The organism is Sphingobacterium chungjuense (assembly GCF_011316935.1).
Classification (GTDB): Bacteria; Bacteroidota; Bacteroidia; order Sphingobacteriales; family Sphingobacteriaceae; genus Sphingobacterium; species Sphingobacterium chungjuense.
The window spans coordinates 403,701-519,043 of sequence record NZ_WLYS01000002.1; the positions used below are offsets into that span (position 1 = coordinate 403,701).

General features: G+C 42.2%; 99 protein-coding genes and 1 tRNA gene (2 of these 100 cut by a window edge). 37 read left to right on the top strand and 63 right to left on the bottom strand.

What is annotated here, in order from left to right; genetic code table 11:
- The 6 genes from GKO22_RS06530 to GKO22_RS06555 all read right to left on the bottom strand — a co-directional run.
- On the bottom strand, positions 1–303 hold the 5' portion of the coding sequence (locus GKO22_RS06530) for a DUF4249 domain-containing protein (protein WP_166333401.1). The gene continues 519 nt to the left of window position 1, outside the view; the window shows 303 of its 822 coding nt (coding positions 1–303); the start codon lies at positions 301–303; its stop codon lies off the left edge, out of view.
- Positions 304–307: 4 nt separating this feature from the next.
- A complete protein-coding gene (locus tag GKO22_RS06535) occupies positions 308–2,632 on the bottom strand; it encodes a TonB-dependent receptor (RefSeq protein ID WP_317165704.1) in 2,325 nt (774 codons plus the stop codon).
- A 21-nt stretch (positions 2,633–2,653) separates the two neighbouring features.
- The gene (locus tag GKO22_RS06540; protein ID WP_166333403.1) at positions 2,654–3,469 is read right to left on the bottom strand and encodes an alpha/beta hydrolase; all 816 of its coding nucleotides are present in this window, start codon (positions 3,467–3,469) and stop codon (positions 2,654–2,656) included.
- Positions 3,469–4,368 (bottom strand): hypothetical protein, encoded by a 900-nt coding sequence (locus tag GKO22_RS06545; protein ID WP_166333405.1) that lies wholly within the window; start codon positions 4,366–4,368, stop codon positions 3,469–3,471. The genes GKO22_RS06540 and GKO22_RS06545 overlap by 1 nt, the downstream gene beginning before the upstream one ends.
- Positions 4,369–4,399: 31 nt before the next feature.
- The gene (locus GKO22_RS06550; protein WP_166333407.1) at positions 4,400–5,050 is read right to left on the bottom strand and encodes a hypothetical protein; all 651 of its coding nucleotides are present in this window, start codon (positions 5,048–5,050) and stop codon (positions 4,400–4,402) included.
- An 87-nt stretch (positions 5,051–5,137) separates the two neighbouring features.
- Positions 5,138–8,053 (bottom strand): FAD-binding and (Fe-S)-binding domain-containing protein, encoded by a 2,916-nt coding sequence (locus tag GKO22_RS06555; protein WP_166333409.1) that lies wholly within the window; start codon positions 8,051–8,053, stop codon positions 5,138–5,140.
- Between the two features lie 240 nt (positions 8,054–8,293).
- Here GKO22_RS06555 and GKO22_RS06560 point away from each other — a divergent pair, with 240 nt between their 5' ends.
- From GKO22_RS06560 to GKO22_RS06585, 6 genes are all read left to right on the top strand, one after another.
- Positions 8,294–8,770: an Lrp/AsnC family transcriptional regulator gene (locus GKO22_RS06560; RefSeq protein WP_166333411.1), complete on the top strand. Its 477-nt coding sequence runs from the start codon at positions 8,294–8,296 to the stop codon at positions 8,768–8,770.
- 19 nt (positions 8,771–8,789) lie between these two features.
- The gene (locus GKO22_RS06565; protein ID WP_166333413.1) at positions 8,790–9,893 is read left to right on the top strand and encodes an EamA family transporter; all 1,104 of its coding nucleotides are present in this window, start codon (positions 8,790–8,792) and stop codon (positions 9,891–9,893) included.
- A gap of 226 nt (positions 9,894–10,119) precedes the next feature.
- On the top strand, positions 10,120–10,545 hold the full coding sequence (locus tag GKO22_RS06570; RefSeq protein WP_166333415.1) for a nuclear transport factor 2 family protein: 426 nt from the start codon (positions 10,120–10,122) through the stop codon (positions 10,543–10,545).
- Positions 10,546–10,667: 122 nt separating this feature from the next.
- Positions 10,668–11,231: a DUF4230 domain-containing protein gene (locus GKO22_RS06575; protein ID WP_166333417.1), complete on the top strand. Its 564-nt coding sequence runs from the start codon at positions 10,668–10,670 to the stop codon at positions 11,229–11,231.
- Positions 11,232–11,650: 419 nt separating this feature from the next.
- On the top strand, positions 11,651–12,229 hold the full coding sequence (locus GKO22_RS06580) for a Crp/Fnr family transcriptional regulator (RefSeq protein ID WP_166333419.1): 579 nt from the start codon (positions 11,651–11,653) through the stop codon (positions 12,227–12,229).
- Positions 12,230–12,288: 59 nt separating this feature from the next.
- Positions 12,289–12,636: a DUF4260 domain-containing protein gene (locus GKO22_RS06585; RefSeq protein ID WP_166333421.1), complete on the top strand. Its 348-nt coding sequence runs from the start codon at positions 12,289–12,291 to the stop codon at positions 12,634–12,636.
- A gap of 62 nt (positions 12,637–12,698) precedes the next feature.
- Here the strand turns inward: GKO22_RS06585 and cmk are convergent, their stop codons facing one another.
- The 3 genes from cmk to topA are packed head-to-tail and all read right to left on the bottom strand — an operon-like array spanning position 12,699 to position 16,209.
- On the bottom strand, positions 12,699–13,388 hold the full coding sequence (cmk, locus tag GKO22_RS06590; protein ID WP_166333423.1) for a (d)CMP kinase: 690 nt from the start codon (positions 13,386–13,388) through the stop codon (positions 12,699–12,701).
- Positions 13,388–13,801 (bottom strand): hypothetical protein, encoded by a 414-nt coding sequence (locus tag GKO22_RS06595; RefSeq protein WP_166333425.1) that lies wholly within the window; start codon positions 13,799–13,801, stop codon positions 13,388–13,390. The genes cmk and GKO22_RS06595 overlap by 1 nt, the downstream gene beginning before the upstream one ends.
- A gap of 2 nt (positions 13,802–13,803) precedes the next feature.
- A complete protein-coding gene (gene topA, locus GKO22_RS06600) occupies positions 13,804–16,209 on the bottom strand; it encodes a type I DNA topoisomerase (protein WP_166333858.1) in 2,406 nt (801 codons plus the stop codon).
- Between the two features lie 295 nt (positions 16,210–16,504).
- Between topA and GKO22_RS06605 the strand changes: the two genes are divergently transcribed.
- From GKO22_RS06605 to GKO22_RS06620, 4 genes are all read left to right on the top strand, one after another.
- The gene (locus GKO22_RS06605) at positions 16,505–16,936 is read left to right on the top strand and encodes a hypothetical protein (protein ID WP_166333427.1); all 432 of its coding nucleotides are present in this window, start codon (positions 16,505–16,507) and stop codon (positions 16,934–16,936) included.
- A 170-nt stretch (positions 16,937–17,106) separates the two neighbouring features.
- Positions 17,107–18,189, top strand: a complete 1,083-nt coding sequence (locus GKO22_RS06610) for an efflux RND transporter periplasmic adaptor subunit (RefSeq protein ID WP_166333429.1) — start codon at positions 17,107–17,109, stop codon at positions 18,187–18,189.
- Between the two features lie 31 nt (positions 18,190–18,220).
- Positions 18,221–21,382 carry an efflux RND transporter permease subunit gene (locus tag GKO22_RS06615; RefSeq protein WP_166333431.1) on the top strand — a complete coding sequence of 1,054 codons (3,162 nt, stop codon included), beginning with the start codon at positions 18,221–18,223 and terminating at the stop codon, positions 21,380–21,382.
- Positions 21,382–22,815, top strand: coding sequence for a TolC family protein (locus GKO22_RS06620; protein ID WP_166333432.1), 1,434 nt, complete (start codon positions 21,382–21,384; stop codon positions 22,813–22,815). The genes GKO22_RS06615 and GKO22_RS06620 overlap by 1 nt, the downstream gene beginning before the upstream one ends.
- Before the next feature lie 60 nt (positions 22,816–22,875).
- On the opposite strand, the gene GKO22_RS06625 is transcribed toward GKO22_RS06620, so the two are convergent.
- On the bottom strand, positions 22,876–23,730 hold the full coding sequence (locus tag GKO22_RS06625; RefSeq protein WP_166333434.1) for a 4-hydroxybenzoate octaprenyltransferase: 855 nt from the start codon (positions 23,728–23,730) through the stop codon (positions 22,876–22,878).
- Positions 23,727–24,341 carry a ribosome biogenesis GTP-binding protein YihA/YsxC gene (gene yihA, locus GKO22_RS06630; RefSeq protein ID WP_166333436.1) on the bottom strand — a complete coding sequence of 205 codons (615 nt, stop codon included), beginning with the start codon at positions 24,339–24,341 and terminating at the stop codon, positions 23,727–23,729. Before yihA ends, GKO22_RS06625 begins: the two co-directional genes overlap by 4 nt.
- 125 nt (positions 24,342–24,466) lie before the next feature.
- Here yihA and GKO22_RS06635 point away from each other — a divergent pair, with 125 nt between their 5' ends.
- Together GKO22_RS06635 and GKO22_RS06640 are read left to right on the top strand one after the other, a co-directional pair.
- Entirely contained in the window at positions 24,467–25,387 is a 921-nt protein-coding gene (locus GKO22_RS06635) for an ABC transporter ATP-binding protein (RefSeq protein ID WP_166333438.1), read from the top strand.
- A gap of 9 nt (positions 25,388–25,396) precedes the next feature.
- Entirely contained in the window at positions 25,397–26,710 is a 1,314-nt protein-coding gene (locus GKO22_RS06640) for an ABC transporter permease (RefSeq protein ID WP_166333440.1), read from the top strand.
- Positions 26,711–26,793: 83 nt separating this feature from the next.
- Here the strand turns inward: GKO22_RS06640 and GKO22_RS06645 are convergent, their stop codons facing one another.
- Together GKO22_RS06645 and fbaA are read right to left on the bottom strand one after the other, a co-directional pair.
- On the bottom strand, positions 26,794–27,111 hold the full coding sequence (locus GKO22_RS06645; protein WP_166333442.1) for a hypothetical protein: 318 nt from the start codon (positions 27,109–27,111) through the stop codon (positions 26,794–26,796).
- A 173-nt stretch (positions 27,112–27,284) separates the two neighbouring features.
- Complete coding sequence (gene fbaA, locus GKO22_RS06650; protein WP_166333443.1) at positions 27,285–28,364, bottom strand: class II fructose-bisphosphate aldolase; 1,080 nt, start codon at positions 28,362–28,364, stop codon at positions 27,285–27,287.
- A 207-nt stretch (positions 28,365–28,571) separates the two neighbouring features.
- Between fbaA and GKO22_RS06655 the strand changes: the two genes are divergently transcribed.
- Positions 28,572–29,696, top strand: coding sequence for a CofH family radical SAM protein (locus GKO22_RS06655; RefSeq protein WP_166333445.1), 1,125 nt, complete (start codon positions 28,572–28,574; stop codon positions 29,694–29,696).
- Positions 29,697–29,921: 225 nt separating this feature from the next.
- Entirely contained in the window at positions 29,922–30,083 is a 162-nt protein-coding gene (locus GKO22_RS06660) for a hypothetical protein (protein WP_166332963.1), read from the top strand.
- Positions 30,084–30,186: 103 nt separating this feature from the next.
- Here GKO22_RS06660 and GKO22_RS06665 read toward each other — a convergent pair whose 3' ends face one another.
- From GKO22_RS06665 to GKO22_RS06690, 6 genes are all read right to left on the bottom strand, one after another.
- The gene (locus tag GKO22_RS06665) at positions 30,187–30,516 is read right to left on the bottom strand and encodes a helix-turn-helix domain-containing protein (protein WP_166333447.1); all 330 of its coding nucleotides are present in this window, start codon (positions 30,514–30,516) and stop codon (positions 30,187–30,189) included.
- A gap of 85 nt (positions 30,517–30,601) precedes the next feature.
- Positions 30,602–31,972, bottom strand: coding sequence for a Mur ligase family protein (locus tag GKO22_RS06670; RefSeq protein ID WP_166333449.1), 1,371 nt, complete (start codon positions 31,970–31,972; stop codon positions 30,602–30,604).
- Between the two features lie 20 nt (positions 31,973–31,992).
- Positions 31,993–32,832 carry a 50S ribosomal protein L11 methyltransferase gene (prmA, locus tag GKO22_RS06675; protein WP_166333451.1) on the bottom strand — a complete coding sequence of 280 codons (840 nt, stop codon included), beginning with the start codon at positions 32,830–32,832 and terminating at the stop codon, positions 31,993–31,995.
- 3 nt (positions 32,833–32,835) lie between these two features.
- Positions 32,836–33,606: a triose-phosphate isomerase gene (tpiA, locus tag GKO22_RS06680; protein WP_166333453.1), complete on the bottom strand. Its 771-nt coding sequence runs from the start codon at positions 33,604–33,606 to the stop codon at positions 32,836–32,838.
- A gap of 5 nt (positions 33,607–33,611) precedes the next feature.
- Complete coding sequence (locus GKO22_RS06685; protein WP_166333455.1) at positions 33,612–34,829, bottom strand: putative sugar nucleotidyl transferase; 1,218 nt, start codon at positions 34,827–34,829, stop codon at positions 33,612–33,614.
- A gap of 141 nt (positions 34,830–34,970) precedes the next feature.
- Positions 34,971–35,219 (bottom strand): type B 50S ribosomal protein L31, encoded by a 249-nt coding sequence (locus GKO22_RS06690; protein WP_116774508.1) that lies wholly within the window; start codon positions 35,217–35,219, stop codon positions 34,971–34,973.
- A 199-nt stretch (positions 35,220–35,418) separates the two neighbouring features.
- Between GKO22_RS06690 and lysS the strand changes: the two genes are divergently transcribed.
- A complete protein-coding gene (gene lysS, locus GKO22_RS06695; RefSeq protein WP_166333457.1) occupies positions 35,419–37,140 on the top strand; it encodes a lysine--tRNA ligase in 1,722 nt (573 codons plus the stop codon).
- Between the two features lie 56 nt (positions 37,141–37,196).
- Here lysS and GKO22_RS06700 read toward each other — a convergent pair whose 3' ends face one another.
- Both GKO22_RS06700 and guaB read right to left on the bottom strand, forming a co-directional pair.
- Positions 37,197–37,328, bottom strand: a complete 132-nt coding sequence (locus GKO22_RS06700) for a 30S ribosomal protein THX (protein WP_166333459.1) — start codon at positions 37,326–37,328, stop codon at positions 37,197–37,199.
- Positions 37,329–37,509: 181 nt separating this feature from the next.
- Entirely contained in the window at positions 37,510–38,985 is a 1,476-nt protein-coding gene (gene guaB / locus GKO22_RS06705) for an IMP dehydrogenase (RefSeq protein ID WP_166333461.1), read from the bottom strand.
- Between the two features lie 191 nt (positions 38,986–39,176).
- Between guaB and GKO22_RS06710 the strand changes: the two genes are divergently transcribed.
- From GKO22_RS06710 to gap, 4 genes are all read left to right on the top strand, one after another.
- A complete protein-coding gene (locus tag GKO22_RS06710; protein ID WP_166333463.1) occupies positions 39,177–39,644 on the top strand; it encodes a hypothetical protein in 468 nt (155 codons plus the stop codon).
- A gap of 216 nt (positions 39,645–39,860) precedes the next feature.
- On the top strand, positions 39,861–42,872 hold the full coding sequence (gene secDF / locus GKO22_RS06715; RefSeq protein WP_166333465.1) for a protein translocase subunit SecDF: 3,012 nt from the start codon (positions 39,861–39,863) through the stop codon (positions 42,870–42,872).
- Between the two features lie 326 nt (positions 42,873–43,198).
- A complete protein-coding gene (locus GKO22_RS06720; protein WP_166333467.1) occupies positions 43,199–43,807 on the top strand; it encodes a peroxiredoxin family protein in 609 nt (202 codons plus the stop codon).
- 8 nt (positions 43,808–43,815) lie between these two features.
- Positions 43,816–44,832: a type I glyceraldehyde-3-phosphate dehydrogenase gene (gene gap, locus GKO22_RS06725; protein WP_166333469.1), complete on the top strand. Its 1,017-nt coding sequence runs from the start codon at positions 43,816–43,818 to the stop codon at positions 44,830–44,832.
- Here gap and GKO22_RS06730 read toward each other — a convergent pair.
- The 6 genes from GKO22_RS06730 to GKO22_RS06755 all read right to left on the bottom strand — a co-directional run bounded on the left by GKO22_RS06730 (position 44,809) and on the right by GKO22_RS06755 (position 48,896).
- The gene (locus GKO22_RS06730; protein ID WP_166333471.1) at positions 44,809–45,585 is read right to left on the bottom strand and encodes a TIGR02757 family protein; all 777 of its coding nucleotides are present in this window, start codon (positions 45,583–45,585) and stop codon (positions 44,809–44,811) included. The genes gap and GKO22_RS06730 overlap by 24 nt on opposite strands.
- 6 nt (positions 45,586–45,591) lie before the next feature.
- Positions 45,592–46,590 carry a GTPase ObgE gene (gene obgE, locus GKO22_RS06735; RefSeq protein WP_116774499.1) on the bottom strand — a complete coding sequence of 333 codons (999 nt, stop codon included), beginning with the start codon at positions 46,588–46,590 and terminating at the stop codon, positions 45,592–45,594.
- Positions 46,591–46,613: 23 nt separating this feature from the next.
- Complete coding sequence (locus GKO22_RS06740) at positions 46,614–47,192, bottom strand: adenylate kinase (protein WP_116774498.1); 579 nt, start codon at positions 47,190–47,192, stop codon at positions 46,614–46,616.
- A 75-nt stretch (positions 47,193–47,267) separates the two neighbouring features.
- Positions 47,268–47,341 (bottom strand) — tRNA-Arg (locus GKO22_RS06745).
- A gap of 153 nt (positions 47,342–47,494) precedes the next feature.
- A complete protein-coding gene (bshB1, locus tag GKO22_RS06750) occupies positions 47,495–48,214 on the bottom strand; it encodes a bacillithiol biosynthesis deacetylase BshB1 (RefSeq protein WP_166333473.1) in 720 nt (239 codons plus the stop codon).
- A 121-nt stretch (positions 48,215–48,335) separates the two neighbouring features.
- Positions 48,336–48,896 carry a DUF4294 domain-containing protein gene (locus GKO22_RS06755; protein WP_240920172.1) on the bottom strand — a complete coding sequence of 187 codons (561 nt, stop codon included), beginning with the start codon at positions 48,894–48,896 and terminating at the stop codon, positions 48,336–48,338.
- Positions 48,897–49,113: 217 nt separating this feature from the next.
- Here GKO22_RS06755 and GKO22_RS06760 point away from each other — a divergent pair, with 217 nt between their 5' ends.
- The 5 genes from GKO22_RS06760 to GKO22_RS06780 all read left to right on the top strand — a co-directional run bounded on the left by GKO22_RS06760 (position 49,114) and on the right by GKO22_RS06780 (position 56,014).
- Complete coding sequence (locus GKO22_RS06760; protein ID WP_166333860.1) at positions 49,114–51,327, top strand: RelA/SpoT family protein; 2,214 nt, start codon at positions 49,114–49,116, stop codon at positions 51,325–51,327.
- A gap of 97 nt (positions 51,328–51,424) precedes the next feature.
- Positions 51,425–51,916: a Fur family transcriptional regulator gene (locus GKO22_RS06765; RefSeq protein WP_116774494.1), complete on the top strand. Its 492-nt coding sequence runs from the start codon at positions 51,425–51,427 to the stop codon at positions 51,914–51,916.
- A 153-nt stretch (positions 51,917–52,069) separates the two neighbouring features.
- Positions 52,070–53,341 carry an adenylosuccinate synthase gene (locus GKO22_RS06770; RefSeq protein ID WP_166333477.1) on the top strand — a complete coding sequence of 424 codons (1,272 nt, stop codon included), beginning with the start codon at positions 52,070–52,072 and terminating at the stop codon, positions 53,339–53,341.
- Positions 53,342–53,352: 11 nt separating this feature from the next.
- The gene (locus GKO22_RS06775) at positions 53,353–54,645 is read left to right on the top strand and encodes an anthranilate synthase component I family protein (RefSeq protein ID WP_166333479.1); all 1,293 of its coding nucleotides are present in this window, start codon (positions 53,353–53,355) and stop codon (positions 54,643–54,645) included.
- 307 nt (positions 54,646–54,952) lie between these two features.
- Entirely contained in the window at positions 54,953–56,014 is a 1,062-nt protein-coding gene (locus tag GKO22_RS06780; RefSeq protein ID WP_166333481.1) for a fatty acid desaturase family protein, read from the top strand.
- 218 nt (positions 56,015–56,232) lie between these two features.
- Here the strand turns inward: GKO22_RS06780 and GKO22_RS06785 are convergent, their stop codons facing one another.
- Positions 56,233–56,424 carry a cold-shock protein gene (locus tag GKO22_RS06785; RefSeq protein WP_066754255.1) on the bottom strand — a complete coding sequence of 64 codons (192 nt, stop codon included), beginning with the start codon at positions 56,422–56,424 and terminating at the stop codon, positions 56,233–56,235.
- A 426-nt stretch (positions 56,425–56,850) separates the two neighbouring features.
- On the opposite strand from GKO22_RS06785, the gene GKO22_RS06790 reads away from it, so the two are divergent.
- Positions 56,851–57,054 (top strand): hypothetical protein, encoded by a 204-nt coding sequence (locus GKO22_RS06790; RefSeq protein WP_166333483.1) that lies wholly within the window; start codon positions 56,851–56,853, stop codon positions 57,052–57,054.
- A gap of 10 nt (positions 57,055–57,064) precedes the next feature.
- Here GKO22_RS06790 and GKO22_RS06795 read toward each other — a convergent pair whose 3' ends face one another.
- Positions 57,065–57,433 (bottom strand): response regulator, encoded by a 369-nt coding sequence (locus GKO22_RS06795; RefSeq protein ID WP_166333485.1) that lies wholly within the window; start codon positions 57,431–57,433, stop codon positions 57,065–57,067.
- 1 nt (position 57,434) lies between these two features.
- On the bottom strand, positions 57,435–60,716 hold the full coding sequence (locus GKO22_RS06800; protein ID WP_166333487.1) for a CheR family methyltransferase: 3,282 nt from the start codon (positions 60,714–60,716) through the stop codon (positions 57,435–57,437).
- Positions 60,717–61,998: 1,282 nt separating this feature from the next.
- Between GKO22_RS06800 and GKO22_RS06805 the strand changes: the two genes are divergently transcribed.
- Positions 61,999–62,535, top strand: coding sequence for a DUF6141 family protein (locus GKO22_RS06805; protein WP_166333489.1), 537 nt, complete (start codon positions 61,999–62,001; stop codon positions 62,533–62,535).
- 172 nt (positions 62,536–62,707) lie between these two features.
- Positions 62,708–63,832, top strand: a complete 1,125-nt coding sequence (locus GKO22_RS06810; protein WP_166333491.1) for an acyltransferase family protein — start codon at positions 62,708–62,710, stop codon at positions 63,830–63,832.
- Positions 63,833–63,837: 5 nt separating this feature from the next.
- Here GKO22_RS06810 and GKO22_RS06815 read toward each other — a convergent pair whose 3' ends face one another.
- The gene (locus GKO22_RS06815; protein ID WP_166333493.1) at positions 63,838–64,956 is read right to left on the bottom strand and encodes an acyltransferase family protein; all 1,119 of its coding nucleotides are present in this window, start codon (positions 64,954–64,956) and stop codon (positions 63,838–63,840) included.
- A gap of 108 nt (positions 64,957–65,064) precedes the next feature.
- On the opposite strand from GKO22_RS06815, the gene GKO22_RS06820 reads away from it, so the two are divergent.
- Entirely contained in the window at positions 65,065–65,397 is a 333-nt protein-coding gene (locus GKO22_RS06820) for a PadR family transcriptional regulator (RefSeq protein WP_166333495.1), read from the top strand.
- A 6-nt stretch (positions 65,398–65,403) separates the two neighbouring features.
- Entirely contained in the window at positions 65,404–66,009 is a 606-nt protein-coding gene (locus GKO22_RS06825; RefSeq protein WP_166333497.1) for a DUF1700 domain-containing protein, read from the top strand.
- 22 nt (positions 66,010–66,031) lie between these two features.
- Here GKO22_RS06825 and GKO22_RS06830 read toward each other — a convergent pair whose 3' ends face one another.
- The 4 genes from GKO22_RS06830 to GKO22_RS06845 all read right to left on the bottom strand — a co-directional run bounded on the left by GKO22_RS06830 (position 66,032) and on the right by GKO22_RS06845 (position 71,971).
- On the bottom strand, positions 66,032–67,195 hold the full coding sequence (locus GKO22_RS06830) for a PepSY-associated TM helix domain-containing protein (protein WP_166333499.1): 1,164 nt from the start codon (positions 67,193–67,195) through the stop codon (positions 66,032–66,034).
- 66 nt (positions 67,196–67,261) lie between these two features.
- Positions 67,262–68,500, bottom strand: coding sequence for a DUF4374 domain-containing protein (locus GKO22_RS06835; protein ID WP_166333501.1), 1,239 nt, complete (start codon positions 68,498–68,500; stop codon positions 67,262–67,264).
- 27 nt (positions 68,501–68,527) lie between these two features.
- On the bottom strand, positions 68,528–70,693 hold the full coding sequence (locus GKO22_RS06840; RefSeq protein ID WP_166333503.1) for a TonB-dependent receptor plug domain-containing protein: 2,166 nt from the start codon (positions 70,691–70,693) through the stop codon (positions 68,528–68,530).
- 213 nt (positions 70,694–70,906) lie between these two features.
- Positions 70,907–71,971, bottom strand: coding sequence for a sialidase family protein (locus tag GKO22_RS06845; protein ID WP_166333505.1), 1,065 nt, complete (start codon positions 71,969–71,971; stop codon positions 70,907–70,909).
- A gap of 434 nt (positions 71,972–72,405) precedes the next feature.
- On the opposite strand from GKO22_RS06845, the gene GKO22_RS06850 reads away from it, so the two are divergent.
- The 5 genes from GKO22_RS06850 to GKO22_RS06870 all read left to right on the top strand — a co-directional run bounded on the left by GKO22_RS06850 (position 72,406) and on the right by GKO22_RS06870 (position 82,440).
- A complete protein-coding gene (locus GKO22_RS06850; RefSeq protein WP_166333507.1) occupies positions 72,406–75,654 on the top strand; it encodes a SusC/RagA family TonB-linked outer membrane protein in 3,249 nt (1,082 codons plus the stop codon).
- Positions 75,655–75,680: 26 nt separating this feature from the next.
- On the top strand, positions 75,681–77,201 hold the full coding sequence (locus tag GKO22_RS06855) for a RagB/SusD family nutrient uptake outer membrane protein (protein ID WP_166333509.1): 1,521 nt from the start codon (positions 75,681–75,683) through the stop codon (positions 77,199–77,201).
- Between the two features lie 253 nt (positions 77,202–77,454).
- Positions 77,455–79,089: a fibrobacter succinogenes major paralogous domain-containing protein gene (locus GKO22_RS06860; protein ID WP_166333511.1), complete on the top strand. Its 1,635-nt coding sequence runs from the start codon at positions 77,455–77,457 to the stop codon at positions 79,087–79,089.
- A 412-nt stretch (positions 79,090–79,501) separates the two neighbouring features.
- The gene (locus GKO22_RS06865) at positions 79,502–81,154 is read left to right on the top strand and encodes a hypothetical protein (protein ID WP_166333513.1); all 1,653 of its coding nucleotides are present in this window, start codon (positions 79,502–79,504) and stop codon (positions 81,152–81,154) included.
- Between the two features lie 224 nt (positions 81,155–81,378).
- Entirely contained in the window at positions 81,379–82,440 is a 1,062-nt protein-coding gene (locus GKO22_RS06870) for a calcium:proton antiporter (RefSeq protein WP_206367835.1), read from the top strand.
- Between the two features lie 31 nt (positions 82,441–82,471).
- Here the strand turns inward: GKO22_RS06870 and GKO22_RS06875 are convergent, their stop codons facing one another.
- The 27 genes from GKO22_RS06875 to GKO22_RS07005 form a co-directional block, all read right to left on the bottom strand.
- Positions 82,472–84,481: a BCCT family transporter gene (locus tag GKO22_RS06875; RefSeq protein ID WP_166333516.1), complete on the bottom strand. Its 2,010-nt coding sequence runs from the start codon at positions 84,479–84,481 to the stop codon at positions 82,472–82,474.
- A gap of 185 nt (positions 84,482–84,666) precedes the next feature.
- Complete coding sequence (locus GKO22_RS06880) at positions 84,667–85,821, bottom strand: PepSY-associated TM helix domain-containing protein (protein WP_240920174.1); 1,155 nt, start codon at positions 85,819–85,821, stop codon at positions 84,667–84,669.
- Between the two features lie 18 nt (positions 85,822–85,839).
- Positions 85,840–88,128: a TonB-dependent receptor gene (locus GKO22_RS16640; RefSeq protein ID WP_166333520.1), complete on the bottom strand. Its 2,289-nt coding sequence runs from the start codon at positions 88,126–88,128 to the stop codon at positions 85,840–85,842.
- Positions 88,129–88,330: 202 nt separating this feature from the next.
- Complete coding sequence (locus tag GKO22_RS06890; RefSeq protein ID WP_240920175.1) at positions 88,331–90,739, bottom strand: TonB-dependent receptor; 2,409 nt, start codon at positions 90,737–90,739, stop codon at positions 88,331–88,333.
- A 97-nt stretch (positions 90,740–90,836) separates the two neighbouring features.
- Positions 90,837–91,352, bottom strand: a complete 516-nt coding sequence (locus GKO22_RS06895; protein WP_166333524.1) for a GNAT family N-acetyltransferase — start codon at positions 91,350–91,352, stop codon at positions 90,837–90,839.
- The gene (locus GKO22_RS06900; protein ID WP_166333526.1) at positions 91,349–92,125 is read right to left on the bottom strand and encodes an ABC transporter ATP-binding protein; all 777 of its coding nucleotides are present in this window, start codon (positions 92,123–92,125) and stop codon (positions 91,349–91,351) included. The genes GKO22_RS06895 and GKO22_RS06900 overlap by 4 nt, the downstream gene beginning before the upstream one ends.
- Positions 92,125–93,135: a FecCD family ABC transporter permease gene (locus GKO22_RS06905; RefSeq protein WP_166333528.1), complete on the bottom strand. Its 1,011-nt coding sequence runs from the start codon at positions 93,133–93,135 to the stop codon at positions 92,125–92,127. The genes GKO22_RS06900 and GKO22_RS06905 overlap by 1 nt, the downstream gene beginning before the upstream one ends.
- Complete coding sequence (locus tag GKO22_RS06910; protein WP_206367836.1) at positions 93,136–94,149, bottom strand: ABC transporter substrate-binding protein; 1,014 nt, start codon at positions 94,147–94,149, stop codon at positions 93,136–93,138.
- Between the two features lie 35 nt (positions 94,150–94,184).
- A complete protein-coding gene (locus tag GKO22_RS06915) occupies positions 94,185–94,622 on the bottom strand; it encodes an urease accessory protein UreE (RefSeq protein ID WP_166333530.1) in 438 nt (145 codons plus the stop codon).
- A gap of 7 nt (positions 94,623–94,629) precedes the next feature.
- Entirely contained in the window at positions 94,630–95,349 is a 720-nt protein-coding gene (gene hypB, locus GKO22_RS06920; RefSeq protein WP_166333532.1) for a hydrogenase nickel incorporation protein HypB, read from the bottom strand.
- Entirely contained in the window at positions 95,346–95,696 is a 351-nt protein-coding gene (locus tag GKO22_RS06925; RefSeq protein ID WP_166333534.1) for a hydrogenase maturation nickel metallochaperone HypA/HybF, read from the bottom strand. The genes hypB and GKO22_RS06925 overlap by 4 nt, the downstream gene beginning before the upstream one ends.
- 19 nt (positions 95,697–95,715) lie before the next feature.
- On the bottom strand, positions 95,716–96,636 hold the full coding sequence (locus GKO22_RS06930; RefSeq protein WP_166333536.1) for an urease accessory protein UreD: 921 nt from the start codon (positions 96,634–96,636) through the stop codon (positions 95,716–95,718).
- Positions 96,637–96,646: 10 nt separating this feature from the next.
- Entirely contained in the window at positions 96,647–97,258 is a 612-nt protein-coding gene (gene ureG, locus GKO22_RS06935) for an urease accessory protein UreG (protein WP_166333538.1), read from the bottom strand.
- 5 nt (positions 97,259–97,263) lie between these two features.
- The gene (locus GKO22_RS06940) at positions 97,264–97,950 is read right to left on the bottom strand and encodes an urease accessory protein UreF (protein WP_166333540.1); all 687 of its coding nucleotides are present in this window, start codon (positions 97,948–97,950) and stop codon (positions 97,264–97,266) included.
- On the bottom strand, positions 97,916–98,446 hold the full coding sequence (locus GKO22_RS06945) for an urease accessory protein UreE (RefSeq protein WP_166333542.1): 531 nt from the start codon (positions 98,444–98,446) through the stop codon (positions 97,916–97,918). Before GKO22_RS06945 ends, GKO22_RS06940 begins: the two co-directional genes overlap by 35 nt.
- Entirely contained in the window at positions 98,446–100,299 is a 1,854-nt protein-coding gene (gene ureC / locus GKO22_RS06950) for an urease subunit alpha (protein ID WP_240920176.1), read from the bottom strand. Before ureC ends, GKO22_RS06945 begins: the two co-directional genes overlap by 1 nt.
- Positions 100,300–100,316: 17 nt before the next feature.
- Positions 100,317–100,688, bottom strand: coding sequence for an urease subunit beta (locus GKO22_RS16655; protein ID WP_166333544.1), 372 nt, complete (start codon positions 100,686–100,688; stop codon positions 100,317–100,319).
- Positions 100,689–100,706: 18 nt separating this feature from the next.
- Positions 100,707–101,009, bottom strand: coding sequence for an urease subunit gamma (gene ureA / locus GKO22_RS16660; RefSeq protein WP_116774459.1), 303 nt, complete (start codon positions 101,007–101,009; stop codon positions 100,707–100,709).
- Positions 101,010–101,049: 40 nt separating this feature from the next.
- Positions 101,050–102,249, bottom strand: coding sequence for a porin (locus GKO22_RS06965; protein WP_166333546.1), 1,200 nt, complete (start codon positions 102,247–102,249; stop codon positions 101,050–101,052).
- 78 nt (positions 102,250–102,327) lie between these two features.
- The gene (locus GKO22_RS06970) at positions 102,328–103,710 is read right to left on the bottom strand and encodes a HAMP domain-containing sensor histidine kinase (protein WP_166333548.1); all 1,383 of its coding nucleotides are present in this window, start codon (positions 103,708–103,710) and stop codon (positions 102,328–102,330) included.
- Entirely contained in the window at positions 103,694–104,395 is a 702-nt protein-coding gene (locus GKO22_RS06975) for a response regulator transcription factor (RefSeq protein WP_317165705.1), read from the bottom strand. Before GKO22_RS06975 ends, GKO22_RS06970 begins: the two co-directional genes overlap by 17 nt.
- 73 nt (positions 104,396–104,468) lie before the next feature.
- On the bottom strand, positions 104,469–106,214 hold the full coding sequence (locus tag GKO22_RS06980) for a tetratricopeptide repeat protein (protein ID WP_166333550.1): 1,746 nt from the start codon (positions 106,212–106,214) through the stop codon (positions 104,469–104,471).
- A gap of 87 nt (positions 106,215–106,301) precedes the next feature.
- Positions 106,302–107,321 carry a hypothetical protein gene (locus GKO22_RS06985; protein ID WP_166333551.1) on the bottom strand — a complete coding sequence of 340 codons (1,020 nt, stop codon included), beginning with the start codon at positions 107,319–107,321 and terminating at the stop codon, positions 106,302–106,304.
- A gap of 22 nt (positions 107,322–107,343) precedes the next feature.
- Entirely contained in the window at positions 107,344–109,350 is a 2,007-nt protein-coding gene (locus GKO22_RS06990) for a phospholipase D-like domain-containing protein (protein WP_166333553.1), read from the bottom strand.
- Positions 109,351–109,568: 218 nt separating this feature from the next.
- Positions 109,569–110,234 carry a response regulator gene (locus GKO22_RS06995; protein WP_166333555.1) on the bottom strand — a complete coding sequence of 222 codons (666 nt, stop codon included), beginning with the start codon at positions 110,232–110,234 and terminating at the stop codon, positions 109,569–109,571.
- A 12-nt stretch (positions 110,235–110,246) separates the two neighbouring features.
- Entirely contained in the window at positions 110,247–111,932 is a 1,686-nt protein-coding gene (locus GKO22_RS07000; protein ID WP_166333556.1) for an ATP-binding protein, read from the bottom strand.
- A 112-nt stretch (positions 111,933–112,044) separates the two neighbouring features.
- The gene (locus GKO22_RS07005) at positions 112,045–112,203 is read right to left on the bottom strand and encodes a hypothetical protein (protein WP_166333558.1); all 159 of its coding nucleotides are present in this window, start codon (positions 112,201–112,203) and stop codon (positions 112,045–112,047) included.
- Positions 112,204–112,619: 416 nt separating this feature from the next.
- On the opposite strand from GKO22_RS07005, the gene GKO22_RS07010 reads away from it, so the two are divergent.
- Entirely contained in the window at positions 112,620–113,537 is a 918-nt protein-coding gene (locus GKO22_RS07010) for a hypothetical protein (protein WP_166333560.1), read from the top strand.
- An 18-nt stretch (positions 113,538–113,555) separates the two neighbouring features.
- Here the strand turns inward: GKO22_RS07010 and GKO22_RS07015 are convergent, their stop codons facing one another.
- On the bottom strand, positions 113,556–114,605 hold the full coding sequence (locus GKO22_RS07015; protein WP_166333562.1) for a type I restriction endonuclease: 1,050 nt from the start codon (positions 114,603–114,605) through the stop codon (positions 113,556–113,558).
- 153 nt (positions 114,606–114,758) lie between these two features.
- Between GKO22_RS07015 and GKO22_RS07020 the strand changes: the two genes are divergently transcribed.
- Both GKO22_RS07020 and GKO22_RS07025 read left to right on the top strand, forming a co-directional pair.
- Complete coding sequence (locus tag GKO22_RS07020) at positions 114,759–115,088, top strand: hypothetical protein (protein ID WP_166333564.1); 330 nt, start codon at positions 114,759–114,761, stop codon at positions 115,086–115,088.
- A gap of 170 nt (positions 115,089–115,258) precedes the next feature.
- Positions 115,259–115,343 carry the beginning of a C40 family peptidase gene (locus tag GKO22_RS07025; protein WP_166333566.1) on the top strand. The gene runs 326 nt beyond the window's last position, so 85 of the gene's 411 nt are visible here — the first part of the coding sequence; the start codon lies at positions 115,259–115,261; its stop codon lies off the right edge, out of view.

Sequence of the window (115,343 nt, forward strand, 5' to 3'; positions counted from 1 at the left end):
ACGTACATTGAAAGAACGATTGATATAACCTTGATGTTCTTCCGAATACACGAATGGAAATACATTATTACGTGGACCCACAATCATTACTACCGCATCGGCAACTATTTCGCGTGGTCTGGCATCGTTGAAAGGCACCGTCCGCGAAACGTAGATCACCTGGGTATTGGGCAAATTATTTAGATCTGCTTCGATTACCACCCGTTGGTCGGCATCATTTAAATTAATATCTATGATCTCTTCACAAGATGACAGCAATTGACACAGCAGAAGAAAAATCGCAGGGATAAAAAATCTTTTCATGACACTAAAACTTAAAATTCCAAGTTACTGAAGGAATGGCTCCGAATAAGGCTATTTTGTAGGCCTCCGTGATATTGGGATTTACCTCATTCTCGCGGAAGTCGATGATGTACGCATTGCGTCGGTTGTAAGCATTGTATACGCCGAATGCCCAACTAGAACTAAAGCGTTTTTTTTCTGGCGTAGGTTCGTAAACCACCGAAAGATCCAAACGATGATAATCAGGCATGCGATAACCGTTGCGCTCGGTATAATAAAACCGAGTGCTGCCATCCAATTGGTATTTCCCGGATGGAAATGTAATCGCATTACCCGTATTGTACACGAATGTTGCGCCGGCAGTCCAACGTTTCGACAATTCGTACATCGCCACAACGGAGATATCGTGCGTACGATCTTGTCGCGCATTGAACCATTCGCCACCATTGATCTGGTCAAATTGACGCTCACTTTTTGCTAAAGTGTAGCTCACCCAACCATTTAATCTACCGCGATTTTTTCGTAAAAGCCATTCAATACCATAAGATCTTCCCTTACCAAATAGCAATTCGCCTTCCAACTGATTATTAGCTTGCAAGTCGGCACCATTTCGGAAATCGATCTGATTCCGCATATCCTTGTAGTAGATCTCGGTAGAGAATTCGTATCCATTATTAGCAAAGTTCTGGAAATAACCCAATGAAACCTGATCCGCAATTTGCGGTTTGATATTTACACTGCTTATGACATACTGATCCGTTGGCAAACTCGAAGTCGTGTTGGTGAGCTGATGTAGATGTTGTACAATCCGGTTATAGCTCGCCTTAATACTATTATTACCGTTCAACAGATAGCTCATCGAAAGTCGTGGCTCGAGGTTGAGGTAATTCTTGACCACCTCGCGCCCGTATTGCTGTTCAGCAATAGCTTCCCCATCATCATCAAAATCATAAAATGTGCCTGGCCCCATCACCATAAAATTGGTGAGGCGCAAACCATAAATCATCGAGAAACGATCTGATACCTTCCATTCGTCTGAAGCGTAAATTGCAGACTCTATTCCTTGTCTCGTATCGACCGCGATGGAATTGACCGAACTATTTTGTGCCGCACTCAGACTGGCTGGACGAATGGTTTGACTCAAGGCATTCAATCCGAAGCGGATGGAATGATTGTTGAAGCCATAATAGGTAAAATCTTGTTTCAAATTCCAATTTTGGATCTGTGAGGCGATGCCAAAATCGTTATCATTGCTATTCACGCGCACATTATACGTGAAATCACTATAGATCAAGGATGTATTGCTAAACAGTTTTTCATTTAGGATACTGTTCCAGCGCAACGTAGCAGTGGCATTGCCCCAATCAAAACTAAACTGATCGGAATACCCTAAATCATCCTTACCGAAGTAGCCCGAGAGATAAATCGTGTTGCGATCATTGATCTTATAATTCATCTTCGCATTCAGGTCGTAGAAATACAACTTACTTTGGTTAACATTTTCATCATTCGACAGCTTTAAAAAGAGATCGGCATACGTACGACGGCCGCTAACCATGAAGGAGCTCTTATCCTTTACAATCGGGCCATCGATTTTCACGCGCGAAGCGATTAGTCCTACGCCACCTTCTACGCCAAATTCTTTTTGGTTGCCATCTAGCATATTGATATCGAGCACCGACGAGATACGACCACCATACTGCGCTGGAATACCACCTTTAAATAAATTGACGTCTTTAATCGCGTCCGAATTGAAAGTCGAGAAAAAGCCTAGTAAATGCGACGCATTGTATACGATGGCTTCGTCTAGCAAGATCAAGTTCTGATCGCCGCCACCACCACGTACAAAGAAGTTGGATGAGCCTTCATTGCCTGTAGCTACTCCCGGCAATAGTTGAATGGTTTTGAGAATGTCTGGCTCTCCAAAGATGACCGGAACTTTCTTAATTTCTTCTGCTGTAATTTTAAGCGCGCCCATTTGCGGACTTTTCACTTGGTTAGGGCGTGAAGAGGCAGAAATTACGATTTCTTCAATCTCCTTGCTTTCGTTGGAAATTTCAAAGCTGCGCTGCACATTTTGCTTCAATTCGATCGTATTAGCGATCGTATTGTAGCCGATGTAGGAAACTTCCACTTGGTACGTACCTGCCGGAACTTGTACCGAAAAGAAACCATAACTATTGGTGCTGGCCGAAATATCTAAATCGGGAAATCGAACCATCGCTCCAATCATCGTTTCACCAGATTGTGCATTTTTTACAAAGCCACTTAACGTGACCCGATTTTGTGCATGAGCAACGGTAGTAAATAGCAATAAGGAACAGAGCGCGAAGAATATCCTAAGCATCATGAATAATTAGTAGTGAGAATTCTATCTTTCCGAGTCAACGAAAAACTGATGAAAAAAGGCAAATTGAAAGTCAAGCGATTTGCTTACATATGCCCAGTCATGCTTGCCTGGCATACTTTGATAATGGTGCGGTATGTTGAGATAAGTCATGCGCTCGTGCAAACGCAAGTTGACCTCGTAAAAGAAATCATCGCGCCCACAATCAATGTAAATTGGTAACGGCTGGCCACCTGCCAAATGAAGCATTTCCATCACCGTATGCGACTGCCAAGATGCGGAGTTTTCTGCGTAGCTTCCTAGTCGCTTTTCCATATCCCAGTTATTGGGAAAAGGACGAATATCCACACCACCGGCAATACTTCCTACTGCGCCATATACATCCTGATGTCGCAATGCAAGATATAAAGCGCCATGCCCACCCATACTAAAACCGGTAATTGCGCGATAGCGCGATTCTTCGTTTGCGGGATAATTAGCAGAAATATAGTTTACCAATTCGTTGGACACGAAAGTTTCGTACTGAAAGTCCTTGTCGCCATCGATGTCCCAATACCACGAGCTGTGGCCACCATCTGGACAAACCACTAAGATTTGATAGCGATCTACCAACTCCTGTAATTGGGCGACACGCTGAATATAATCATTGTATTTACCGCTGAAGCCATGTAGTAAATAGAGCGTGGGCAGTTTGGAGTTGAGGTTGCTAGCAGGCTGCACAACGACTGCTTTTATATTTTTCTGCATGCTATTGCTATACACCTCAACGGTATCGACTTGTGCGCCAATCAGCTGCTGACACAGCAGCAGGAAAGACAGCAACATAAAAGGTAGCTTCATTATTTGACTAATTGATACCTATAAAGGTACGATTCCAATCCTAATGGTCGCTCACTAATCGTATAAAATCTTCGGCCATCACGGTCAAAAGCAATTCCTTCACCTTGCGGCTCGGGTGCATAAGGCACTTCCTCGTATGGTTTACGCAATGCGGAAACAACGGACTCTGAAGGATTACGTTTCCAATGATAGATACTGGTCAAATTTTTTACTAAAATATCTTGTCCGTTGGCCGATATATCAGCAGCCGTCACAAAAAATAAGGGTAATTCCGCTTCTCTTTTTAAGACGTATGGTTTGCTCGATTGCCCTACAGATGATGTATGTTCTTGCAAGAAGTCAGCACTATACACGTGGACATGGAAGTCACGCTTGGTAATTAAGATGAGTTGATTGGTCAATGGGTCTACAAAAAATGCTTCCGCATCTCTCGGTCCATCTGGATACACTACTTCAAAGCTGTTGATGTGAGCAATTACAGCCTTACGCACTCCTTTTTCCCAAACGGGCTCTGCGAATTCATGAAAAGTGATATGCTTTCTTTTAGCACGATTATCGCCAATATCACCGACTACCAAATGATATTTTCCATCGCGCATCATCCAAGCAATCTCTTCAAAATCGCGTGCTATCACACCTTCTAGCGTATAAGTGCACAATAGATTTGCGGCAGAATCGATTAAATAGATATGCGCATCGTCACCACTATCATTGTGTACCCAGAAGCAATTTGGATTGACCAGAGAAGGCACAATACCTGACAATTCTTGCAACGCCGGATGTTTCACCTTGCCTAAGGCTTGGCGGTCAACTGCCGGATGCACCTGCGCATTTATAAGGCTGGATGATAGTGCAACCAAACTTAAAATCAGGCACAACCTAACGTAAGTCAATTTCATATTTTTCGTCTCTTCCTAAACAGGAATTTTCTTAGTTTGCAGCAAATGCAGCGATGATCTGAGCGCGGAAAGAGTTATCTTTTTCTGAGATTTCAAACGACTTACGATACGTATCCAGTACTGCAAATACTTCAGCCTCGGCACCCATATCATTCTCCAGGAAAAGCTTAAAGCTGTAGGTCGCTTGTTTATTTTTGCTCAAATCAATGGCTTCATTATTGGAAGAAAACACCAATGGCGCAACGGTATTCATCGTCATCTTTCCGGTATCTTTCAAGCCAAACAATTCTTGTAAAGCCTGCACAAAGTGATCTGAATCTGCTCCTAGCGATGAAAAACGAATCGCTCCCGGTACGAATCCATTTTCTTGATCTGGCTCACCCGTCGCGGTAACACCTGCCGCAATCTCTTTCAAGATTTCGATCTTCAGTCCAACGGTATCTTCTCTAAATAGCGATTTCGCGGTATAGATGACCGTCGAATCAGTCTCCTCTTCACCAACAATATTTAGAAAAAACTTATACTTAGCCGCCTTTTCGTCATTGACAAATGGACGGCTCTCTAGTATTTGCTGATCATTACTCGAGTTAGTAGTTCCATTATCTTGTTTCTGTGGCGATTGACAGCCTATCATTGCCCCAAGCAATGTCACCATTCCTATAATAGCATATTTCATATTCATAGCCTTTCGTTTTGATCGTTTAACAAATCTGCAAAAAATTAGTTTGAGTCGGAAATGTGTAATGATGATATTTTCAACCCATTTTCTTTAGACCAATGCATCATACAACACCTCCACCGGATGGTAAGCCCGTCGATCGCTACCATCAGCAATCTGATGCCGACACGATGTACCTGCCGCCACAATGATATCTTCTGTCGCTGCCAAACGCACCGCAGGCAATAATACCAACTCGGCAATGTTCATCGAAACCTCGTAATGTTCTTTCTCATAACCAAATGAACCAGCCATACCGCAGCAACCAGAGGGAATAAGCTCCACGGTGTAATTAGCAGGAAAGGAAAGTACATTCTTCGTGTGCTGCATCAGTTGAAAAGCTTTCTGATAACAGTGGCCGTGAATTTTTATTTTTATTGCATTGCTGCTGAAAGCCGTTTGAGCAATATTTCCTCGAAGCATTTCTTGATCCAAGAATTCCTCCATAGTCAGCGCATAGCGAGCCAAATGCTGCGCCTCTGATTTCCAATCGGCATCGGCCAAGTCCAAATACTCATCACGAAAAGTCAAAATAGCCGAAGGCTCTACGCCTATAATTGGTGTTGCATCATTCACCAATGGTGAAAGCTTCTGCACATTATACCGCGCCAGCGCCTTTGCTTCCTTGACAAAGCCCTTGGAGAGATAGGTGCGTCCACTCTCTTTGTGCTCAGGAATGATAACTTCATAACCTAAGCGTTCGAGTAGCAGAATCGCTTTTTTACCAATTTCCGCGTCGTTGTAATTGGTGAACTCATCACAAAACAGATAAACCTTTCGCACTGCTGATGGCGACTCCCTATCCCGCGAACTCCAACGCTTCAAAGTCGTGTTGGCCACAGCTGGCAAGGAGCGTTTTTGGGCGAAGCCCAACAGATGCTTTACTGCAGACGATACCATTGGAGAACGGACAAGTGCATTGTATATCGGAGCAACCAAAGAAGCCAACTGTTGTGACTTCGTAAAGTTAGCAATCACGCGCGAACGAAATGATGGACCAAATTGATCGTAATACTGCTGTAGAAACTCAGCTTTCATCTTGGCCATATCCACTTGGGATGGGCATTCGGTCTTACACGCTTTGCAACTCAGGCAGAGGTCCATCACCTCTTTGATCTCTTCGTGTGCAAAGCGATTTTTTTGCGTAGAAGAAGTCAAAAATTGCCGTAATACATTGGCTCGTGCTCGTGTAGTATCTTTTTCATCACGCGTGGCCATAAAAGAAGGACACATCGTACCTCCGCTAATTTGCGTTTTTCGGCAATCGCCCGAGCCTGAGCATTTCTCCGCAAGCCGAAGAATGCCTTCTTGTTTGGTGAAATCGAAGTACGTGTTTACCAATTCTTGCTTATTTCCCACCTCATAGCGAAGCGACGTATCCATCGGTGGCGTATCGACAATCTTTTGCCGGTTGAAAATACCTACTGGATCAAAAATTTGTTTTACTTGTTGTAGTAAAGCATACACTTCTTGGCCAAGCACTTTGCCGATGAATTCTCCGCGCAATCGTCCATCCCCATGTTCTCCGCTCAGAGAACCATTGTATTTTAAGACCAAATCAGTCGTCTTTTCCAAAATCCTTCGAAACTGCTTGACGCCTTGCGGAGATTTGAGATTCAAGAACGGCTCAATATGCAATTCGCCGGCACCAGCATGCGCATAATACGATGCGAGCACATCTTCTTCGGCCAACAATGCTTGCACATCGGCAACATAAGCTGGCAAATCTTCGGGTGCGACAGCACAATCTTCAATCAAATTGACAGGCTGCGAATCGCCTGGCAAATTGCGAATCAAACCTAACCCTGCTTTACGCACATCCCACACCAAATTAGATTGATCTCCTAAAACCAGCGGATAGGCGTAGCCTAAATTTTGGGCTTGCAAATCAGCTTTCAACGCCTCGGCTTGCGCTACCACTTGTTCTACCGTATCGGCACGAAACTCAACAATGAGTAGCGCCGCAGGATCACCAGATATAAAAAATCGATTGTGCTGATAAGTCGGATGCCCTACCGTATAATCTAAAATATATTTATCAATCAATTCGGAGGCCTGCGGTTGATGTTGCAACGCTACCATATTGCCCTGCATGCAGGAGATCATATCAGTAAAATGAATACACAACACGCCAACTTCCTTTGCGGGCAGCGGCATCAGCTTCAATTTTGCTTCGAGCATTATCCCAAGCGTACCTTCGGAACCCGCCAGCAATTGACAAAGATTAAATGGACGATCCTCGTCTGCCAATAAATCCAAGGCATAACCTGTATTTCTTCTGGTCAACGTTTTTTTGGGATAGCCATTGGCTATGGCCGATCGATTGGCTTTGTCTGTTAGCAAATCATTCAACTTTCGATAGATTTCACCTTCACGCGTTTGCAGATGAAACTTTTGCAGCAATTGCGTAGGCGTCAGAGCTTTCACCTTTATGCGTGAACCATCGTCCAATAATAATATCGCCGACAACAATTTTTGCCGTGTATCTCCCCAGACAATAGAATGCAAACCAGAAGAATTATTGCCTACCATTCCGCCGATCATCGCGCGACTTGCCGTAGAGGTTTCCGGACCAAACATCAAACCAAAAGGTTTTAAGAATGCATTCAGATCATCGCGTATCACACCTGGTTGTACACGCACCCAACTTTCTTCTTGATTCACTTCAATAATAGCATTGAAACAGCGCGACATATCAAGCACAATTCCATTTCCAACCACTTGGCCGGCCAAGGACGTCCCAGCGGTACGCGGAATCAGCGTCGTCTGGTTTGTTCGAGCAAACTCAATCAATCGCTGCACGTCGACATCATCTTTCGGAATAGCTACTGCTAAGGGCAATTCTTGGTAGATCGAAGCATCTGTGGCATAGGCCAAGCGCATCGTATGATGGGCAGGAATGTCATTATCGTAATAAAGTTCTCCGCGCAAAATATGGGAAAGCGATTTCAATACTTCCTTATTCATAAATCTCTCTACAATAGCATGTGGGTGAATGGTCTAGCAAACATAATTAAAACCATTTTCATTCTACGTATATCCTATTATGATAGGCTTGTATACGACTGCTTAAAATGAGAACATAATTCTCCAATAAACAGCCAAAACTGGTTTATATTCTAATTTACACATACCAAATGAATATAATTCAGAATTTACAATTAAATAACGAACAATATTCATTTTAATGATTACTTTTGCGCCACAATGGAGAAAGTGGAATATAATTTAGATCAAGTCGACCTGCAAATCCTTCGGATCATGCAGCAAAATGCCCGAACAAACAATGCGGATATCGCACGTGAATTGGGCATGGCACCATCGGCTATTCTGGAGCGCGTGAAGAAACTAGAGCATAAAAGTGTTATTCTAGATTATCACACACAGATCAACCCAGATGCTTTAGATCAAAAAATGCTGTCGTTCATTTTCATCAAATCACACGACAACATTGGCGATCAGCGCGTCGGTCTTTTATTGGCCAAGATTCCAGAAGTATTGGAAGTACACGATATTGCCGGTGATGATGGCTACTTGATCAAAGTGCGTACCAGCGATTCAGGCGGTTTGGTAGATCTTATGCGAAATACACTGAGTCAGATTGATGGTATTATATCGACGCGCACCACCATTGTACTGGAAACGGTAAAGGAAAGCCATAAATTGGTTATTCCTAATTCTTAACATTTTAGATTTTTTTGTGATGGTAAAACAACTACAATCGCCAATTGGGCTTGTCATCTTCGCTTATCTGGTCGTATATATTGTCTGGGGATCTACCTTTTTCTTCATCGAAAAGGCATTGCATGCCTTTCCTCCTTTTGTGATTGGCTCTATTCGTTTCTTGACGGCAGGAGCACTACTCATGGGATACTGTAAGATAAAAGGTTACCGGCTTTTTGAACGTACTGCCGTAAAACAAGCTGTATTTGTGGGTTTCTTATTGCTATTCTTAGATATGGCTGCCGTGATCTGGTCAGAGCAATTCATCTCAAGCGGTATTGTATCTATCATATCTGCTGCTACCGTCATCTGGTTTGTCGTATTGGACAAACCGCGCTGGAAGGAGAATTTCACTAGCCCGACAACGGTAATTGGTTTGGTGATGGGATTCATTGGTGTATTGATGCTGTTTGCCGAGCAAATATTTAACAGTAATGGTGATGAACACGATCAATCAATGGTGCTTATCGCGATGATTGTCATGACCATGGGTACCATCGCATGGACAATCGGATCACTCTATAGTAAATACAGTAGAAAACCAACTGACGATAGCGATAACGCTGAAGACAGCAAATCGGAAAAAACAAAAGATTTGCACGTAAGCGTAAAAACTGCTTGGCAAATGTTAACCGCTGGTGTGGTATTTACTATTGTCGGTTCTACGAATGGTGATTACGCAAAGTTCGACGCAGCCAGCGTACCAATTGAATATTGGGGAGCGATTGTTTACCTTATTATCATGGGATCCATCTTAGCGTTCAGCTCTTACATTTGGCTATTGCAAGTGCGGCCTGCCACAGAGGTAAGCACCCACGCTTACGTAAATCCCATCGTTGCGCTCTTGTTAGCCCATTTTTTTACAGATCACGTCGTTACGGGATTGCAGATTCTTGGTCTATGTGTCGTCCTGAGCAGCGTTCTCTTAATGAACTGGAAAATGTACTCGGATAGTAAATTGATTCACAATTTTAAAAGAAAACGTCGGATCAAAAAACTACGCCACATGGCACCAAAATCCAGCATTCCACGCATTGTGGAAATTGCTGAATTCGCGGAAACAACAAGAAAAGAAAAAAGTTAAAAATATTTAACATATAACCCTGCAACATTCCCTTCTTTCATCGCGTCTTGAAGATATGAAAGTAAGCGTATAGATCGGCTAAGTGCTATCGAAACAGTAGGTGAAATTTTTACCGGTAAATCTCCCCAACTGACCGAATATAGCACGACGCTAGTCGAATTACCATTCTGCTGAGGCCGTTTGTACGCTACTTTTGAAGAAACAACAAAACATAACTTCAAACAATATGAAAAAGATATTCATCACCCTCATCGCAGCAATCTTGGTTAGTCTAAGTATGAACTCCTTTGCTGCCCCACTGGTAAATCCTTTAAAGAATTACAATTCTAACCGTATCGTCGCTACATATGTAGAGATGATCTCATCTGGCAATTACGAATGGAGCGAGCACTTGCTTGCGAAAGACTTCGAATATGTCAACGATGTAAACCGCACAAAAAACACCCGCTCTGAATATTTGAGCTTCTTGAAAAAGAATAAAGGTTTGAAATACGATTGCACCAGCAAATTTGAAATTTTGGATGAAGTAGGCAATACCAGCATTGCAAAAGCAACCATGGACTTCGGTCACTTCACCCGTGTAGACTATATCACATTAAGCCGCGTAGATAACGGATGGCAAGTGAGTAAAGTCGTGACCACTTACCCTTAGAAACTGGGTATTTTGTTTCAGTGTGTGTAAAGCCTACATTAGATGTAGGCTTTTTTGTGTTATAAGCAACCTATTAAACCTTTTAGTGGGATGTTGGTCTGTTATTTGAGTATTTATTTATTATGAGAAAGATCTTAATTACACTGCTTATTCTCGTCCTTGTAGGCTTCGCCGGATGGATGATCTGGAAAAGATTCAGTCCCGTAGACAACGTAGAATCCAGACATCAAATATTAGTAGAACGTATTGAAGCTATGGGCAAACTGGAGTTGGTAAAATACCGACTAAGCGATGTAGTAGAACATAAAAATATTAGCACGTACTTACCAGATGCGTCCGTATTATTGATTGTGAAGGCGGATGCTGTGGGTTGTGTTGATTTATCTCGGATCACACCGAATGATATTGAAGTTATTGGCGACTCGGTTACGATACAGTTGCCGCGTCCAGAGATTTGTTATGTGCGCATTGATCACGATAATTCCCGTGTGTACGATACGAAGATGGCTTTCTTCCGTGAAGCGCAATTGGTAGATGCCGCTTATAAGGCAGCCGAAACGCAAATCATGAAGGAAGTACGTCAATCGGATATCCTAGAACAGACGAAATCAAATGCATTACATGTATTTCGCCCGCTGTTAGAGGGATTGGGATATGCGAAAGTGAATCTATCATTCGCGCCGTAGGCGCTTGGATGATCGCCAGACAGATGCACTTTGTTAAAGAAATGTTAATATCCAATATTTACACAACAAGCGAGACAGTCCGGCGTTTTAGTAGTATAATTTCATAATTTAGGTTAATAATTGGTTTGGTAAACTCCTGAAACTCCCCGTTTCAGGAGTTTTTTTATGTATTCGATTTTAGGATTTTGTTAACGTGAATGGAATAGGTGATCAGTTTTTTGTAAGTTGATGGTGTTGTATAGAGTTGATGATAAGATTGCCTGAGCTTCGCAAAGATGACAAGTTCATTAGTAGAAGTGAAATAATAAATCTCGTCATCGCGGAAGCATGACGAAGCGATTTCTTACGAAAATGATCACAGACAAGACCTCCCCATTCTGTATCTTTGACAAAGACAAACCCTAACTTCATATCCTAGCGTGCAAGACTTTGATAAATTAATACAAGAACATTTTGGACGACTCACAAGCGAAGAGTTGAACCTAATTCGCTCGTATTTCCGCGAAGAAAAGCTGAGCAAAAATGATTTCTTTACGAAGGCCGACAAAGTTTGCGACAAGCTAAGCATCGTTAAGTCTGGAATATTAAGGGTTTATGCGTTATCAGACGGAAAAGAAATTACGCAATGGATATCTACCGAAAACTTCTTAATTACGGAAGTCTTGGGTTTCTTTTTTGATCAGCCCAATCGCTGGAATATACAAGCTTTTACAGATACCGCGCTTTTGACCATCAGCAAGGCAAACTATTTAAAGCTTTGTCAAGAATTTCCAAAATGGAATGAGATTGAAAAACGGTTTATTGTCAAATGCTTTGCCATGATCGAAGACAGAGTTTTCTCTCATTTATCCATGACGGCAGAAGAACGATATGACCTGTATTTTCAACAAAACAAAAACTTGTTTAATCAAATCCCATTGCAATACATCGCTTCTGTCCTCGGGATGACACCTGAAACATTTAGCAGAATAAGAAAACGGCGAACGGAAAATCCTTGATTTAAATCAAGAGCCTTTGAGCGATAGTTTCGGATCTTTGTAGTATCATAAAAACAGCTATGAAGAACCTTTTGAAACTCGAAGAATTGGCACAGCTAATCCTTGCTATTATTTTATTCAACCAGTTAGACTACGCGTGGTGGATTTTCATCGCTTGTATCCTATTGCCAGATGTATCGATGATTGGCTATATGTTCAACACTAAGATAGGCGCTTTTCTCTACAATTTATTTCATCATAAATTGCTAGCAATTGCTGTTCTAGCTGTAGGATTGTGGCTTCACCATTCACCCCTTACTTTAGCAGGTATCATTCTGTTGGCCCATTCGGCTATGGACAGAATATTCGGCTACGGACTAAAATTCGATGATAGTTTTAAAAATACGCACCTAGGTAAGATTGGATAATTGATTTTTGGTTGATAACCAAAAATTCAAAACCTAATCACCAAGAAACGAAGCGATTAACCTTACTTCACAGAAGCCTTTTTCGCCTGCTGATACAGGTCTAATACAAAATCCAACTGCTGCTCTTGCGTTAATTGAGAATTATCCAATACAACTGCATCTTCGGCTTGGCGCAGCGGACTTTCTTCGCGAGTACTATCAATATGATCACGATGCGCTAGGTTTTCTTTGACCTCTTCCATCGTGAGCTGCTCGCCTTTGGCTGCCAATTCAGCAAAACGACGTTCTGCACGGATATAAGGATCAGCGGTCATAAAGATTTTTAGATCCGCTTGCGGAAATACCGTCGTGCCAATATCACGGCCATCCATTACAATATTGCGCTTGGCACCTAACTTTTGCTGCTGTGCGACCATCGCTGTGCGCACTTGTTTCAGTGCACTTACCTCACTTACCAACGACGATACTTCCATCGTACGAATCGCATCGGAGATGTCTTCGCCATTCAACAAAATTTGGGTTTGTTGGCTATTAGGAATAAAATCAATATGTATATCCGAAATGGCTGCCGCGACTTGCGCTTCGTCGTGCATATCCACGTTATTCTGTATAAAATACAGTGTAACGGCACGATACATCGCACCACTATCTACAAATACGAAGTTTAATTTCTTAGCCAAAGCTTTGGCAACCGTGCTTTTCCCGCAGGAAGAAAAGCCATCAATAGCAATTACAAAGTTATGCTTCGCCATTAGTTCTGGCCTCCTATCATGACGCCTGGTTTTCCCACAAAAGGGGTTTTAATAAGATTTTCGTCCACAATGCTTTCTGGCAGGAAGATGTATTTCTTATCATACATCACATTATCCACGTAATAACTGACCCAATATTCATTCGTCAGGCCAAATACTTCGGTATCGATTGCCTCAATCTTGATGGCTGACTGAGCAAGCACATCTCCCAAGAAATGTCGTAAGGTGGTGGTTTTTACCTCTCGACTATCTTTAACGCCATATCCTTTGGAAGATACCAAGACATTTTGCAGTTTGGCCTTTTGCTCATTGATCAGATAGACATTCCACACCTTACCTTGTGGCGAATCGCTCTCTAAAACGACCGCTACATCTACTCCCGACACCTTATTTTCCGGCAGATCCTTCTTCATGATTAGGATTTCTTTTTTGTAGTTGTCTTTTTAGCCGTCGTCGCCTTTTTCTTAGGTGCTTTCGTTGCTGTTTTAGCAGCAGCCTTGGTGGCTACAGCACCTTTTTTAGGTTTCGGCGCTGTTTCAGCCCATTTGAGCACATCCTCGTAGGTAATTTTTTCGACCTCGGTGCCTTTAGGGATTTTGATATTTTGCTTACCTAATCGGATAAATGGACCCCAACGCCCATTTTCGATCTGCGCATCTGGATTCTCGTCGAATACACGAATTACTTTATCCCGATCTTTCTGACGTTTCTCCTCGATGATCGTGACCGCCTCTTGCTCCGTAACATCCAAGGGATCTACTCCTTTTGGTAGCGAATAAAAAGAACTGTCGTGGCGAATATAAGGGCCAAAACGACCAATCGCAACCGACATATCCTTATCTTCATAAACGCCTACTTTCTTCGGCAATTTGAAGAGTTCTAATGCGTCTTCGAGCGTGATCGTTTCGATCATCTGCCCTTTACGTAAGGAAGCAAAGCGTGGTTTCTCCTCGTCGTCTGGAGATCCAATCTGTACGAGTGGTCCAAATTTTCCAACACGCACACTGATCGGCTTGCCCGAAACTGGATCTACACCGAGCTCGCGTTCACTATTTGCACGATCAGCATTCTCCATGGTATCCTGCACTTCGCTGTGGAAAGGACCGTAGAAATCCTCCAACATATCCGTCCATTGCTTCGCACCATGTGCAATCTCATCGAACTCTTTCTCCACTTTGGCGGTGAAATGATAATCTACAATGCCTTTGAAATGCTGAATCAGAAAGTCATTCACCAACATACCGATATCGGTCGGAAACATTTTATTGCGCTCCGCGCCCGTGATCTCTGTTTTTGTCTCCTGAATGACTTCTTTATTTTTAACGGTCAATACATCAAACTCACGTTCGCGACCTTCTCGTTCTTCTTTGACCACATAACCCCGATTCTGAATAGTCGAAATCGTTGGCGCATAGGTAGATGGTCTACCAATACCGAGTTCCTCCAATTTCTTTACTAAAGACGCCTCTGTAAAACGCGCTGGCGGTCTTGAAAAGCGTTCTGTAGCCGACAAATCGTTCAATTGCAGGACCTGTCCTTTTGCTAAAGGCGGCAATAAGGCATTATCACCATCATTATCCAATCCGCCTTCTTGATCCTCATCCATCGATTCCATGTATACTTTGAGGAATCCGTCAAATTTCATGATCTCGCCGTTTGCCACAAACTCTTCTGCCCGGGTCGATATATGAATCTTCGCCACCGTTTTTTCGAACTCGGCTTCGCTCATCTGAGAAGCGATGGCACGTTTCCAAATCAACTCATAAAGACGTTTTTCTGACGCGTCTACCTCTACGGTGTGATTAGCGAAATAAGTTGGACGAATCGCCTCGTGCGCCTCTTGTGCTCCGGCCGATTTGGTTCTGTATTGGCGTTGTTTATGGTACTTGTCACCGTATGCATTCACAATCTCTGCGCGAGCGCTTTCAATTGCGGTATCCGACAAGTTTACCGAATCGGTACGCATATAAGTGATATGTCCAGCTTCGTACAATCGTTGTGCGACTTGCATCGTACGTGCCACCGAAAAACCTAATTTTCTACTCGCTTCTTGTTGCAAAGTCGAGGTGGTAAACGGAGCAGATGGACTGCGTTTCGCAGGTTTCTTTTCGAGTGAACTGATCTCAAAGGCAGCGGCAATACAATCTTTTAAGAAATCATGTGCTTCTTCCTTTTTATCAAAGCGTTGCGGCAACTCAGCCTTAAATAATTCGCGCGCATTGCCAGTAGAAAATATCGCAGTTACTTTAAAGGCAGCGGTCGCTTCGAACTTATTGATCTCACGTTCGCGATCTACAATCAGACGTACCGCTACAGATTGTACACGGCCAGCCGATAAAGAAGGTTTCACCTTGCGCCATAAAACAGGCGACAATTCAAATCCCACTAGACGATCTAGCACGCGACGTGCCTGTTGCGCATATACTAGATTGTAATCAATCTTACGCGGTGATTCTATTGCTTTTAAGATGGCGGGCTTGGTAATCTCGTGAAATACGATTCGCTTAGTACTATCGTCCTTGAGACCTAAAGTCTCAAAAAGATGCCAAGAAATAGCTTCTCCCTCGCGGTCCTCATCGGACGCTAACCATACCGTTTCCGCTTGCTTAGCGAGTTTCTTTAATTCGCTGACCACCGCTTTTTTGTCGGATGGAACTTCGTAACGCTGTTCGAACTTATTGGCGGTATCAATAGCATCGTCGGTTTTTACCAGATCCCGGATGTGTCCGTAGCTAGATTTTACTAGGAAATCTTTACCTAAATAACCTTCAATCGTCTTAGCCTTTGCAGGGGACTCTACTATCAATAAATTCTTCGCCATTAATGCCTCTTTAGATTCTTGCAAAGAAAACGTTTTTAGAACGCATTGCCAATATTATTAGCCTAATTTTGTCGGAAAAGTTAATAATAGGATCAAAAGTTGACAACAAATCAGCAATTAATAGATGTTGTCTGATGTCAACATATGCTCTCTCTTTCTTATCTATAGTAGTATTCGACTAACTTTCATCGAAAGCTATCACGAAAAAGCAATCCCAACTAAATAATATCTTAAAAATGTATATTAATAAAAATTTAACATCGCGTATTCCGACTTTTTTATACATTTGCAGCGCATGGAAACGCGCATGAATCGGTTGTTGACCTTGTTTGGGTTTTGGATGTTTACCATCTATATGGTATCAGGCCAAACTATGCCGGACAAACTACGCACTGTTCCGCCCCTTGCTGCACGATGCGAATTAATCACCGCATCTACGACCCACACCACCACCCCACCTACTCTACAGCATCATCAATATTCCACGCACGCTTCTTCTCATCACGCTACCGATCAAGCGATTGAACAAGTAGAAGAAATATCGGTGAAAAAAGAGGACGCCGCACCGCAAGCAGATCGTTTTGCGCAACAAGGCTTCCATCCTAGATGGTGCTACGATGAGCTAGCTCAATCCATAACTTGCTTACCAAGTTATACTAGACATATTGCCAACCAACTGGCAATCCGTACCGAACGGTACATCCTTTTCCAAGATTTTCGCATTTAGCCTTCATTACTTCTCCTATCTGGAGCTTTGCTAAGCTGCACTAATTATTGCAGTTAGCGTTCATATGGTGTACCATAGCCTATACAGCCGTGATTTGCATGTGCGCTCACTACACCATCTCCCAAAACGTATTTATTAAATCAATTTCTGATAATAACATCATATCTCGTATGAAATTCAACACCATTTTGTATAGCTTGATATCGCTATGCATAGCTACATCTTGCCAACAAAAACACACGCATACAGAAGAAGAAGGTCACTACACGGCCACCTCGCCTTTAGTACAAGACACCACGATTACCAAACAATACGTCAGCCAGATCCGTTCGATCCGACATATTGAGATCCGCTCACAAGAGCGCGGTTATCTAGAAAAGGTATTTGTTGATGAAGGGCAGTACGTGCACAAAGGACAGCTCCTGTTCCAAATCATGCCCAATGTCTATAACGCAGAGTTTCATAAAACAGAAGCCGAACTAGAAACAAACCGCATAGAAGTGCTCAATGCGCAAACCCTATTTGATAAAAATGTGGTCTCTGCCAATGAACTGGCATTGGCCAAAGCCAAATACAAACGCGCTGAAGCCGAAATGGAGCTCGCTAAAACGCATCTTCAATTTACACGCATCACCGCGCCTTATGATGGTTATGTAGATCATTTGAATCTTCGTCTAGGAAGTTTGGTCGATGAAGGGGATCTATTGACTAGCCTTTCAGACAATAGCCAAATGTGGGTGTATTTCAATGTACCAGAGGCCGAGTACCTCAATTATAAAAATAACGCCAGCGAGCATAACCTCGATCAGGTACAGCTCTTTTTGGCTAACCAACAAGTGTTTGAAAACTCCGGTAAAGTCGAAACCATCGAAGCAGACTTCAATAACGAAACGGGTAACATTGCTTTCCGAGCGACCTTTCCTAACCCTAAAAACATCTTAAGAAATGGACAAACCGGTACAATACTTATGGCCGTACCGATGCCACATGCCGTAATCATTCCGCAAAAAGCCAGCTTTGAAATCATGGACAAAAGGTATGTGTATGTCATCAATGCCGACAATCAAGTGAAATTGACTCCAATCCAAGTGAAAGCGGAAATGCCTGACCTGTTTATTGTAGGATCTGGATTAACTGGAAAAGAAAAAATCCTGCTCGAAGGCATTCGTAAAGTACAAGATGGTGATAAAGTGGTAGTCGACTACGAATCACCGCGCGAAGCGATGAGCAAGCTCACCTTGGCCAGCGAATAAGTTACACGTCCACCTTAAAGTATTAACAAACATGTTTGAAAAATTCATAAAACGGCCGGTGCTTGCCATCGTCCTCTCTATCGTGGTCGTGTTCCTCGGCTTATTGGCCATCGGTACACTTCCTATTTCGCAATTTCCAGACATCGCCCCTCCTGTGGTTGTCGTGAATATTGCTTATCCTGGCGCCAGCGCCAATGTACTGACTGAATCCGTGCTTATTCCGATGGAAAAATCCATCAATGGTGCGCCGGGAATGAAATACATGACTTCTGACGCCACCAGTGCGGGGGAAGCTACGATCATGGTGTATTTTGATTTGGGAACAGATCCCAGCCAAGCGATGGTCAATGTAAAAACGCGGATTGAGCAAGTCACCAACCGACTTCCAGAACTCGTACAACGTGAAGGTTTGGTAGTGAGTTATACCTCGCCCAATATGTTGATGTACGTCAACGTGTACAGCAAGGATCCCAATGCAGATCAGAAATTCTTGTACAATTTTGCCAACGTCAATGTCATCCCAGAAATTTCCCGACTAAACGGTGTAGGTAGTGCCAAAATCTTGGGAAGCCGGATTTACGCGATGCGCATTTGGCTGAATCCTGATCGCATGCGTGCGTATAATATCTCTACCGATGAAGTGATGGAAGCCATGAGCCAGCAAAGCATCATCGGAACACCGGGTCGTCTCGGCCAAAGTACGGGCAAGCGCTCTCAATCGCTAGAATATGTGCTTACCTACAAAGGCCGATACAATAAAACTGATCAATACGAAAACATCATTATCCGCTCCAATCCCGAAGGCGAAAGCTTGAAATTGAAAGATATCGGAACGGTGGAGTTAGGTAGTGAATTCTATGATATTTATTCTAATCTTGACGGTTTGCCTTCTGCCTCCATTACCTTGAAACAAAACTATGGTAGTAATGCCAATGAGGTGATCAAAGAGGTAAAGGATAAGCTCGAAGAAATTAAAGCTTCTTCCTTCCCTCCCGGAATGGATTATAAAATCACTTATGATGTATCCAACTTCTTAAACGCTTCTATTGATAAAGTGGTGCATACCTTGGGTGAAGCGTTCATCTTAGTAGCGCTTGTAGTTTACCTGTTTTTGGGCGATTGGCGTTCTACGTTAATCCCAATTATTGCCGTTCCCGTTTCGCTCATTGGTGCATTTATGTTTATGCAGGCATTTGGACTTACCATCAACCTCATCACACTCTTTGCCTTGGTGCTGGCGATCGGTGTGGTGGTGGATGATGCCATTGTGGTTGTAGAAGCCGTGCATGCCAAGATGCATGAGAAGCATCTGCGACCTTATGCTGCCGTGGTGGAAGTCATCAAAGAGATTAGCGGCGCGGTAATCGCCATCACCTTATTAATGACGGCGGTATTTGTTCCAGTCGCATTTATGACTGGACCAGTCGGTGTCTTCTTCCGGCAATTTGCCATCACGATGGCTTGTTCTATTGTCATTTCGGGTTTCGTAGCCTTAACGCTCACGCCGGTACTTTGTGCGATGTTACTCAAACCGCATAAAGGCAAGAAAGCCAAACTCAATCCGATCGAGAAATTCTTGGCCGTATTCAACAAAAAATTCGACCGTTTGAATGTGCGTTATGCCTTGTTCTTGAAGCGCATCGTCAACCGTCGCATGGTGACCTTTACATTATTGGCTGCATTTGCAGTCGGTATTTTTGGTATTTCGAGAACGCTTCCGTCAGGTTTTATACCTAATGAGGATCAAGGAATGATTTACGCCATCGTACAAACGCCGCCAGGATCTACTTTGGAACGCACCAATGACCTGGCGCGTCAACTGCAAAAAGCGGCGGAGCATGTGGATGGCGTGGCTTCGGTAACGGCTTTGGCAGGTTACGAGATCTTGACCGAAGGTCGCGGATCCAATGCCGGAACCTGTCTGATCGAGCTGAAAGATTGGTCGGAGCGCACGCACAGCGTACCGGAGATTATCGAACAGCTCGAAGAGCACACCAAAAATATTGCTGGCGCTACGATTGAGTTCTTTGGCCCACCAGCCGTGCCGGGATATGGTGCAGCAGGCGGTTTTTCTCTGCGTTTGCTAGATAAAACCAATACCGACGATTATAAAGCATTGGAGCAAGTGAATGATGAATTTATGGCTGCTTTGCGCAAGCGCAAAGAATTGACCGGTATGTTTACGTTCTTTTCGGCCAACTATCCGCAATTCGAACTAGAAATTGATAACGAAGCCGCCATGCAAAAAGGCGTCAACATTGAAAATGCGATGAACAACCTCTCTATCTTGATTGGTAGTACATACGAGCAAGGTTTTATCCGCTTCGGTACATTTTATAAAGTGTATGTGCAAGCATCTCCAGAATACCGCGCTTTGCCAGACGATATTATGAAATTATACGTGAAGAATGATCGGGACGAAATGGTACCGTACTCCGCTTTCATGACCATGCACAAAACGCAGGGATTGAACGAGATTACGCGTTATAATATGTATCCATCTTCGGCTATTAAAGGCGAACCGGCCAATGGTTATAGTACAGGAGAAGCCATTCAGGCGATCCAAGAAGTAGCCGCGCAAACCTTGCCACGAGGATATGACATAGGCTGGGAAGGATTAACAAAAGACGAAGCCGCTCGTGGTAATGAAGCCATTTACATTTTCTTAGTCGTACTCGGATTTGTGTATCTGGTATTAGCAGCACAATATGAAAGCTTCATCATTCCGCTATCGGTTATCTTTTCGCTACCTGCCGGAATCTTCGGCACCTTTTTATTACTCAAGATCATGGGTTTAGCCAATGATGTGTACGCGCAGGTGGGACTAGTCATGCTGGTCGGTTTGCTCGGTAAGAATGCGGTGTTGATTGTGGAGTTTGCGATGCAAAAACATGCGGAAGGTCTTTCGATCTATCGTGCTGCCGTAATGGGCGCACGCGTACGTTTTCGCCCGATCTTGATGACTTCTTTTGCCTTTATTGCGGGTATGATTCCGATGGTGATGGCACACGGACCAGGCGCTATTGGAAACCGTACAATCGGCGCAGCAGCAGCCGGTGGTATGTTGCTCGGTACGATCTTCGGCGTCATCGTCGTGCCTGGATTGTATTTCATCTTCGGAACGATCGCCAATAAACGGAAACTCATCAAAGACGAGGAAGAAATGCCTTTGCTCGAAAAAATTGAAAACTAATGAAAAGAACAACTTTATTATATAGTACCCTGCTCGTAGCATCCGCTTTAGCAAGCAGCTGCGGCACGCCAAAGATCATCGAAAAACAAGCGTCTACTGTGGCCTTGCCAGAAGCCTACGCCAATGCAGATTCTACCCGGAACATAGCCGATTTGCATTGGAACAAATACTTTAACGATCCACATTTGGTACAACTGATCGATACGGCTTTGTTGCATAATCAGGAATTGAATGTGATGCTGCAAGAGATTGCCATCTCGAGCAATGAGGTGTTGGCACGCAAAGGGGAATACTTACCATTCGTAGGTGTGCGCGGTGGCGCTGGTGTCGAAAAACGCAGTGAAAATACGCCATTAGGTGCGCTGGAAAGAGAAGTGGAGATTCGCCACGGAAAAGAAAATCCAGAACCGATGCCTGACTTCGGTGCCGCATTATTTGCCAATTGGGAAATCGACATATGGCATAAGTTGCACAATGCTACGAAGGCAGCACAATTGCGATTCTTATCTTCTGTAGAAGGTAAGAATTTTATGGTGACTAATCTGGTCGCGGAGATTGCCAACAGCTATTATGAGTTATTGGCGCTCGATCAGCAACGCATTATCTTGCAACAGAATATCGCCTTGCAGGAGAATGCCTTGACGACTGCCAAAGTGCAAAAACTGGCGACTCGCGTCACAGAATTGGCGGTCAAAAAGTTTGAGGCAGAATTGCTCAAAACGCAAAGTTTGCAATTTGAAATAGATCAGCACATCGTAGAGACTGAAAACAGACTGAACTATTTGGCAGGGCGTTTTCCGCAGCACATTGAGCGCACAACTGCCGAGTTTGATGAAAACACTTTAGCCGCTTTGGATGCTGGCTTGCCAGCACAATTATTAGAAAACCGCCCCGATGTGCGGCAAGCAGAACTCAGCATGGCAGCAGCAGATCTGGACGTTAAGGTGGCCAAAGCACGTTTTTATCCTTCTTTGGGCATTTCTGCCTCGATCGGATATCAGGCGTTTAACCCTGCTTATCTGTTGAAAACACCACAATCATTGGTGTATTCATTGGCTGGAGATTTGATGGCACCGTTGGTGAATAAAAAAGCCATTCAAGCCGATTATCTGACGGCCAATTCGAAGCAAATCCAGTCGGTATTTGAGTACGAACAGACGGTATTAAATGCTTACGTGGAAGTCGCGAATCAGCTTTCGAAATACCACAATGCGGTAGAAGCCACGCGCTACAAAAACCGGCAGGTAAATGTACTCAATGAGTCTATACAGATTGCCAATGATCTGTTTAGCGCGGCACATGCCGATTATATGGAAGTGCTGACCACACAACGTGATGTGCTCGAATCGAAATTTGAACTAATCGAATCGCAGAAATCACAGTACAACGCCTTGGTGGATCTCTACCGATCCCTTGGTGGCGGTTGGCAATAAAAGAGACAGGGCAATCCTAAATGGATTGCCCTGTCTCTTTTTTATATAGCTAGGAAATATTTATCCCAATACCCACAAATTCAATAGAAAACAAAACATAAATACCACAGAGGCAATACCATTCGTGGTCATAAAAGCGCGATCCACTTTACTTAAATCGGTCGGGCTCACAATACGGTGCTGATAGATCAGCAGTCCGCCGTAGCAAAGCAAGCCTACATAATAGGGCCAGCTAACTGGTATATAGAACAAAGGCAACAATACAAACACAAAAGACAATACGTGTAGCAAAGTCGAAATCTGTAAGGCTTTGGCTGCGCCAAAACGCGCGGGAATAGAATGCAATCCATGCTCCCGATCAAAGGATTCGTCTTGCAATGCATAAATAATATCGAACCCACTCACCCACGTTAAGACCGAAAGACCGAAAAAAATTGGAACGATATGAAACTGTCCAGCTACCGCTAAATAGGCGCCAACAGGAGCTAATCCCAAACCTAAACCGAGTACCAAATGGCACAACGGCGATATACGTTTCATGTAGGAATAAAACAACACCACGAATAAGGCAATCGGCGCTAAAAATAAACACAGCGGATTGATAAAATAGGTAGCGACAATGAATATCACACAGTTGACTATGGTAAAAATAAGCGCTTCGTGCGGAGCCACTCGCCCTGCGGGAATGTCACGTACCGCGGTACGCGCGTTCAAAGCGTCGATATCACGATCTAAATAGCGGTTGAATGCCATGGCCGAGTTGCGAGCAGTTACCATGCAGACCAACATGAGCACAAATAAGAGCCAATCAAAGTGAAACAAGCCCATCGAAACCGCTAAGAAAAAACCAATAATCGCAAAGGGTAGTGCAAAAATACTATGTGCAAAAAGCACTAAAGACAGGTACTTCTTCATACTTTTGGAGGCAATACGAAGTTTTCATTAATATCACCAATGGTATTCAACAACTCATCACAACCGATTTTCGTTTCCGAAGACGTTAGGAAGTGAGGTGGGATCTCTTCAAACCATTGTTTTAGAGCACGGCGAAATTTGGCGATGTTTTGGTCGGATTTTACGCCAGAATGTTTATCGGCTTTGGTGAAAACCAACATAAAAGGCAATCCTTTTTCTCCCAACCAATACACAAAATCCAGATCTATTTTCTGAGGCTCATGCCGGCTATCGATCAATACAAAAACACATTGCAACGTTTCACGACGAGTCAGATAAGCACGAATGAATTTCTCCCAATCTGCACGATTCTTTTTCGAAGTTTGTGCAAATCCATACCCCGGAAGATCGACCAAGTACCAATTATCATTAATCAAAAAATGATTAATCAACTGTGTTTTTCCTGGTTTTTGAGACGTTTTGGCCAAATATTTTCGCCCCGTAATCGCATTAATGAGCGAGGATTTACCCACATTGGATCGACCAATGAAAGCATACTCTGGCTTATCAGGCTCGGGTAATTTATCGATTTGTGTATTGCTGCAGATGAACTCTGCCGTTTTGATCAACATATGCAAAGGTAGCATTTCTCGCCGAAAACGGTAGACAACCACTCGAAACGGCTTGTATAAACAAAAATATCGCGTAGGTCGAGATATTTTCAGTAATTTAAGCCTCGAAAAAACCAATCTTATCCATGTTAGACATTCGCAACATTGTGAAACAATACGCCAACCACCGCGCGTTGGACGATGTTTCTCTTTTCGTGCCCGAAGGGCAAATATTCGGCCTATTAGGACCCAACGGTGCCGGAAAAACTTCGCTTATTCGTATCATTAATCAAATTACAGCGCCAGATGCTGGTGAGATTTTCTTTCAGGGAGAGCCATTACAACCCAAGCACATCAGCCGCATTGGGTACCTCCCTGAAGAACGCGGATTGTACAAGAAGATGGAAATCGGCGAACAGATGATCTATCTGGCGCAGCTCAAAGGTTTGCCCAAAGAAGAAGCGAAGAAGAAAATAAAATATTGGTTCGAAAAGCTACAAATCGAAAGCTGGTGGAAAAAGAAAGTCGAAGACCTGAGTAAAGGTATGCAGCAAAAAGTGCAGTTTGTCGCGACGGTATTGCACGAGCCAGAATTGATTATCTTGGATGAACCTTTTTCGGGATTCGACCCGGTCAATGCACAAATTATACAAGAAGAAATACTGGAGCTGAATAAAAAAGGTGCGACCATCATCTACTCTACCCACCGCATGGAATCGGTAGAAGAATTATGTGATCAAATTGCATTGATTAATAAATCGAAAAAGATATTGGATGGCGCGGTCAAAGAAATAAAAGCCAGCCACAAAAACCAAACCTACAAGCTTAGTTATACGGCCAAAGATTCGGCGGAACTACTACAAAGCAATAACGAACTGTACAATATACTGGATCAGACGGAAGACGATGGCGAACATACGGCCAAAATACAGATCTCCTCTTCTTATAATCTTAATGATGTATTGTCATTTCTGATTCCACAAATCAACATCAACCAAATTTTGGAAATAGTACCTTCTATGAACGATATCTTTATCGAGCAGGTCACTAACATTAAAAAGTTTTAAGCATCCGCCATGAACAAAATATCTCTCATCATACAGCGCGAATACCTATCTCGGGTGCGCAAAAAATCATTCTTGTTGGTTACCTTTTTGGTACCGGTATTCTTCATCGCACTTTATGCGGGGATCTTTTATCTCACCAAGAAAAGCTTTGAAGATACTCATGCTACCGTCTTTGTACTGGATCAACAAGGCGGCATCGGCGAGCAGCTCGAAAATAATCGCAACATTACGTATAGCAAATCTAACGTTGAATTGCAGGAGCAGATCTCCGAGATCAAGGGCAAGAAAGACAATATCAATATATTGATCATTCCCGCGGATTTCTACAACAGCAAGCGTATTGAGCTACTATCTTCGGGCAAGCCAAATATATCCACGCAAAATGAGGTAAAAAGTAACTTAACGAGTATTTTGCAAGCGCATCAATATTCGGAATTAGGTGTAGATCCTTCGATCATTCGCGATTTGGATTCCAACATTCGCATTACATCAAAAGAATTGACAGAAACGGGAGATACCAAAGATAGCGACACGCGTGTGGCGATGGGAATATCTATTGCATTAGCATTTTTGGTATATCTTTCCCTGTTTTTATATGGTACGCAGGTTATGCGCGGCATTATCGAAGAAAAGTCAAGCAGAATTGTCGAAGTCATCATTTCCTCAGTCAAACCTTTTCAACTCATGATGGGTAAGATTGTCGGAATTGGATTGGTGGGTTTGACGCAATTTCTATTGTGGGTAATCTTAAGTGCAGGTCTACTCTCTGCGGCCTCTCTATTTATGGATAATTCGAAGGAAATGACGGCATCAGTACAATCGGCTCCGGGTATGCCACAGGCAGATATGGCGGAAACTGCAGGCGGTTTTGATCTAGACGTCGCTTTGGGATCCATTGACTTTCCCGAACTATTGATCTGTTTCTTTCTGTTTTTCTTGGCCGGTTATTTATTGTACAGTGCGCTATTTGCTGCTGTTGGATCTGCGGTGGACAATGAAACGGAAACGAATCAATTTATGATGCCGATTACCATGCCCTTGCTATTAGCATATGCCTTATCGTTTGGTGTGATTGTCAATGATCCGCATGGTTCGATTGCAACTTGGCTCAGCTTTATCCCGCTCACGTCTCCTATCGCGATGCTCGTACGTATACCATTTGATGTTCCACTTTGGCAGATCGTAACTTCCTTCGCACTGTTAGTGTTAGGATTTATATTCACCACTTGGGTGGCAGCACGTATCTATCGCGTGGGAATCTTGATGTACGGTAAGAAAGTCACTTTTAAAGAATTAATCAAGTGGTTCAATTATAAGCGCTAATCGAAGATACCAAATACGAGAAACGGCCTAATCATGTTGAAATGATTAGGCCGTTTTCTTACTTGAAAGTAAAGAATCGTTGATTATAAAATCAAAATCAACAACAAGATAATGATGATAATAGCACCTACTGATAAGTAAACACCACCACCTAATGCTTTTGATTCTTTTTTCAATTCTTTCAATTCTTTTTTCATGGCCTTGCGCTCTGCTTTGGTCATATTACTGCGATCCATCGCTTTGATCTCGTTTACGCGAGCTTCAATCTCAGAAATACGAGCTTCTGTAGCAGGATCTGCCGTTACTTCTTTAGCAGCAGGCACATCGTTTGCCAATACAGGTTGTACAAAAGTGATCGCGCAAAAGATGGCAATCATCGAAAAATAAAATTTTGATCTCATAAGGTCTTATTTTTTTGATCTAATTATGTTGTCTTGTAGGTGTAAACAACAATTCGTCCAAAATTGTTTATGAACAGCTTAAAATTTTAAAAAATTTCATAAAAAGAAAAAGGGAGGCTCTCCGGGCCTCCCTTTTGTGCGCTATCAAAAACAGAGCGCAAATATTATCTTAACTACAATTTGTCGTTAGAGTTAACAGCGTTCAATTCCTCAAACGCTTGCTTCAAACGAGCCACAAATGCTTCTTCGCCTTTGCGCAACCACACCCGTGGATCGTAGTATTTCTTGTTTGGCGAATCAGCTCCTTCTGGGTTACCAATTTGCGCTTGCAAATAATCATGGTTCTTCGCATCGTACTGGCGAACGCCATCCCAGAATGCCCACTGCATATCTGTATCGATATTCATCTTGATCGCTCCGTAAGAAAGTGCTTCGGTGATCTCCTCTGGAGAAGATCCTGAACCACCATGAAATACGAAGTTCACTGGTTTTTGCGCATCCAATTTAAACTTCTCACGGATATATTCTTGAGAGTTGTTCAAAATAACTGGTTGCAATTTTACATTACCCGGTTTGTATACACCATGTACGTTACCAAAAGCAGCGGCTACCGTGAATTTATCTGAAACTTTAGATAACTCTTCGTATGCATAAGCTACCTCTTCTGGTTGCGTATACAATTTAGAGCTGTCTACGTCTGTATTATCTACACCGTCTTCTTCACCACCTGTTACACCAAGTTCGATTTCGATCGTCATACCCAGTGGTTTCATGCGCGCTAAGTACTTCGCAGAGATTTCAATGTTTTCTTCTAATGGCTCTTCAGAAAGATCCAACATATGAGATGAAAATAAAGGTTTGCCGTGTTGTGCATGGAATTTTTCACCCGCATCTAACAACCCGTCGATCCAAGGCAATAACTTTTTTGCTGCGTGATCGGTGTGCAAGATTACCGCTACGCCATAATGCTCAGCTAGTAAGTGCACATGTTGTGCTGCGGATACAGCGCCTAAAACGCATGCTTTAAGATTATCGTTGTTAGCAGTTTTACCAGCATAGAACTGTGCACCACCGTTAGACAATTGAATAATAACTGGTGAATTAACCGCTTTTGCTGTTTCCATCACCGCATTCAATGAATTTGTACCAATAATATTAACGGCAGGCAATGCAAATTTATGTTCTTTAGCTTTCTCGAACAGTTCTTGTACCTGATCTCCTGTCAATACACCTTTAAAATCTTTTAGGCTCATATGTGTTTTGAGATAAATAATTAAAAATACTTTTGTCTTTAAAGATACGGAAAAATACATCATATAAAAATCATAGTGTAAAATATACACTATTAAATAAGCGATTTTATTAGCGTTATTTATGGCTTGTCAGCACGAACTCATAATTCATATTGTATCGCCAACCACCCTTTACTTATGGTCAAAATCCTGTATCTTTGTCCTTAGATGAAAGTGAATAATTTATTAGAGCGTGCTTTACAATTCGACTTCCTGACGCAAGAGGAAGGAGTTTTTCTGTATCATCATGCGGCGACAGCCGACCTAGCTTATGTGGCCAATGAATTGAGAAAAATTCAAGTACCACATGGCAAAGTCACCTGGCAAATCGACCGTAATGTGAACACCACCAATGTGTGTATCGCCAACTGTAAGTTTTGTAACTTTTTCCGTCGCCCAGGCCACGAAGACAGCTATATCACCGACATCGAAACTTACAAACAGAAGATTGAAGAAACGTTCAAGTTTGGTGGCGACCAATTGCTATTGCAAGGTGGTCATCACCCAGATCTAGGATTATCATTTTACAACAACATCTTCAAGGAGCTCAAATCACTATATCCAAATCTAAGATTACATTCTTTAGGCCCACCCGAGATTGCACATATTTCTAAATTAGAAAACATGTCGCATATCGATGTCCTCCGCTCATTAAAAGAATCTGGCCTAGATTCCTTACCAGGCGCTGGAGCCGAGATACTAAATGATCGTGTTCGTAGATTGATTTCCAAAGGAAAATGTGGTGGACAAGAGTGGTTGGATGTGATGCGTGCTGCACACAAAATTAATCTGCCGACCTCCGCAACTATGATGTTTGGCCATATTGAAACGATTGAAGAACGCTTCGAACACCTCGTTTGGGTGCGCGAAGTACAACAGGAGAAACCAGAAGGTAATTATGGTTTTGTTGCATTTATTCCTTGGCCATTCCAAGATGATGGCACTTTATTAAAGCGTCTTCGTGGCATCACCAATAATGTGACTGGTGATGAATATATTCGTATGATTGCGCTCAGCCGTATCATGCTGCCCAATATCAAAAACATCCAAGCTTCTTGGCTTACCGTCGGTAAGCGTACCGCACAGTTATGTTTACACGCTGGTGCGAATGATTTTGGATCGATTATGATTGAGGAAAATGTAGTATCTGCTGCTGGAGCACCGCACCGCTTTACTTCTACTTCGATCCAAGAATCGATCAAAGAGGCAGGCTTCGAACCACAGCTACGTAACCAAGTATACGATTTCCGTGCTATACCAGAGCACATGGAAGTACAGGTGATCGATTATTAGGTAAAAAAATATTTCTAATAAACTTTAAAAGGGCTTGTAAATAGAATACAAGCCCTTCTTTTATCTCCGCCAATCTCACTACCCTATTGCTACGAGCACCATCCACAAAGAGAACATCGCAAACAAGTCTATAACTACTTGACTAACAGACTATAATTTTTCAAAAAAAAGTCGCTAAATTTATTTTTCTTCTATATTTTTACAAAAAAAAGAGAGAGCTAATCAATGGAAAACGTGATGGAAACGATGGAAAAAAGTTTACTAGAAGACGAGAAATTACTCAGCTTTGATGGACCTGAAGACGACGATAGTGACTTCGATGATGACTTGGATCTCGAGGGATTGGACCTGGGTGGCGACGACGATTTCGACGACGACGACTTTTAAACAGTGGTTACAAGTACTAATCTAGTACCAGCTATTTAGTAGCTAGCATCTTGTACAAAACAAAAAGACAGACGCTGTGGTCTGTCTTTTTGTTTTAGAGATATTATCTTTTATGTAATTGCTCGTAAAGATCAATTACTTTCTTTTGCAAATCGATCACCTCAAGTTCACGCGTTTGCAATCTTTTGCCTAACTCTTTCATCTCTTCTTGTACGCCTTTACTTTCTTCAGAATCCGCATCAGATAGCAACAACACTAAGCTAAGCTCAAAAAGGTTGGCAATTTGATTTAAACGAGAAAGATTAACGTCAGTAATACCTGTTTCGATTTTTGAAAAAGCCGGAATAGAGATATCTAATCTCTTGGCTACATCTTCTTGACTCCAGCCTCGCTGATGTCTTAAAAGTCTAATTTTTTTTCCTAATGTGTTCATAGATAAATTTTGTACTCTTTTGTTTATAGCAGATAGAGCAAATTTAACTAAAAAATATAAAACACAGAAATAAAATAAGAAAATTCTACGCCTCTTTCAAAAATTTATCGGCAAGACTAGCCATATTCACGCCATTATGAGTGTTTGAACTCATAAAGAGCAAGTTATACCCATTTGAACGAAAAGATTCCAAAAACGTTTCTAACTCCTCTATATCGCTGATAATGTGGAATGAAGGGTGGTCAAACGCTTTAGCAAGATGATCCTCCAGAACGCCCTTCGTAATGTTTTTTTCTTTGTATGAATTTATATTAACGAATGCTACCGCATGATCTGACTCTTGCATACTGTGCTGGTACTGCTTCATCAGGTCTTCTTCTATCGCATCATAAGGATTTAGTTCGATAAAAGTAACCAACGCTTTGGCCGGAAACTGCTCTTTAATAGCATGTATACTCGACTTTATTTTGGCTGGGCTATGGGCGAAATCTTGATAAACCACACTACCATTGCCGCTGGCCACAAATTCTAAATAACGAATCGAGCTTTTAAAATCTTGAATCGCATGATAGAATTCATTTCTTTTCACGCCTAGCCATTCGCATACCGTATATGCTCCGACGATATTCGAAAGATTGTGTTTCCCAAAAACTTTTAAGGAATAATCATGACCACAAACCGACACAGACGTCACCCCTTTGTTAATCGTGTACTCTGGCATTTTATAGCCATGTCGATTTATCTTGAGATCCTTGGTCTCTTCTAGAATCTGGTGCAGGCTCACATTGTCTTTATTGTAAATCAATGTGCCCTTCGGCGTAATACTTTCGATAAATTTTCGAAATTGCTCAAAGTAATCCTCACTAGATATTACCGTCCGAAAGCTGTCCCATTCTATACCAGTTATCAGCGCGATATTGGGGCGATATAGATGGAATTTAGAGCGATTATCCAACGTAGAAGCGTAATATTCATCCCCTTCGATGATAATAAGCGGACTGGAATTAGTGAGCTTCACCAAAGAATCAAACCCTTCTAACTGCGCACCCACTAAATAATCGAACTCTACCTGCATCTTCTTCAACACATGCATAATCATGCTAGTCACCGTCGTTTTACCGTACGTCCCTGCAATCACCACGCGTGTCTTGTTGATACTTTGTTCGTACACAAATTCAGGATATGAATAGATCTTCACTCCGATTTCACGCGCTTTTTTTAACTCCGTATTATCATCTAAGGCATGTTTGCCTAAAATGATCGCATCCAGCTCCTCGGTAATCTGATCTGGAAACCATCCTAACTCCGCCGGAAAAAGATGGGCTTTTTCCAGACGTGACTTCGACGGCTCTACAATCTGATCGTCCGATCCGGTGATCTGATGACCTTGCTCAGCCAAATTAATGGCCAAATTATGCATGATACTACCACCTATCGCTATAAAATGTATGCGCATATCCTTCCTATCCTATCTAGCTAATTTTTCACAAACATCGCCGAACACCAACGATCTACGACGTGGTGATTGTTGCAGATCAAACCAAAAGATTGTGCCTTTTGTTTTAATAGCTCCAAATCCTCGCCCTCATAAAAGCCTGACACATAAAGTTTGCCACCGGCAATTAAGCTTTGGCTATAGCTCTCCATTTGATCCAATAAAATATTGCGATTGATATTGGCCAATATCACATCAAATGAACGGCCATCAATCTGCTCTTGTGAACCTAACGCCGTCTCTATATTCATGACGTTATTCAACGCACTATTCTCGATCACACTTTGTACACAGATCTCATCATAGTCGACCGCGAAAATAGATTGAGCTCCGCGTTTTGCTGCCGCAATAGCCAGAATGCCCGTACCACAACCCATATCCAGGACCGATTTGCTTTCCAGATCAGCATTTAGCACGTAAGAAAGCATCATCGCCGTTGTTTGATGATGTCCAGTACCGAAAGACATCTTCGGGTCGATCACAATCTCATACTCGTAATCAGGTTGTGGATTATGAAAAGTAGCACGAACGTACAGACGTTCGTCGACCGTGATGGGCTGAAAGTTACTCTCCCACAGCTTATTCCAATTTTGATCTTCTATCTCCTGCACTTCATAATCTACCTGATATGCTGTTGCTTCGCGAACCAATAAGCTCTCTAACGCTGGGATATCTAGATTAGCTGCCGGAATATAAGCTACGAATCCGCTCGTAGAATCTTCGAACGTATCGTAGCCTATATCGCCTAATTCAGCAATCAGCAGATCTTTTTGCCAAGCCTCCATATCGGAGGATGAAAAAGTAACTGACGTATATTTCATATATTATTTCGCGTTGAATACCTTCACGATATCCAAAAAGTCACGTGATTTTAACGACGCACCACCAATTAGGCCACCATCGATATCTTTTTGCGAGAATAAGCTTTCTGCATTAGATGGGTTACAGCTTCCGCCGTACAAGATCGATGTATCATCGGCAACTGCTTCGCCATACTTTTCTGCTACTGTAGCACGGATAAAAGCATGCACTTCTTGCGCTTGCTCTGGAGAAGCAGTCAATCCTGTACCAATTGCCCAAACTGGCTCGTAAGCCAAAACAACTTGTGCAAATTCTGTCGCTGAAAGATGGAATAATCCTGCTTCCAATTGCGTCTTGATCACATCAAAGAAACTTCCAGACTCGCGTTCTTCTTTGGTTTCGCCGATACAGAAGATAGGTTTCAACTGATGCTTCAAAGCAGCATTTGTTTTGTCTGCCAATAAAGCATCCGTTTCCTTAAAAAACGCACGACGCTCTGAATGACCTAATATAACGTACTCTGCACCAACAGATTTCACCTGTAAAGCAGCAATCTCGCCTGTGTATGCACCAGATTCTGCTTGATGGATGTTTTGCGCACCAAAGTGTACATTACCTACCCCTGAAGAAAGTTTTGCAATACTAGACAAATGAATGGCTGGACTGCAGACCACTACTTCTTGAGCACCGATCACTTCGTCTTTTGCCATGTTGACAATTTCGGAGAACAAGCTTACACCTTGCTCATAGTCTAAATTCATTTTCCAGTTTCCTGCAACGATATTCTTACGCATAATTTTTATTTTGATAATTTGTATAAATACTCTTTTCTTACATTTTCTGTATCAGCATGCTGATACTCAAAGATACGGGAATCCACAGGATTCATCGTATTAATTTTTTTCGCATCCCGCCGTTGCATCATCGCCAGAAACTTATCCAAATGATACGCTTCGGACCGATCGTCGGTAAGCCAAGCAAAATCTGGCACAAATTTAGGCACAAATTTAGATATAGCTATTTGCGCGCCTACACCAATCACCGTGCCCGTCGTAAAGCGCGTATGAATAGCTACCATCGTAAAATCGCCCATGATCAGACCACATTTTTGCAAACCTGTATTGCGATAATCTTTTTCAGCATAATCGTACAATGATACATTCTTCCAATCATTTCTCAGATTGGAATTGGACGTACCAGCCCCCAGATTACAACCTTCGCCGATAACAGCGCAGCCTAGATAACCTTCATGGCCTTTTGCTGAGTTACCCCAAATCACCGTATTATTAATCTCACCACAAACCGTAGATCCAGGCCCGATCGTCACATTAGGATAGATACGAGCTCCCGTTTTTACGCGAGCACCCGCGCAAATCGCAGCCGGACCTTTGATGTATACTCCATCTTCTATTATTGCGCCAGCACCAATATAGATCGCCCCATCTTCGCTATGCAAGGTCACACTACAAAAGGTATGTGCTCCTTCCATCAGGATCTTATCGCCATGATAGGTATTTCCTTGTGGCAAAGTCTCAACTGAAGAATAATGATCGATATGCCGCAAATCTGCGCTAATCTCGGCCGCATTGGCCATAAAAATATCTTCCGGATAGTGAATGAATTGTACAAATTCGCGGAATGCCACCGCTTGCAGAGTAGAAATATCTGATTCTGAGAAAATGCCTGTAGTATGGATATGGCAGGCTATCCATTGCTCTTCTTGCATCAATACAGAGCCGATTGGCAAAGCAGCTATTGCTTTGAATAAGGCATCGGTGGGCAACACATTACCTTTAATGATCACGGCTGATTTGGCTTCGGGTAGCTGCTTACCGTATTTCTCCATCAAATAATCAGCTGTGAGGTAGTATATTGACCTATCGCCAGCAAATGATCTCCATTTTTGGGCAATCGTAAAAATACCGACTCGAAGATCTGACACTGGCCTTGTGGCAACCAAAGGTAACAATTGCTCACGCCAAGATGCATCATCAAACAGAAAGATCGTCTCAATCATAGGCTAAAGATACAAAACTAAAATGCAGGTATCACATTTATGGAATGGATACAGCAAATATGCCATTGACAATTCACAAAAAAAGTCTCGACCAATATACGATCGAGACTTTTGTATGTAGACATCTGTTTTACCAGAAAATTACTTCTTGTTGTAACGGCTACGGAATTTATCAATACGACCAGCCGTATCAACCAATTTCATTTTACCTGTATAAAATGGGTGTGAAGTATGTGAAATCTCCAATTTGACCAATGGATACTCGTTACCATCTTCCCAAGTGGTCGTTTCTTTAGTATCTACACATGATTTTGTCAAGAAAGAATATTCGTTAGACATATCTTTGAAGACAACTAATCTGTAGTTTGATGGATGCAAATCTTTTTTCATTTTATGTTATGATTACTTGTATACTCAATAATTGAGGTGCAAAGTTAACGTATTCCACAAACATAATCAAACATTTTGAACAAATATTATCCTACAAAATTTTGATTGTAGCTTCTAAAGCGTGCTACGCATTTTTAAACCAATTTACCCCTTAAATTTCCTAAGTTTGCAGTTGATAAAAATAAGAAAAGAAAATTATATGGCACTTTCCGCACAGGAACAGCAACGCAGGCAAAACCTTCAGGGCATTATTGATCTAGGGATCAATCCCTACCCTGCTGAGGAGTTTGAGGTCAATGTAACCGCAGCCGATATCACGGAGAACTACGAAAAAGATAAGTTAAACTATAAGAATATCAGTTTTGCAGGACGCATCATGAGCCGCCGAATCATGGGCAGCGCGTCTTTCGTAGAACTACAAGATTCTACCGGACGCATTCAAGCTTACGTAAAGCGTGATGATATCTGCGCCGGAGAGGATAAGGCATTATATAATACCGTTTTCAAAAAACTATTGGACATCGGTGATATTATCGGCATACAAGGACATGTATTCACCACGCAAACTGGTGAAATCAGCATTCACGTACAGGAACTAAAAGTGCTTACCAAAGCATTGCGCCCATTGCCAATCGTAAAAGAGGCGGATGGTAAGGTATATGATGCTTTTACCGATCCAGAGCAACGCTACCGTATGCGTTACGTGGATCTAATTGTGAATGCGCAAAACAAAGAAATCTTTGTAAAACGTACGAAGCTATACAGCGCGATGCGTCGCTTTTTTGATGACGCCGGTTATATGGAGGTAGAAACTCCGGTATTGCAATCTATACCAGGTGGTGCAGCCGCTCGTCCGTTTGTAACACATCACAATGCCTTGGATATTCCACTTTATTTGCGCATCGCGAATGAATTATACCTAAAACGCCTGATCGTCGGCGGATTTGATGGCGTATACGAGTTTTCGAAAAACTTCCGCAACGAAGGAATGGATCGCACGCACAATCCAGAATTCACCGCGATGGAAATCTACGTAGCATACAAGGATTACAACTGGATGATGGACTTCACCGAGAAACTATTGGAGCATTGCGCGATAGCGGTGAATGGCACAACGGAAGCTACCTTTGGCGAACACAAAGTCGACTTTAAAGCGCCTTATGCTCGCGTTACGATGACCGATGCTATTAAGAATTTTACAGGCTTTGATATCTCTGGCAAATCAGAACAGGAGCTTCGCGAAGCAGCGTTGGGAATGGGCATCGCTGTGAACGAAACGATGGGCAAAGGAAAGTTGATCGATGAGATCTTTGGTGAGAAATGTGAAGGTAACTTCATTCAACCAACCTTCATCACGGACTATCCTATTGAAATGTCGCCACTGACGAAAAAGCACCGTAATAATCCAGAGCTAACAGAACGCTTCGAATTAATGGTCTGTGGTAAAGAAATTGCCAACGCGTATTCGGAGTTAAATGACCCAATCGATCAGCGGGCTCGTTTCGAAGATCAAATGTCGCTCTCTGAAAAAGGCGATGATGAGGCGATGTTTATTGACCAAGATTTCTTACGGGCATTGGAATATGGTATGCCACCTACTTCAGGCTTAGGTATCGGCATGGATCGCTTGATTATGTTCTTGACCAATAATCCTTCCATTCAAGAAGTATTATTCTTCCCACAAATGCGTCCAGAGAAAGTAAGCAAGGTATCCACCGAAGAGGAGTTTGCGGCGTTAGGCATCCCAGCTGGTTGGGTTCCGGTTTTGCAAAAGATGGGTTTTGAAACAATCGAATCATTGAAAGAAGCCAATCCTAATAAAGTATTTAATGACTTGGGCGGGATGCGCAAGAAATTAAAACTAGATCTGTCCATGCCTTCTAAAGAGGAAGTAACCGCTTGGTTTGCGGCAGCGCAGTAAACCACCAGCGCAACCAGCATAAAGAAGGGGCGAACATCTTGATGTTCGCCCCTTCTTTATGCTTCTACTTTCTTACTGGCTGTAGTATCTGAAGCCTTACGGCCTTCTGTTCTTTTTCCCGGCCTACTTGTTCCGTAAGACCCTGTAATGATTTTTCCTCTTTTCGTTTTCTTATCACCTTTACCCATAGTTTTTAGTTTTAATGAACATTAAGATTTAAACTCTATATCAGCAATGTATTAATTTATGATGAAAGATGCAAATGAGCACCCTAGATGAAAGCCCTCATATACGAAAGATATTTACGATGTATCAAAAAAAATCCCGCTTCCTTTCGGAGCGGGATTACATATTCTTTCAACAAAAACCTTAGCCGCGACTATTGTAGTTTGGCGCTTCTTTGGTAATTTGAATATTGTGTGGATGCGATTCACGTAAACCGGCACCCGTGATTTTCACAAATTGTGCTTCTTGCAAGCGTTCAATACTTGCTGCGCCGCAATAACCCATCGAAGCACGCAATCCGCCGATGTATTGGTAGACAACCTCCGCTAATGTACCTTTGAATGGTACGCGACCAACAATACCTTCCGGCACGAGTTTCTTGATATCCTCTTCCACATCTTGGAAGTAACGATCTTTAGAACCTTTTTCCATCGCTTCTACCGAACCCATTCCACGGTATGATTTGAACTTACGCCCTTCATAGATAATCGTTTCGCCAGGCGCTTCTTCCACACCGGCAAAAAGAGAACCCGCCATAATTGTATTTGCACCAGCTGCAATTGCTTTAGCAATATCACCCGTTTGTTTGATACCACCATCTGCAATCAATGGTACACCCGTTCCTTTCAATGCTTTTGCCACTTCATATACGGCGTATAATTGAGGAACACCAACGCCCGCAATAATACGTGTCGTACAAATAGAACCCGGACCAATTCCCACCTTTACTGCGTCCGCACCAGCATCAGCCAAATCTTTTGCTGCTTGACCTGTCGCTATATTACCGACGATCACTTGCAAACCTGGATAAGCTGCTTTTACTTCTTTTAATTTATTGATCACACCCAACGAATGACCATGTGCAGTATCGATTGTTACTACATCCACGCCAGCTTTCACCAAAGCGTCTACGCGTTCTATCGTATCATGCGTTACGCCAACGGCTGCTCCGACTAGCAAACGCCCGTGCTCATCTTTCGCCGCATTGGGGTAATGTCTGTATTTTTGAATATCTTTAAAGGTAATTAAGCCTTTCAACACACCGTTGCTATCAACAACAGGAAGCTTCTCGATCTTATAATCGTGCAGGATTTCTTCAGCACGGATCAAATCAGTTCCTTCTGGAGCAGTCACCAAATTAGCTTTGGTCATCAACTCGGCGATTGGGCGCTTCATATCTTTCTGAAAACGTAGATCCCGATTCGTTACGATACCTTGCAATTTCCCTTCCGTATCAATCACAGGAATACCACCAATTTTGTGGTCACGCATAATCTGGAAGGCATCACCAACGGTAGCATCCGTCGTTAATGTCACTGGATCTTGAATCATGCCACTCTCCGAACGCTTCACCTTGCGTACTTCGGCAGCTTGCTCTTCGATCGTCATATTCTTATGCAACATGCCAATACCGCCCGCTTGCGCAATAGCGATAGCTAGATCGGCACCCGTGACGGTATCCATCGCGGCAGATACTAAAGGAATATTAATTTTGATTTTACGCGTCAGATAGGTACTCGTATCAACATCGCGAGGTAGAATTTCCGAATAAGCTGGAATTAATAATACGTCGTCGTAAGTAAGTCCTTCTGCTACAAATTTGTGTGGGTCTAGTTGCATGGGCAAATATCTAATGGGATTTCTATTTGCCAGACAAAAGTACTGAATAAATATGATTAAATCAAGAAAGCATAAATTTTATTATATAGGAAATCGTGAAACACATGCAAAAAACCATTTCTGGCAAGATAATTGATCAATGGTCGCCAATATCTATCACAATTTTATTACGTTATCAAATTACATTAACTATGAAAAAGGTACTACTATCATTAGGCGCTGCAATCGCAATGGCATTTGGGGTGCAAGAGGCTAAAGCGCAAACTCCTTACGGAACAGCTCTTGGTCTAGGAATTGACTTAGGCGACGGAACTACGTTTGTAGGGCCACAAATCAAGCACAATTTTGGTGGATTTAATGCTGGTAACGCTCAAGTATTGTTTGGCGGCGGTGCTACGGTATTAGGTGTAGATTACTCGTACAACAAAGCAATCCCTGGTGCGAGCGGATTGAACTGGTACTTAGGTGTTGGTCCTCAAGTAATGTTTGCTAACGAAAGATCATATTTTGCCATTCGCCCAGCAGCAGGTCTAGAATTCAAAGTGCCACAAGCTCCTTTAGCCATGCACTTTGACTGGAAGCCTTGGTGGAATCTAACGACAAGATCAAACTTCGAGCCTGCTCGTTTCAGCATCGGTTTGAAATTCACATTGAACTAGTATACAACTTTAAAAGCTTTAAAACGCTCCTTTTGCCAAGCAAAAGGAGCGTTTTGTTTTGGCGTCAGCCTGTAATTATGGGCAACACAAACTTAACCGTCAATTGTTTGTGATAATACTCTTGTTTTTTCCTTTTTTTTATACCTTTGCAAATCTTGAATATTTTTATTATTAAACTGAAAATACAACAAATCTTAATTATAACGACTGATAGAAATGCAGAGTAAAGGGCTGATTAAATTTTTGGTAGTAGTGGTTTCGTTAGCATGCCTCTACTCCCTATCATTCACTTTTGTAACCAGGAAAGTGGAAAGTGATGCCGCAGAATACGCGCAGGGCGATATGCTCAAAGAAAAAGCGTATTTGGATTCGGTTGCTGGGCAGGTGGTATATAACCTTGGCGTAGCGAAGTATACCTATCGCGAAGCGAAAGCGCGTGAGATCGCTTTAGGATTGGATCTTAAAGGTGGTATGAACGTAACGATGGAGATCTCTTTAGATGAGTTGATCCGTAACCTAGCTAACAATCCAAAAGATCAAGCTTTCAACAAATCGTTGGAAAGCGCTTTAGCTAAAAGTAAATCGACCAACACTTCGTTGATTGATTTATTTGTGGATGAGTACAAAGCATCTGGTTCAGGCACACCAATCGCATCCTTCTTTGCTACAAAAGATAATGCAGCTTCTGTAAACGCAAACAGTTCAGAAGGTCAGGTTCGCACGTGGTTAAAGCGCGAAGCAGACAATGCGATCGAGAACTCCTACAAAGTATTGCGTACGCGTATCGACAAGTTCGGTGTTGCTTCTCCAAACATCCAGATTCAGCAAGGTACTAACCGTATCTTGGTCGAATTGCCAGGTATCAAAGATGAAGACCGTGTTCGTAAATTGTTACAAGGATCCGCTAAACTGGAGTTTTTCGAAACACATAGCAATCCCGATGTATATCCCTTGTTGGAAAACATCGATAAAACAGTAGCAGCCGCTTTACGTAGTGAGAAATCAACTACAGCAACCGCAGCTACAACTAGTAAAGACAGTACGGCAACAGATAGCACCGCTTCTGACGCCAACTTATTGGCTAATCTAGGCGCTAAAAATGCGGATAGCGATACTTCTTCTGCTGTGCAAGCACAGTTAGCACAACAAAACCCGTTGTTCGCAGTTCTTAATCCTTCGGTTTACTCCGCACAAAACGGACAACCTCAGTTGACGCCTGGCGCAACAGTTGGTTATGCTCATTTGAAAGACACAGCACGTGTAAATCAATATTTAAATCGCCCAGAAGTACGTTCGATGATTCCTTCGAACTTGAAGTTCATGTGGTCTGTAAAACCAGAGCACAACTCACCAGATTTCTTGTCGTTGTTTGCCATTAAAACAAGCAATACGGAAAGTGGCGCTATCCTTACAGGTGATGTAATTACCGAAGCACGTGATGATTTCGATCAGAGCAACAGACCTGTTGTATCTATGGGAATGAATGCAGAAGGCGCTCGCCAATGGAGACGTATTACTGCGCAAGCTGCTCAAAGCAATGCATCCATCGCAATTATCTTAGACGGTGTGGTTTACTCTGCACCTACAGTGAATGAAGAAATCCCTGGTGGTAACTCTTCTATCTCGGGAAACTTTACGATCGAGGATACGAAAGATTTGGCCAACGTCTTGAAAGCGGGTCGCCTTCCAACTACGGCAAAAATCGTAGAAGAAGCCATTGTCGGTCCTTCTCTTGGTCAGGCAGCGATTGATGCTGGTGTAAACTCGGCGGTTATTGGTTTTGCTGTCGTGATGATCTTCATGGTCGCTTACTATAACCGTGCTGGTATTGCTGCTAACATTGCGGTAGTATTCAACGTATTTTTCTTGTTAGGAATTCTAGCTTCGCTAAATGCGGTATTAACGCTACCAGGTATTGCCGGTATCGTATTGACGATGGGTACTGCAGTAGATGCCAACGTACTGATTTACGAACGTATTCGTGAAGAATTAGGTTTAGGTAAATCGATGCGTCAAGCGATTGCTGATGGTTACAAGCATGCGATGCCTTCGATTCTCGATTCACAAATCACGACGTTACTGGTAGGTGTGATCTTGTTCTTTACTGGATCTGGACCTATTCAAGGTTTCGCCACCACGTTGATGATCGGTATCGTTACATCGTTATTCACAGCGATTTTCATCTCTCGTTTGATTTTCGAATACTTATTAGATAAGAACAAAAAGATCTCTGTTTCTTTCCCTTGGTCTGCTAACACGTTGAAAAATGCCAACTTCCATTTCGTAGGAAAGCGTAAAGTTTACTATGCAATCTCTGTCATTGTCTCGATTCTATGTATCATCTCGATCTTCACCAAAGGATTCTCCCTTGGGGTAGATTTCCAAGGTGGTCGTACGTATACGGTTCGTTATGACAATAATGTTAACCTAGAAGATGTACGTAGCAACTTAGATGCTGTGTTTGGATTGACTACAGAGGTAAAAACCTTTGGTAGCGAAAACCAAATTAAAGTAACGACTACCTACCATATCGAAGAAACTAGTGATGAGGCCGACGGCGAAGTATTGGCTAAATTGAATGAAGGTTTGTCCAAAGTTGGTGGCAACAAATACGAGATCCTTTCGCAACAAAAAGTAGGTCCTTCCATTGCGAGCGACATTCGCGATCGGGCGATCTATGCGGCTATCTTTTCGATCTTAATCATCGCTGCTTACATCTTGCTTCGTTTCCGCAGATGGCAGTATTCTGTATCGGCAGCGATCTCTACCACACACGATGGTATTGTATTGTTAGGTATCTTCTCTGCATTAGATGGATTGGTACCATTCTCCTTAGATATTGATCAGCACTTTGTTGCGGCATTATTAACGGTATTAGCATACTCAGTGAACGATACCGTGGTTGTATTTGACCGTCTTCGTGAATACTTATCAAAACCTTTCGGTAAAAACGAAAACTTGGGAAGCACGATTAACAAAGCGATCAACTCCACATTGAGCCGTACGATCATCACGTCATTGACCTTGATCTTCGTGTTAGCAGTATTATTTATCTTCGGTGGTGAGGTGATTAGAGGTTTCTCTTTCGCGATCTTGATCGGTATCATTGTAGCAACCTACTCTTCGATCTTCATCGCTGCTCCTACGATGTACGACTTGACACCAGACGATAGCGCGGTGCAAGAAATTACACCGAAAGCGAAAGAAGCAAAAACAGTAACTAGCTAATCGCAAACGACAGTTTTGAATACGTATAGAGCTGGCTTTCTGTTAACAGAAAGCCAGCTCTTTTTCATAGCTATGCGAAGCAAGGGTTAACAAAAGTTAAACAACTTGCGAGCCGCTCAACCTTGGCGTATATTTGACTATTCATAATTTTAGGTTAATAATTGGTTAGTTTAGCATTGCCACTCTCCACGAGTGGCAATGCTTTTTTTATATGTGACGACACGATCTACTGAACCATCTTTATAGCAAGGATATGACACTTTTGATTCTTCGCCCAATAAGATATTCCTCATTTTTATTTAGCTTTGACCAACAATTAGAAGACAATGATGAAAGGTAAATTCTCCATATTAAGTCTGGCCATCGCGCTTAGCGTAGCAGCCTGTAATAACACGGAATCCAACAAAAATCAAGCGGCGGATCCTCATGCAGGCCACGATCATAGCACACATGAAGAAGCGGCTACATCTCACGCTCAGACCCCACCGCCTGCTCAGCCCGAAGAGCAAGATCCAACAGCGAGTATACCAGAGTTTAAGTTCTACAAAGTGAAGTCTGGCTTTGGCTACGAGAAGAAAGATATACCTAGCGGCAAAAACACCGTATTCATCTTGTTTGATCCATCGTGTGGGCATTGTCAACAAGAAACACAAGCACTCGCTAAAAACTACGATAAGATTAAAGACATCAACATCCTATATATCTCGATGAATGACCCAGGTTTGATGGTCAATTTCTTACCGTCTTTTGGTAAAGAACTCGATGGCAAACCGAATGTAGAAGTGCTATATGACAGAAATCAGGAGTTCATCCGCAAATTCCATATACCAAGCATGTTCCCTGCGAACTATGTATACGGAGCAGATGGCAACTTGAAAAATCATTGGGTGGGTGAAAAAGGTATTGATGAAATTTTAACCGCATTTGTACAGTAATAGATTAGATGAGGATTGCAATTAATGGGTTTGGGAGAATAGGGCGAAATACGCTACGGCATCTGTTGCAGCGCGAATTGGATGGCGTTACGGTGGTTGCGATCAATGATTTGGCAGATGCTTCAACATTGGCTCATCTTTTTAAGTACGATTCGGTACACGGTCCTGCACCCATGCCTGTCGCCCACCGCGATGGTTATTTAGAACTGGGAGATCATGCTATACAAATCTTTAATGAGAAAGATCCTGAGCGCTTGCCTTGGTCTGTCTTGGGTATAGATCTAGTGATCGAATCTACGGGTCATTTTACCACCGCTGCTTCTGCATCGAAACACCTTACGGCAGGTGCGCGTCAAGTTGTGATTTCTGCACCTTCACCAGACAAAGAGATTCCAACGGTCGTATTGGGCATCAACGATGATACTTTCGATTGGAATGCTCCTATATTTTCCAATGCCTCATGTACCACAAATAATGTAGCGCCACTCGTCAAGATTTTAGACGACAATTGGTCGATCCAAGATGGCTACATCACCACCGTACATTCCATGACGGGAGATCAGAATTTACACGATGCGCCACACCGAGATTTGAGGCGTGCCCGTGCAGCCTCCTCTTCTATTATCCCAACATCAACTGGTGCAGCAAAAGCCATTACCAATGTGTTTACACATTTGGAAGGCAAGTTAGGCGGTGCCGGTATTCGTGTTCCGGTATTAAATGGTTCTTTAACAGATTTTACCTGCACGTTAGCAAAGCCAACTTCTGTGGAAGAAATCAATGCAACCTTTAAAGCTGCCGCCGAAGGTGATCTGAAAAATGTATTGTATTATACCGAAGATCCCATTGTCTCGGTCGACATCATTAATAATCCGTACTCCTGTGTGTTTGATGCACAACTGACCTCTATCGTGGGCGGATTAGTAAAAGTAGTGGGTTGGTATGATAACGAATACGGCTATTCGAGTCGCATGGTGGATATTGTACACATCCTAAGTCGCTTAGAGGCGACCCTCGACGCCTAATCCAAAAAGCGCAAAATCATATTTCACGGGATCGGAAGGATCTAGCAAGCGTAACTGAGTGGTTAGCTCCATCGCCATATTCCAATTGACTGTGGGCGTAGTAATCATGCCCAGCTTCCGCCCTACGCGCTCTACATGTACATCACACGGACAAATCAAATCGGCGGGACGAATCTTCGACCAAATTCCAAAATCCACTCCTTGTGCATCGCGACGTACCATCCAGCGCAGAAACATATTCAAACGCTTGCAGCTCGATTTCTGCATGGGCGAACTGATGTGCTTACGTGTGCGTTCTGGGTAATCCAGCAGAGAAAAAAAATAGGATTTGAAGTAATTGAGCGCTTGCTCCACTGATACGTGTTCACGATCTTCCTGCCCCCATACAAAGGCCATTTCCAACGAGTCGTGCTGTGCATAATGATAGCGCAAGAAAGCGATGAAATAGAGTAAATCCGTATCGTTGAACGTACGATGCTTGAACCCCAGCAGACGGGCAAGATCTTGATCAGAATGGTTAAGGACAAAGGCATATGGTTCGCCCTGCATCCGTTCTATCAGCTCGGTACATTTATTGATAATCGTCTTGCGCTGTCCCCAAGCCAAAATGCTGGCAAATAGTCCCATAATCTCCACATCCTGCTTCAGAGTAAAGCGATGCGGAATGACGATTGGGTCGGATTCAATAAAACCCGGACGATTGTACTCAGCCACTTTTTGATCCAAAAATTCTTTTAAATCAAAATGAGCCATATCTTATTAACCTACGATCTGTTTGTAAATAGCGTCTTTGAGCTGCTGGATATTTTTACCGGAAACGGATGAAATAAACAAATATGGAATATCTTGCGGTACTTGCGCTTTCATCTGTTCTTCTAATTCATCATCCAACATATCCGATTTGGTGATCGCCAGCATACGTGGTTTGTCGACTAACTCCGGGTTGTATGCGGTAAGCTCCCGCAATAGGATATCGTACTCTTCAGCGATGGTGCGATCGGTATCTGCAGGCACCATAAATAGCAAAACAGAGTTTCGCTCGATATGTCGCAAGAAACGATAACCTAAACCCTTACCTTCTGATGCGCCTTCAATAATACCTGGAATATCCGCCATCACAAAAGATTTGCTGTCGCGATACGACACAATACCCAAGTTAGGCACAATAGTCGTGAATGGATAATCAGCAATCTCAGGTTTAGCCGCTGAAACAACCGACAATAAAGTCGATTTTCCAGCATTTGGAAATCCCACTAAACCGACATCTGCTAATACTTTCAGCTCCAAGATCATCCATTCCTCTTTACCGGGAATACCGGGTTGCGAGTACCGCGGAGTTTGTTGGGTCGGTGTCTTGAAATGCCAGTTGCCCAAGCCTCCTTTACCGCCTTCGGTCAAGATTTTAGTTTCGCCTTCTTCCGTGATTTCAAACAAGACTTCACCAGTTTCCGCATTTTTAGCGATCGTACCTAGCGGTACTTCCAATATTTCATCTTTACCCGTAGCACCGGAGCGCAAAGCACTGCCACCGCGCTCTCCATCGGCAGCAATTATATGTTTACGGTATTTCAAATGCAGCAAGGTCCAGTGATTGGTAGAACCTTTGAGAATGATATGGCCACCGCGACCGCCGTCGCCGCCATCAGGACCACCTTTGGCAGTAAACTTGTCTCTATGCAGATGCGCCGAGCCTGCACCTCCGTGGCCAGAACGACAACATACTTTTACATAATCAACAAAATTAGAACCCTGTGCCATATCAATATTATAATTACCGTAGATTAACCTACTAGATGTTTGTCAATAACGTTAGATAGATTGCCGAATATCTCGTCGATCTCTCCAATGCCATCAATCTTATTCAATTTACCCTGTTTTTCGTAGTATGGCAACACGTGTATCGTCTTGCTAAAATACTCTTCAATACGTTTTTTCAATTTATCTGCCGCATCATCTGCACGACCAGATATTTCTTGCCTTTTGGCAATGCGCGTAGTCAACTCTTCTTCACTTACGTCAAGCGCTAGCACCGTGCTAATCGGCTGTCCGTTGGACTCCAAAAATTGATCCAGCGCTTCTGCTTGGGCTACCGTACGAGGAAAACCATCGAAGATAAAACCCTTCGCATTTTGATGCTCATTGATCTCCTGCTCTAGCATAGAGATAGTAATTGAATCCGGCACCAAATTACCATCAGCGATAATTTGATTTACCTTCTTGCCCAGTTCAGTTTCGTTCTTGATATGAGCGCGAAACATATCTCCGGTCGAGATATGATGCAATCCATATTGAGCGATTAGTTTTTCCGACTGTGTCCCCTTACCTGCACCAGGAGGGCCAAAAATTACAAGGTTTAACATAACTTTCTGTTATTTTGTTTATTGCAAAATAAAAGCCTAATCCGTGGATCGAATTAGGCTTTGATGTTAATAACGTGCGCTCAAAGGGAGTCGAACCCCTAACCTCCTGATCCGTAGTCAGGTGCTCTATCCAATTAAGCTATGAGCGCCGCTTCCAAAAGCATATCGAGTCTGGCCCGTTTTGTTTTGGTGTTGCAAATATAGTAAAATGCTTTATCCTAACAAATATTTTTTCATCAAATGCTACCTCGATATGGCACAATTAGCGTACAAAAAGAGGCAAAACACTTCATAATGAATAACTAACGTAAAGAGAACAAATCGTCTACGCCTAGCAATTTTCTACTTGTAAATCCTTCCCCATACCTTGCCTGAATGCTACGACCAAACTCTCGAGCCCTGCCTTCTGTATATAGAATAAAATCTGGTGTAGATATATAGGTCTGTGGCTCATTACTATCTGCTGGCGCATTGAACTGCGTGGTGTAGGCCAATATCGATTGCTTTTTGATCTCCCAATACGGTGTAATATCCAATATAATATCCGGCTGTATGTATTTATCTTGAATCAACTGTAATTGCAAACGCGGTCGAAAACTTTCTTGAATACCATCCTCATTGTGCGTTTCGATCCTTCTTAAGCCAGCCAAAAAAAGTGCATCATTCACGAGCTTACTTGCCCTGCCATGATCTGGATGACGATCATCTACTGCATTCGTAATAACCACTTCTGGACGATATTGGCGAATGCACTGAATGATGGCCAACTGATTTGCTTCATTATTCTCAAAAAAACCATCTCTTAACCCCAAGTTTACGCGAATAGCAACCCCCAAGATATCGGCAGCAGCCTGTGCTTCTGCCGCACGTGTTTCTGCTGTGCCCCGTGTCCCTAACTCACCGCGAGTAAGATCCACAATTCCGACTTTTTTGCCTTCGGCTACATAGCGTGCAATTGTACCACCTGCTCCCAATTCAGCATCGTCAGGATGCACTGTTATCACCATCAAATCCAATTCCATACCGGTAGATTATTGTTTAAAAATGTAGACAAAGATAGTGTTTAAACGCGTAAATTAAGAGAATGTTCGAAATATGACGCTAATCGCAGAAAACGAATACTCTATACTAAAAGGTTATCTACTAGCGGTTAATAGACATCGGTCGAGCCTGTTCGTACTCACGAATAATGGATTCTATCACAAAGTCTTCCTGAGGATCGTACGTACTTTTCAGATTATGACCCACCACGCGAGCCACACCCTGATAGACAAATGCCGTGACGCCGCCCTTCATTTCTTTGACTAATTCATAACTGGTATTGCCCGTCTGCCTTTCGATCAATTTGATTAAGATCTTACCTTGGCTGATCGAAAGATTTTTGACTTCCGAATTGATTTTGTGTTTGATCTCGTGCTCGCACTCTTTAACTAGTCTTTTATGCTCTTTTTTGCTTTGAGCTAACGCGAGATCGCGATCTAATTGCGCATAGCGCTTTTGCGCGTAAATAGCATAGGGAAGTACACGCAAGACATTTCGTTTGAGACGCAAGTATTGCATGCGCTCTTCTTCATTTTTCCATGGCCTAAAGCCAAAGACCGCTACTTCCGGAATCAAAAAAGATGGTACGACTTCACCACTTTCCAAGCGCGCGGTCTGATAGCTCTCGACAACTTGTGGCTGGCCGGCGCCATAATGAGGCATGATCAATTGTTGAGCATACCCTATTACAGGACACAAAAAGAACACTACAACCGCACAAATCAAGACTCTCATACACGAATTAAATCGCAATTTCATTTTACAAACACACGAATTTTCCTTAAATTTATGTTTAACAAAAATCATGCTACTTTACCATACCGCTTGAATACGTAAAGATAAAGTAAATTGAAAGAACTCACAACCTTTGGGATACGATATGGAAGAATATGTGATTGATATTGAGGCGGAAAACAAGGAGATAAGGAAACGATATCGAGCACTGTTGCGAGCATGTAAACCTACTTTGCAGCGTGGGGACAAGCAAGAAATCCGGCGAGCCTTTGACTTGTCGTTAGAGAGCCACAAAGATATGCGCCGAAAAAGCGGCGAACCTTATATATACCATCCGATTGCGGTAGCACAAATCGCGGCAGAAGAAATTGGATTGGGCACGACTTCTATCGTGTGTGCGCTATTGCATGATGTGGTAGAAGACACCAGCATGACCGTTGAAGAGATCGAGCAACAATTCGGAAAGAAGGTAGCCCGCATTATTGATGGGCTGACCAAAATTTCCGGCATTTTCGACACCAACAGCTCCATCCAAGCCGAGAACTTTCGGAAGATGTTGCTTACGCTTGCAGACGATGTGCGCGTCATCTTGATCAAACTTGCCGACCGATTGCACAATATGCGTACGATGGAGTTTATGGCACGCCACAAGCAGCTTAAAATTGCCTCAGAAACCAGCTATTTATACGCACCGCTTGCGCATCGTCTGGGTCTGTACGCTATCAAATCGGAGTTAGAAGATCTGTCTATGAAATACACAGATCCCGATACCTATAAATTTATTGCCAGAAAGCTGAATGAGAAAAAGGCTGAACGCGAAAAATTTATTGGCAGCTTCGTAGCGCCAATCAAAGAGATCTTGGCAGGAGAAGGTATCAAAGCAGATGTTTTCGGTCGGCCGAAATCCATCCATTCCATCTGGAACAAAATGCGCAAAAAATCCATTCCTTTCGAAGAGGTATACGACCTTTTTGCCATTCGGGTAATCATTGATACGGTTGATGAAAAGGAAAAGACAGAGTGTTGGAAAGTGTACTCGATTGTAACAGATCTGTATCGCCCAAATCCTGATCGCCTGCGCGACTGGATTTCTTCTCCTAAAGGAAATGGTTACGAATCCTTGCACACTACCTTGATGGGCCCGCGCGGACAATGGGTGGAGGTGCAAATCCGTACCAAACGCATGAATGAGATTGCCGAAAAAGGTTTCGCTGCACATTGGAAGTATAAAGAATCTAACTCAGACAGTGGTTTGGATCAATGGATCCAAAAAGTACGCGATGTACTTAGTACGGCAGAGCCAGATGCGATCGATTTCGTGGATGATTTTAAGATGAATCTCTTCTCGGACGAGATCTTCATCTTCACGCCCAAGGGTACATTGGTACAATTACCACATAATGCTACGGCATTGGATTTTGCTTTCGAGATTCATTCCGACATTGGCGCGACCTGTATCGGAGCAAAGGTAAACCACAAATTGGTTCCCCTATCTCATCCGCTACACAATGGCGATCAGGTAGAAATCATTACTTCGGCCAAACAAAGTCCGAAGGAAGATTGGCTCAACTTTGTGGTTACGGCTAAAGCGCGTTCGAAAATCAAATCTTCGCTAAAAGAAGAGAAGAGACGCGTAGCAGAAGATGGCAAGGAAATTCTGGAAAGAAAACTCAAGTCTTTAAAAATCACGTACAACACAGACAATATCAATAAGATTGCCAATCACTTTAAGTTTGCCAGTTCGCAGGATTTGTTTTTTCAGGTTGCTAAAGGTGCGATCGACATCAAAAACTTAAGAGAATACGCGGCCTCCGAAAAATCGGAAGATGCTAATAACAACCAATTTCAATCACATGTCACGGGTTTGGTCGATAAGATCAACAAAAAGGACATGGACACGATCTTGATTGGAGACGATTTGCAGAAGATCGATTATACCCTTGCACCGTGTTGCAATCCTATTCCAGGCGACGATATTTTCGGATTCTTGACCGTGAATGACGGCATCAAAATCCACCGTACGAGCTGCCCCAATGCCTCTCGCCTGATGGCAAACTATGGGTATCGTATTTTGAAGGCGCAGTGGTCATCGTCGCAAGGCAATACCTCTTTCTTGACTGGCCTTCGTATCGTCGGAATTGATGACGTCGGACTCGTGAACAAAATTACGACGGTAATTTCCAGAAATTTCAATGTGAACATACGATCACTGTCTATATCCAGTAACGAAGGTATTTTTGAGGGCAACATCATGGTATTCGTGAATGATATCGAGCAGCTAGACAATCTGATTAGCAATGTGCTACGCATACCAGGCATCACAAGTGTATCTCGCTACGAATCCGAAAACAGGAGTTAAAAAAATCCATCTTATATACTGATTTTAATAGGACATTAAGTTGATATGATATTCCAGCAAAATTTGGTAAATTTGTACAGAAGAATACAAGGAATGTATGAAGCAAGGTGAAAGTTACGAAACAGTAAAAAAGATATTTGAAGCATATCTGGAAAACAAGAATCTGAGAAAGACTCCAGAAAGGTATGCTATCTTGGAAGAGATCTATTCACGGACAGATCACTTCGATGTGGAATCATTGTATATCCACATGAAAAACAAGAAATATCGCGTAAGTAGAGCAACAGTGTACAATACATTGGAGCTGTTGGTATCGTGTGATTTGGTGACCAAGCATCAGTTTGGCCGCAATATGGCACAGTTCGAGAAATCGTATGGCTATAAGCAACATGATCATGTGATTTGTATTGAATGCAATAAGGTAGTGGAGTTTTGCGACCCACGTATTCATCAAATTCAAAGCATGATGGGCGAACTATTGAAATTCGAAATCAAACATCACTCCTTAAATTTGTATGGAGTCTGTGAGGAATGTAGAGAGAAAGAAGCTGCCAAGACTCCAACGGAGACAGTAGCATCCGAAGTTTAGTGATATGTCTGCTTTTTTGACATAAGTTTCACTTTTCTAGATAACAATAGTACTTTTGTTCGGGATAATTGAACACTTCATTTATCCCGAACTTTTTTATGTAGTACGCATTGCAAAGTATACAATTTATTTAATCATATATCTCAATTCAATATGCAAGTTGATGTCCTTTTGGGCTTACAATGGGGAGACGAAGGTAAAGGAAAAATCGTCGATGTTTTTTGCCCAAAATACGATCTGATTGCCCGTTTTCAGGGCGGACCGAATGCTGGCCATACGCTAGAGTTTGATAACAAAAAATTTGTTCTAAACACCATTCCTTCCGGAATCTTTAACGAAGACACCTTGAACCTAATTGGTAACGGTGTGGTTATCGATCCGATCATCCTAAAAAGAGAACTAGATAACTTGAAGCAAGCGGGATTTGATCCAGTTGCCAAAGGGAAATTGGTGATTGCACGCAAAGCACACTTGATCTTACCTACCCATCAACTATTGGATGCAGCGTCTGAAAGTAATATGGGTACGAGTAAAATTGGCTCTACCTTGAAAGGTATCGGGCCCACTTACATGGACAAAACTGGTCGTAATGGTCTACGTGTAGGGGATACAACCTTGCCAGACTTCTTGGATCGCTATGAGAAATTGAAACAAAAACACCTTTCTATCTTAGCGCATTATGGCGATTTACCTGATTTTGCAGATCGTGAAAAAGCTTTCTTAGAAGCGGTAGAGTTCTTGAAAAGCATTCCACATGTTGATTCCGAGCATTTGGTGAATCAATACTTGAAAGACGGCAAACGTGTATTGGCCGAAGGTGCTCAAGGAACATTATTGGATGTTGATTTTGGATCATATCCATTTGTGACTTCTTCTAACACAACTACAGCTGGCGCTTGTACTGGTTTGGGTATTGCTCCAAATCGTATCGGCCAAGTATATGGTATCTTCAAAGCGTACGCAACACGTGTAGGTGGCGGACCATTCCCAACAGAATTGCACGACGAAACTGGTGAAGAGTTGCGCAAACTAGGCCATGAATTTGGTGCAACTACTGGGCGTGCGAGACGCACAGGGTGGATTGATATTCCAGCTCTAAAATATGCCATCATGATCAATGGTGTGACTGAATTAATCATGATGAAGGCAGATGTATTGGATACGTTTGATAAGATTTATGCTTGTACGCACTATAAACATAATGGTGAGGTGATCGACTATATGCCGTATGAGATCATCACGAACGAAGCAGAACCTATATACGAAGAGATCCAAGGTTGGAATCAGGATTTAACTGGTATTCGTAAACCAGAAGATATCCCTGCAGCGCTTAATAATTACATTGCTTATTTAGAGAAAGCGTTGGAAGTGCCGATCAAATACCTTTCGGTAGGTCCAGATCGTGTACAAACTATCGTACTTTAAGCTATTAGGTAATGCCTACGGCAACGTTTTCGATAGAAGATGTAGATTTTCTGGCTAAAGCATTGCTTTGGGCAGATTCTTTTGACAGCGCTTGTCTGCTGCACTCCAATGAGTTTGCCGATCCTTACGCCAATGTACAAAGTATCTTGGCGGTAGGTGTCAAGCAAGAAATTGTTGCCGACGGCACGAATACATTTGAAAAAATAGAAGCTTTTAAAGCCAAACATCGCGACGAGTGGATGTTTGGCTTTTTTGGTTACGACCTCAAAAACGAGCTCGAAGATCTCCATACTACCATGCCAGATGAATTGGCATTTCCAGACGCGTACTTTTTTACTCCTAAAATACTACTCCATTTTCAGGACGGAAAAGTAACGATCGATGCGCCTGTGGCGATGGAAGCGCAATCTATCTATGAATCTATTTGCGGCACTGTCCTTTCGTTCGACGGATCTACACTGAGTCGCTCTTTCCAAAAGCGGATGAGCAAAACAGCCTATATGGAATCATTTCAGCAACTAAAACAGCACATCCAACGCGGTGATATTTACGAAGTAAATCTTTGTCAGGAGTTTTATCAGAAAAATTGTCTCATTCATCCACCTAGTGCTTATTGGAAGCTCAACAATACATCTCCTACCCCTTTTTCCACATTTTTTAAGTATCAGGATCACTATATCTTATCTGCATCACCGGAGCGCTTTATCGCAAAGAGAGGTACGACACTGCTATCTCAGCCTATCAAAGGCACAGCAAAGCGTGGCAACACGGAGCAGGAAGATCTGGAAATCAGTCAAAGATTACAATCTGACCCGAAGGAGATCGCCGAAAATGTGATGATTGTGGATCTCGTGCGTAACGACTTAACTCGGAGTGCAAAAGCAGGAAGTGTGGCAGCCGAACGCCAGCCGCAAGTACATACTTTTCGCCAAGTACATCAATTAGTATCTACCATTACCTGTGAAATCGATCCCAATGTAACAGATTTAGAAGCTATTAAGCGCGTTTTCCCAGCAGGATCCATGACGGGCGCACCCAAAGTCAGCGCCATGGCCTTATGTGATCGTTACGAAAAGTCCAGCCGTGGTGTCTATGCTGGCGCAGTTGGTTACTTCGCGCCCGATGGCAACTTTGACTTCAATGTCGTTATCCGAACATTGCTATACAATCGCACCAAGCAATACTTATCTTTTCATACTGGCGGCGCAATTACCATCGATGCCGAGGCCGAAAAAGAGTATGCAGAATGCTTACTAAAAGCAAATGGCATCTTAATAGCGCTAGATACCCAACTAGAAGACTAAACCATACATCCACTAACTATCACCTATAATCGTTCAGTTTAAAGCATTCGAAACAGCGCTATCTTTCGATGAGTCAAGCATCTGGAGAATGTTAAGAATACGTTATTTATTCGGAATGATGCTACTACTGCTAATTAATGTCAGAATAAAGAGCTACATTTACGATATAAAAAATGTGTGCATCGCCTAATTTATGGCCGTGCTAATAAATACTGTCTATCACTTCGTAGCTTATTCAAATATCCTCCTACCAGACTCTCGATCATGCATGGTCATAATCATTGCCGCGAAATTTGTAAAATATCACATGAAAAAATCAACAAAATTTAACAATAAAAACACCTCGTTCTCGAAGATCTTAAAAAGTAGAGTTAACGAATATTTTAACGATTCTGCTAAAAGAACAACGGGCGGCTCTAAAATGTACCAAAAAACTATTGTACTTATCGGTTCGGCCGTGATTTTGTACAGTGTATTGGTCTTTGCAACGCCTTTTTGGCTGATATCTATTCTTTTGTGTATTTTATTGGGGATCAATTTTGCAGCCATCGGATTCAATATCATGCATGATGCAGGGCACAATAGTTTATCTAGTAATAAAAATGTAAATACATTGCTTTCTTATTCCTTGAATGCATTAGGTGGAAATATTTACCTGTGGAAGCTAAAGCACAATATAGCACATCATACCTATACTAATATCGAAGGGGAAGATCACGACATTGAGATCAAGTTCTTACGTATTCACGATTCTCAAGAGCCTAAAAGTCATCACCGGTATCAGCACTTCTACTTTCCGGTACTGTATGCTGTATCGTATTTAGCGTGGATCTTTTTTCAGGATTACGAAAAATACTTTAGACGTCGATTAGGCAAGCATTCGGCCTTGTTTAATATGCCGAATAGAGAAAAATGGATTTTTTGGATTAGTAAAGTATTGCACTTTCAACTATTCATCACCATTCCGTTCTTGGTGGTGGGCTGGTTGCCGGCTTTAATAGGACTTCTGGTAGCTGGATTTGCTTGTGGTATTTGTCTAGCGACTGTTTTTCAATTGGCTCATGTCGTTTCAGAAACTGAATTTACAGCGAGTGAACCTGGTCTAGTGGAGGACGAATGGACAGTCCATCAATTAAGTACTACAGCGAACTTTGCTACGCACAATAAGGTCTTAACTTGGTTGCTTGGCGGTCTAAACTTTCAGGTAGAACATCATTTGTTCCCCAAAATAAGTCATATCCATTACCCAGAAATCAACAAGATTGTGAAGAATGTCTGCGAAGAATTTCGGGTGAACTATATCGAATTTGCTTCTTTTGGACAGGCGTGGAAGTCACACACGAGTGTAATTAAAAGTATGTCTAGATAAATCGTTGCCTAAGCCACTTTGATTCTTGCCACTTAGCCAAGGAGATCAAAGATAGATAAGTAACATTTCATGAAAACATAAAGGTGCAGCGATATAAAACATCGTTGCGCCATTTTTTATCCTAATTTCTTTTGCAACCGCTGGGTTAGAAATTATCAGGTACAAAAAAAACCGCCTTGCATAGCAAGGCGGTTTCTACAATATATGCAAAAATTAACTTATATCAACTTAACATTTACTGCGTTTGGTCCTTTACGACCTTGTTCAACTTCAAAAGACACGTGATCGTGCTCACGGATATCTTGAGTCAATCCTGAAACATGAACGAAAACTTCTTGACCACCGTCATTTGGAGTTATAAATCCGAAACCCTTGGTCTCGTTGAAAAATTTTACTATGCCTTCTTGCATTGCTTTTTTGGTATAAAATATTATTAATGTTGTAAATGTACACAAAATTTATTGGGTATAGGTATAAAACATCCAAGCAATTATCAGGAAAATAAAACACGTGAACAGGATGTTATGTTAATATCTTGCTGAAACTTGTTTATTCCGTCATATACATCGTAATTCACCTAAAATAGTAATATGCCCATGGATTACTTTTTTGCAATATAAATGCTACAAATTATTGTCTTTGCCGATTTTACACGAATACTTGACTTCATTAGCAACACATTTTTACATAGTTATCTTATTACGCAACCGCTGCATTTTTAATACAACGACTTCGGAATAAGTACGTGGTTTGGGCTATTTCAAAAACAATCTTATAATTTATAAGCTTATAAAGTGAGCAATCAATATTGCAATGAACAAAAACAGGCAACAATTATGGCAACGAAAGTAGAAACAAAAAATACCGGCTTGAAAAAGGAAAAGAAGGATGAGACCTATCAAGAATTAACCTCTGTCGTGAAGAAGAACAGAGAAAACAAGCAAGGCAAGGATGCAGAAGCTGGAGTAGATGCTAATGAAGAGCAAATTAATGATATGCCTAATGATCCAGAAGCTCGAATTCCTCAAAAGAAAGAGTAGTTTGTACGACTTACATCACTTGTTTATCACTATATCTTTTCACAATCTCAATGAGATCTTGCATTTCAAATGGTTTGGCGAGGTAGCCGTCCGCACCCGCATTATCGGCGATTTCTGCAATATCTTTATTCGCAGACATTAATATAATAGGTACATGTCGGGTATGAGGTCGATCCTTCAATGCTTTACAAATTACACGACCATCTGCTCCAGACATCCAAATATCTAACAAGATCAGATCTGGCAAATCGTCCGAAGTCAAACTCAAAACCTGATCAGGCTCAATTAATTTCTGCACATCATACCCCTCTGCTTCTAGTATGATGCCGACTACATCTAGAATTCCCTCATTATCATCAACAACTAGTATTCTTTTCATACTATTTTTTAAGAGGTAGTGTAATAGTGAATGTTGAACCTTTACCTTCTGTACTATTTACGGCTAGATCGCCATGGTGTCTTTTCATGATTTTAGATGAGATAAATAATCCTAGACCTAATCCAGCAAAGGTATTTTGCAAGAAGCCATCAGCACGAAAGAATTGATCGAAAATATTTTCTTGGTTTTTACTGGAAATACCAATTCCAAAATCACGAACTAAAAGTTTGATCTGGTTTTTCTCTAAAATAGTTTCTACCAACACCTCATCCGAACTAGGAGAATACTTTATGGCATTCGACAAAAGATTGGTAATCACCTGCCCTATTCGATTGCGATCGCCTAAAATATCTACCGAGTCATCCAAAGCAACTTTGATCTGGTGTTTTCGGGAGGTCTGTTGCATTTCCTCCGTCACTTCGGAAACCAAACTATTAAAATCAAACAGGTCAATATTGTACTCAAGCTGTCCGGCCGTCACCTTAGTGGCATCGAGTAGATCACCAATCAGCGCAGTTAATTTATTGATCTGATTATCCATCTTTGCCAAGAAATTCTCGGCTTCCTTATGACCTTCCTTTTGAAAACGACGATGCAATGCCTGTGTATAACCTTTGATGCTCGTTACCGGAGTTTTCAGTTCATGTGAGGCCATACTAATGAAATCATTTTTCTGTCTTTCTAGCTTCACCTTCTCTGCGATCTGCTTTTGGAGCTCTTCCGAGAATACCTTTTGTTGCAAGAGGTCATTTTTACGCTCCGTAATATCGTCCAATGCTAGCAAAATCAGTTGTTCGCCATTGGCCTTTTTAACCAGATGTATGTTAAATTTAACGACTCGCTCGCCTAATGTCGGGAAAACAAAGTTGATCTCCTTTTCGATAATCTGTTCTTCATTCTGCTGAATACGGGTAAATTCAGTGGCTAATCCTGGAATATTCCAGCCGCCATTCTGCAATTGGAAAAAACTCTTACCAACGGCCTGATCTTGTGTAATTCTGAATGTCTTACAAAATGCGTTGTTCACACTTTGGATCATCAGATCACTGTTCAACATGATCAGTGGTTCATGGAGCACCGTAATGGTTGCCTCCGCCAACTTACGGCTAATATTTAGCTCTTCATTACTTTCAAAAAGCTCTTGATTGACTGTGAGCAACTCTTCATTCGTACTTTGAAGCTCTTCCTTACTGGTCTCAAGCTCTTCATTGAGACTTTGCAACTCCTCGCTACCGCTCAAAAGCTCTTCGTTGGAACTTTGCAGTTCTTCCTTCGCAATCTCTTGAGCTTCGGTGATATTGCGCATGTCTTCGCGAATTTGTGCAAGTTCTCTTTCTAACTGTAGAATCCTTTCCTGTTCTGCTGTCTTTAACGATTTTGCAGACAACTTACGATGTGCTGGTATCGTAATTTCTTCTTTGAAAAGAACTAGATAGTAGGGATCAAAGGTATTCAGCATAGGAATCACCTCAATGCCGACCAAGATCTCACCACCATTGATGGAAACGCCAGATTTGGAAAATGCTTCACCAGATGATTTTGTGCGATGCAGCGCGTTGCGTAATTCAAAGGAAAGCCCATCTTTGGCCATTTTCATCAGGTTGAAAGTTGCCTTGCCCGAAGGTGGCTCCAAAAATTTGCTAGTGGCACCACGAAATTGTACAATATCAAACTGTTCGTTGACAATGACACCGGGAGGCGCATGCTTAGCCAATACAATATCGTCTGCACTTTTCTGATAATCTTCTGTTTTTACTTCTTTACTACGAAGCGTCATATTTTCTTCCTCAACAGCCGTTTGCTTACCGCCACTCATGATGGTGATGTACCTGCCGACTCCAGGTTTTCGTGTATAAAACTTACTCTTGCGCTGCAATGGATTAAAGAATTCCGATGTAGACCCTGCTGTCTCTGAATTACCTAGCCACAAAATTCCTTTATCGCGCAGTGCATAATGGAAAATTGCAATGGTCTTTTTTTGTAAGAATGGTTTGAAATAGATCATCACATTACGACAAGAGATCAAATCCATTTTGGCAAAAGGTGGATCCTTTAAAAAGTTGTGTACCGCAAAGACACACATATCTCTGATCGTTTTTGAAACGACATAGTGATCTTTACTTTTGTCAAAATACTTGGATAATCGTGCAACACTTACGCCTTCCAATTCTTTCTTATGATATATTCCACTGCGAGCAATCTTGATAGACTTGTCGGAGATATCGGTGGCAAAAATATGAATGCGCTGCTGATGCAACTGTTGCCCAAAGAACTCATGTAAAGCTATAGCGATAGAATACGGCTCTTGCCCAGTAGAACATCCGGCAACCCAGATCCTGATGGGTTCTCCATTTTTCTTCCCATCCCGTATCAGAGGAACGATTTTTTTTATTAATAGTTCGAAGCAATAAGGATCTCTAAAAAAAGCGGTTACCGAAATGAGTAAATCATAAAACAATGAATCTTGTTCACTCGGATGATCTGTGATATAGGTCAGGTAAGACGCGATATCGGCAATCTTCAACATCAGCATACGACGTACAATACGTCTACGAACCGTAGTTTGTTTATACAAACTAAAATCGGCTTCTTTGCGCTGGTACATCAGTTCCATAATCTTTCTGTAAGTGGATTCTTCATCCACAGATTTGGATACTGGCTCATTGGCAGACCAGCCTTGTCGCAGCATAGCAAAATAATCGGTCAGTTTTTTCCCGATTTGCTCCGGCGGAAGTACAAAGTCTATAATATTTGCATCAATCGCATGCCCAGGCATTGCTGTAAAACCAGCTGAATTATCTTGCGCAATCGTCAACCCACCTTGTTCTCTGATTGCTCGCATTCCAGCGGTTCCATCAACGCCCATACCCGAAAGTATAACTGCTGCCGAACTTGCTTCGTAAGCAGACGCCATCGAAGAAAATAGCGCGTCAACCGCTTTATTTGATTTTTCTTTGGTAGGTCTAGGATTAAGTTTGAGCAGACCATTAGCCACCGTCACAATTTTACCTGGCGGTATAACATAGATATGATCGCGTTCAATATGTAAATGCTCTGTGATGGATACTACCGGGATATTGGTAATCTTCTGTAACAAGTCCGGCAGCAGGCTATTTTTCTCAGGATAGAGATGTTGAACAACAATAAAAGCCATACCTGAGTATGCTGGTACAGTTGAAAGCATACTTTTAATAGCTTCTAGACCGCCGGCAGATGCACCTACTCCTATAATAGGAAATTGGTCATTTATTTCAGACTGTTTATTGTTTTTTTGTAATCCCATAGATCGCAACCTTACTACGGCAGGTATTGCGATAGCAAGATAAGCATTCTACGAACATAAATCGTGCTAAATTTGCGATACTGGCATAAAAGATCGGAAGAAACTTAGTACACTTTTACAACAGGTACATTGATCACCAAGGAAGTGCTTGACATCTAATAATTGCTCCACTGCGCAAAAGTTGTGTTGTTATTCCTAAAAATCAAACACACTATTATTAACTACAGCGGAGTGTTCACCACGCCTGAATCTTAAACCTAAAAAAGAGTTCTTTGGACTATTGGGAGAATATACTTTTAGGCATCTAGCTAACTTTCAGAAGAAACGAGTAAAGGCGACATGCAAATAAATGTTACAAAACTGATTTAACTATAATTTACGTCCTCAAGCGCGCATTTAGACAAAAAAATCCCAACGTCTGACACTCAACACATCTACAAGAAAGAAAGCGTTAGGCACTATCCAGATGTGCCTCTACAGGCCATAATTGATGTTAATCTCCATAGAATGTGAAAATTATATTGAAAATATAATAATCTGAAAGAAAAACAATAAACATAAAATATTCTCATGACTGATTAAAGTCTATAATTTAAGTGATTATAGTATTCAAAGAAAATAATGATATTAAAAATTTAAATAATTTACCTTTGATGTCGTATTATCAATAAATAATGTTGACAGCGAAAAAGTGAATGTAGCGCTTATGCTACAAAAGAAAATAACTTAATATCACGAATATTTGAATAAACTTACTTTTACTTCAGGATCTACACTTTAACGTTTCAATTAATTTTTATCCTAAAACAAAATCAATAACTGCTAATAAATTTCTAACAAAATGAAAAAATCCACCAGATACCTTGCAACGCATTTAAAGCGCTATTCATCTCCGGAAATAAATGTAGAGCTAATCAGCTTGGAACATAGTGTGGCCGCAGGATCAGCCACAGTTACTCCATTGAATAATCAGTCACAAATAAGGCAAGAATGGGAGACAGCTCCCGATGTAGTTGGAAATCAAGCGTGGTAGATAGACTGTCGGCACTTACGTAGATTTAGACGTTGCCCAATGTAAATACATCGTTATGCCTAGATTTTAAGATGATACTAGATAATCAGGCAAATAGAAAGCATCGTGTATAAATAATTTCGCTAGGTCATCAATTATTTTGATACAATACATTGGTTTCGTACCTTAAGGTAGTTAATGAGTAGTTGTTATGCTAAGCTAACGATGAAAAATTATGAACTAAATGACATTTAGCGATTTTATCATTATATGCCGACAATTTTATTTAAAGAAAGCACTAAACTCCATAAAGCTATTATAATACCCTTTATAGCATCCTACTTTTTACTTTTGTATGGCGCTGTAAGGCAGTTGCTCTATGGCACGCCATTAGGAACTAAGCCAATGTCCGATATTCATTTGATTATTTTTACCGTATGTTGCGGCATTTTAATCCTATTATTGGGCAATGTACGCAGCGAACTAAAAATAACTGAAGCGGGATTCTATATCTGCACCATACCACTGATCAGAGGCGACTTGAATAGATGGAATAGGATAAAAGAAATCAGAATAGAAAAATATAGCCCTATCAAAGAGCATTTAGGAATTGGGTTTCGTGGTATTAATACGCAGATGGCCTACCTTGCTGGTGGCCAACCAGGCATCAAACTGATTTTTCATAATGGTGACAAGATGCTCCTTGCGGCTCGAGATCAGGAAAAATTATTAAACATCCTGCGTGATGATCTCGCACTGATCGTGCAGAAAGACAGCGATCTTTTAGAATCTAAACAGCTACACTAAGCCCCTTTATTCAGAATAAAGCATCAACTAGGTGGCATCCTGAACCTATCTAAGACATCCTTCCTATCATTTCGTAACGGTCTAGTGAGATACGTAGGTGGTATGCTAATTTTTATTAGTTTTATGATTCGATGCAGATCAAACAATTGATCTCTAACCGAAACTGCCTATAATGAGTACACTATTTCTTGAAAAACAACGTGAAAAACCGCATTATCTAATCTTAGATGGTTTGCGTGGCGTAGCTGCTATCATTGTTGTCCTATTTCATCTCGCGGAGGCAATCGCCAGTGAGCCATCGGAAATTTTGGTCAATCACGGATATCTTGCGGTTGATTTTTTCTTTCTGCTATCGGGTTTTGTGATTGGCTATGCCTACGATGAGCGCTGGCAAAAAATGACCTTCGGCAATTTCATGTACCGCCGCATTGAAAGATTGCAACCAATGGTTGTACTCGGCATGACATTAGGCGCCATCACCTTTTACTACACCGATTCTACGATATGGCCATTGATTCACGAAGTGCCTGTATGGAAAATGCTATTTGTATTGTTTATTGGATATACAATCTTGCCGGTTCCGCTTTCTTTAGATATACGTGGATGGCAAGAAATGCACCCACTAAATAGTGTAGGTTGGTCTTTACTCTTCGAATACTTCGCTAATATTTTGTACGCACTAGGTATTCGTAAACTTTCGAATAAAGCACTTAGCATGTTGGTACTGATAGCCGCGCTATCATTAGCACATTTAGCGATAAGTCGTGGAGATGTGGTCGGTGGCTGGACGCTTAATGTGGAACATATGTACATTGGTTTTACCCGTGTGATGTATCCGTTCTTTGCGGGTTTATTATTGTCGCGCATCACCAAACCAACTCGCATTAAGTATGCTTTACTTTGGTGTAGTTTGTTGATTGCTATCTTATTATTCATGCCTCGTATCGGAGGGACAGATTACGTGTGGATGAATGGCTTGTATGAGTCTTTTTGTATTATAGTGCTTTTTCCTTTGATCGTTTATCTTGGAGCGAGTGGTATGATCCATTCGACATTTGAGCAAGACATTTGCAAATTTTTAGGGGATATCTCCTACCCACTTTATCTCGTACATTTCCCTATATTATACCTATACATTGCGTGGTTAAGCGATCATGAAGGTCAAACGTTAAACGACGTCTGGCCAATCTCGTTGCTGATTCTGATTGGTAGCATCGCCCTCTCTTATGCCGCACTAAAATGGTACGACGAACCTGTGCGTAAATGGTTACGACGCAAGTTTTCGACCGAAAAATAAGGAAGCTATGATAATTCTCTAGCGTTGGACGCTGCATTATTTTTCAAAATACGCTTGCTTAAATATCGCCTAATCGGTTCATCTAAGGACCGCAAGACCAAGTAGGCGAAAAATACGAGCAAGAGCATTCCTACAGAAATAATAATAGCCATATCGTTATAAGACGGATTTTCCTGTTCTACAAAACTCATGAAAACCCAAATAAAGGGATAGTGTATCACATATAAAGGATACGAGATATCACCTAGCCAAGCACAGGTGTTTTTGATGAATGGCGATAATACTTGCTGACCAGCACTCAGCGCTATTAAAAAAGGAAAATAGAAAATAACTAAGATCGGGTCTATAACCGGACTGATGATTTCGGAATATGGGATGAAAAACACAGCCGCTAATGCTGCTGCTAAGGCCCAAAATGGCACTTGCTGGCGGAAGAAGGTCTTGGTACGAAATAATAAAATACCCGCGGTGAAAGAAAAAGAAAGACGAATGCCTCCGCCCCAAAAATTATCACCGCCAAATCCTACAGCCAGATAACCTGACCGATACGACTCCCAGCAAAGTAAACCAGCAGAGAGGATCACGATAAGCCATAAGATTTGCTTACTTGCCTTAGCTAGGTAGATCGAATAAATAAAACTGGCGATGTACTCCCAAAAAAGCGACCAAGTTGGCGGATTAAGATGAAAAAGATTATTATATCGCTGCGGCACGATCGGATAAGGAATTAAGATACAGGCACTCAGAAAAAGTAAGATAACTTGCCAATAACTAAATGAGTCAATCAAATCGCTAAACGGGTCAAACATAAAAGCTAAAAGTCCGATCACAGCTCCGATCAATACGAGTGGTTGTAGCCTTATTAAACGTCGTTGTATAAAGCTCCACTTTCCCATCTGGATCAAACGACCATCATAAGCGTATGCCAGCACAAATCCTGACAAACAAAAGAAGAAATCTACCGCAAGATAGCTGTGCGGAATAAAGCTATCCCGATAATCGGGAGCGGCAATTTCCATAAAATGAAAGAGCACTACGCCCAATGCGGCGATGCCTCTCAAACCATCTAATACCTCAAAATGCCTTTTCGGATTAACTACAGGATCAAATACTATGTTATTCATGGGTTATGCATAATCAAGGTGAAGATACTGGGAACAGCGGAATTTGACGAAAATAAAAAAATAAAACTAATACATAGTTATACAATGTATTTTACATAGCTTTGTATCATGGATAAAGATTTTGTCTTGAAATGGTCATCTCAATTAAAGAAGGGTACGCTGTCGTTTATTATTTTAAAAATCCTAGACCAAGGGACGGATTTTTATGGTTACGACCTAATTAATGAGCTCAAAAACAAGACATCGATTCAGATCGCAGAAGGCACCTTGTATCCATTGATGAACAGATTGAAGTCTGAAAACTTAGTGGTATCCAATTGGGTAGAGCAGTCTTCTGGCATTCCGCGAAAGTATTACAGCATCACTTCCGAAGGTAAAAAAGTGGTGGTAGAGATGTCTGTTTATTGGAGTAATCTAAACCAAATTATTCACTCAATATAAAACTGTATGAACTTTACCGAAGTACCATTTACAGATCCTAATGCGGCTAGAATCTACCGAGATTATATGAATAGAGTGCGGCGGATTGCTAGAAAATTAGATCGTGCTACACAGCAAGAGATCGTGATGGAAATCAATAGCCATATCTATGAGTCATTTCAAGCCGAGCCAACTATGGGTGCTCATGAGACTGAAAAACTATTGGGTACGCTGGAGCATCTCGGACAGCCGGAACTGTTTTTAAAACCACTTATCGCAGACCAGGCGATGGATCAGGCAATGCGTACCTTTAACCCTATTAAGGTTGTCCGGGCACTGCTATTGAACCTATCTAATGGGATTTCCTACGTGCTTTTTGCCCTATGCTACTTATTTTTGTTCAGCTTTTTGTTATTGATCGTTCTAAAAGAATTATTTCCGACAGAGGTGGGTATATATTATGATTACAATCGCTTTTTTGCGATTGGTATGGTAGATAGCAGATATCAGAACCTGAAAGTAGCTGATGAGTATTTTACACCGATCATGCTACTATTGTCTGCGGTAGTGTACTTAATCATTACATTCTTATTGAAGATTAAGCGATCGCTTAATAGAAAGCGAACAGCCTAATCTTAATTGGGATTATGGCGGATTATTTTCGCTTATTCCACCACACCAGGAATCCGGTAATAGGCAGACTAGCACAAATCAAACTGATCAAAAAAGCCAACACCTTACCTGGAAACCCGCCGACTGAACCAACGTGAATATCGTAATTGAGCATCGTCAAACGATCTGCAAATTTAGATTCACTGTATTTGCTTCCCTCCTGTTCCAAAGGTTGCAAGGTGTAACGATCATAGAAAAAAGCACTTTGATTGTAGAAGGAGCCAATATCATGATACACCAATATTTCATATGAATCATCATCGTCTGCCAAATGTGGCGTCATGTACATACCTCCAAAGTGATCCACCTGTTTCATCGTCTCGTACCAAGCGCTATCTAATGGCGAGATAGCTGCTGTCCAATCGCGGTCTTTGTTTGCTAGATCAGAATGTGGATGATGATGTTCAGGCTTATGTTCGCCGCCAGATGCAATGTAATACACGGCTTGATCAAACCAAGCGAAACTATAAACCAGTCCGGTAGTGCCTAACGCCAGAGCAAACAATAAGCTATAAAAACCCAAGACGTTGTGTAAATCGTAGTTGACACGCTTAAATCGGGCTTTCCATTTGATTTTAAAACTCTGTTCGCGCGTGGAGCGAGTCCAGCGTTTGGGCCACCACATCACCAAACCGGTGATGAGCAAAACGATAAATACCAAAGTAGCCACACCGACAATCGGACGACCAATCTCGTACGGAAGCCAGAGCGCACGATGTCCATCGATAATAAACCGAAAAAAATCAAACTCGTCGCCACCTACCGTTTGTTGTTTTCTTAAAAATTCGCCGGTGTATGGATTCAGAAAAACGACGTGAAAAGTTCGTTTGCCATTTTCATTTCCGAAATACCCGACTGCCGCAGCTCCGGTTTCGTCACTATAGGTTAATCCGCTAGCTTGTTTGCCAGGCATGTACTTGGCAGCGGTGTCCAATAATACGCTAGGTCGGACAAAACCTTCCGGCCGCACTTCTACAAAGCGCCAAGGTTCTAGCGCATCTTTTATCTCTCGCTGAAAAGCGTAAAAGCAACCCGTAATACTGACAATAAATACGATAATGCCTGATGCTAGTCCCAACCATAAGTGCAGCCAGTCATTGATTCGTCGGGGAAGTGTTTTTCCTATTTTTTTTCTCTTCTCTCTCATATTCATAGAAATTCCGATGTTTCTGTAAGTCAGAAACATCGGAATCCTTTATGTATTGGTGTTGTATTATTTGACTTGTCCCAGCCCACCTACGAAAGAGGCTTCTACTTTCGCACCCTTACGTGCCGTTGCCGTATTAAGATCAACCTCATAAATATTCAACACATCATTTACAGATGCCGCAGCGTACGCTTTTCCATTACGGTGAAAAGCCGCAAAACTCCGACCACCATTTCCACTAAAGGTTGGCGAACCTGCTACCGCGGTAATTGTTTCTTCTTTCAAATCTACAATAGCAAATTTTAAGTTATCATCTGCCCACTGACTTGCTTGCTCGCCTGTGCTCACCGTAGCAAATAGTTTGTTGTTGCCAATATAGATCGCGTGCACAATACGTCCACCATTAGCTACTTCCGCTGTTTTAAACAAATAATCTGGATCGAAAGTAGATGCGCCTGCTGCAATTTTCAATACTGCAGGAGCCTTGGAGCGATCATTATAACCGTACCCGCTATGCGAAATGGTATATACATCACCAGATTCGGTAGCAAAAACACCTGAACGTGTGCCAAAAGCGCCAGCAGGACCGGTGCGCTCATCGCTAATCACATTTTGTAGTACAAAATCTGGATAGCTGTATACGGCTACATAGGTACGATCCACAACACGCGTATTCCAACCAGTAGCATCGAAAGGTACAATAGTTTGGAAAGCTTGGTTGCCACGTATAGCTAATCCCGTGTGCAACATCCATTCATCTCCGATTGGGAAGGAAGTTTTGTTAACGGCAACTTTTTTCGTACTTGTAATAGCATTGCTGGCTGTATTAATCGTCAAGAAAGTGAGGTCTGTGCCTTCGGACGGGTTCGATGGCAACGTGACGGCAATCATGGAGGTCCCTTTTCCGTCAGGATCCATGGTGTCTACTGGGCGTGAACTAAGGTTTAGACCAGTCTTAACAGTAAATGAATTACCTTGTACATAATAGGTATTCACGTCAGTCAGCCCTAATCCGCCTACTGCTTGAAAATAGTTTCCAATGTTGGCATAATCACGATATCCTTCTTGCAGAATACCATTATTGATGAGCGAGATCGTGCTATTGGCATTCATCAAATCATTAGTATACGCCACATAATTGGTCGTGCCTTCTGGGGTAGTTACGCCCAATCCCAATGTATATACGTTACCATCAAGTGGTATGGGAGGAAGTCCGTTATCGTCTTTGCTACAGGACGCCAAACCTAAAGCGACAGCGAAACACAAGCTGCTTCGAACGATTTGAGTTAGTTTTAATGTATTCATTTTAATTGTTTTTATAGTTATAGAGTGTTATTTGGTAATGAAATAGCGTAGTTTTAGGAAGAAAGAACGACCTGGCTTTTGCAGCAAATAATTATCAAATAATTCACTATTCAAGAGGTTGCGGCATTCCGCTGCAATCACGTACTTTCCTTGTCCAAAGGCCATATCGGCCGTGATATCGTGTGAGACTTGGCGCGGAATGATATCGGTGTTATTTAGCCCAAGTTGATTTGGAGTTAAGTAATAACGCTCCACGAAATTGATGTTGTAATTGACGTTCAACACGTCGCGATCATTGCCTAGCGGCTCGAATCGTGCTCCCAAGTTAGCATTCCCAAAGAAATAAGGCATATTCGGAATACGATAGCCAAAGTTGAGGTTTGGTGTGCGCGTCACGCCAGTCAGGTTTTCGCTAACCAAAAATTCGGTACGATCCGTAATGTGCTGATAGGTCGCATTAACTGTCGCAAAAAGACGGTTGTTCCAACCATAGCGAATCTCTGCCTCAGCACCTACCGTGCGCACATTACCCACGTTGATAAACTGTCGATCTACCGGCTGCGATTGTTGCTGATCTTGTCGAATATAATCTTTGGCATTTCTGAAAATGAAATTACCTTCCAAATTAAGACGGTGCGTACCTTCACTCAGCACCGTGTACAAAGCACCGATATTTAGGTTGTCGCTACGTTCTGGTCGGAGATTGGAATTGCGCCGTACAAATAAGCCGTCGCCCAGCAATTCGATCGCTTCTGGCAGGCGGTATGTCCGCTCGTAGGAGGCCTTGGCCTGCAAATCATCGCGAAAGAAATAGGAAATAGCTGCCCCATATCCTCCATTCGTACGACTTATGTTTGTTGGAGCATATTCTGGAACATTATTTCGGGATACATTTTCAAATGATTTTGCATCAAGCAAAAATAACTTACCAAATGCCGTGGCCGTAAAGCGCTCATACGTCGTCTGCCAAGCCAAACCAAGATTCTGTTTGCGTAAACCTTGGGGCATCAAGAATGTAGGATCGTTAGGATTTTCTACATCACTCGATTGTCTGCGAAAATCAGTAAGCAAATAATTGAGCGATAAGGATTGATGTTGATCTAATTGATAGGCCAAGTTTGCCGTGGTCAACAATTCTTTATCCCGGTTTTTCAGTTGACTTCTAAAGACTTCTGCTGCCGTAGTTGGCACGGTTTCCTGTAGCCAATTGTAGCGCAAACGCGTGGTATCAATGAAATTATTGGTGGTTATATTATAAGCACTAAACAGGGTTAGATCCAAGTTTTCGACAAACAGATCAGTTTTCTTGTATTTCAAAGTCGGTATAATCGAATTACTATTGGACGTCCGTCCGCCGAAAACCTGTTGCATGGTCACGCCGGTCTGGATATCGCGATCGTTTTCGGAAAGAATAGCCCCGAATAACAAATGATCGGCATACGAACGATCGGTGACGCCCACGTCGACCTGAGCACCAATAGATTGATAGCTATCGTGAAAGCGACGTACTGTCTGCTCCTCCATCAATTGCCCAGTCGTGAGGTCGACTGGACGAACACGTACGCGGTAGTTATTGTCTGAATAATTATAGAAAGCATTAGCGCGCACCGTAAAACCGTTCGCTGCATTTGTATACGCACCATTGACACTGGCTTTATGCGTATTGAACGAGCCGAAACCATATGATGCATCCAGGTAATTGGCATTTTTACGCGTCACAATATTCACTGCGCCACCTAAAGCATCTGCACCCAAACTTACGGGCAATACGCCTTTATAAATCTCTATACGCTCGGCCATCGTGGTGGGTAGATTATTTAGCGTGAGCGACGAACCAAAATTATCCATCGGGAGGCCATCCATAAAGAATTTCACTTGCCTTCCGGTAAAACCATTTAGTGAGAAGTTAAATGCAGAACCTAAGCCGCCATCTTCTCGAATACGAACTCCGGTTGTTCGGTTAAGTGCCTGATTGATATCTAAGGAGGAATTATACAACATCTTAGCATCAATCACATTGATGTTATACGCTTGTTCTTTCAGGTTTTTGAGCGTGACATTACCATCCACCCGTACCTCTTCCACATTTTTGCGCTTTAGCGTATCGGAAGCGATGGTATCTTGTCTATGTTGAGCATGCACCGAAGTTATCGACGCAAGCAATACTAACGCGCCAAGCTTCCAAATATGCATTGGAGAAACCAAACTGCGCTGGTAAGTAGATCTTATATTGAACACTATTTAGAATTAGAATAAATTACGTGCAATGATACGACGAAAATCGCAAAACTTCAAACATAATTCTCCCTCCTACCTATTTAGAAATGGTAGTGCGTCTTAATTCCAATTAAAACTAAGAAAAACACTGTATGACAGCCCTTTATATTTTTCCTATTTCGCGATTATTTATTTTGTAATTTGTAACGCAAAATGTCGGATATTTTTGCGGTTGTGCGTATAGGATACGTGGATCAAGCCATCGGAGGTTTGCATAATGGTTGGATAGCTAAACTCTCCTTTTTCTTCATCTTCGAAGGTGAAGATATCATGCCAGTTTTGACCATCTTCCGAGCAGGCCAATCGGAGCTTTGTACGGCCTTCCCACCAATCTTTTCCCGGGATGTCGGGGTTGTACACGATGAATAACAGATCTTTCACCCGGATCACATCCGTACCCGAATTCGGGTTGACGAGATTGGTACGCTGCATGGTGGACCATGTGCGTCCTTGATCCAGCGATGTAGCCGTCGTAACCACACCTTCTTTACTCCGACAGAAAACTTGCAGCTTTCCATCTTCGTACTCCACCACGCTAGGTTGAATAGTGTTCAGGTCGGATGGATGATCAATGGGATATAATTTCCATGTTTTTTGCTGATCGGTACTAATCTCAACATGCGATAGCCAACGTTCTTCGCTAAGCTCCACGCTCGATGGCGAAATAATGTCTCCACCTGTTAATTGTAACGGTTTATTTTTGATTGGCCCCAAAATTCCATCAGGAAGTCGTCGTGGCGCAGCCCAAGTCTTTCCGCCATCTTCCGATGTTTTTACCATTCCCCACCATTCGCGTGGATTGGGACCTACCTTATAATATAAACAAATTCTCTGTTCGTTTTTTGCCCGAAAGAGCACCGGATTCCAGCAAGGGTATTGCAAAGTGTCGTTCACCTTACCATCTGCCCACACTTTTGGATCATCCCACTTGCCATTTACCTTTCGTGTACCATAGATCACGACGTCTTTATTTCCCTCATGACTACCGCCAAACCAGCTCGAAATCAAAACACCATCTTTGGTTTCTTCCAAAGTGGAAGCATGACATTGATCAAAAAAGCTTTTTTCTTTGAAAAGAAACTCGTCTTTTAATTTCAAAACACTTGGTGCAATGGTGTCTTTACTTAAGGTCTTGCCAAAAGTGGGCAAAATCACAAGGTTAAAGGCGATTAAATGAAGTAACAGAAATCTCATGGGTAATAGATGTATTAAGATAGCGATGTATCGACAAATTGATGGTTGCTCCTTTCCGGCTATGCGAAAGGACGTTACAAAGTAAGCAATATGTACAATAAATTCTAGTAGAAAAGTCACATTTTATGCTAGCAAATGAGGTTCACCTACTGAATCGTCAGATATACTTGAGCTCTCCGCATCTACTCAGCTGTTTTTGGCAACTCAGATTTTTTCCCAGCTAGCAAAGCATCTAAATAGGCCATGACCTGCGGCGACGAAGGTCTTATTCCATCATTATCGACAATCATCCTATCACCATTCAAGATCACAGTGTGTGGAATAGCGGATATTTGAATACAGTAAAACGTTTTAGTTACAATATTTTAAATTGTTCTTAACAATTCCGCAACAAGAGAACACGAAGTTTGCAGCACACTAATAAACGCCAAAAAATGTATTCAAAACCATCCAGATTACTCTGGCTGTTACTCTCACTCAGCGCCACTTCACTCTCGACTGAAGCCAATCCGTTGACGAGAAGCAACCTATTCCACCGTGTGGACAATCAACAACAACTTAGGGGGAAAGTTGTTGACTCACAAAGCAACCCAATTGCAGGTGCTACGGTCATGAACAATCGTACAGAGCAGCAAGTACAAACCAGCAATGACGGAACTTTTGCACTCGCAGGACGTGCAGGCGACCAACTTTCTGTTCGCTTTATCGGATACAATAATGCCGAACTCCGTGTCACATCTGTTTCGGACATCATCATCACGATGGAACCGCAATCTCAAGCTATTGAAGAAGTAATGGTATCCATTGGTTATCAGAAAGTGCGCAAATCTGACTTGACGGGAGCGATTGCGAGCGTGAAAGCAGAAGAAATGAACTTAACTGCACCTAAACTATCCCAAGCTTTAGTGGGTAAGATTGCGGGTGTGCAAGTGATGCAAACTTCGGGTGCACCGTATGATGGTACTAAAATCCGCGTTCGCGGTATTGGCTCTGTCAATGCTGGTTCGGATCCATTATACGTAATTGATGGTTATCCTGCCGGAAATAACCTAAACATCAACCCGAATGATATTGAGACGATCGACGTACTCAAGGATGCAGCATCTGCAGCGATCTACGGTTCACGTGCTGCCGGCGGTGTAGTATTGATCACGACCAAGCGCGGTAAAGAAGGCAAGAGCAATGTAGATTACGAAGTATTGGGTGGTTTTGGTCAATTGTCTAAGAAAATTGATTTATTAAATGCGGAACAGTTTATCGACCTGTTGATCGATGGCCGCAATAATGCCTACAAAGATTTAGTCGTGAATCGCGGTTTGACTTGGACAGAAGCCATGCGCATGGATCCCAATGCCGCTCGTGTAAGTCGTGTAGGAAATGCTGGCTCCGTATCTATTCCAGAAGAATATTATGACTTCGCGACTGGAACTGCAAAAAAATCGCAATACGATACAGACTGGCAAGATGCTTTGTATAGAAATGCTCCATTTCAGCGGCACCATTTGTCTGCCTATGGTGGGAACGACAAAACGCGTTACATGATGAGTGGATCGTACCAAGATCAGCAAGGTATCATGTTGGGCACGGATCAGCAATCTTTCAACTTCCGTACCAATGTGGATGCAAAAGTGAGCGATCGACTTACAGTTGGTGCCAACGTTTCCTTCACATATAATGACAACAACGAAGTCACCACAGGTCGTTACGATCAAAGCCCGTCTATGGCGGCCTTGATCTACTTGCCTACCCTACCTGTATACAACGAAGATGGTTCGTATGCGCAGTATTTGATGGGTGATCTTTCAGCGAACAACTTCGGTATTCAAAACCCAGAAAATCCTTTGGCTTATGTCACACAGATCAAAAACAATCGCCGCGGTAAACGTGCGCTGTACAATGCCTTTGCGGATTTTGAGATCATCACTGGATTGAACCTAAAAGTGAATGGTGGTATATCTACCTACGACGAGAAATACGATTATTACAAACCAACTAGTCTTTCGGACGGTAACAATCCTCCATTTTCAAACCAAGCAAAAACGGCTGCCTATGCCGATGCGCGTACTTTGGGCGAAATCGACAAATTGGTAGAAACGACATTGAACTACAATAAGACATTCGCTGAAAAACATAATTTGAATGCCTTATTAGGTTACTCCGCTCAACGTACAGACATCGACTTTATCTCACTTCGTGCCAACGGGTTTCAAAACGATAAAATTGGTGAAATCACCGACAAAGGAGCCGATCCATCCAATTTTCAACTAAGAGATGCTTACAAACGCGTCATTTCACTACAGTCCTACTTTAGCCGTGTGATGTACAATTACGATTCGAAATACATGTTAGCGGCTTCATTCCGTACTGATGGATCGTCACGCTTCGGACCAAATACCAAGTGGGGAACCTTCCCGTCGGTATCTGCAGGCTGGACCTTATCCAATGAAGACTTTTATGATGCTTGGTTAGGCCAAGGATCTTCCGTAAAACTAAGAGGAAGTTGGGGATTGAGTGGTAACAACAATATTCCAGATTATCGTTCATTGACTACTTATGCCTCTCCTGGTGGTGTTATCATCGGCGGAAACGTAGCTACTGGATATTATCCAGGAGACCTTAACGATCCAAACCTTGGTTGGGAAAGCACCTCGCAGTACAATGCCGGCGTAGATTTTGGTTTATTCAATGGTCGTATCAACCTGATGACCAACCTGTATTTAAGTCGCTCTTACAATTTATTGTTCAACCAACCGATTACAGCCATTACTGGTGCTACATCGATCTTAACCAACTTACCAAATAGTAAGGTGCAAAATAAAGGTTTCGACGTACAGCTCGACGCAACGCTGATTCGCCGTGGCAATTTTGAATTAGGTTTTAGTGGTAACATAAACGTGAACCGCAACAAAGTACTTGACTTGGGTGGTGCATCTACGATCATGACCAACGGAGCAGAACGCTCATATATTACGCATATTACCCAAGAAGGAAGCCCAATCGGTATGTTCTACGGTTTTAAAGTGTTGGGTATTGCTACCGAAGAAAACTACCGCGATCTAGCACAATCTGCGGGTTCTACCAATCCGCTTCAACCGGGCGATCTATACTTTGAAGATGTAGACGGCAACGGCGTGGTCAATGATTTGGACAAACGTGTGATTGGTAATCCGCATCCAAATTTCACCTATGGTTTTGCTTTCAACGCCAGTTATAAACGTTTTGATATCCGCGCTTCATTCAACGGTTCGCAAGGAAATATGGTATTAGATGGCTACGATTATTACCTATACAATATGGAAGGATCAGGCAACCAATATGCCGATGTAGCTCAACGTTATAGATCAGCACAAAATCCGGGTAATGGATCGGTATACCGTGCATCACGTGCTGGAACACAAAGTAATAGCACGCGTTTATCTGACTTTTATCTACAGGATGGTTCATTCCTACGCATGACAAACATAATGGTAGGATATACCTTGCCTCAAAGTTTGGCGAGCAAGCTGAAAATCGGTGGTGTGCGCATATATGGTAGCGTCGAAAATCCATTCACCATAAGCAAATACAAAGGATATAACCCAGAACCTGATTACAACCAACGTGGCAACTTGACACCGGGTGTAGATTATGGTTTGTATCCATTGGTAAGAGGATACAACGTAGGACTTAAAGTAACCTTCTAACGCTAATTTCTTCAATAAATACGAACATGAAAAAAAGATACATAATACCTTTCTTGCTGTTGAGTTTGGGATCTTGTAAAGAAGATTTTCTAAACCAATTAGACCCGAATGCGGTAACTGTAGAAAACTATTTTAAAACTGAAAATGATGTGCAATTGGCGGTAAATGGTATTTATCAAGCTTTGCGTTCAGGCAGTAACTTAGGTGAAGGGAGTGCGCTTTATAGTGAAGAGCGCTCGGATAATACTGGCCGAGATGACAATCAGTCGAATGCAGGTGAGCCTTTCCAGTTCAATGATTTTTCTATTTTGCCGAGCAATTCATACCTCAAAACGCATTGGGCAAATATGTATGACGGTATTGCCCGTAGCAATACATTATTGTCAAACATTGATCAGGTACCTTTTGCGAATGCGGAAACAAAAAAACGTTACACGGCCGAGGCCAAATTTGTACGCGCATTATTGTACTTCCATATGGTGCGCAAGTTTGGTGATTTGCCTTTGTCTACAGTCGAGATTACGAGCAAGCAACAAGCTAGTGACTTGGCTTATAGACAGCCTGAATCCGTCATTTATGCGCAAATCGTAGCAGATCTAACCGATGCTTTAGACAGTAATCTACCGAATACGCAGTGGGAATATGCAGTAGGTCGGACGTCGAAAGCCGCGATTAACGCGATCTTGGGACAAGTTTATCTGACTATGGGTGCGACGATGACCGAAAATAAACAAGCAAACCTGGAAAAAGCAGAGCAACATCTGACCGCAGCCTATGGCATGCGTACGTTTGGCAAATTGACGGAGATTCCTTACGAGCAGGTATTTGATGTGAATCAGAAAATGACCTGTAAAGAGTTGATTTTCCAAATTCAATATTTGCAGGGAGATCAAATTTATAGTTCATCCATAGCCCGTAATAATCAAGCGCGTGGCGAAACGGTTAACTCTCAATTTCCATCTACTGGCCTTGGTGGCAACGTGAAGATGGACTTGGTAAAAGACTACGAATCTGCTGATGCACGCAAAGGTTTTTCGATCAAATTTGCAACGAACCCTCAAGTAAACGATTGGTTTATCACCAAATACCGTGACAATAGTGATGCAGCGGGCTCACAAGGTTGGGGTGGCAATGATTTCATTTTGATTCGCTATGCCGACGTGATGCTCTTGTTGGCCGAAACAAAAATGCACTTGGGTAAAGATGCTGAAGCCATCTCGCTGTTAGACGAGGTACGTGAGAGAGCGGGCTTGCCTTCTTATGCAACTTCCAGAGCAGATGCTAACTACAACAGCAAATATCCGACATTGAAAGATGCGATTTTGCATGAGCGCCGCGTGGAGCTGGCTTTTGAAAATCATCGTTGGTATGACCTGATTCGCAATTACAATGCAGAAGAATTGGTTACTTATTTTCGTAGCAAGAACCAAGCAGATTATGGAAATGCACAGATCTCGAATATCAGCACAAAAGATCGCTATTATCCAATCCCATTCGATGAGTATCAATTAGATCCGACAAGAATGTATCAGAATTCGGGATATTAGTACCTAACGGTCTATACGTCTTCAACATAAGGGCATCCTTCGACTTATAAATCGAAGGATGCTTTTTTATATCAAAGAAATAATGTAGAAAACTATCTACATATCTGAAGATATTTTAAAGAAACTATTGTTCTTCAAAATTATTTAATACGTTTGTAAAAGAAAATAATACTCTATATCAAGAAATTAATAACCTTTAAAAAAACACTTAACATATAAATATCCTAATATTTACTAAATAATTATCTACAATATGAAAATTATTTTACATTCCATCGTACTTTTATTTCTTTTATCTTGTAAATCAGAAAATTTAGGCAATCGTTCGCCTGGAGTTATTCAAGTCGGCATATCAGAGGTTTCTTTCGAATCGGAAGGAGCTATAGGTAATCGAGCGGTCACACCAACAGAGAGCACCATCCAGCGCAATACGATTGAGCTAAATAACAACTTATTAATGGTGGCCGAGCTACGACCAGTAGAACCTGTAACATTGGGTTTAAAAGATGGTGCTAAAGCAGCATTGGACACGACAGCACTTTCCAATAATATCCGATATCGCTTGTTGGTCTATAATCAGGCAGGAGCATTTGTAACCGAACGAAATTACATACACGGACAGGAAAGCAGTACTGAGCCCTTGATATTAGAAGGCGACAACACGTACACTTTCGTTGCGTTTTCGTTTAATAGTACGGCTGACGACTTACCAGCGGTAACTCCGGCCGCAGCCACCCGTACATTGGCCAATTCGCAAATAAGTGTTCCCAATACAGGTAGAACTGACTACATGTATTTTAGGCAGACGATGACTGTCGTGGAAAACACGATAAATCGTTTAAATATCGTCCTCAAACATCGAAAACCTCAGATCACGCCTACGATCAATTCCTCCGAAACAGGCTATAACATCACCGCTATCGCAGCTCATTTTACACCCCACAATGATGGTATGGGGATCAATCTATCCAATGGTACTTATACTCAAATCGGCTCTGTAAGTGAGGCTAATATTACATCATTTTCCTCGTTGAATACCCAAAATGTTGTAGGTGCACCAGCTATAATCAATGCCCCTAGTAATCAGGCTACTATTTTCACAATCACTTCTATGACAATAGGACCTTTAACTTTATCTAATTTGGTACCTTTTACAAACCTAACAGTCACAGCAGGTGTTCGGTATAATTTGATTTTAAATATCGTACCAAGAGATGAGTATACAGTACGAGAGGGCGTACCATCTGCCAGGATAAATGGACGCATTTGGGCCTTGCATAATGTTGGTGTCCCTACCACATTAGACGCCAATCCGCTCATCATTACAGCTGCCCTGCATGGCAACTATTATCAGTTTGGAAGAAATCTCATTTCTGCTGCGCCGACAAGCAATACAGTTAATGCCAATTGGACCAACACGCCCGCGGCTGCTAACGCTTGGAATATGGGATCCGAGACAGCGGTAAGCAAGAGTGACGCCAATGATCCATGTCCATCGGGCTTTCGCTTACCAACAAGAACAAATATGCAAGAGCTTCTAGACGGAGTTGTTATTACTTTTAGAGGACCTACTACCGAGGGTAATGCAAATTTTAGTTCGGCCACCATATTAACCAGCAAAAGAAATGCTAATGTTGTTCTTGTATTGCCGAATCAGGGCTATATGAACCTTACCGGAACTAATCCACCAGTCTCTACAGGTATAACAGGTAGAGGTAGCACAGCACATTATTGGACAAGTTCTTCGTTAAATTCACAGGGATATCGATTACTGATAAATACCACATCTTCCGATGTAAGCGTACCCATTGGTAATTTCACCTTTGTACAGTCGCGGCCAATTAGATGTACTGCTACCTTGGCAACCAACCTTCCACCACAATCTTAACATCGGCTATAATATAGATATTCTCTTATTTCAGCTCTCTGACAAATGCTCCATTTTGTCAGAGAGTTTTTTATTTGAAGAGATGAAATGAATGCGCGAGAGGCACAGTTATGTTCATCCTTTTCTATAATACAATAAGCCTTTTTTGCTGGGAAAATCAACGATATATTGATATTAGGTTAGATACGATATTTTCAAGTAATTCTGCTATTGAGTTCTAAATCATGTTCACCTTACTTTCCGAATGTCTATGTGCACTTAGAAAGCGTACTTGTAGCGTTTCGCCTACATTTAGTAGTAAGTAATCATATTTTAAGTTTGATGATTTTTATCTTTCCAAAGAAATTAATCTAAACCTAATTTATAACAAATTAGGGCTTTTTCTACGTTTTTTTTTTAAACAAAGCTCATCATGAAAAGTATTTTATACCTAAGCTTAGCATTAACATTTATATTATCTTGTAAGTCAGAAAATACTGTCGACCATTCGCTAGGACTTATTCAGGTTTCTGTCTCGGATGCCCTATATGAATCAGAGGAAACCTTAGGTAATCGAGCTGCCACTGCCCAGCAGCACGAAGCATTTTTAGAAAGCAATATTCGCCGTAATACGATCGAAGTAGGAAACGATTTTCTCATGGTCGCAGAACTACGCCCTGAAGAACCACTATCAGGTTTAAAAGATGGTGCTAAAGCAGCATTGGACACGACAGCACTTTCCAATAATATCCGATATCGCTTGTTGGTCTATAATCAGGCAGGAGCATTTGTAACCGAACGCGATTATATCCGCGGGCAGGAAGCTAGTACTGAAGCTTTACAACTAGATGGCGGCATTACGTATACTTTTGTCGTGTTTTCTATGAATCTCACGAGTAACTTACCAGCAACATTGCCGACCAATGCATCAACTCGTACACTAGCCAACACCCAAATCACCACATCCACAGGCGCAAATGCTGTTATGTATTACAAGACTACAATGACTGTAAGTGGAAACGCCATTAATCGCTTAGACATTGTTTTGAGACATCGTAAGCCACAGATCACCGTCAGGATCAACTCTATCCAGACAGGCTATAATATAAGCGCAATAACTGCTGTATTCACTCCACATAATAACGGCACGTTAATTAACCTTTCAGATGGATCATACATACAAAATGGCACAAGTCAACCAGTTACAGCAAATTTCAACTCCTCAATACCTAGTCAGAATGTGGTTAGTAGCGGAAGTTACATTAATTCTCCAAATAATGACATCACCACATTTAACATCACTTCGATAACGATCGGACCACTTACACTAAGCAACTTAGTACCATTTAATAATTTGAATTTAACTGCCGGAGTTCGTTATAATCTTATTTTAAATATCGTACCAAGAGATGAGTATACTACGCATAATAACGTACCGGTAGCACGTATCAATGGTAGACTCTGGGCATTGCACAATTTAGGAGTGAACACCACCCTTAATCACAACCCAACCACCATCACATCAGCACTACATGGCAACTATTATCAATTTGGAAGAAATGCAATAACAGCAGCACCAACTGCCACTACTACCAATTCAAATTTTAATAATATATTGGCTGCATCTAACGCTTGGAATGGTGGAACAGAAACCATCGCAATCAAGAATACTGCGAATGATCCATGTCCAGAACACTTCCGTGTTCCAACCAGAACCGATATGCAACAGCTACTGGATGGTGTTGTTGTAACTAGGCGAGGATCTTTTACGACTAGCAATACAAATTTTGGCTCTGCCGCTATTTTAACCAGCAAACGGAACTCGAATGTAGTATTGGTACTACCTACTCAAGGTTTCATAAATGTTAACGGAGCAAATCCGCCTGTGTCTCTTCCTTTGGAAGATAGGGGAAATACTTCAAACTATTGGACCAGTTCGGCCACAGCTGAAAAAAATCCATATCGATTACTTATAAGCAATACAACAGAGGTAGTTGGCATCCCTACTGGCACAACCAATTTTGCGCAATCCAGACCTATTAGGTGTACGGTACAAATGCAAACTACCCTCCCGCCACAATCTTAAGAACTCAGAAGTTTGGTTGGGTCGCCATACGTTACTATTATTTATCCTATGTAAATCATTATCCACGAAATAATCTCCAATTTTGCGACACACCATCAACAGCGTGTGTCGCAAAATTATTCATGAAACATATTATCACTTTTCCGATCCTTCTACGTCTAGCCTTTATCTGGCTAGTGGTAGGCCTTTTTATATTTTTGGGATCCAATTTTCTGGGAACAACGATGTCATATACGACAGCAAGCCTTGTTTTTGTGGTTGTGCTTATCACCATCATCGTAGCTTCCTTTGGTGTCGTTGCGCAAGCCGATAAACTGGCACATTTACTCGGCGAACCTTATGGAACACTGATCCTCACTTTATCGATCGTATCGATCGAAGTGGTGTTGATCGCAGCCGTGATGCTGGGACCTGCTGAATCACCGAGCATCGGTAAAGATTCTATTTTTTCGGTGATGATGATTATTATGAATCTGGTGATTGGTCTATGTATTTTACTCGGCAGCACGAAGCATAAAGAGCAGGAATATAATGCGCAAGGTACGCTAACCTATTTTTCTATGATCATCATTCTAGGTGGATTAGCTTTGATTCTTCCGAACTTTATTGTGGGAAATGGTTTAAGCGAATTTTCGACCGCACAAGCCATTACCATCGCTAGTCTGGTTTTGATGATTTATGCACTGTTTTTAAAATTTCAAATGACCGACTACAAGCATTTATACATACAACCTCCGGCAGGATCAATGCGTATCCCCTACCCACGTCGGCAGGAAATCACGACTGAAAAAGTAGCGTTTAAAAAAGATTCGGAGAATACAGTGGTATCGCGCCGAGAAGTTTTAACACGAATCGTATTGTTATTGTTGATGATATTGCCCATTGTATTGCTATCGCATGATATGGCTGTGGTAGTCGATTTTGGAATACAATCGGCCAATTTGCCGCCGGCGCTAAGTGGTGTGCTGATTGCCATTATCGTATTTACTCCAGAATCCATGACGGCCGTAAAAGCAGCGCTAAACAATGAGTTTCAACGTACGATCAACCTTTGTCATGGCGCCTTTGTATCCACCGCGGGATTAACCGTACCTGCCGTATTGATCGTAGGATTAATCATGTCAAAAACAGTTCGGTTTGGTTTGACGCCGGCTGAATTAGTACTTTTTGTCCTCACACTGTTCCTGAGCTTAGTCACCTTTCAGGGCAAACGGACTTCTCCTATTTTAGGAATTATCCATCTGGCGCTATTTGCTGTATTTATTTTATTACTGTTTAACCCCTAAATAACTGGAAATTATCCGACAGTACGATCTTCTATTCCTCTTCCCCATTGCTAATGAATAGTTCGTTATCCTCTTGCGAGACAATCTCTAAAAATCGATCGTAATGCTTTAGCACATCGCTAATAAGTTCGTTCTTAGTGAAGTACTTGACATCATAACCATCTCTCCCATCGCCGAAATAAGTTTTGGGGTAATAGGTTTTGGTATGCTCAACGTCAGGTAAATTGCTTTCTTGCATGAAATATTCTGCGACTAGCTTGCGATGGCATTTTACTCCATAAACAAAGTCGTCGACTGCTTCGTGCGCGATTGAAATTTCGATTTGCAGCGGGTTTTCGGATTTATGTATAGTAGCCACAATGCCGTTCGTTTCGAATTCAGCTTTCAGCTCCTCAAATGCAGGTTCTACGTGATTATCAACAAATTCCTTTATAGCTGACTGGCTTTTGAAATTGACCATTTTCTGAAGTCGTTCTTTCCATGATTCTCCAGACCATGGTATCGTAGTTACCGAAAACTTACTATCGTAGTAGTTTTGATCAATCACTAATGCCTTCATCAGTGAAATGGTGAACAGCACCATGATCACTGCAAACGGCAATGCGGTGATCAATGTCATTATTTGCAGCGACTGTAAACCACCTGCATTTAATAACATCAAGGCTAAAAGTGCTAACAATACGCCCCAAAAAATAGTTTGCCATTTAGGTGAATACTTCGCATTCCTAGTGGAGATGGTATTCATCACCAAAATACCCGAATCAGCCGATGTGACAAAGAATATGATGACAATTAGAATAGCCAGTGCACTCGCTATTTGAGAACCGGGAAGGTAATTTAGAAATTCGAACATCATCGAATCCGGATCAGACACTAATTTGCCTAAAGCGCCATCAGCCACGTGCGCATCCGTCCAGATAGCGCTATTGCCAAATACAGTCATCCAAATAAAAATGAAAAAAGTAGGAATGATCAATACCGCTGCAATGAATTCTCGGATAGTACGACCACGAGATATCTTAGCTATAAATAAACCGACAAATGGTGCCCAAGAGATCCACCAAGCCCAATACAGGATCGTCCAATTGTAAAACCACGGCAGCGCTTGCTCGTCGTATATATGCGTATCAAAAGTCAGGGCAAAGAAGTTGTTTACGTAATTCCCGACTCCATCTGTAAATGCGCCGATCAGATAATTTGTTGGCCCAAATGATAAGACAAATAGCATGAGCACAATTGCCGCAATAATATTGATATTACTCAATAATTTGATACCCTTATCCACGCCTGAAATGGCCGAAATAATCGAAAGTGAAACGAGTACAGAAACCAATAGCGCCTGGTAAGTAAAACTAGTTTCTGGCAACATCCCCAATTTCTGTAATCCCGAATTAATCTGCACCACGCCAAAACCCAAGGTAGTGGTGATACCGAAAAAAGTACTGCAAAGTGCAAAAACGTCAATAGTGGTTCCCCATCTACCTGTCATCTTATCCTTGAGTAATGGATACAAACAGCTTCGAAGAGAAAGCGGCAATTTGTAGCGAAAAGCAAAGTAAGCGAGGCACAGACCGACTAATCCATAGATGGCCCAAGCATGAATCCCGTAATGGAAAAACGTATACAATTGTGCATTCTTCGCACGCAACTGGTAATCCGTTTCCGAGAAAGCTTCGGTGGTATAGTGTGTCATGGGTTCGGCCACACTGAAATACATCAGACCAATTCCCATCCCCGCTGCAAAAAGCATCGCTACCCACGAAAAGAAGGAATGCGCAGGTTTACTATCATTTGGCCCCAGTTTGATATTGCCGTACTTACTAAACATCAAAAAACCTAAGAACAATACAAAAATTGTGATTGCCCAGACATAAACCCAGTTTAGGTTAATGAATACAAATTCTTTGATGGTTGTTAATGCTGCTTCGGTAGCCTGTGGTAGGATAGCCGAAAATAGGCAAACACCAAGGATAAAGATGAGACTGGGGATCGTAACGCCTAGATCCAGGGAGGTTCTAAGTCCGTGCTTTTTAACTTTCATAACTTGCTTTGATGCGTATTAAACCGACGAAACACCGTATTTGTTTACATTTTTTTCGATAAGGTTTAAATTATGGATTATCAGTGGTATGTGACTACTAATCCTTTTAACTGGTTGAAAGCGGGGTTTGAATGAATGCTTGGTGATGCCAGATGAATCAATACTGGCTTGAAAAGCAAAACCCATTAAACGCGAGCTAAGTTTTTTCGTTTTTCTTTAGACCGTCTATTCCACCACAAAATATATCCGGTAATGGGAAGACTAGCGCAACCAAGCGCAATAAAAAAAACAAAAATCTTGGTGGGTAAACCGCCAATAGTGCCCGTATGTAAATCAAAATTTAGCGCAGACATCAGGTCTCCTGCAGCTAACTTGTCGTGTGATCGAATTTCCTTAATGCTCAAATCGTCTGTGTTGACATAATACCAACGAAACAACCCACTACGATCTTCACGCAAGCGGATCTGCACATCAACGACAGGTGCGTCCGGCTCTCGCAATCGAATAGACATAATACCCGCATCTGGATGTTTTTGCAAAGCATACGTCAACAAATTGTCGATCGGTGCGTGATACTTTCTGCTGATTTGATTCCTTGTGTTTTGCGGAGTAGTATTTGTAGTATTGGAGGAAGAAAATTGATTAAAAAACGCACTGTAGGGTTTCTTCCATGCTGGAAAACTAAATAAAAGACCAGTCAGGCAAAGTATTAAAGCAATTGGAAACACATAGAAACCCCAAACATTGTGCAGATCGTAGTTGAATCGCTTCCATTTTGCTTTTCGATCCAGCCATACGCTACGTCTTAACGTTTTTCCACGCCACTTTTTGGGCCACCAAAGTATCATACCTGTTGCCAACAGCACAGCAAAGATAGTCGTGCTATAAGCGACGATCGCATGACCATAAGTCTTGCCAAGCAAAAGGTTCATGTGCAACTGCAAGATAAGCTGAAAGAACTCATTTTTAGAATCTTCAACCGCTACACATTCGCCAGTGTATGGATTCATAAACACGAGCTTGTAATAGCGAAAGTAATTCCAATGACCAAATCCTGCGGCATCGGTATCCGACGCTCGGAAAATCCAACTGCGATCTAGCGCTGGATAAAGGTCTACACGAGATACTTCTTCTCCATCTGGAAGTGCTTCCTTAGCAAGTTCGATGAGTGCTGTCAATGGCAACGGCGCCGCTCCTGACGCCGGAGATTGAACAAAATATTTATCTGGGTAAACTAGCAGCTTCAGCTCATCATGGAAAGTATAAATGGCACCACTCAGACTGACCAAAAAGACAACTAAGCCCGTAAGTAAACCAAGCCACTTGTGTATCCATAGCATGCTATTTTTGAGCATATACTAAAAAGTGTATTGCAGATTTAAAGATGCTAGCGCACCTTCGCCACGCACATAGTTAGCCGCATTTGCTCCGTACTGACTGTAAACTGTATAGTAAGTTTTATTCAATAAATTGGCTACACCAAGACCCAACATCCAACTTTTATTGACGCGGTATGACGCATTGAAATTCAACAAATCTACTGGTTCGACGTCACCTTCATTCGCTCTAAACACGCCGCTGGCATTACGCTCAAAACGTGCTCTCGAACCCGTATGTACCCAAGAAAGTTGGAAAGATAGATTCGCCTGCGGATTGAAATCTACGTATCCAGTCGCTTTTGGCGGCATAATACGGCTTCCATTAAGCGGAGTTTTTGTACCATCTGCCGCCTCGACTTTGCCTTCTACATAAGAATAGGTACCGCCGATTGTCCATTGTGGTGTGATTTTGACGTCAGCTGCCGCTTCAAATCCATGAATACGCTCTGGTGCTCTTTGCGACACAAAAAAACCGGCATCATTGGCCACGACGCTCAACCCTAACTTCGAAGTACTGATAAAATAAGCGGCTGAGAAATGTATATTGTTCCATTGACTGGAAAATCCTGCTTCGTAATTATTAGTCACAATCGGATCGGTCTGTACACGTGTGAGATCACTTTCAGTTGCATTGCGCACAATACGTCCTAATTCGTTAATGGTGAAACCTTGAGAAAAACTAACAAAGGGATTGAAAAGCGCATACTTGCTATAGCGCAATCCCGCATTAAACGTAGCAGCGCTGTAAGGTACTTCTCCTCCTTGTACCGCGACGCTTCCTTCTCCGTCAGGACCGGTAGCAAGCGTGCTGAAATCATTGATTTTCACATTGGCATTTTCATAACGAACTCCACCTTTAAAAATCAATTGATCAACTAAATTTAAAGTCACTTGTGCAAAAGGCGCATAATTAATCATATTCATTTTTGGCACGAATACCCGACCATCTGTGAGATCCTGAAAGGTTACATCGTGCAGAACATCTACACCATATGTTATTTCAGATGGCACACTACCCAAGTCAAAAGGCGTATTCAAATCGACACGTAATCCCTTTTTATTGGAGTTAATCATAGTTTGTCCGGGACCAAACCAAGAAGGAGTTTGTTCTACATATCTATTCATCGAACTAAAACTGTTGACGAATGCTGCTGCATTCAGCGCGGTATTGCCAAAAATTTGGGCATTGCGATAGCTCAACATGGCATTATGGTTAAATCGTGTACCCGTGTTAGCTCCTGGATCTGTGCCGCGTACACCAATAGTTGGCTCCTCACCGTACCTACCGATTTGACTAATATAACGCGCATCCTGCAAACTATTGAAGAAGTTATATACCAGTGTCAAATCCGATTTTTCGTCGATATCGTATCCCACTTTCATAAAAGCATTATATTGTCTATTGTTGGACAATCCATCCGTTTGTCCAAGCGGCAAACCATCTCCATCACGTTGTAAACCGGTATAATCCATCACACCGCTTACCGCATAATTCCATTTATTGCTACGACCATACAGACTTTGGGCGAATCGATATCCACCTGTCTCACGGGCTTCTCCGGGCGCTAAAGTCCCGCGTACCGTTGTTGTACCGCCAATACTTGGTGCATTGGGGTCATTCTTTTTAGTAATATAGTTGATAACACCACCAGCAGATCCATTCCCATAAATAGATGTTGCTCCTTTAATCACTTCTACGCGTTCTAATACTGCCGGATCTACCGAACGCATATCGCGTGCGCCATTCATTAAAGGAGTAGATTGTGGAATACCATCTATCAAGATCAGCACGGCACGACCACGAAGCGTTTGTCCAGCATTACTACCTTTTGCGGTCGATGTTCCCAATCCTGGAATCGTATTACCCAACACACTCGCAATATTCGTACTGATCTGACTTTGCATCTCGATATCTCGCGCATTCAAGATCGAAATAGACGAAGGTACATTAGCTATACTTTCTGGTTTGCGGCCTGCAGTAACGACCACCTCTTCCATTCGTTGCCCTGATCCTAATGTGAAATTGATTGGTCCTGTGGCGGTATCCAGCTGCACATTACGCACTTGATCGGAATAACCAGCTTTACTGATTCGGATTTGAAATTGGGAGCGATTTGGACGTTCAAAAGAAAGCATACCATCACGATCTGTCTTTCCTTGTGATCGCGCATCTATCCATACTTGCACATCGGATATAGGCTTTGCAGCGACGTCGTGCACAGCGACTTGCAAAAGTTGCGCTAACAATCCATTGCACAAAAAGAACATGGCTGTTATTATAGTAAGTTGCCGAAGATAGGCCGGGGTCGAGTTCATTTATTTAGACTTGATTTAAATAAACCGCAAACTTACAAAAATCATCGTAATACTATAATTCAAATCGAAAAAAAACCATCAGATTTGATTTTCGAATCAAATCTGATGGTTAACTTATTTTACGACGTAAATAAATAGGCAAGGCTGAATCTTTTTACCAATTATATCCAATCGAGAACAGCACATTTCGAGGTGTACCAACGAATCCGCGCGTGTAATCGAATCCACCTAAATAATAATAGCGGTCAAAAATATTATTCATATTTACCGAAACGCGCAATCGATGAATGTGGTAATATAAAGCGGCATTAGCGACGGTATACGATGGCCATTGATCCCAGATCATCATACCCGACTCGTCTGTGCGAGCCGCATTGTCCATCCGACGGCGATCTACATAATTCACACCAACTCCCATTCCCAAACCTTTGAGTTTAGTATCAGAAAACAAGTATTTCAGCCAAACACCCGCCATATTTCTGGGCGCATTACTCAAGGGTTGCCCTTCTTCGCCAACCAAATTAGAGGCGCGAACTTCGGTATGGTTAAAGGTATAATTGGCCATCAACTGAAACTCGCGACTGATTTGGCCGCGTAAATCCAATTCTACTCCTTGCGAAATCACGTGACCCGACTGCCGATATACGGGAAATCCTGCCTCCGACTGAGCGCCAGTCGCCAACAACATATTCCGTCGTGCGATATGAAAGACCGAAAGTTCGGTCTGTAGTTGATTCTGAAAAAAGCCTGTTTTGAAACCAGTTTCGACCTGATAACTATCTTCCGCAACGAAAGGTCGATCAGCTCCGTAGTTCTCAAAATTGTGAATAAAATCAGCGCCTACCGGAATGTACCCTTTGGAATAACTCGCAAAATAATTGATCTGCGGATTCACGATAAAGGTTAAACCCGCACGCGGCAACCACACATTTTGCGAGGTAGAGAAGCTCGATTGCAAATCCGCACTACTTGATCGGTAATATTCATGGCGCAAGCCAAAGATCAATTGCAAACGGTCTGCAATGGATACTTGATCTTGCACATAAAAGCCATAACTTTTATAAGGATTCAGGAAAGGAAACTCTGCCTGTGGCCGCCAAACATAAGAGGATACATCGATCACAGGCTGTGTCGCCGCATTAAGATCGATCGTTAAGGGCACTTCACTATCTCCTACCTGACGCAAACGCGCTTCGCGCAAGATATTATCCGGATCGCCTCCATATCCGGCATAATCTATACCCAAGACAAAACGATGCTGATGTCCTGACCTATCCAAAGCGTACCGCAAATAACCAACGACATTATCCATATAATCCGTCGCTTGTTTAGACTGAAAACGCATATTCATTATGCTGTTTTCTGGCGGATTCGCATAGGTATTCAGCGTACGAAACTCATTCAACTCTTCTTTATAAATGGATTTCATGTAGCTAGCGTGCAAAGATAATGAAGGCGTAATCTGTTGCGTAAGCCTTCCGGCGAAAGTCAGAAAATTAGTCCGCAAGAAATCCGATGCCTGATTGACATTGTATGCGCGTGATTGTCCAAAAAAATCATTATTGCGAATGCCCAAACCACGATCCAGGTAACCGTCAAAGTTATCATAGGTCACATCCACATCTATTTGTGTTCCTTCGACCGGTTTGAAAGTGAAGGAAGGCGCTATCAGAATACTTGTGCGGCTGTTTTTGTCACGAAAAGTGCGCGAATCTTCGTGGGCTACGTTGAGCCGATACAAAATCTTTTTGGACGTGTCGAGCGCTCCACCGATATCCAAACTGGAGCGGAATGTCTGAAAACTACCCAAAGAAAAGGATACCACGCCATGCCGATCTTCTAACGGTTTTTTGGTCACTAAATTAACGGTGCCACCGGGCGCAATATCACCGAAAAGTGACGCACCAGGACCTTTCAACACTTCAATACTTTCAAGATTTGCCGTAAGCGGCGTACGCCAAAAGCTCGTCCCATATCCGTAACCAGAACGCATGCCATTCACCAGACGAAAACCTGTCGTGTAGCCACTGTTGAAACCTCGAATGGTGAGATCGTCATAAGCAGAAGCTTGATTTACGCCAGCCAAATCTTGCACCATGTCGGTAATCACAAAGGCTTGTCGATCTTCCATCAACTCTCTACTAACAAGAGATACAGACTGTGGAAGTTCTTTCAGCGCACCAGCAAATTTACCACCTAATTCTGTCTGATTGATTAGATAAGAATTGTTTCGTCGGCCAGTGACCAATATTTCGTCTACTTGCACTTCTCCTGCAAATAGCTGCACCACCAAACCCGTATTTTGATGCCAGTTTAAGGCATCCACCGCGATTTTTTTCGGTTGATATCCCACGATTTGGAAATGCACTTGTGTTGGTAGTGAAATGGATTCTGGAAAGCGATAGCTGCCGTCGGCTTGGGTTTGCACAGCAGGATGTCCGTTTACAGAAACAGTGACACCTAGCAGGGGTTTTCCATCCGCTTGGATTACTTTACCGTGCAAGCTAGCGACGGTTTGTGCATATTGTTCCGTACTAATCAATACGAAGAGTAGGAGTGCCATTGACCGAAATATCAGATTTAATTTCATTAGACTGGTGGGCGAGTTAATAGAGTTTATATCGTTGAGAAGGTTGAAAGCGTTTACAGCATTGTTATGGTTAACTGTCAGACACATTGTAGGCCATATGTATCGTTTCAAAATCGCCATGTATACACGTAAGTAGCTCTCGAAAACCTTGTTGCTCCCAAAAAATCTTTGCTCCTGGCAAAAATGGATGGGTATGCAAATACAAGGTTTCTATATTTCTACTGGCAGCTACTTCAGATAATGACTGCACTAATTGAGTAGCCAATCCTTGCCGTCGGCAAATTGGATCTACAAATAATTTGACCACTTCGGTCACCCGCCTATGGTAGATACTAAAATCGTCAAAACGCTCATCGTAAGTCAGCATACCAATGGTACCGATTAACTTACCGGCTTGATCTCTAGCTTGCAGAAATGTGCCATCAGCATTTTCGATAAACGTATCTACAAAAGTAGCCAAGTCGCGCGGCACGATACTATGATCCAACGTCGGAAAGAGGTGTCGTCTTGCTTCGCGCACAAAAGCGACCACTTCATCGATCTGTGTAGGACTAACTGGGTTAATGGTGATCATTTCTTTCATCATGGGGAAGCGGCTATGTAAGGTACAATCAGATTTTTATCGCCATGCTGTATGGCTTCAAGTCGTACTTGATAGGCCTCTTCTAGCATGTGATGAATCTCGCCAACAGATAATCCGCTCAGCGAGCGCAGCTGCTTATGTTGCATCAGAAACAAGCGCTCACCATACAAAAATGCAAGATTAGGATCGTGCATAATACAAACAATGGTGATTCCATCCGCCGCCAAGCGCTTTAGATTTTCCAATACCTTCACCTGATAGTGCAAATCCAAGTGATTGGTCGGCTCATCCAACAAAATAATATCGGGATCTTGCACCAGCACACGGCATAGCAATACCAACTGGCGCTCGCCACCAGAAAGTTGTGTATACGGCCGATCTTTGTACGACCAGAGATTGAATTGTTTAAGTACATCTTCTACTCGCTGACGATCTTCTGCGCGTGGCGCAAAACGAGTAAAAGAGGCTCTCCCAGTGATCACCACATCAAATACCGAAAACGGAAAGGTCGTTTGGTGAAATTGGCTCATAAAGCCAATCCGCACTTCCGAAGCACGTTGTCTCTTAATGTTTCTACGTTCGACACCATTAATAGAAACTCGGCCACCATATTTCGTTTGCACGCCCGACAAAATCTGGAACAACGTAGATTTGCCACTTCCATTGCGCCCCAATATGATAGAAAGTTCACCGCGGATAAACGAAGCGTCTAACCGTCGGATCACTTCCTGCTTACCGTAGCCGAATGACAATTTATCGATCGTAATCAGTTCCATTAGGCATTCCAGTTTATGGCGTTTTTACGCATGAGATAAATAAATAGTGGCGTGCCCAACATCATGGTGAATACACCGACCGGGATTTCGAACGGCAACAGCGTCCGCGATAAATCGTCTATCAACAATAAAAACGTGCCACCAATCAAAATATTCGCCCACACGCCTGATGCGTTGCTTGGGCCAACTAACATACGGCTAATGTGCGGCACGATCAGTCCGAACAAACTAATCATACCGACCGCAGCAACCGACGAAGCGGTAATCATCGTGGCAGCGCCAATCATCACCAGTTTGATGATTTTTGGATCGACACCAACTGCAATCGCTTCCTGCTCTCCCAAAGCCAGCAAATCCAATTTCCAGCGTAAGGCCAGAATAATAGCAATGCCTATCGTAACTGGGATTACAGCGGTGCGCACCTTTGCCCAAGAAGCGGTATGCAGATTTCCCATCGTCCACTGGACGATGGATTGCAATTTATACGGATCACTGAGGTATTGCAATACCGTCAAAAAAGCGGTAAAGACGCCAGAGATAATCATCCCTGCTAAGACCATCGTTACGAGCGAACCTTTGGCGCCCGTATACGAAACCAGATATGTGATGACCACGGCGATCACGCCAAACACAAAAGCAGACAAGTTAAGTGGAATCAGAGAAATCAACATGGATAAGGCTGCGCCGAATGCTGCTCCCGAGGATATTCCTAATGAGAATGGATCAACAATAGGATTACGAAATACCGCTTGTAAAACTCCTCCTGCCACAGCCAATGCTGCGCCCACCATGAAGGTCAATAAAATCCGTGGCAAGCGCACCTGCCAAAGAATAGTCTCCAAATTATGATCAGCAACGACCATCTCTATACCTAGCTCTGAAGCGCAAGCGGCATAGATATAATACAGCAAATCCGGAATGCTAACAAATCCGGTACTGCCTAATCCTAAAGACAGCAATAGCACCACGAATGGTACGATGATCAATAAACAAATTTTCCAAACCTGCATTTATTCCAAGCTCATATTATTTTCATATAGGAAACCGACTACTTCTTCCAGTTCGTGTTTGAATGTTTTATCCGTATATTCTGGATACGCCCAGTGTCTAAGTTGTTTTGCAAACAGTAGAAACTTGACCGTGTGCGGATCGAAGAAAAACGTGGGTTCCATAGCAAATACCTGTTTGTTCACTACCGCGGGTAATGCGGCCAACTCTGCAAGACTGTACACATCATTTACATTCGAATTCCACAAAACGATCATGTCTGGATTCCATTTATAAATAGATTCTGCGCTCACATTGGGCGCTTCTAATGGTAGCGGACAGGCATTCACTGCGCCAGCAACCTGAATGGATAAATCGACTAACGAACCGCGGCCAGAGGTAGAAAATACGCGACCTTTGGACCAAGCATAATACACACTTTTACGAACAGAATCTGCTTCGGTAGCCATTTCGTCAACTGCCTTGTTAATGTAGGCAACAATATCTTCTGCGCGCTTTCTCTTTCCGATCAATGTAGCTACGCCAACCAACTCATCATAAATATGTGCTTTATCTTTGCTGGAAACTACGAAAACCGGAATGTCCAATCCTTCGAGCTGTGCGATAGTTTCGGTATCGTACTCATACACAATCGCCAGATGGGCCTGCAAACCGATTACCGTTTCTACCTGTGTAGACCGTCCACCAAAGGTGGGCGTCGCAATCTCTCTGCGCGCAATGCGTGGATCCACTTGCGACAAATAATGATAGGTGGAAGGATTTTGATACACCTGCTGTGGTATGCCGACTAATTTATCGCCTGCACCAAGCATGTACATCTCATCTACAAATGGCTCGAATAGCACGACTACGCGCTCAGCGTAATCCGATAATACAATTTCTACACCACGTGCATCGGTGGCCTTGACGCTAAGAAAGGAGGAATTTCTTGCCTCTCTATCGCCGCAAGCGACCATTAACATAACGGAGCATAGCACCGCACAAGAGCGTATAAAAACTAAAAAATCCTTGGGCATATTCTGTTGTATTTAAGTATGTACGCTCCCAATCATTAATAATAAAGCAACGCTTGACCCGGCAATAATTGCAATTGCTCCAGCCGCAGATGCGCACCAAATTTAGAAGCTAATGCTTCGTACAAACGCGCATCATACGCTACTGCAAAAGTATTTTTTCCGATACAGAACACAGGAAGATGCCGGTTACCCACATCATAACAGAAATCACCAATAACCGCTGCATCTTCGGCTGTCAACACCATGCAAGGGCAAGGCAAGGTACTGATGCGCACAAACCTCTTTGCATCTTGGTAAATAATCTGACCATCGGTCAGATATTTACCGTTGCGACGTTGCAGATGAAGGGTCGTACCTTGCACGGTTTTTCGCTTGATAAGCGATCTTCCGGCTTCAAACCATTCTATGCAGAGTTGCTCTTCTTGCAAATCTGCAGAAGCCAACATCAAATTTTCATCTTTTACCTGTAGCATGTAATTTTTATTGAGATACCGATGCGGCTGTTTTTTTAGCCGTTACTCGATCTTTCAGCCAGTTGCACCAATCATCCAACCCATCCCCTTTCAGACTACTAATAGAGATCACATCCAGATTAGGATTGACTTCCCGTGCATCTTTGGTCACTGCCTCTACCGAAAATGGTACGTATGGCAACAAATCTGCCTTCGAAACCACCATCAACTCGCTGGTTAAAAACATACGGGGATATTTCTTCGGTTTATCGTCTCCTTCTGTAGCAGCCAATAGCGTCACGCGGTAATCTTCTCCCAAATCAAACGCTGCCGGACAAACCAAGTTGCCCACATTCTCAATGAAAAGTAGATCGACATTTTCTAGATTAATGTGATCTAAGGCCTGCAAAATCATCTGCGCTTCGATATGACACATGCCGCCTGTAACGATTTGAAGGGCATTGATGCCGACTTCGCGCATGCGAATAGCATCACGCTCTGTCTCGGGATCGCCGACCAATACCGCGATGTTTAGATCTTTACCGAGGCGTTTGCCGGTTTCTTGCATCAAGGTGGTCTTGCCACTTCCTGGCGACGAACAGATATTGATGACGCAGATATCGGTCAATCGATCACGAATGGCTTTCGCTACAAAATCATTCGCTTTCAATAAATTAAGGGAGGTATTCTCACATTGCACAGAGCCTACCGGCATCTGATTGCTTTTGGGGCTTATCGTATTACTCATATAGCTTCTTTTTTAAATATAACCTGACTTATTCTCAACTCTTCTCCTTGTATCACTTGGCTAGAAGGCGTGCCGCAAGTACAGACAAAACGGTGAAACACGACTTCAAATGCTTCCTGACAATTGTGACAGAAGGCATGTATCGGCAGTACTTTTACCTCCAATTCTACCTCGGCAAACTGTGGTTCGTCGATCACGTACGCTTCAAAAGCGTTTTGAATCAGAATAGGCTGGATATTGCTCAACAATCCAGCCTCCAACTGGATCTTCACGATGGATTTATACCGATCAGGATACTCCTGTTGCAGCGTTTCGAAGATTTCTTGTACTATCCCTGTTTCGTGCATAATGCTTGATCACTTGTAACTACGCTGCCGTAGATCTCTTCCTTTTCTTAGCCGCGGACATGGTTTTCTTTTTTTTCGTAGCAAAAGCTTCTTGTACAAGTTCAGCTTCTGCGTCCTCCTTGGTTTGCTGATCTTCCACAGAAAACAACAATGATTGTTGATGCTGCGTATATTCCCAACACATCTGCCCCAGCATAGAAAGAAAGCTGTATAACAATTCTCCGTCATTGCCTAGCGCACGAAGCAGCACGGTATTCTCTCCAGCATCTGTGAATCCAAAAGAAATATCTTCGTACTCGCCGGCCAAGATCTCGTCCATCTCAGCTTTCATCCCAGTAGCAAACGGGCTACAATAAATGAACGTTGCCTGATGCGTATATCCTTCAAAAAATAGCATATCACGTACGGGCTGATCTGCGGTTTTCAAACATTGATTGTCGGTGAATATTAACTGATTATTGCGATATAATCTTGTGCGCATATGCACCTTGTTGAATAAAAACGCTTCATTCATATAAATCCGTCCAGCACCCAGAATATCGCCCCAAATCAATGTGGCGGAAGTATCCATGTTGATTGTATTCTCCGCTTTGAAGATCGAATCTTTAAAAGGTGTCACTGGATGCGGAATATAATGCAAGATACTATTTTCTTTCAAGTTAACAATTGTATCTTGAAATGCGCCGTTTTTCATGGAATGCAACTTATTAAACGACTGAGTATATAGTTTCATGTGTGCTTCGGGCTTCACATTGATATTGATCGTGAGTCGGTCGCCATCCAGAATACCTGGAGAAGCGCTCATGATAATCATCTCTAAATGTGCTTGAGCGCGAGGAGCACCATAGTGCGTCAATTTATACGGTGCATTGTGAAAGCTTTCTTTCAAAACACTGTATTGATTTTCCCGTTCTACATTGATATTGATCCTGCTCTCCATGGGTTGGGATTTAATTTTCTAATAAGGCATTTTTCTTGATCCAACTTTTTACTTCTTCCAAACCTTGCAGAGTCATTAGATTAGTAAAGATGAAAGGACGATCGCCACGCATGCGCTTGGTATCGCTCTCCATGACCGAAAGATCAGCGTGTACGTACGGTGCCAAATCTATTTTGTTGATCAGCAAAAGATCCGAACGCGTAATACCGGGACCACCTTTGCGTGGAATCTTTTCCCCTTCGGCCACATCGATCACAAAAATCGTCAGATCGGCCAAATCCGGACTGAAGGTCGCAGTCAGATTATCTCCACCACTTTCTACAAACACAATTTCAGTGTCGGGAAAACGTGTGACTAATTCTTCTACTGCTTCGATATTCATCGACGCGTCTTCGCGGATGGCGGTATGCGGACAACCACCCGTTTCTACACCAGCGATCCGTTCGGCTGGTAATGTCGAGTTTTTTTGCAAAAACTGCGCATCCTCACGAGTGTAGATATCATTGGTCACCACACATATGCTATAATCCGTCGCCATTTGGCGTGTCAATCTTTCTATCAGGGCTGTTTTACCAGAACCGACTGGTCCGGCAACGCCTATCTTCACATATTTTCTTTCCATATTTTTCATGATATATAGATCCGTGTATATAATTTTTCATGTTGCATGCAGCGCAAATCCTGCGCTACACAACAATTTCCTAACATATCTTCGTCCATATCTGCTTGACTGCTGACCAATTCTTGGATCAATCCTTGTAAATCAAACAGAATTTGCTGTCCATCCATTTGGCTAATCGGGACTAATTTCGCGCAATTCGTAACGATACCATTTAATGTATTGTAATAAAATGCACTCAACGCATCTTCGTACGAAATGCTTTGTGATTGGGCATACATAGCGAACGCTATTGGATAGTGTCCACCCGCCTCACCGCTTTGTATCGCCTTTAAATACGATTTGCAACGGCGTGCCGCACCAAAACCTTCTACTACTTTGAGAAAACGAATGGCTAGTTTTTTACTTGCCTGACGGATTTCGTAAGGCGATTTGAACGAGCTAACTAATTGATCTAATTCTAGCAGCTTGACTTTAGAAAACTTGCCTTCACACAGCTGCCAAGCCTTCGCAAAAAATGCGGCATCGTTGTAGTACATATTGTACCGCAACATGCTTTGGGCATACGATTTGGTCGTTGCACTGTTATGCACTAAGCCTTTGTGAATATAGGTTTCCAAGCCATACGAATGCGTAAAACTCCCGATGGGAAATACGGAATCATTGATTTGCAGCAAGGTCAATAATGGATTCATCTACGTTTTTTGCTAAGGTTACTCTAAATTTTGTTGTACGTGTCCACTGATGTATTTTCAGGGTTTGAAGCTGCTCTAACACCGCTTCGGATTGGCCCACTTGATAGCCTTGTTTTTGAAACAGATGATGTAGCGGCGCTTCATAAGCCACCACCACCTCATCTGCTGATTTTATCGCAATGGGCACATGCCGATTGCCAATATCAAAACACACCTTCGCCATCTCCATACTATTTCTTGGATGAATGAAAAGGCATAGACAAGGCAACACGCGCACCGCAATACAGATCGCTGAATCATGGTACAAGACATCTCCGGTTCGGAGCGGAAAAGCTTGACGGTTTTTAAAACCAATCTCGCGTCCGGTTACCGTTTTCCTCCGCAAAACGCCCTTATCTAAATCGAACCAATCCAACTCCAGATAATCCATTTCCACACCGTGGAAACGATCGGGCGCTGTCTCTACATTGCCTAGTATGTCTGTCGCCAGAATCATTAAAATAAGAAGTAGCGCTGTGCCATTGGCAACTCTGCCAAAGGCTCACACGTGGCCAAAACGCCATCAACCGTTACGTCATACGTTTCCGGATCGACCACGATATTTGGTGTAGCATCATTGTGTACCATATCTTTTTTCATGACGGTACGACAACCTTCTACTGGCAAACTTTGTCTGGATAAACCAAGCGAAGCAATCGTGCCGTTCTCGATTGATATTTTGGATACGAAGTTGAAGCAGGTTTTGGTCATCGCTTTACCAAAATTCCCAAACATCTGACGATAAAGTACTGGTTGAGGCATCGGAATTGATCCATTGGCATCTCCCATTTTGGCGGCTAGAATCATGCCTCCTTTGATAATCATCTCTGGTTTTACGCCAAACATTTCGGGTTTCCAGAGTACCAAATCGGCGTGTTTGCCCACTTCAATAGAGCCTACATATTTGTCAATTCCGTGCGCTTTAGCTGGGTTGATGGTGTATTTTGAAATGTATCTTTTTACCCGGAAGTTATCATTGCCTGTACCATTGTCTTTTTCTAATGGTCCGCGTTGTACTTTCATCTTGTGGGCAGTCTGGTATGTTCGTGAAATCACCTCGCCTACACGTCCCATCGCTTGGCTGTCTGAGCTCATGATAGAGAATACGCCCATATCTTGCAGAATATCTTCCGCAGCGATAGATTGGGGACGAATACGTGAATCGGCAAAGTCTACATCCTCTTTGACGCTTTTGTCCAAATGGTGTACCACCATCAACATATCCAAATGCTCGTCTACCGTATTCACGGTAAAAGGTTTGGTCGGGTTTGTCGAGGCTGGCAAGATGTTGGGGTACATCGCTATTTTGATAATATCCGGGGCGTGTCCACCACCAGCACCTTCGGTGTGGAAGGTGTGAATCACACGGCCATCAATGGCAGCTACGGTATCTTCTAAGAAACCTGCTTCGTTTAGCGTATCGGTATGAATAGCTACTTGCACATCGTACTTATCGGCTACCTTTAACGCAGCATCAATAGTCGCCGGTGTGGCACCCCAATCTTCGTGAATTTTTACGCCTAGTGCACCGGCTTCAATTTGTTCTTCAATTGGGCGTGTCGTAGACACATTTCCTTTACCAAAGAATCCGACATTAATTGGTAGCGTTTCGAAGGCTTCCAGCATCTTGTGGATGTGCCATTTGCCCGGAGTAACTGTGGTGGCATTGGTACCATCTGCTGGACCAGTACCGCCACCAATAAACGTAGTGACGCCACTATATAGTGCTGTTTCTATCTGCGTCGGACTGATAAAATGGATGTGCGTATCAATTCCTCCAGCGGTCAGGATCATGCCTGCTCCACCATGTACTTCTGTAGAGGCACCAATGATCATGCCTGGGGTGATACCGTCTTGAGTATCTGGGTTTCCGGCCTTTCCGACCCCAACAATTTCACCGTCTTTGATGCCAACATCGGCTTTTACAATACCCCAGTGATCGATAACGATGACGTTGCTAATACAAAAATCAAGCACATCTTCGTCTCTCAATGCACGCGCTGATTGCCCCATTCCATCGCGGATGGTTTTCCCTCCACCAAATTTATTTTCTTCGCCATATACCGCATAATCCTTTTCAATTTCGATCATTAACTCGGTATCCGCCAAACGGACCCGGTCACCAGTCGTCGGACCAAAGAGGGAGGCATATCTTTCACGTGGAATGTATAACTCGCCATCTTCATAACGGATGGATGATTTATCCAATCCGAGTTTTTCCAATCCTAAAGCATTCAGCTTCGTCGTAGCGATAGTGGCAGAGGCCAATCCTACGATCTTAATCCAGTCTCTTCTATTCCATTCACCCATAATACACGAATTTTTGGTTACTGTGTTGATTTGTACTTCTGTTTCTTCATTTTTGCCATGGCGGCTTTTTTCACCTTTTCTTCGGTGTACTTGCCGTTCGTCAGGCCGTTGAAGCCATGAATTTCTCGGCTGCCTCCGATTTCGACTAAGATGACATCTTTCTTTTCTCCGGGTTCGAAACGGATCGCCGTACTGGCCGGAATATTAAGGCGCATACCGTACGCTTCTTCCCGCACAAACTCCAAAGACTTGTTGACTTCAAAAAAATGATAATGTGATCCTACTTGAATCGGACGATCGCCCGTGTTGGCCACAGAAATAGTGGTGGTGCGATAGCCCACATTAGCCTTTACATCGGCCGCTTGTAAAAAATATTCTCCAGGTACCATATATGTATCTATTTTAGGTTAACGAATTGGATCATGTACCGTTACCAGCTTAGTGCCATCAGGGAAGGTAACTTCAATTTGCACATCGTGAATCATTTCGGGCACACCTTCCATGACTTGCTTGCGCTTTAATAGTTTGGTGCCCCATTCCATCAATTCAGCTACCGTTTTACCGTCACGCGCTTTTTCCATCAGTTCCATGCTGATGTAAGCAATGCTTTCTGGATAATTGAGTTTCACCCCGCGCTTCAGGCGCTTCGCTGCAAGCTCTCCCGCCATGTGCAGCATTAACTTTTCAGTTTCTCTTGGTGTTAAATGCATCTTCTATGTTAATTAGATAAAACCTTGTATACCTTTTTTCTTAATAAACCGGAATCGTAAAATACCCTCCTATAGCAATCCGGCTAAACTGTACTGGATCCATATCCAATCGATCCGAATAGGATACATTATTACCGATATATCCGAGGTAAAAACGTAAATCTTGCTTGTTAAATGGCTTGTGTTGTAGCGCCGCAAAGTAGGTGTAGTTCGTACGAAAATCGCTACCAAACGTGTCGTCGTCCTTACTTCCGGCGGTTTCAACAGCACCTTTCAAAGCGATTTCCCATTTGTCTGTCAGAAACTGATCGTAGCGCAATACCGCCGATTTGTACGCAACATTTTTAGATAGTTGGCGTGCGCCTCCCGTCATTGCGTAGAAGTCATTAATGGCATTGGAAGCAATGAGCGCATGATCAGTGCCCAAATGAGAATATTGCAAATCCAGATAAACCATTTGTTTGGCAGTCAAAAACTTGTTGGCCAATGATACGGCTTGCGTGGGTTTGCCTTCAGCAAATTGGGCTAAGTTGTATGACCACTTGGTGTGAAAGCGTTGATCAGCAAATGCACCTACCCAAGTCAAATATCCGCCGATAGGCGCCTTTGCACGTCGTAGATCACCGGCCACGAATCCATTATTAGCCAAATGTGTATCAAAAGAATTGTTGACGGTATTATACATTTGGATGTGGAAGCTATGATCTGCATTGAGATCATAGGATAGCTTTCCACCCACCACAAATAAATTCAAAATTCTGTCAACATAATCGGTAAAGAGGAATTCATAAATAGGATTATTCTGAAACTCAAACGATCCAACCATGGCACTTTGCTTACCCAAGGTTACCGACCAGTCTCTTTTTTTTCCGAATTTGTACTTCATGAAAGCAAAATCCAAGGCTTGGGAGGAATTGTCCAAGCCTGATTGGGCAAATGAGCGATTGAGCCTAAAGCGAATATTGTACGACAACCGATCATTGTAGTCGCCATGAAATAAAATCCGGGCTTCTTCTAGATTAAAGCGTGCCAAAGCATCTTCTTTACCTAAATTGTCGGCATCAAAAGCAGACCGCATCAAAAAATCAAATTTGAACAATTGAGAGCGGTCGTTCTCTCTCGTTGCGCTAGTGTCGACCTGATTCAGGCCCAATGCGGGAATGAGCGCTTCGCGCTCTTCCTGCGCCTGCACATGCAAGGCCAAACTACTTAGAAAAAATAATGCTAGAACCTGCTTCATTATGGAATGTAAAGTATGCGTGTTAGCAAGGATACTTTACATTCTTAAGAATGCGGTAAGAATGAGATTAGAATAGTCTTAGAGACTAGTGCGCTTGGGCAATAGCACAGAGACATGGGTGCCTTCGCCTTCGATGGAGTGGATTAGCAAATTTCCATCGTGTAGATCAATAATATTTTTAGCTAATAATAGACCTAGACCAGTTCCTTGAATACTCCGCACATTGCTCGCTCGAAAGAAGGAATCGTACACAAAATCCTTTTCTTCGGACGGAATACCTACGCCTTTATCTTTGATATCAATGACAAAATCATCGTCCTGACTTTGAAGCGAGATAGTTACATCGGCTTCTTTTCCGTATTTGCAAGCATTGGACACAATGTTGCTTAGGGCGATGAACAGCAGGTTTTCGTTACCGAACACTTCTAGCATTTCTCCTATTTCTGGTGTGCTGGCTAAGTCCAAGTAGATAGATGGATGACCGCTGGCTTTGCTTTCCGAACTCAACACGCGAAACAACACCTCATCTAAACGTACGTTAGTATAATCTTTTCTGCTATCTTCTAAACCTGATCGTGCAATCATCAATAGGTTATTGATCATGATGATAATCTGATCGGTCTCGTTGATAATACGGAGCAGCGACTGCGTTGATTCTTTGTTTAATCCGGATATCTGAACCGCCAACTCAGCTTCACCTTTGATGATGGTTAATGGTGTGCGAAATGAATGTGAAGCATTTGCAACAAAGCTTTTTTGAGAATTGACCGACACTTCCAGCCGCGCAATCATCTGATTGAAACTTTCAATCAAGGTCGAAATCTCATCATGTGCTTTATGTGGGCTAGCAATTCTGAGATGCAAATTAGCTATGCTTATCTTATTAATTTCCTGATTGATACTAGCGATCGGTTTGATGATGTGTCTGGCAAACAAATAGGAAATCAAGGCCACAATTAGCATACAAACGCCTGCGGTATTGGTAAGCGTACGATCTAAATTTTCTTGTTCGGCTAAGCCATAATCGTCTCTACCCGAGGAGACGACGATGAGATTTTTATCTACAGCAGGATCTGAAAAATATAAAGATAAATAGGCCGTATCGGCATCCATGTATTGTGCCTTACCCTGCGCAATCACCTTTTGGTAGAAATCTGGCGGCAATGGCAAATCGGGCTTCACTGCTACATCCGAAAACTGTTTATCGACCCGAATAATGTAATCTCTACCCGCCGACAATTGGCGCAAATAAGTGCGCATAATTTCGTAGTAAATCTCATTGATATGCTCTGCTTCCTCGATAGTATGTTTTCCTACAATTTGGGCGTTTTCTTCCAGCCGATGAAAGAATTTGGTGCGTAAACTATCTCGTGTAAAATAGGAAATGTAAACGGCGAAACCCGCAATAAGTGCCCAGCAAATCAGATTAAATAAAACGATGATCTTAGTTTGCAGTTTCATCCGGATCTTTTAAGATATAGCCCATGCCGACCTTTGTATGTAGCAACTTTTTGTCGAATCCCTTATCAATCTTGTTGCGGAGATAATTGATATAGACATCCACTACATTGGTGCTCAGATTAAACTCCATGTCCCACACGTTTTCTAAAATATCTAAACGGGATACCACGCGTTTGGCATTGCGAATCAGGTATTCGAGTAATCTGAATTCAGTGGCTGTCAAGGCAATGGAATTGCCGGCGCGCGAAGCGCTTTTACCATTCAGATCTAAGTGGAGATCCGCTAAAGAAAGCAAGTTTTTTTGTTCCTTTTCGATGGGATCTGATTTCTTTCTCAAAAAGCGGCTGACTCTGGCTTTGAGCTCGGCCATATTGAAGGGCTTGGTGAGGTAATCATCGGCGTCGTTTTCAAAACCATCGACAATATCTTCGGGCTGATCGAGCGCAGAAAGGATTAATACAGGAACTTGACGACCATGTTCACGGATCTTTTTGCACACCTTCAAACCATCCATTCCGGGCAACATAATATCTAAGATGATGAGGTCATAGGTATTGGACAATGCCATTTCTAAGCCCGAAGAACCTGACAAAGCCACCGAGATGTTGAAGTTTGGATCAGCCAGACCACGACGAATTAATGACACGACGGCAGTGTCATCTTCAATCAACAGTATTTCCATCATAGCTAATCCAATTTTACATTTTCAATTTGCAACTTCATCATACTGGGCAGTGATAACTTCAAATATATTTAAATTATTGAGTAGTATACTGACCAGTGGCTAGATTTGTCGACCCATCGAAGCAATCCTCGTAATGTGAACCGTATTTTTTTCGTAATCGCTGCTTCGCTTTACGGATCGATTCCTGACCTACTCCAAGCAGATTGGCCATCTCATGGTTGCTAACACCGATTTTTTGCAATAACACAATTCGCAATTGTGATTCTGTAATACCATTTAGCTGCTGTATCACATGATCGTAAAATTCGCGATACTCCGATACGAAAACCCGTTTGAAACGATACCAGTTATCTTCACTCATCAAATGCTCTGAAAGCAGGTCTTCCAATTTCTCGCGTTGTGCGACATCTGTATTCGTGGTTGCAATTTCTAACTTGCTTACCTCTTCTTTGAGATGATCAATCGCTGCATTACGCTCTTCGATAAATTGACGATAGGATTGTATGGTATGTTGTACCTGCTCATATCTGCTGTCTGACTTGTATTTTGCCAGCTCTATAGTAGCAATTTTATGTTCAAATACGGCATGTTGCAGGCGTAGTGACCTTAATTTTGAGATTCGTAAAGAAACCGCTAAAATGATTAATAATGTACAGATCATCAGTAGGGCAATACCGATTAAATTGGATTTCTGTAATTTGCTTTCATTTACCAATCTATTCCAATCCGCTTGTTCGCGCAGAAGCGTCATTTTAACATTCTTAACGGCTTCCGATCCGTCGGTATGTTTGAGTTGCTCCTCTACCTCACGTAGCTTTTGATATAATGATAGCTGCAATTTCTCCTCCTTGAAATGCTGATATAACTGCAATTTCAATAGAATAATTTCTTGTTGAAACCCTAATAGATTGTCCTTTTCTACGACAAAATTTTCTGCTTTATCAAGCTGAACTCGGACTTCCTCCCATCGCTGCGTGTCCATGTATAGCCTGCTCAACCTAATTTGTGCAAACATGGCGTTGCGTCCTTCATGATGCTCTTCTGATAGTTTGATGTCATTCAGTAAAAGCCGTTCTGCTTCTGCCATATTGTGCACACTCATCTCGATCAGAGCGAGTTCGCCCAAGGTTTTAGCGTAGCGAATGGGATCACGATATTGAGCTCCAGCTTTGGCCGCCAGAAAATATTCCTTTGCTCTAGTGGTATCCTCCAGAAACAGGTACTCGTATCCCAGACCATAGTGCAGGATTGCAGTATCCTTTGTGCCGATATTTTCAGACAATAAAGCCTGTTCTAAATGATCGATAGCCAACTGATGATCACCTATATTGCCAAAGTAATACGCATTTTTTATTAGGCAATCTACGGGATCAATCTCCAATTGAAAATTAGGAATCGCAATGTACTTGGAGGCTTGCAAAAAGTACGGCAAAGCCTGTTCCAGCTGTGTAAGACGGTAATAATAATATCCAATTTGCGATTTGACCCACACTGACAAACTCGGATAGCCGACTTGCAAAGAGAGTGAATCTGCTCTTTTTAGTAGCCATTCAGTTTCTTGCTGAGTTTGTGTATCATTAGCAGCATCGTGCTGCGCTTGGCGAATCATCTGAATAACTTGAAGCATCCGCTTTTCTTGGTCATTCCCTCCTCGTAGGTTGACAAGAGAAGATGCCGACCTTGTGGCATCGGTGTCATTTCGTTCATGCACCAGCGTAGCATTTACCTGCTGCACAAAATCCTTGCTGATAGGATTGGTGCAGGCAATGCAGAATACAAAAAACGACAATAAAAGGCTAAATAATGTTGGCAGTCGCATTCTAATAGGCTTGAATTTGCGAAGTTAAGCAAATTTATCAGCTCAATGGCAAAAGGCGCTGCCTAACATTTTTTTGCTATCGACAATCTATTCTATGGGACGGCTTCGCAAAAAGTCTTGCGCATGGCGTATCGCTTCTTGTTGAGAGCTAGCGGTCGACAATAAACGATGCGATTTTACGTCCGACTTCGTCAACCAATCATCCCAAAACAACTGTAGTATCTCCCAATCGGAAGGATGATGCGTAGCTTTCCCGGATGCATCGATGGAGCGATCGTACATCTCCATCACTAATACATTTAGGTTTTTGAGCAATGGATTTTCGACTGGAATAATACCATATTCTTCTTGCTGGAAAAAGGCTTTTATATCACTAGATCCCGATTTTTTAAACGCGGTTCTAAAATCAGCCACTCTTTTTGAATCTAAGAAATAGCACTTATTCCGCTCACAATTTTGTTTACCATACAAACCAGCTTCTATATAACCGTCGGTAAATAACACCAGAACGTTGCAGGCGAAAGATCTGCTTATGCTATTTTGCTTTTTATTAATTACAGAATCAATGTTATTATCCACAAGACTACTTTTGATGCCATTCTTAAAATAAGACCACACATCTGCTTTAACATTCTGGTTTACTGCCGCATCATTTAGTTTGTTATATGCTCGTTTAAATTTTTGCTGATCCTGATTCAGATTTTCTACACTCTGATTCGTTAGGTATTGAATACGCTCCGCCTGATTTTTGCCATAACGATCTAAGTTTAGTTCCATATCAGCCCTCACATAATCACCGCCCATCTTTTGATTGATAAAATCAATGCGCAGAACATCTTTCTGCCCGGTTTTACGCTGTCCCTCCTTTTGCTTACTCAAGTCATAAGTTACGATTTCTGGATAAAAAGCGTCAATGAAGCCATTTACAATAGCAACATCCGACAATGCTCTTGGATAGAGTGCTGTATCAATGCGATTGGATAGATCCGGAGCAATGGTAATATTGTAGTGGATATCGTCGAATACCGCAAAATTAACTTTTGGCTCTACAGTAGTACAGTTTTTAACACAGGTAATGCCGACAATAATTAATATTGTGCATAGCACAATTGAAACAAGTAATTTTTTGCTAAGAAACACGGTGATCTATTTTATTAGTGATAATTTTATTTTCTTGCCATAAATCGATGCTATTATTTGCCATGATAGACATTTCGGTAGCCTTCATAATGGAATATTCTTGATGTAGAAAGTCATTCCAGCCTTCCAAAAAAATATTAATCCGATCCTTAAGAGAGTGCAAAGAAATAGGCAAGTTATCATTCTCGATATGACTGATATAGATATCTGCCGTTTGTTGGATATGCTGTTTTTTCTGATTAAATAATAGCGAGGCTTTCTCTTTCTCCCGCACAACTGTAATCGGAGTTTCTTCTATTTCGGCTTGCAAAAGTTGGTTTTCTGCTCTCAAAAGAATATTTTGCTGTTCTAACGCGCCGTTATCGTCGGCCAGCTGTCGGATGCTTTCTACGCGTTGCTGCTTCGCTTCTTCTTGCTGTTTGATGAATGCTTTGCTTTTCAAAGCAGCATGATCGGGGTTACGGTCTTCAAAATAGCTAATGAACTTGCTGTAGATGTACTTAAAGAGTATAAGTCCAAGCGCACCTAATATAAATACTAGATAAAAGTTGGTGTCCGAAAAAATCTTGGTAAAATGCCATTTTTCTATAGTGTCGCCTCGCAGAACCATGACACGATGCACGACCGAAGCTACTTGATAAGCAATAACAGCATCTACCAGAAAAATACCGACCCACGTAATACCATCTCGCCAATAATTGAATCGCGCAATACGACTAAGCACCGCCAACGCGATCGGAACCAGCACAAAAGTGAGCACAAATAATAGCGCGACAGGCCCTTTTTCCCAAGCATCGGACAATGCGTAGGGATTAAATACCTCGGGAATATCGACCACGCCGGTTTTAAGATTGTATTCTGCATCTGCGGCACTGTATATCATAATATAGGCAGCTGAAGAGTAAAAAATAAATATATAAAAAAGTAAAATAGCTCCAAAAACAACCAGTGGAAGTAACTCAAAATAACGATGCTCTGGACGAATAAACGTCAGCTTTTGCTCATTAATTTCGTTATCGTATTTTCGGATTTGGTCTTCTTCACTCTGTATTTTCCGATCGTTTATAGTGATCTTTTCGGTGTGAATAGCCATCGTTGAATCATTTGCCACAATTGCCGAAGCAGCTTGTTGCTTTTTTAATTCTAGCTCTGCTTCCAATTGATTTACCCCCAGATCAGATTGATCTCGTGCTGCTTCCGTAGCTTTTAACCGTTGCTCTTCGACCTTGCTCAACAAACGGCGTTTCTTATCATCAATCACATCAATATCATTGATGAATACGGAATAAACCGTGTCGAGCGCTTTTGGCAATGTCTGATGATCGCCATTGGTAGATTTGGCCCGATCAAATCCTTGCTGACGAAGCAAGCCTCGATCAAAATTGGCCACTTCGGCAGCAATCATAGAATCCAGTACATCCGCAAAGCTGGTATCTTTTTTAACGACTATCGGATCCTTTGGTTTTGCACTATCGTCATCCGGAGCGACTACCAACTGTTGCGCCAGCTGCGCTGCTTTATCTTTGGTTTCGTTAAATATTTTGATCATTTTATCGACCGTTCCAGCGTCGTTGGTCACCATGATGCTCTCATTGTTATTGTTTCGAGCATTCACGCTCCAATTGTACGAACCATACAATACCTTGGTTTGATCAATAACGCAAAACTTATGATGCATCATCCCATAGCCTGCACCTCGAACGCGGCACACAAGCGCGCCATTTTTGACCAAATCATCAAATGGCAAACGTCTGTTGTCTTCATGATCAGCAAGGATAATCTCGGCCTTTGTTCCCGAGAGGATTTTCTGTTCTAAAACATCAAACAATTCCTGATCGGTAAACCAAGATGCGGCGATCAGTATTTCGCTTTGAGCAGATTGTAATTGCGACACAATGGCGGCATGTATCGCCTCATTGTCGTGAATAATCTGTTGATCCAGCGGCACGGGCTGCTTATCTGCAGACGTGGAGGTGAAGAGAGTTTTTAAATTCATCGGGATGCATTTCATAGTTTACGGTCGAGCCGCACTATGCGACTTATCCGTGGTTTGTCAATGCATCAAAAGTAGTGGCTTACTTCGATTTTGTCTTACGGAAAACCGTAAGACAAAAAATTACAAATATTTGATTACCAAATAAATAAACAAAAAAAAGAGACTACAAACGCAGTCTCCTAGTTAATAATATAAGGATTGGATCGTTACTCGGTATTTTAGATAAGCCCCTTCTCCTTGCAGTATACGGCCAGCTGTTCGTTTTTCACAAAACCCAATGCTTCTTTCATAATATTCAATCGCTTTTCGACACTGCTCAAACTGCACGGTTTTAGTTGTCTTTGTTTTAATATAAAAGGAATATTTTTTTGCATTTCACCTTGATATAATAAGGATACAATAGTGATATCGACCGTGGTAAATTCGAAAGAATTTTCTTCTCGAATAGCTTGTTTAATAGCAGAGGGTTGATAGCGTTTTTCGCCATATACAGTGTGAATAGCTTGTTTGAGATGATCGGCATCGTGGCGTGCCTTCCGCACATAGCCATCAATATTCAAGTTTTCAAAAAGATCATCAATCACACTCGGACGATTTTCGCCAGAGAATACAATAACTTTTAGTTCTGGATGTACATTTCTCGCTTCACGGATCAGATCGGTGCCATGCTCCAATACTTGCGTATTGTTGTCGGGTTCGAAACTTAAATCAGTAATCAGCAAATCATACGGCTCGTCGTCTCGTTTTGCATTTTTGATCCATGATAATGCATGATCGCAATAGTACACATAATCTGTTGTCTCTATTTGAAGGTCATGTAATGTTTTCTGCAACGAGATATTAGCGCTTTGCTGGTCTTCTGCGATAAGAATTTTTTTGAACATACTTTTATTCTATTAACGAATCGGGATATGGATATCTATTTTCATTCCATCACCCACTTCGCTAGCAAAGATAATTTCTCCCCTCAATCCATGAATACGGGAAACCGTATTTTGGCGACCTTTTCCCTTTGGTGCGTCGGCTTTCACGCCTACTCCGTCATCCTGATAATGAATATGCAAATGCTCGTCTTCTCGACCAAAACGTATTACTACACTTGTCGCCTGACTATGTTTGGCCATATTCACCATCATCTCTAGCAGCACTTCCTTCAATTCAGATTTTGCTTGATCGCTGACGTTCTCCCATAGCGCTGCATCGTTCCCTGCAATCAATACACGGCGATCCGACTTGGCAAAAGATTTTAGCATTTCCCCGAGTGCATCGTGATACGCACTAGGCGCTTCGATCGTTTCTTCCGCTTCATACGATATATCACGCGACTTATTGTACATGATATCCAATTTGTCCAGCAAGCTATCTCGATCCAATTCCTTGTTATATTCGATCTCACTCATCACGCGATAAATACCATTAGCCACCACATCGTGTACCTTACGGGATGTAGACAGCTTGCTGGCTTTTATTTTGTTTTGTGCTTCTAGCTCCAACCTTTCCTTTCGCTTCCGATACCAAAATCTGCCTCCTACACCGCCGACAATAAGGAGTAAGGCAAGTCCACCAGTCATCACACGTTGTCGGGAAAGCCGAGCAGATTTTTCCACGTTATCATTTTCCAAACGTAGGTTATCGGCTTTGTTTTTCTCGACTTCATACCGAATCAATGCAAATTGATTTTTCGCAGCATTACGGGCATTTTCTAAACTATCAGTAAGTGTACTATAACTTGCGAAGTACGTTTGTAAGGAATCCCTATTTCCCGTTTGGATTAATCGCCTCAAGGCATTTACCTGTGCATCTGGACTTTTAAGTTTTAATGCCGTAGCGTACTGTTTCCTAGCGTAGAACAACGAGGAATCTGGACGTTTTTCTTTGTAATAATCAGCCAAATGCGCATAGCTCGCATTTTGACCCCAAATGTCTTTCTCCTGAACACGTATGGCTAATGCATTCAATAAATCTGGAGCTGCTACATAGGATGAGTTATGATCCGATCGAGCATTAGCTCGATTGGATAGCGTACGCGCATATTCTATACTTTTCAAATAAGGTCGCGATAAAATATTCTGGAATATTTTATCTGCCTTACCGAACTGCTTAAGACTTTTGTAAACTAAAGCGATGTTATTCTCTATAATAGAAAGGTTAGCAGAATCTTGAGAATACTTCAATGTTTTTTCAAAAAAAGACAGCGCATCATCATAGTTGTTGAGTTCACGGCTTATTGTTCCCAAAGTATTGAAATTTGAATTAAGATATGGATAATGATCCAGCTTATGCTCATTCAGATAATCATTGGCTTGTAAAGCTGTTTCTTGGGCTCCGAAATAATCTCCAGCGTCTCGTTGAATAACAGCCATATTTATTAAACAGTTTGCGACATGTAAACTATCATTGATATTTTGATAGTGATCTTTCACTTGACTAAAGCGCAAAAATGCACTATCAGGTTTACCGGCATCCAAATAAGAATAAGCTTCTTCATACTCTTTGTTTACCGATATCGAAGGAATACTTTCGGGCTTATCGGCGCAAGATAGAATGACAAATAAGACAAAGATATATATGGGAAATTTCAAAATATGAATAGGTCGATTTACTCAACTAAAGTATAGAATAATACGCAGAAATAAACAAAAAAAGGGCAACAATGAGTTGCCCTTCTGAAATATATCCGTTTTTATGATTGTTTTACGGTTTTACTGGCGGTTTTGGCGGAAGAATTGTTCCTGCTTCTCCTCCATCACCATCTCCACCCGTATTTTGGATGGTTACTTGTCCGTCTGGTCCTGTAGTAGGAGTTGTTTGTCCACCTTGTCCGATCATTAAAAGAAAAATTAAATACCACATTGCTCAAAAAATTAAAAGTCAAAAACTTGGTAGGTCCGCATGCGCCGTGCATGGGATTGCTACAATTGTTTTCAGAAGGCCTTCTGATTTTTTGGGAAGTAGGAGATCGTACTGCGGAAGACTAAAGCTGCTTCCCAAACCGGCTAAAGAATGCCGCAGTATTTTCTCAGTTTGGAATCTGTTTCGTATCTTTCCTGGAAAGAACGAACTAATCTATTACCTGATTCCGAAAGCAAATGTATAGCGCTCAACACGCTGGCAGAAAGGTATTTCCGATGATTCCGATCTTTCCGAAGCTATTCCGTAAATTCCGATGGAATTCCGATTTTTCCGACGAAAGAAAGTGATGGGGATACATAAAAAGGCTTATGGTTTTCCGTAAATTCCGATAGGTGGATAGACGTAATTTTGTACCTATGCCAACAATAATTGACTTTAATAAAGCCGTTATCGAGTTCTACCTACAGAAGAAAGCAGATAATGATCTTAATGAATTAGAAAGTATCTCGCCAGCCAAGCTGAAAGATTTACTTTTATCAAAACTTGTATCCGGGGAATTGCAAAAGGACATTCCTTCGCTGGAAAAAATCTTCAACACTGCGAAGAAGTTTGAAAATCTGACACGAGCGATCACAAATGAAAGTATCGACAAGTTCAGGCCCATTCAATACTTTATTCAAGGAAGAACCACGATCCCAACGGATGACACCATTATCCTACTTTCCATCTTCATTGACTTTCAACCAAGACCATACACTGTGTGGAAAGAAATGGGGGTTGATGAAGGTGAAATTGTAATATCGGACGATGACGGAGACAAAGAGGCTGACAAGGAACTGGAAACCGATGAGGATCCGCCAACTACAATAGGTAGTAATAAAACAGAAATGCCACCTACGGAGAATCCGGACACACCATCACCCGTACGTGTAAACTGGAACTTAAAAGACAAAAAGTCATTATCGATTATGGCAAGCGCGCTTGTAATTACGCTGCTCATGGCATTTTACTCATGGCCACATAAACAGTGTATGTATTGGGATGGAGAAAAATATATTGCTATTCATTGCGACGAGGTAGATCCTCAGCTCGACATCATTGCCTTGAATAGTGAAAAGCAACAGCAATTCAAGCGAATCACACGAAAGGACACCTTAACAAAAGATCACGTTAATAAAGTATGGTATTCTAAAATCGACACGGAAGTTGAATTTTTCACCTGCCCCGGCCTTCATCCAGTCCATCCGCATCGATCACTCAAAGCGGCAACAGAATATATCATTGAGAAATACGCTATGGGCAAAGTCAATAACGAAAAAGGAGCAGTAGATTAATCTACTGCTCCTTTTTCGTTATTCGTAGTTGGTGACGGTTTCGGCGAGCTGCTCTGCGTAGTGATATATATCATCTAATTGCTGAAGATCCACTTTCGCTTCCTTCTTTTCCTTGTCAAATAACCCGAGACGAAGTCGGTTTGGCGTAAAGTAGAATCGACAAATAGGTTTTCGATTGTTATCGTCCAATAAAATCCCGCAATACGATTGATTGTCACGCATAAATATCCGACCTACCTCAATCTCCTTACGCAAGATCGATTTGACAATTAAAAAACCATCAATCTCTTCCTGCGTGGTCACGATAAGTGAATCAGGCTCTGACAACGGCATAGCGGTTTGCTCTTCTGTATCCGTCTCTTTTTTCAGTGCACTTTTCAAGCGCTCAGCAATCTGGTCATGTACAATCTGTGTGAAAACTCTTTTAACCAACGGGTTGAATTGCTCCAGGATTTTGGCAGTCACTACACTTGGGTACACCTGTTTAGCAAAATAACGTACAAATTCATCGGTAGGATGTTGCATTTCTGCTGTCACTAGAATCGTCAGTTCTGTAGAGTATTTAAGGTCACTCGCTGCAGTTGAAATACTATCTAAATCAAAAACAGATTTATGAAATTTCCGCAACTCTTGTATCTCATTGTCTCTGATATCAGAGATCTTAAATTCGAAGAAAGGTTTTTCGTCCATCTTATTTGGTGTAACCAAATCCGTGTAAAAACGGTATTCTATCCCATTGGTCAACAAACCGAATTTAGCTTCGGTGGTATGAAAATAGCGGAACAGCTGCGAATTGTGTGGATCCAAACCATCCGCGTAATGCTTGCATTCGATCAGGATGGTCGGCTTCTCTTCGCGAAGAATCGCATAATCTACTTTTTCGCCTTTTTTAATACCAATATCTGCAATGAACTCCGGATGGACCTCAAAAGGATCGAATACATCGTATCCTAAGATTCTCAAAAAAGGTAATATAAGAGAGGTTTTGGTTGCCTCCTCGGTTTTGATTTGTGGTAAAAGCCGATCTACGCGCTTCCCAAATTGGCGAATTTCATCTTTAAAATCCATACTATAATCTCGTTTTGTAATGATTAATTAGTATTGGCGAAGTATTTTATCTTTCAGAAAATAAAGGTAATCGCCTGATACAATGCCGCATTACGGGAAACCCCAATTGCAGTTCATAAAAAATGGCATTTTTGCGGCATCAAAATTATTCCCATGAAAATCGTCTACTTCCTTTTATTGAATATTCTTTTCACGCATCCATTACTAGCACAAAATAAATATGCTACAACAACGGATGGAAAAAGGGTTATCTTAAAGCCTGACGGAACTTGGTCGTATGTACAATATGATGTGAGTACGGCCAGAGATCAATCATCCGCGATCAGTGGCACGGCGACTGACAAAAGAGGCACTACAGCAGTGAAAAAAAATTCATCTGCAGTACGGTCTTCGCGTCAGTATATTCGCGGACCGCGCGGAGGCTGCTATTACATCAACAGTAACGGCAATAAAACGTATGTGGATCGCAGCTTATGTAACTAAATCAGGGCAATTGACTGATTTTCCGTAGTTTTGCTTAAATGAAAGCAGCGCATCTTATCAAAATATCCTGCCTGACGGGCTTGTGTTTACTGAATAATCATTCGTTAAATGCCAAATTTCCCAACGAGTCCTACCGAAATAATGTTTCAGAAGTGAGCGTCTATCGAGCCATGAATTCTAGTACAGTGGTCGAAAAAGAGGTAATCGCATTTGCTAAAAAATTCTTGGGTGTGAGGTACCGGTACGGCCAGGCCA

What these genes read in the sequence shown, in the direction of transcription:
- GKO22_RS06535 (WP_317165704.1), bottom strand. Translation starts at nt 2,632, where the DNA reads ATGATGCTTAGGATATTCTTCGCGCTCTGTTCCTTATTGCTATTTACT.
- GKO22_RS06540 (WP_166333403.1), bottom strand. Translation starts at nt 3,469, where the DNA reads ATGAAGCTACCTTTTATGTTGCTGTCTTTCCTGCTGCTGTGTCAGCAG.
- GKO22_RS06545 (WP_166333405.1), bottom strand. Translation starts at nt 4,368, where the DNA reads ATGAAATTGACTTACGTTAGGTTGTGCCTGATTTTAAGTTTGGTTGCA.
- GKO22_RS06550 (WP_166333407.1), bottom strand. Translation starts at nt 5,050, where the DNA reads ATGAATATGAAATATGCTATTATAGGAATGGTGACATTGCTTGGGGCA.
- GKO22_RS06555 (WP_166333409.1), bottom strand. Translation starts at nt 8,053, where the DNA reads ATGAATAAGGAAGTATTGAAATCGCTTTCCCATATTTTGCGCGGAGAA.
- GKO22_RS06560 (WP_166333411.1), top strand. Translation starts at nt 8,294, where the DNA reads ATGGAGAAAGTGGAATATAATTTAGATCAAGTCGACCTGCAAATCCTT.
- GKO22_RS06565 (WP_166333413.1), top strand. Translation starts at nt 8,790, where the DNA reads ATGGTAAAACAACTACAATCGCCAATTGGGCTTGTCATCTTCGCTTAT.
- GKO22_RS06570 (WP_166333415.1), top strand. Translation starts at nt 10,120, where the DNA reads ATGAAAAAGATATTCATCACCCTCATCGCAGCAATCTTGGTTAGTCTA.
- GKO22_RS06575 (WP_166333417.1), top strand. Translation starts at nt 10,668, where the DNA reads ATGAGAAAGATCTTAATTACACTGCTTATTCTCGTCCTTGTAGGCTTC.
- GKO22_RS06585 (WP_166333421.1), top strand. Translation starts at nt 12,289, where the DNA reads ATGAAGAACCTTTTGAAACTCGAAGAATTGGCACAGCTAATCCTTGCT.
- cmk (WP_166333423.1), bottom strand. Translation starts at nt 13,388, where the DNA reads ATGGCGAAGCATAACTTTGTAATTGCTATTGATGGCTTTTCTTCCTGC.
- GKO22_RS06595 (WP_166333425.1), bottom strand. Translation starts at nt 13,801, where the DNA reads ATGAAGAAGGATCTGCCGGAAAATAAGGTGTCGGGAGTAGATGTAGCG.
- topA (WP_166333858.1), bottom strand. Translation starts at nt 16,209, where the DNA reads ATGGCGAAGAATTTATTGATAGTAGAGTCCCCTGCAAAGGCTAAGACG.
- GKO22_RS06605 (WP_166333427.1), top strand. Translation starts at nt 16,505, where the DNA reads ATGGAAACGCGCATGAATCGGTTGTTGACCTTGTTTGGGTTTTGGATG.
- GKO22_RS06610 (WP_166333429.1), top strand. Translation starts at nt 17,107, where the DNA reads ATGAAATTCAACACCATTTTGTATAGCTTGATATCGCTATGCATAGCT.
- GKO22_RS06615 (WP_166333431.1), top strand. Translation starts at nt 18,221, where the DNA reads ATGTTTGAAAAATTCATAAAACGGCCGGTGCTTGCCATCGTCCTCTCT.
- GKO22_RS06620 (WP_166333432.1), top strand. Translation starts at nt 21,382, where the DNA reads ATGAAAAGAACAACTTTATTATATAGTACCCTGCTCGTAGCATCCGCT.
- GKO22_RS06625 (WP_166333434.1), bottom strand. Translation starts at nt 23,730, where the DNA reads ATGAAGAAGTACCTGTCTTTAGTGCTTTTTGCACATAGTATTTTTGCA.
- yihA (WP_166333436.1), bottom strand. Translation starts at nt 24,341, where the DNA reads ATGTTGATCAAAACGGCAGAGTTCATCTGCAGCAATACACAAATCGAT.
- GKO22_RS06635 (WP_166333438.1), top strand. Translation starts at nt 24,467, where the DNA reads ATGTTAGACATTCGCAACATTGTGAAACAATACGCCAACCACCGCGCG.
- GKO22_RS06640 (WP_166333440.1), top strand. Translation starts at nt 25,397, where the DNA reads ATGAACAAAATATCTCTCATCATACAGCGCGAATACCTATCTCGGGTG.
- GKO22_RS06645 (WP_166333442.1), bottom strand. Translation starts at nt 27,111, where the DNA reads ATGAGATCAAAATTTTATTTTTCGATGATTGCCATCTTTTGCGCGATC.
- fbaA (WP_166333443.1), bottom strand. Translation starts at nt 28,364, where the DNA reads ATGAGCCTAAAAGATTTTAAAGGTGTATTGACAGGAGATCAGGTACAA.
- GKO22_RS06655 (WP_166333445.1), top strand. Translation starts at nt 28,572, where the DNA reads ATGAAAGTGAATAATTTATTAGAGCGTGCTTTACAATTCGACTTCCTG.
- GKO22_RS06660 (WP_166332963.1), top strand. Translation starts at nt 29,922, where the DNA reads ATGGAAAACGTGATGGAAACGATGGAAAAAAGTTTACTAGAAGACGAG.
- GKO22_RS06665 (WP_166333447.1), bottom strand. Translation starts at nt 30,516, where the DNA reads ATGAACACATTAGGAAAAAAAATTAGACTTTTAAGACATCAGCGAGGC.
- GKO22_RS06670 (WP_166333449.1), bottom strand. Translation starts at nt 31,972, where the DNA reads ATGCGCATACATTTTATAGCGATAGGTGGTAGTATCATGCATAATTTG.
- prmA (WP_166333451.1), bottom strand. Translation starts at nt 32,832, where the DNA reads ATGAAATATACGTCAGTTACTTTTTCATCCTCCGATATGGAGGCTTGG.
- tpiA (WP_166333453.1), bottom strand. Translation starts at nt 33,606, where the DNA reads ATGCGTAAGAATATCGTTGCAGGAAACTGGAAAATGAATTTAGACTAT.
- GKO22_RS06685 (WP_166333455.1), bottom strand. Translation starts at nt 34,829, where the DNA reads ATGATTGAGACGATCTTTCTGTTTGATGATGCATCTTGGCGTGAGCAA.
- GKO22_RS06690 (WP_116774508.1), bottom strand. Translation starts at nt 35,219, where the DNA reads ATGAAAAAAGATTTGCATCCATCAAACTACAGATTAGTTGTCTTCAAA.
- lysS (WP_166333457.1), top strand. Translation starts at nt 35,419, where the DNA reads ATGGCACTTTCCGCACAGGAACAGCAACGCAGGCAAAACCTTCAGGGC.
- GKO22_RS06700 (WP_166333459.1), bottom strand. Translation starts at nt 37,328, where the DNA reads ATGGGTAAAGGTGATAAGAAAACGAAAAGAGGAAAAATCATTACAGGG.
- guaB (WP_166333461.1), bottom strand. Translation starts at nt 38,985, where the DNA reads ATGCAACTAGACCCACACAAATTTGTAGCAGAAGGACTTACTTACGAC.
- GKO22_RS06710 (WP_166333463.1), top strand. Translation starts at nt 39,177, where the DNA reads ATGAAAAAGGTACTACTATCATTAGGCGCTGCAATCGCAATGGCATTT.
- secDF (WP_166333465.1), top strand. Translation starts at nt 39,861, where the DNA reads ATGCAGAGTAAAGGGCTGATTAAATTTTTGGTAGTAGTGGTTTCGTTA.
- GKO22_RS06720 (WP_166333467.1), top strand. Translation starts at nt 43,199, where the DNA reads ATGATGAAAGGTAAATTCTCCATATTAAGTCTGGCCATCGCGCTTAGC.
- gap (WP_166333469.1), top strand. Translation starts at nt 43,816, where the DNA reads ATGAGGATTGCAATTAATGGGTTTGGGAGAATAGGGCGAAATACGCTA.
- GKO22_RS06730 (WP_166333471.1), bottom strand. Translation starts at nt 45,585, where the DNA reads ATGGCTCATTTTGATTTAAAAGAATTTTTGGATCAAAAAGTGGCTGAG.
- obgE (WP_116774499.1), bottom strand. Translation starts at nt 46,590, where the DNA reads ATGGCACAGGGTTCTAATTTTGTTGATTATGTAAAAGTATGTTGTCGT.
- GKO22_RS06740 (WP_116774498.1), bottom strand. Translation starts at nt 47,192, where the DNA reads ATGTTAAACCTTGTAATTTTTGGCCCTCCTGGTGCAGGTAAGGGGACA.
- bshB1 (WP_166333473.1), bottom strand. Translation starts at nt 48,214, where the DNA reads ATGGAATTGGATTTGATGGTGATAACAGTGCATCCTGACGATGCTGAA.
- GKO22_RS06755 (WP_240920172.1), bottom strand. Translation starts at nt 48,896, where the DNA reads ATGCCTCATTATGGCGCCGGCCAGCCACAAGTTGTCGAGAGCTATCAG.
- GKO22_RS06760 (WP_166333860.1), top strand. Translation starts at nt 49,114, where the DNA reads ATGGAAGAATATGTGATTGATATTGAGGCGGAAAACAAGGAGATAAGG.
- GKO22_RS06765 (WP_116774494.1), top strand. Translation starts at nt 51,425, where the DNA reads ATGAAGCAAGGTGAAAGTTACGAAACAGTAAAAAAGATATTTGAAGCA.
- GKO22_RS06770 (WP_166333477.1), top strand. Translation starts at nt 52,070, where the DNA reads ATGCAAGTTGATGTCCTTTTGGGCTTACAATGGGGAGACGAAGGTAAA.
- GKO22_RS06775 (WP_166333479.1), top strand. Translation starts at nt 53,353, where the DNA reads ATGCCTACGGCAACGTTTTCGATAGAAGATGTAGATTTTCTGGCTAAA.
- GKO22_RS06780 (WP_166333481.1), top strand. Translation starts at nt 54,953, where the DNA reads ATGAAAAAATCAACAAAATTTAACAATAAAAACACCTCGTTCTCGAAG.
- GKO22_RS06785 (WP_066754255.1), bottom strand. Translation starts at nt 56,424, where the DNA reads ATGCAAGAAGGCATAGTAAAATTTTTCAACGAGACCAAGGGTTTCGGA.
- GKO22_RS06790 (WP_166333483.1), top strand. Translation starts at nt 56,851, where the DNA reads ATGGCAACGAAAGTAGAAACAAAAAATACCGGCTTGAAAAAGGAAAAG.
- GKO22_RS06795 (WP_166333485.1), bottom strand. Translation starts at nt 57,433, where the DNA reads ATGAAAAGAATACTAGTTGTTGATGATAATGAGGGAATTCTAGATGTA.
- GKO22_RS06800 (WP_166333487.1), bottom strand. Translation starts at nt 60,716, where the DNA reads ATGGGATTACAAAAAAACAATAAACAGTCTGAAATAAATGACCAATTT.
- GKO22_RS06805 (WP_166333489.1), top strand. Translation starts at nt 61,999, where the DNA reads ATGCCGACAATTTTATTTAAAGAAAGCACTAAACTCCATAAAGCTATT.
- GKO22_RS06810 (WP_166333491.1), top strand. Translation starts at nt 62,708, where the DNA reads ATGAGTACACTATTTCTTGAAAAACAACGTGAAAAACCGCATTATCTA.
- GKO22_RS06815 (WP_166333493.1), bottom strand. Translation starts at nt 64,956, where the DNA reads ATGAATAACATAGTATTTGATCCTGTAGTTAATCCGAAAAGGCATTTT.
- GKO22_RS06820 (WP_166333495.1), top strand. Translation starts at nt 65,065, where the DNA reads ATGGATAAAGATTTTGTCTTGAAATGGTCATCTCAATTAAAGAAGGGT.
- GKO22_RS06825 (WP_166333497.1), top strand. Translation starts at nt 65,404, where the DNA reads ATGAACTTTACCGAAGTACCATTTACAGATCCTAATGCGGCTAGAATC.
- GKO22_RS06830 (WP_166333499.1), bottom strand. Translation starts at nt 67,195, where the DNA reads ATGAGAGAGAAGAGAAAAAAAATAGGAAAAACACTTCCCCGACGAATC.
- GKO22_RS06835 (WP_166333501.1), bottom strand. Translation starts at nt 68,500, where the DNA reads ATGAATACATTAAAACTAACTCAAATCGTTCGAAGCAGCTTGTGTTTC.
- GKO22_RS06840 (WP_166333503.1), bottom strand. Translation starts at nt 70,693, where the DNA reads ATGCATATTTGGAAGCTTGGCGCGTTAGTATTGCTTGCGTCGATAACT.
- GKO22_RS06845 (WP_166333505.1), bottom strand. Translation starts at nt 71,971, where the DNA reads ATGAGATTTCTGTTACTTCATTTAATCGCCTTTAACCTTGTGATTTTG.
- GKO22_RS06850 (WP_166333507.1), top strand. Translation starts at nt 72,406, where the DNA reads ATGTATTCAAAACCATCCAGATTACTCTGGCTGTTACTCTCACTCAGC.
- GKO22_RS06855 (WP_166333509.1), top strand. Translation starts at nt 75,681, where the DNA reads ATGAAAAAAAGATACATAATACCTTTCTTGCTGTTGAGTTTGGGATCT.
- GKO22_RS06860 (WP_166333511.1), top strand. Translation starts at nt 77,455, where the DNA reads ATGAAAATTATTTTACATTCCATCGTACTTTTATTTCTTTTATCTTGT.
- GKO22_RS06865 (WP_166333513.1), top strand. Translation starts at nt 79,502, where the DNA reads ATGAAAAGTATTTTATACCTAAGCTTAGCATTAACATTTATATTATCT.
- GKO22_RS06870 (WP_206367835.1), top strand. Translation starts at nt 81,379, where the DNA reads ATGTCATATACGACAGCAAGCCTTGTTTTTGTGGTTGTGCTTATCACC.
- GKO22_RS06875 (WP_166333516.1), bottom strand. Translation starts at nt 84,481, where the DNA reads ATGAAAGTTAAAAAGCACGGACTTAGAACCTCCCTGGATCTAGGCGTT.
- GKO22_RS06880 (WP_240920174.1), bottom strand. Translation starts at nt 85,821, where the DNA reads ATGCTATGGATACACAAGTGGCTTGGTTTACTTACGGGCTTAGTTGTC.
- GKO22_RS16640 (WP_166333520.1), bottom strand. Translation starts at nt 88,128, where the DNA reads ATGTTCTTTTTGTGCAATGGATTGTTAGCGCAACTTTTGCAAGTCGCT.
- GKO22_RS06890 (WP_240920175.1), bottom strand. Translation starts at nt 90,739, where the DNA reads ATGGCACTCCTACTCTTCGTATTGATTAGTACGGAACAATATGCACAA.
- GKO22_RS06895 (WP_166333524.1), bottom strand. Translation starts at nt 91,352, where the DNA reads ATGATGAAAGAAATGATCACCATTAACCCAGTTAGTCCTACACAGATC.
- GKO22_RS06900 (WP_166333526.1), bottom strand. Translation starts at nt 92,125, where the DNA reads ATGGAACTGATTACGATCGATAAATTGTCATTCGGCTACGGTAAGCAG.
- GKO22_RS06905 (WP_166333528.1), bottom strand. Translation starts at nt 93,135, where the DNA reads ATGCAGGTTTGGAAAATTTGTTTATTGATCATCGTACCATTCGTGGTG.
- GKO22_RS06910 (WP_206367836.1), bottom strand. Translation starts at nt 94,149, where the DNA reads ATGCCCAAGGATTTTTTAGTTTTTATACGCTCTTGTGCGGTGCTATGC.
- GKO22_RS06915 (WP_166333530.1), bottom strand. Translation starts at nt 94,622, where the DNA reads ATGCTACAGGTAAAAGATGAAAATTTGATGTTGGCTTCTGCAGATTTG.
- hypB (WP_166333532.1), bottom strand. Translation starts at nt 95,349, where the DNA reads ATGAGTAATACGATAAGCCCCAAAAGCAATCAGATGCCGGTAGGCTCT.
- GKO22_RS06925 (WP_166333534.1), bottom strand. Translation starts at nt 95,696, where the DNA reads ATGCACGAAACAGGGATAGTACAAGAAATCTTCGAAACGCTGCAACAG.
- GKO22_RS06930 (WP_166333536.1), bottom strand. Translation starts at nt 96,636, where the DNA reads ATGGAGAGCAGGATCAATATCAATGTAGAACGGGAAAATCAATACAGT.
- ureG (WP_166333538.1), bottom strand. Translation starts at nt 97,258, where the DNA reads ATGGAAAGAAAATATGTGAAGATAGGCGTTGCCGGACCAGTCGGTTCT.
- GKO22_RS06940 (WP_166333540.1), bottom strand. Translation starts at nt 97,950, where the DNA reads ATGAATCCATTATTGACCTTGCTGCAAATCAATGATTCCGTATTTCCC.
- GKO22_RS06945 (WP_166333542.1), bottom strand. Translation starts at nt 98,446, where the DNA reads ATGATTCTGGCGACAGACATACTAGGCAATGTAGAGACAGCGCCCGAT.
- ureC (WP_240920176.1), bottom strand. Translation starts at nt 100,299, where the DNA reads ATGGGTGAATGGAATAGAAGAGACTGGATTAAGATCGTAGGATTGGCC.
- GKO22_RS16655 (WP_166333544.1), bottom strand. Translation starts at nt 100,688, where the DNA reads ATGGTACCTGGAGAATATTTTTTACAAGCGGCCGATGTAAAGGCTAAT.
- ureA (WP_116774459.1), bottom strand. Translation starts at nt 101,009, where the DNA reads ATGCATTTAACACCAAGAGAAACTGAAAAGTTAATGCTGCACATGGCG.
- GKO22_RS06965 (WP_166333546.1), bottom strand. Translation starts at nt 102,249, where the DNA reads ATGAAGCAGGTTCTAGCATTATTTTTTCTAAGTAGTTTGGCCTTGCAT.
- GKO22_RS06970 (WP_166333548.1), bottom strand. Translation starts at nt 103,710, where the DNA reads ATGAAACTGCAAACTAAGATCATCGTTTTATTTAATCTGATTTGCTGG.
- GKO22_RS06975 (WP_317165705.1), bottom strand. Translation starts at nt 104,395, where the DNA reads ATGATGGAAATACTGTTGATTGAAGATGACACTGCCGTCGTGTCATTA.
- GKO22_RS06980 (WP_166333550.1), bottom strand. Translation starts at nt 106,214, where the DNA reads ATGCGACTGCCAACATTATTTAGCCTTTTATTGTCGTTTTTTGTATTC.
- GKO22_RS06990 (WP_166333553.1), bottom strand. Translation starts at nt 109,350, where the DNA reads ATGAATTTAAAAACTCTCTTCACCTCCACGTCTGCAGATAAGCAGCCC.
- GKO22_RS06995 (WP_166333555.1), bottom strand. Translation starts at nt 110,234, where the DNA reads ATGTTCAAAAAAATTCTTATCGCAGAAGACCAGCAAAGCGCTAATATC.
- GKO22_RS07005 (WP_166333558.1), bottom strand. Translation starts at nt 112,203, where the DNA reads ATGTGGTATTTAATTTTTCTTTTAATGATCGGACAAGGTGGACAAACA.
- GKO22_RS07010 (WP_166333560.1), top strand. Translation starts at nt 112,620, where the DNA reads ATGCCAACAATAATTGACTTTAATAAAGCCGTTATCGAGTTCTACCTA.
- GKO22_RS07015 (WP_166333562.1), bottom strand. Translation starts at nt 114,605, where the DNA reads ATGGATTTTAAAGATGAAATTCGCCAATTTGGGAAGCGCGTAGATCGG.
- GKO22_RS07020 (WP_166333564.1), top strand. Translation starts at nt 114,759, where the DNA reads ATGAAAATCGTCTACTTCCTTTTATTGAATATTCTTTTCACGCATCCA.